At 66.0% G+C, this 113,427-nt stretch carries 106 protein-coding genes and 3 pseudogenes (1 of these 109 running past the window's edge); 57 read left to right on the top strand and 52 right to left on the bottom strand.

The features are described from left to right. Positions 1-63: 63 nt before the first annotated feature. Positions 64-1,014 carry a virginiamycin B lyase family protein gene (locus RS899_RS29530; protein WP_315808693.1) on the top strand — a complete coding sequence of 317 codons (951 nt, stop codon included), beginning with the start codon at positions 64-66 and terminating at the stop codon, positions 1,012-1,014. Positions 1,015-1,033: 19 nt separating this feature from the next. After that, positions 1,034-1,657, top strand: a complete 624-nt coding sequence (locus RS899_RS29525; protein ID WP_315808692.1) for a glutathione S-transferase family protein — start codon at positions 1,034-1,036, stop codon at positions 1,655-1,657. A 31-nt stretch (positions 1,658-1,688) separates the two neighbouring features. On the opposite strand, the gene RS899_RS29520 is transcribed toward RS899_RS29525, so the two are convergent. The 7 genes from RS899_RS29520 to RS899_RS29490 all read right to left on the bottom strand — a co-directional run bounded on the left by RS899_RS29520 (position 1,689) and on the right by RS899_RS29490 (position 7,882). Further along, entirely contained in the window at positions 1,689-1,961 is a 273-nt protein-coding gene (locus tag RS899_RS29520; protein WP_054907982.1) for a hypothetical protein, read from the bottom strand. Continuing rightward, the gene (locus tag RS899_RS29515; protein WP_315808691.1) at positions 1,958-2,266 is read right to left on the bottom strand and encodes a hypothetical protein; all 309 of its coding nucleotides are present in this window, start codon (positions 2,264-2,266) and stop codon (positions 1,958-1,960) included. The genes RS899_RS29520 and RS899_RS29515 overlap by 4 nt, the downstream gene beginning before the upstream one ends. An 11-nt stretch (positions 2,267-2,277) precedes the next feature. Next, complete coding sequence (gene creD, locus RS899_RS29510; RefSeq protein ID WP_315808690.1) at positions 2,278-3,720, bottom strand: cell envelope integrity protein CreD; 1,443 nt, start codon at positions 3,718-3,720, stop codon at positions 2,278-2,280. Between the two features lie 142 nt (positions 3,721-3,862). Beyond that, positions 3,863-5,278, bottom strand: a complete 1,416-nt coding sequence (gene creC, locus RS899_RS29505) for a two-component system sensor histidine kinase CreC (protein ID WP_315808689.1) — start codon at positions 5,276-5,278, stop codon at positions 3,863-3,865. Continuing rightward, on the bottom strand, positions 5,278-5,967 hold the full coding sequence (gene creB / locus RS899_RS29500) for a two-component system response regulator CreB (protein WP_315808688.1): 690 nt from the start codon (positions 5,965-5,967) through the stop codon (positions 5,278-5,280). The genes creC and creB overlap by 1 nt, the downstream gene beginning before the upstream one ends. A gap of 65 nt (positions 5,968-6,032) precedes the next feature. Continuing rightward, complete coding sequence (locus RS899_RS29495; protein WP_054907977.1) at positions 6,033-6,554, bottom strand: ATP-dependent zinc protease family protein; 522 nt, start codon at positions 6,552-6,554, stop codon at positions 6,033-6,035. Between the two features lie 74 nt (positions 6,555-6,628). Beyond that, positions 6,629-7,882, bottom strand: coding sequence for an HD-GYP domain-containing protein (locus RS899_RS29490; RefSeq protein ID WP_315808687.1), 1,254 nt, complete (start codon positions 7,880-7,882; stop codon positions 6,629-6,631). Between the two features lie 124 nt (positions 7,883-8,006). On the opposite strand from RS899_RS29490, the gene RS899_RS29485 reads away from it, so the two are divergent. Further along, a complete protein-coding gene (locus tag RS899_RS29485) occupies positions 8,007-8,891 on the top strand; it encodes an acyltransferase (protein WP_233297089.1) in 885 nt (294 codons plus the stop codon). A gap of 6 nt (positions 8,892-8,897) precedes the next feature. Here RS899_RS29485 and RS899_RS29480 read toward each other — a convergent pair whose 3' ends face one another. Continuing rightward, on the bottom strand, positions 8,898-9,452 hold the full coding sequence (locus RS899_RS29480; protein WP_065086270.1) for a DUF2780 domain-containing protein: 555 nt from the start codon (positions 9,450-9,452) through the stop codon (positions 8,898-8,900). Between the two features lie 97 nt (positions 9,453-9,549). Then, positions 9,550-10,092: a DUF2780 domain-containing protein gene (locus tag RS899_RS29475; RefSeq protein WP_024766519.1), complete on the bottom strand. Its 543-nt coding sequence runs from the start codon at positions 10,090-10,092 to the stop codon at positions 9,550-9,552. A 288-nt stretch (positions 10,093-10,380) separates the two neighbouring features. On the opposite strand from RS899_RS29475, the gene mdtD reads away from it, so the two are divergent. Further along, positions 10,381-11,817, top strand: coding sequence for a multidrug transporter subunit MdtD (gene mdtD / locus RS899_RS29470; RefSeq protein ID WP_054907973.1), 1,437 nt, complete (start codon positions 10,381-10,383; stop codon positions 11,815-11,817). Here the strand turns inward: mdtD and RS899_RS29465 are convergent, their stop codons facing one another. Together RS899_RS29465 and RS899_RS29460 are read right to left on the bottom strand one after the other, a co-directional pair. Next, positions 11,818-12,330, bottom strand: a complete 513-nt coding sequence (locus tag RS899_RS29465) for an ATP-dependent zinc protease family protein (protein ID WP_054907972.1) — start codon at positions 12,328-12,330, stop codon at positions 11,818-11,820. Positions 12,331-12,442: 112 nt separating this feature from the next. Continuing rightward, complete coding sequence (locus tag RS899_RS29460) at positions 12,443-12,652, bottom strand: cold-shock protein (RefSeq protein WP_017520182.1); 210 nt, start codon at positions 12,650-12,652, stop codon at positions 12,443-12,445. A 320-nt stretch (positions 12,653-12,972) separates the two neighbouring features. Between RS899_RS29460 and dbpA the strand changes: the two genes are divergently transcribed. Together dbpA and yccS are read left to right on the top strand one after the other, a co-directional pair. After that, on the top strand, positions 12,973-14,349 hold the full coding sequence (dbpA, locus tag RS899_RS29455) for an ATP-dependent RNA helicase DbpA (protein WP_315808686.1): 1,377 nt from the start codon (positions 12,973-12,975) through the stop codon (positions 14,347-14,349). A 175-nt stretch (positions 14,350-14,524) separates the two neighbouring features. Further along, positions 14,525-16,720 carry a YccS family putative transporter gene (gene yccS, locus RS899_RS29450; protein WP_315808685.1) on the top strand — a complete coding sequence of 732 codons (2,196 nt, stop codon included), beginning with the start codon at positions 14,525-14,527 and terminating at the stop codon, positions 16,718-16,720. A gap of 119 nt (positions 16,721-16,839) precedes the next feature. Here yccS and RS899_RS29445 read toward each other — a convergent pair whose 3' ends face one another. The 6 genes from RS899_RS29445 to rpmE form a co-directional block, all read right to left on the bottom strand. Next, a complete protein-coding gene (locus tag RS899_RS29445) occupies positions 16,840-17,574 on the bottom strand; it encodes a transporter substrate-binding domain-containing protein (RefSeq protein ID WP_315808684.1) in 735 nt (244 codons plus the stop codon). A 64-nt stretch (positions 17,575-17,638) separates the two neighbouring features. After that, positions 17,639-18,412 (bottom strand): phosphatase PAP2 family protein, encoded by a 774-nt coding sequence (locus tag RS899_RS29440; protein ID WP_315808683.1) that lies wholly within the window; start codon positions 18,410-18,412, stop codon positions 17,639-17,641. A gap of 180 nt (positions 18,413-18,592) precedes the next feature. Further along, positions 18,593-19,861, bottom strand: a complete 1,269-nt coding sequence (locus RS899_RS29435; protein WP_024766512.1) for a malic enzyme-like NAD(P)-binding protein — start codon at positions 19,859-19,861, stop codon at positions 18,593-18,595. A gap of 103 nt (positions 19,862-19,964) precedes the next feature. Next, positions 19,965-21,416 carry a M48 family metalloprotease gene (locus RS899_RS29430; RefSeq protein ID WP_037007575.1) on the bottom strand — a complete coding sequence of 484 codons (1,452 nt, stop codon included), beginning with the start codon at positions 21,414-21,416 and terminating at the stop codon, positions 19,965-19,967. Next, entirely contained in the window at positions 21,413-22,216 is an 804-nt protein-coding gene (locus RS899_RS29425; RefSeq protein WP_315808682.1) for a thermonuclease family protein, read from the bottom strand. Before RS899_RS29425 ends, RS899_RS29430 begins: the two co-directional genes overlap by 4 nt. Positions 22,217-22,240: 24 nt before the next feature. After that, positions 22,241-22,456, bottom strand: a complete 216-nt coding sequence (gene rpmE / locus RS899_RS29420) for a 50S ribosomal protein L31 (protein WP_024766509.1) — start codon at positions 22,454-22,456, stop codon at positions 22,241-22,243. Positions 22,457-22,631: 175 nt separating this feature from the next. Here rpmE and RS899_RS29415 point away from each other — a divergent pair, with 175 nt between their 5' ends. From RS899_RS29415 to RS899_RS29370, 10 genes are all read left to right on the top strand, one after another. After that, positions 22,632-24,893, top strand: coding sequence for a primosomal protein N' (locus tag RS899_RS29415; RefSeq protein WP_315808681.1), 2,262 nt, complete (start codon positions 22,632-22,634; stop codon positions 24,891-24,893). Between the two features lie 205 nt (positions 24,894-25,098). Beyond that, on the top strand, positions 25,099-26,838 hold the full coding sequence (gene argS, locus RS899_RS29410; RefSeq protein ID WP_037013402.1) for an arginine--tRNA ligase: 1,740 nt from the start codon (positions 25,099-25,101) through the stop codon (positions 26,836-26,838). 6 nt (positions 26,839-26,844) lie between these two features. Next, complete coding sequence (locus tag RS899_RS29405) at positions 26,845-27,657, top strand: SPOR domain-containing protein (RefSeq protein WP_054907860.1); 813 nt, start codon at positions 26,845-26,847, stop codon at positions 27,655-27,657. 134 nt (positions 27,658-27,791) lie between these two features. Then, on the top strand, positions 27,792-28,328 hold the full coding sequence (gene hslV, locus RS899_RS29400) for an ATP-dependent protease subunit HslV (protein WP_024766505.1): 537 nt from the start codon (positions 27,792-27,794) through the stop codon (positions 28,326-28,328). A gap of 28 nt (positions 28,329-28,356) precedes the next feature. After that, positions 28,357-29,697, top strand: a complete 1,341-nt coding sequence (hslU, locus tag RS899_RS29395) for an ATP-dependent protease ATPase subunit HslU (RefSeq protein WP_315808680.1) — start codon at positions 28,357-28,359, stop codon at positions 29,695-29,697. Positions 29,698-29,790: 93 nt separating this feature from the next. Continuing rightward, positions 29,791-30,162 (top strand): gamma-butyrobetaine hydroxylase-like domain-containing protein, encoded by a 372-nt coding sequence (locus RS899_RS29390; RefSeq protein WP_054907859.1) that lies wholly within the window; start codon positions 29,791-29,793, stop codon positions 30,160-30,162. Positions 30,163-30,682: 520 nt separating this feature from the next. Beyond that, the gene (phaC, locus tag RS899_RS29385) at positions 30,683-32,362 is read left to right on the top strand and encodes a class II poly(R)-hydroxyalkanoic acid synthase (protein ID WP_315808679.1); all 1,680 of its coding nucleotides are present in this window, start codon (positions 30,683-30,685) and stop codon (positions 32,360-32,362) included. Continuing rightward, positions 32,359-33,363, top strand: coding sequence for a poly(3-hydroxyalkanoate) depolymerase (phaZ, locus tag RS899_RS29380; protein WP_226045854.1), 1,005 nt, complete (start codon positions 32,359-32,361; stop codon positions 33,361-33,363). The genes phaC (RS899_RS29385) and phaZ overlap by 4 nt, the downstream gene beginning before the upstream one ends. Positions 33,364-33,694: 331 nt before the next feature. Next, positions 33,695-35,377 (top strand): class II poly(R)-hydroxyalkanoic acid synthase, encoded by a 1,683-nt coding sequence (gene phaC, locus RS899_RS29375; RefSeq protein ID WP_315808678.1) that lies wholly within the window; start codon positions 33,695-33,697, stop codon positions 35,375-35,377. Positions 35,378-35,610: 233 nt separating this feature from the next. Beyond that, complete coding sequence (locus tag RS899_RS29370) at positions 35,611-36,225, top strand: TetR/AcrR family transcriptional regulator (protein WP_024766499.1); 615 nt, start codon at positions 35,611-35,613, stop codon at positions 36,223-36,225. Positions 36,226-36,303: 78 nt separating this feature from the next. On the opposite strand, the gene RS899_RS29365 is transcribed toward RS899_RS29370, so the two are convergent. The 3 genes from RS899_RS29365 to RS899_RS29355 form a co-directional block, all read right to left on the bottom strand. After that, a complete protein-coding gene (locus RS899_RS29365) occupies positions 36,304-37,242 on the bottom strand; it encodes a phasin family protein (protein WP_054907856.1) in 939 nt (312 codons plus the stop codon). Positions 37,243-37,252: 10 nt separating this feature from the next. After that, complete coding sequence (locus tag RS899_RS29360; protein WP_054907855.1) at positions 37,253-37,663, bottom strand: phasin family protein; 411 nt, start codon at positions 37,661-37,663, stop codon at positions 37,253-37,255. Positions 37,664-37,832: 169 nt separating this feature from the next. Next, positions 37,833-38,108: a polyhydroxyalkanoic acid system family protein gene (locus tag RS899_RS29355; protein WP_024767449.1), complete on the bottom strand. Its 276-nt coding sequence runs from the start codon at positions 38,106-38,108 to the stop codon at positions 37,833-37,835. 150 nt (positions 38,109-38,258) lie between these two features. Here RS899_RS29355 and ubiE point away from each other — a divergent pair, with 150 nt between their 5' ends. The 14 genes and pseudogenes from ubiE to RS899_RS29295 all read left to right on the top strand — a co-directional run bounded on the left by ubiE (position 38,259) and on the right by RS899_RS29295 (position 49,423). Continuing rightward, positions 38,259-39,041, top strand: coding sequence for a bifunctional demethylmenaquinone methyltransferase/2-methoxy-6-polyprenyl-1,4-benzoquinol methylase UbiE (ubiE, locus tag RS899_RS29350; RefSeq protein ID WP_054907853.1), 783 nt, complete (start codon positions 38,259-38,261; stop codon positions 39,039-39,041). After that, positions 39,038-39,664: a ubiquinone biosynthesis accessory factor UbiJ gene (locus RS899_RS29345; protein ID WP_315810484.1), complete on the top strand. Its 627-nt coding sequence runs from the start codon at positions 39,038-39,040 to the stop codon at positions 39,662-39,664. Before ubiE ends, RS899_RS29345 begins: the two co-directional genes overlap by 4 nt. Beyond that, entirely contained in the window at positions 39,661-41,268 is a 1,608-nt protein-coding gene (gene ubiB / locus RS899_RS29340; RefSeq protein ID WP_315808677.1) for a ubiquinone biosynthesis regulatory protein kinase UbiB, read from the top strand. Before RS899_RS29345 ends, ubiB begins: the two co-directional genes overlap by 4 nt. 95 nt (positions 41,269-41,363) lie before the next feature. After that, positions 41,364-41,777: a phosphoribosyl-AMP cyclohydrolase gene (gene hisI, locus RS899_RS29335; RefSeq protein WP_184590387.1), complete on the top strand. Its 414-nt coding sequence runs from the start codon at positions 41,364-41,366 to the stop codon at positions 41,775-41,777. Further along, positions 41,767-42,105 (top strand): phosphoribosyl-ATP diphosphatase, encoded by a 339-nt coding sequence (locus tag RS899_RS29330; protein ID WP_045212901.1) that lies wholly within the window; start codon positions 41,767-41,769, stop codon positions 42,103-42,105. The genes hisI and RS899_RS29330 overlap by 11 nt, the downstream gene beginning before the upstream one ends. A gap of 24 nt (positions 42,106-42,129) precedes the next feature. After that, a complete protein-coding gene (locus RS899_RS29325; RefSeq protein ID WP_024766217.1) occupies positions 42,130-42,378 on the top strand; it encodes a twin-arginine translocase TatA/TatE family subunit in 249 nt (82 codons plus the stop codon). Between the two features lie 3 nt (positions 42,379-42,381). Continuing rightward, positions 42,382-42,894, top strand: coding sequence for a Sec-independent protein translocase protein TatB (gene tatB / locus RS899_RS29320; protein WP_054907850.1), 513 nt, complete (start codon positions 42,382-42,384; stop codon positions 42,892-42,894). After that, positions 42,891-43,685, top strand: a complete 795-nt coding sequence (gene tatC / locus RS899_RS29315; RefSeq protein ID WP_054907849.1) for a twin-arginine translocase subunit TatC — start codon at positions 42,891-42,893, stop codon at positions 43,683-43,685. Before tatB ends, tatC begins: the two co-directional genes overlap by 4 nt. Next, on the top strand, positions 43,682-44,389 hold the full coding sequence (locus RS899_RS29310; RefSeq protein ID WP_054907848.1) for a 16S rRNA (uracil(1498)-N(3))-methyltransferase: 708 nt from the start codon (positions 43,682-43,684) through the stop codon (positions 44,387-44,389). Before tatC ends, RS899_RS29310 begins: the two co-directional genes overlap by 4 nt. 186 nt (positions 44,390-44,575) lie before the next feature. After that, positions 44,576-45,568: pseudogene (locus RS899_RS30950) on the top strand (methyl-accepting chemotaxis protein); the annotation flags it as partial. A 48-nt stretch (positions 45,569-45,616) separates the two neighbouring features. Beyond that, the gene (locus RS899_RS30945) at positions 45,617-46,489 is read left to right on the top strand and encodes a methyl-accepting chemotaxis protein (protein WP_374701924.1); all 873 of its coding nucleotides are present in this window, start codon (positions 45,617-45,619) and stop codon (positions 46,487-46,489) included. 464 nt (positions 46,490-46,953) lie between these two features. After that, a pseudogene (locus tag RS899_RS30940) lies at positions 46,954-47,994 on the top strand (methyl-accepting chemotaxis protein); the annotation flags it as partial. A gap of 33 nt (positions 47,995-48,027) precedes the next feature. Continuing rightward, positions 48,028-48,900 (top strand): methyl-accepting chemotaxis protein, encoded by an 873-nt coding sequence (locus RS899_RS30935; RefSeq protein ID WP_374701923.1) that lies wholly within the window; start codon positions 48,028-48,030, stop codon positions 48,898-48,900. A 94-nt stretch (positions 48,901-48,994) separates the two neighbouring features. Beyond that, a complete protein-coding gene (locus RS899_RS29295; RefSeq protein WP_233297073.1) occupies positions 48,995-49,423 on the top strand; it encodes a UPF0158 family protein in 429 nt (142 codons plus the stop codon). Between the two features lie 428 nt (positions 49,424-49,851). Here RS899_RS29295 and RS899_RS29290 read toward each other — a convergent pair whose 3' ends face one another. The 3 genes from RS899_RS29290 to mexA are packed head-to-tail and all read right to left on the bottom strand — an operon-like array spanning position 49,852 to position 55,639. Further along, positions 49,852-51,321: an AdeC/AdeK/OprM family multidrug efflux complex outer membrane factor gene (locus tag RS899_RS29290; RefSeq protein ID WP_054907844.1), complete on the bottom strand. Its 1,470-nt coding sequence runs from the start codon at positions 51,319-51,321 to the stop codon at positions 49,852-49,854. Between the two features lies 1 nt (position 51,322). After that, a complete protein-coding gene (locus RS899_RS29285; RefSeq protein WP_315808676.1) occupies positions 51,323-54,466 on the bottom strand; it encodes an efflux RND transporter permease subunit in 3,144 nt (1,047 codons plus the stop codon). A 15-nt stretch (positions 54,467-54,481) separates the two neighbouring features. Beyond that, the gene (gene mexA / locus RS899_RS29280) at positions 54,482-55,639 is read right to left on the bottom strand and encodes a multidrug efflux RND transporter periplasmic adaptor subunit MexA (protein ID WP_233297070.1); all 1,158 of its coding nucleotides are present in this window, start codon (positions 55,637-55,639) and stop codon (positions 54,482-54,484) included. A 270-nt stretch (positions 55,640-55,909) separates the two neighbouring features. On the opposite strand from mexA, the gene RS899_RS29275 reads away from it, so the two are divergent. Continuing rightward, positions 55,910-56,344, top strand: coding sequence for a MarR family winged helix-turn-helix transcriptional regulator (locus RS899_RS29275; protein WP_233297069.1), 435 nt, complete (start codon positions 55,910-55,912; stop codon positions 56,342-56,344). Positions 56,345-56,395: 51 nt separating this feature from the next. Here the strand turns inward: RS899_RS29275 and RS899_RS29270 are convergent, their stop codons facing one another. From RS899_RS29270 to RS899_RS29260, 3 genes are all read right to left on the bottom strand, one after another. Continuing rightward, the gene (locus tag RS899_RS29270) at positions 56,396-56,971 is read right to left on the bottom strand and encodes a YceI family protein (RefSeq protein WP_017520144.1); all 576 of its coding nucleotides are present in this window, start codon (positions 56,969-56,971) and stop codon (positions 56,396-56,398) included. Positions 56,972-56,999: 28 nt separating this feature from the next. Continuing rightward, a complete protein-coding gene (locus RS899_RS29265) occupies positions 57,000-57,554 on the bottom strand; it encodes a cytochrome b (RefSeq protein WP_037013760.1) in 555 nt (184 codons plus the stop codon). Positions 57,555-57,730: 176 nt separating this feature from the next. Further along, positions 57,731-59,218, bottom strand: coding sequence for a flavin monoamine oxidase family protein (locus tag RS899_RS29260; protein WP_315808675.1), 1,488 nt, complete (start codon positions 59,216-59,218; stop codon positions 57,731-57,733). A 191-nt stretch (positions 59,219-59,409) separates the two neighbouring features. Here RS899_RS29260 and RS899_RS29255 point away from each other — a divergent pair, with 191 nt between their 5' ends. Continuing rightward, positions 59,410-60,813 carry an adenosylmethionine--8-amino-7-oxononanoate transaminase gene (locus RS899_RS29255; RefSeq protein ID WP_315808674.1) on the top strand — a complete coding sequence of 468 codons (1,404 nt, stop codon included), beginning with the start codon at positions 59,410-59,412 and terminating at the stop codon, positions 60,811-60,813. Positions 60,814-60,879: 66 nt separating this feature from the next. Beyond that, entirely contained in the window at positions 60,880-61,599 is a 720-nt protein-coding gene (locus RS899_RS29250; RefSeq protein ID WP_315808673.1) for a 16S rRNA (uracil(1498)-N(3))-methyltransferase, read from the top strand. Between the two features lie 162 nt (positions 61,600-61,761). Here RS899_RS29250 and RS899_RS29245 read toward each other — a convergent pair whose 3' ends face one another. From RS899_RS29245 to pilG, 10 genes are all read right to left on the bottom strand, one after another. Further along, positions 61,762-62,373 (bottom strand): LysE family translocator, encoded by a 612-nt coding sequence (locus RS899_RS29245; protein WP_315808672.1) that lies wholly within the window; start codon positions 62,371-62,373, stop codon positions 61,762-61,764. 74 nt (positions 62,374-62,447) lie between these two features. Beyond that, positions 62,448-63,248, bottom strand: a complete 801-nt coding sequence (locus RS899_RS29240; protein WP_315808671.1) for an AraC family transcriptional regulator — start codon at positions 63,246-63,248, stop codon at positions 62,448-62,450. Positions 63,249-63,255: 7 nt separating this feature from the next. After that, positions 63,256-63,741: a chemotaxis protein CheW gene (locus RS899_RS29235; RefSeq protein WP_315808670.1), complete on the bottom strand. Its 486-nt coding sequence runs from the start codon at positions 63,739-63,741 to the stop codon at positions 63,256-63,258. Positions 63,742-63,752: 11 nt separating this feature from the next. Continuing rightward, a complete protein-coding gene (locus RS899_RS29230) occupies positions 63,753-64,787 on the bottom strand; it encodes a chemotaxis protein CheB (protein ID WP_054907836.1) in 1,035 nt (344 codons plus the stop codon). Further along, the gene (locus RS899_RS29225; protein ID WP_315808669.1) at positions 64,780-73,203 is read right to left on the bottom strand and encodes an Hpt domain-containing protein; all 8,424 of its coding nucleotides are present in this window, start codon (positions 73,201-73,203) and stop codon (positions 64,780-64,782) included. The genes RS899_RS29230 and RS899_RS29225 overlap by 8 nt, the downstream gene beginning before the upstream one ends. 24 nt (positions 73,204-73,227) lie before the next feature. After that, positions 73,228-74,091 (bottom strand): CheR family methyltransferase, encoded by an 864-nt coding sequence (locus tag RS899_RS29220; protein ID WP_315810483.1) that lies wholly within the window; start codon positions 74,089-74,091, stop codon positions 73,228-73,230. Positions 74,092-74,153: 62 nt separating this feature from the next. Beyond that, positions 74,154-76,202 (bottom strand): methyl-accepting chemotaxis protein, encoded by a 2,049-nt coding sequence (locus RS899_RS29215; RefSeq protein WP_054907828.1) that lies wholly within the window; start codon positions 76,200-76,202, stop codon positions 74,154-74,156. 83 nt (positions 76,203-76,285) lie between these two features. After that, complete coding sequence (locus RS899_RS29210) at positions 76,286-76,822, bottom strand: chemotaxis protein CheW (protein WP_017520132.1); 537 nt, start codon at positions 76,820-76,822, stop codon at positions 76,286-76,288. A gap of 54 nt (positions 76,823-76,876) precedes the next feature. Beyond that, positions 76,877-77,242 carry a twitching motility response regulator PilH gene (gene pilH, locus RS899_RS29205; protein ID WP_024766237.1) on the bottom strand — a complete coding sequence of 122 codons (366 nt, stop codon included), beginning with the start codon at positions 77,240-77,242 and terminating at the stop codon, positions 76,877-76,879. Positions 77,243-77,288: 46 nt separating this feature from the next. Then, on the bottom strand, positions 77,289-77,696 hold the full coding sequence (pilG, locus tag RS899_RS29200) for a twitching motility response regulator PilG (protein WP_015475142.1): 408 nt from the start codon (positions 77,694-77,696) through the stop codon (positions 77,289-77,291). 282 nt (positions 77,697-77,978) lie between these two features. Between pilG and gshB the strand changes: the two genes are divergently transcribed. The 7 genes from gshB (at position 77,979) to RS899_RS29165 (ending at position 83,919) form a co-directional block, all read left to right on the top strand. Then, a complete protein-coding gene (gshB, locus tag RS899_RS29195) occupies positions 77,979-78,941 on the top strand; it encodes a glutathione synthase (protein ID WP_054907827.1) in 963 nt (320 codons plus the stop codon). A 56-nt stretch (positions 78,942-78,997) separates the two neighbouring features. Further along, positions 78,998-79,891, top strand: coding sequence for an energy transducer TonB (locus tag RS899_RS29190; RefSeq protein ID WP_024766239.1), 894 nt, complete (start codon positions 78,998-79,000; stop codon positions 79,889-79,891). A gap of 75 nt (positions 79,892-79,966) precedes the next feature. Further along, a complete protein-coding gene (locus tag RS899_RS29185; RefSeq protein ID WP_054907826.1) occupies positions 79,967-80,536 on the top strand; it encodes a YqgE/AlgH family protein in 570 nt (189 codons plus the stop codon). Next, positions 80,533-80,970 (top strand): Holliday junction resolvase RuvX, encoded by a 438-nt coding sequence (gene ruvX, locus RS899_RS29180; RefSeq protein WP_089285805.1) that lies wholly within the window; start codon positions 80,533-80,535, stop codon positions 80,968-80,970. The genes RS899_RS29185 and ruvX overlap by 4 nt, the downstream gene beginning before the upstream one ends. Positions 80,971-81,088: 118 nt before the next feature. Next, positions 81,089-81,601 (top strand): bifunctional pyr operon transcriptional regulator/uracil phosphoribosyltransferase PyrR, encoded by a 513-nt coding sequence (pyrR, locus tag RS899_RS29175; RefSeq protein WP_024766241.1) that lies wholly within the window; start codon positions 81,089-81,091, stop codon positions 81,599-81,601. 45 nt (positions 81,602-81,646) lie between these two features. Further along, the gene (locus tag RS899_RS29170) at positions 81,647-82,651 is read left to right on the top strand and encodes an aspartate carbamoyltransferase catalytic subunit (protein WP_037013504.1); all 1,005 of its coding nucleotides are present in this window, start codon (positions 81,647-81,649) and stop codon (positions 82,649-82,651) included. Beyond that, entirely contained in the window at positions 82,648-83,919 is a 1,272-nt protein-coding gene (locus RS899_RS29165) for a dihydroorotase (RefSeq protein WP_054907824.1), read from the top strand. Before RS899_RS29170 ends, RS899_RS29165 begins: the two co-directional genes overlap by 4 nt. Before the next feature lie 321 nt (positions 83,920-84,240). Here RS899_RS29165 and RS899_RS29160 read toward each other — a convergent pair whose 3' ends face one another. The 5 genes from RS899_RS29160 to pilT all read right to left on the bottom strand — a co-directional run bounded on the left by RS899_RS29160 (position 84,241) and on the right by pilT (position 89,762). Then, on the bottom strand, positions 84,241-85,410 hold the full coding sequence (locus RS899_RS29160) for a PLP-dependent aspartate aminotransferase family protein (protein WP_315808668.1): 1,170 nt from the start codon (positions 85,408-85,410) through the stop codon (positions 84,241-84,243). Further along, positions 85,407-86,780 carry a cystathionine beta-synthase gene (locus RS899_RS29155; protein ID WP_315808667.1) on the bottom strand — a complete coding sequence of 458 codons (1,374 nt, stop codon included), beginning with the start codon at positions 86,778-86,780 and terminating at the stop codon, positions 85,407-85,409. The genes RS899_RS29160 and RS899_RS29155 overlap by 4 nt, the downstream gene beginning before the upstream one ends. 223 nt (positions 86,781-87,003) lie before the next feature. After that, complete coding sequence (locus RS899_RS29150) at positions 87,004-87,408, bottom strand: NINE protein (RefSeq protein ID WP_054907821.1); 405 nt, start codon at positions 87,406-87,408, stop codon at positions 87,004-87,006. 69 nt (positions 87,409-87,477) lie between these two features. Continuing rightward, positions 87,478-88,623: a type IV pilus ATPase PilU gene (gene pilU, locus RS899_RS29145; protein WP_024766757.1), complete on the bottom strand. Its 1,146-nt coding sequence runs from the start codon at positions 88,621-88,623 to the stop codon at positions 87,478-87,480. Between the two features lie 104 nt (positions 88,624-88,727). Next, on the bottom strand, positions 88,728-89,762 hold the full coding sequence (gene pilT / locus RS899_RS29140) for a type IV pilus twitching motility protein PilT (protein WP_024766758.1): 1,035 nt from the start codon (positions 89,760-89,762) through the stop codon (positions 88,728-88,730). Between the two features lie 73 nt (positions 89,763-89,835). On the opposite strand from pilT, the gene RS899_RS29135 reads away from it, so the two are divergent. The 12 genes from RS899_RS29135 (at position 89,836) to RS899_RS29080 (ending at position 99,212) form a co-directional block, all read left to right on the top strand. Further along, on the top strand, positions 89,836-90,525 hold the full coding sequence (locus tag RS899_RS29135) for a YggS family pyridoxal phosphate-dependent enzyme (RefSeq protein WP_315808666.1): 690 nt from the start codon (positions 89,836-89,838) through the stop codon (positions 90,523-90,525). A 17-nt stretch (positions 90,526-90,542) separates the two neighbouring features. Then, on the top strand, positions 90,543-91,373 hold the full coding sequence (gene proC, locus RS899_RS29130; RefSeq protein ID WP_315808665.1) for a pyrroline-5-carboxylate reductase: 831 nt from the start codon (positions 90,543-90,545) through the stop codon (positions 91,371-91,373). Positions 91,374-91,386: 13 nt separating this feature from the next. After that, positions 91,387-91,980, top strand: a complete 594-nt coding sequence (locus tag RS899_RS29125) for a YggT family protein (RefSeq protein WP_169934999.1) — start codon at positions 91,387-91,389, stop codon at positions 91,978-91,980. Positions 91,981-92,030: 50 nt separating this feature from the next. Then, entirely contained in the window at positions 92,031-92,321 is a 291-nt protein-coding gene (locus RS899_RS29120) for a DUF167 domain-containing protein (protein ID WP_315808664.1), read from the top strand. A 118-nt stretch (positions 92,322-92,439) separates the two neighbouring features. Then, positions 92,440-94,407 (top strand): dynamin-like GTPase family protein, encoded by a 1,968-nt coding sequence (locus RS899_RS29115; RefSeq protein WP_315808663.1) that lies wholly within the window; start codon positions 92,440-92,442, stop codon positions 94,405-94,407. Between the two features lie 98 nt (positions 94,408-94,505). Then, entirely contained in the window at positions 94,506-95,645 is a 1,140-nt protein-coding gene (gene metX, locus RS899_RS29110) for a homoserine O-succinyltransferase MetX (RefSeq protein ID WP_054907817.1), read from the top strand. 10 nt (positions 95,646-95,655) lie between these two features. Beyond that, on the top strand, positions 95,656-96,276 hold the full coding sequence (gene metW / locus RS899_RS29105; RefSeq protein WP_024766763.1) for a methionine biosynthesis protein MetW: 621 nt from the start codon (positions 95,656-95,658) through the stop codon (positions 96,274-96,276). Positions 96,277-96,310: 34 nt separating this feature from the next. Next, entirely contained in the window at positions 96,311-96,733 is a 423-nt protein-coding gene (locus tag RS899_RS29100; RefSeq protein ID WP_054907816.1) for a DUF4426 domain-containing protein, read from the top strand. Continuing rightward, positions 96,730-97,323, top strand: coding sequence for an RdgB/HAM1 family non-canonical purine NTP pyrophosphatase (gene rdgB / locus RS899_RS29095; protein ID WP_315808662.1), 594 nt, complete (start codon positions 96,730-96,732; stop codon positions 97,321-97,323). Before RS899_RS29100 ends, rdgB begins: the two co-directional genes overlap by 4 nt. Further along, positions 97,320-98,507 carry a radical SAM family heme chaperone HemW gene (gene hemW / locus RS899_RS29090; RefSeq protein ID WP_315808661.1) on the top strand — a complete coding sequence of 396 codons (1,188 nt, stop codon included), beginning with the start codon at positions 97,320-97,322 and terminating at the stop codon, positions 98,505-98,507. Before rdgB ends, hemW begins: the two co-directional genes overlap by 4 nt. A gap of 84 nt (positions 98,508-98,591) precedes the next feature. Further along, a complete protein-coding gene (locus tag RS899_RS29085; RefSeq protein WP_017520106.1) occupies positions 98,592-98,915 on the top strand; it encodes a DUF3392 domain-containing protein in 324 nt (107 codons plus the stop codon). A 42-nt stretch (positions 98,916-98,957) separates the two neighbouring features. Continuing rightward, positions 98,958-99,212: a hypothetical protein gene (locus RS899_RS29080; RefSeq protein ID WP_017520105.1), complete on the top strand. Its 255-nt coding sequence runs from the start codon at positions 98,958-98,960 to the stop codon at positions 99,210-99,212. Between the two features lie 144 nt (positions 99,213-99,356). Here RS899_RS29080 and RS899_RS29075 read toward each other — a convergent pair whose 3' ends face one another. The 5 genes from RS899_RS29075 to RS899_RS29055 all read right to left on the bottom strand — a co-directional run bounded on the left by RS899_RS29075 (position 99,357) and on the right by RS899_RS29055 (position 103,214). Continuing rightward, positions 99,357-100,703 carry a DUF1329 domain-containing protein gene (locus RS899_RS29075; RefSeq protein WP_315808660.1) on the bottom strand — a complete coding sequence of 449 codons (1,347 nt, stop codon included), beginning with the start codon at positions 100,701-100,703 and terminating at the stop codon, positions 99,357-99,359. 168 nt (positions 100,704-100,871) lie between these two features. Beyond that, positions 100,872-101,543, bottom strand: coding sequence for a tRNA (guanosine(46)-N7)-methyltransferase TrmB (trmB, locus tag RS899_RS29070; RefSeq protein ID WP_315810482.1), 672 nt, complete (start codon positions 101,541-101,543; stop codon positions 100,872-100,874). A 134-nt stretch (positions 101,544-101,677) separates the two neighbouring features. Further along, positions 101,678-102,484 (bottom strand): thiazole synthase, encoded by an 807-nt coding sequence (locus RS899_RS29065; RefSeq protein ID WP_037013526.1) that lies wholly within the window; start codon positions 102,482-102,484, stop codon positions 101,678-101,680. 60 nt (positions 102,485-102,544) lie between these two features. Then, positions 102,545-102,745, bottom strand: coding sequence for a sulfur carrier protein ThiS (thiS, locus tag RS899_RS29060; protein ID WP_024766770.1), 201 nt, complete (start codon positions 102,743-102,745; stop codon positions 102,545-102,547). 100 nt (positions 102,746-102,845) lie between these two features. Beyond that, positions 102,846-103,214 carry a DUF423 domain-containing protein gene (locus tag RS899_RS29055; protein WP_024766771.1) on the bottom strand — a complete coding sequence of 123 codons (369 nt, stop codon included), beginning with the start codon at positions 103,212-103,214 and terminating at the stop codon, positions 102,846-102,848. A gap of 32 nt (positions 103,215-103,246) precedes the next feature. On the opposite strand from RS899_RS29055, the pseudogene mtgA reads away from it, so the two are divergent. Then, positions 103,247-103,967, top strand: a pseudogene (gene mtgA, locus RS899_RS29050) (monofunctional biosynthetic peptidoglycan transglycosylase). A 233-nt stretch (positions 103,968-104,200) separates the two neighbouring features. On the opposite strand, the gene RS899_RS29045 reads toward mtgA, so the two are convergent. From RS899_RS29045 to ftsY, 5 genes are all read right to left on the bottom strand, one after another. Then, positions 104,201-104,815, bottom strand: coding sequence for a hypothetical protein (locus RS899_RS29045; protein ID WP_054907809.1), 615 nt, complete (start codon positions 104,813-104,815; stop codon positions 104,201-104,203). Between the two features lie 94 nt (positions 104,816-104,909). Continuing rightward, a complete protein-coding gene (gene rpoH / locus RS899_RS29040; protein ID WP_024766773.1) occupies positions 104,910-105,764 on the bottom strand; it encodes an RNA polymerase sigma factor RpoH in 855 nt (284 codons plus the stop codon). 110 nt (positions 105,765-105,874) lie between these two features. Next, the gene (ftsX, locus tag RS899_RS29035) at positions 105,875-106,885 is read right to left on the bottom strand and encodes a permease-like cell division protein FtsX (RefSeq protein WP_054907808.1); all 1,011 of its coding nucleotides are present in this window, start codon (positions 106,883-106,885) and stop codon (positions 105,875-105,877) included. Further along, positions 106,885-107,556, bottom strand: a complete 672-nt coding sequence (gene ftsE / locus RS899_RS29030) for a cell division ATP-binding protein FtsE (protein ID WP_054907807.1) — start codon at positions 107,554-107,556, stop codon at positions 106,885-106,887. Before ftsE ends, ftsX begins: the two co-directional genes overlap by 1 nt. After that, positions 107,553-108,983, bottom strand: coding sequence for a signal recognition particle-docking protein FtsY (ftsY, locus tag RS899_RS29025; protein WP_315808659.1), 1,431 nt, complete (start codon positions 108,981-108,983; stop codon positions 107,553-107,555). The genes ftsE and ftsY overlap by 4 nt, the downstream gene beginning before the upstream one ends. Positions 108,984-109,174: 191 nt before the next feature. Here ftsY and RS899_RS29020 point away from each other — a divergent pair, with 191 nt between their 5' ends. From RS899_RS29020 to rsmD, 3 genes are read left to right on the top strand one after another with little or no spacing between them, the layout of a single operon-like run. Then, positions 109,175-110,545, top strand: coding sequence for a pitrilysin family protein (locus RS899_RS29020; protein WP_315808658.1), 1,371 nt, complete (start codon positions 109,175-109,177; stop codon positions 110,543-110,545). Further along, complete coding sequence (locus RS899_RS29015) at positions 110,538-112,055, top strand: M16 family metallopeptidase (protein ID WP_233297051.1); 1,518 nt, start codon at positions 110,538-110,540, stop codon at positions 112,053-112,055. Before RS899_RS29020 ends, RS899_RS29015 begins: the two co-directional genes overlap by 8 nt. Next, positions 112,055-112,663 (top strand): 16S rRNA (guanine(966)-N(2))-methyltransferase RsmD, encoded by a 609-nt coding sequence (gene rsmD, locus RS899_RS29010; RefSeq protein ID WP_315808657.1) that lies wholly within the window; start codon positions 112,055-112,057, stop codon positions 112,661-112,663. The genes RS899_RS29015 and rsmD overlap by 1 nt, the downstream gene beginning before the upstream one ends. Before the next feature lie 5 nt (positions 112,664-112,668). Here rsmD and RS899_RS29005 read toward each other — a convergent pair whose 3' ends face one another. Continuing rightward, positions 112,669-113,022, bottom strand: a complete 354-nt coding sequence (locus RS899_RS29005) for a hypothetical protein (RefSeq protein WP_024767428.1) — start codon at positions 113,020-113,022, stop codon at positions 112,669-112,671. Between the two features lie 107 nt (positions 113,023-113,129). Here RS899_RS29005 and RS899_RS29000 point away from each other — a divergent pair, with 107 nt between their 5' ends. After that, positions 113,130-113,427, top strand: partial view of a hydrolase gene (locus tag RS899_RS29000; protein WP_315810481.1) — the start only. The gene runs 698 nt beyond the window's last position; only the first 298 of its 996 coding nucleotides appear in the window; the start codon lies at positions 113,130-113,132; the stop codon falls past the right edge of the window.

Below are 113,427 nucleotides of genomic sequence, written 5' to 3'. Positions count from 1 at the left end.
TCGTCGGCCACACTGACCGGCGTACAGTCTCATCACCATCCGGACTCTGCCAAGGAGAGCCCCATGTTTCGCGTCCTGCCGTTGCTGCTCGCCGGCCTGTTGCTGGCCACCGGCGCCCACGCCACGCAAGTGAAGTACTTCGACCTGCCCAAGGGTTCCGGCCCGCACGACGTGGCGCCCACCGAAGACGGCAAGGTCTGGTACACCGCGCAGAAGCTCGGCGTGCTCGGCCGGCTCGATCCGCAGACCGGGCAGAGCGAGCAGATCAGCCTCGGCAAGGGCTCCAGCCCCCACGGCGTGATCGCCGACGCCAACGGCGACGCCTGGATCACCGACAGTGGCCTCAACGCCATCGTCCACGTGGACGCGCAGCGTCTGGGCGTGGAGGTCATCCCGTTGCCCAAGGAAGCGGCCAACGCCAATCTCAACACTGCGGTATTCGATGACGACGGCGTGCTGTGGTTCACCGGGCAGAATGGCTTCTATGGTCGGCTCGACCCGGACAGCCGCGACCTGAAGGTCTGGCCGGCGCCGCGCGGCAAGGGCCCGTACGGCATCGCCGTGACTCCGGATGGAGGCGTCTGGTACGCCTCCCTCGCGGGCAACTACATCGGCCAGGTCGACGATATCGCCGATAACGCCACCACCTTCGACGCCCCCGGCAACGACAGCGGCCCGCGTCGCCTGTGGGCCGACTCCGTGGGGCGGCTGTGGATCAGCCAGTGGAGCGCCGGAAGCCTGGCGCGCTTCGACCCCAGCGACAACCAGTGGAAAACCTGGAAGCTGCCGGGCGATCATCCGCAGCCCTATGCGGTCTACGTCGATGCCATGGACCAGGTCTGGCTGAGCGATTTCGCCGCCAATGCCCTGCTGCGCTTCGATCCGCAGAGCGAGAAATTCACGGCCTACCCGAGCGACCACGAACACGCCAACGTGCGCCAGCTGCTCGGCCGGCCCGGCGAGGTGTGGGGCGCCGAATCGGGCACCGATCGCCTGGTCGTCCTGCAAGATTGAACCCACCGAGGAGTCGTTGATGAGTACCCGTCCCGTCCTGTTCCACGCCGCCGCTTCGCCCTTCGTGCGCAAGGTCATGGTCCTGCTGCACGAGACCGGCCAGGTCGATTCCGTGGAGCTGTACGCTGCCGTCCACACACCCATCGCGCCGGACGCAGGCGTGCTGCAGGACAACCCCGCCGGAAAGATTCCCGCCCTGCGCCTGGCCGACGGCCAGACCCTGCATGACAGCCGGGTGATCCTCGAATACCTCGACCAGCAGCACGCCGGCGAGCCGCTGATTCCCCGCGACGGCGCGGCACGCTGGCGCCGCCTGACCCTCGCCTCATTGGCCGACGCAGTGCTGGATGCCGCCGTGCTGATTCGCTACGAAACCGCCATGCGCCCCCAGGAGAAGCACTGGGACAAATGGCTCGACAACCAACAGCTGAAGATCGTCCGCACCCTCGCCTATTTCGACGGCCCGGCCCACCCCGAGCTGGCCGAGCGCTTCGACATCGCCGCGATCGGCGTCGCCTGCGCGTTGGGCTACCTGGACTTCCGCCAGCCGCACTGGGACTGGCGCGCGGACTATCCGCAACTGGCGAAGTGGTTCGCAGAGGTCAGCCAGCGGCCGTCGATGCAGGCGACCGTGCCGGCCTGACTGACGATGGGTATCGCTGCACGCCCCCATCCTAGGGTACGCAGCTAAGAGAGCGGGCCGGCATGCTCCAGACCTGCCAGCCCGCACCGCCCAGCCCCCTCTCCCCTCGGGAGAGGGTTGGGGTGAGGGGAAGCCGGCTGCGCCAGGCCTTCATCGTCGGCTGGCTGTGCCGCACGACCCGCCGCTGAAAACGCTCATCACGCATTTCCCTCCGCCCCATCCCCTGCTCGAACAACCCGGCGATACGCCGCGCCAGCCGCCGCCCCACCTCGCGCTCCTCGCGCAGCCCGGCCCACGCACTCATGGCTGCTGCTCCTGGCGGCCGAAGCGATAGATCGGCAGCGCCAGCAGCAGGCCGAGCTGGGCGACTCCCACACACATCTCCAGGAAGGAGCGCACATGGGGATTGTTCGCCGCATCCTCGACGCCGGTGAGCAACTCCCACCAATCGCCCGGCAGCAGCAGGGCGATGTGGGCCAGCGGTTTGCCGCTGGCCACCAGCAGGGCGATCCAGTCGAAGCGGCCGATGAGCATCAGCGCTGGCAGGCACAAACCACTGATCAGCAGGCCGGCGAACAGGCACAGGGAAAAGCGCATCACGTTGGTCATCACGACTCTCCTCAGCGCTGTACGCGCACATCGTCCAGGGAAAATTCCAGGTCATCGCCACGGGGCTTGCCGATGCCATACCAGTCCAGCTGGCGAGTCAGCACCATCACGCCACCGAGCACACCGAACAGCAGCAGCGAGCCCATCAGCAAGGCATAGTCTTCGGCGCTGAGCAGCGCGTAGAGCATCCCGTAGAGCCCGGCGAGCCCCAGGCTGAAACCGGCGCCGCGCCACAGGCTGTGCAACACGTGGCAGAGGTAGAAACCGATCAGCCCGACACAGGCGCCAGCGGACAGCAGGTAGGCCAGCTCGAAGCCGAGATGCTCGGAGAGCGACAGCAGCAACAGGTAGAACAGCGCCAGCGCCATGCCCACCAGCGCGTACTGGATCGGGTGCACCGACAGGCGCTTGAGTACTTCGAAGAGGAAGAAGCCGGCGAAGGTGAGGACGATGAACAGCAGCGCGTACTTCACCGCGCGGTCGGTCTTCAGGTACTGGTCCACCGGGTCCACCAGCGCCACGCCGAAGCGATGCTCACCGAACTGGCTGCACTCGGCGGTGCTGGCGCGGGAGGTATCCGGATCGTCCGCACCGACCGCCCGAGCCACGTCGACCTGGGCCGGCGCGGTGCATGCACGCAGTTGGTCCTCCAGGTTGGTGGCGAAGAAACTGGTGCGCCAACGCGCGCTGAAACCCTGGTCGCTGACACTGCGCTCGGTGGGCAGGAACTCGCCACCGAAGCTGGGGTGCGGCCAGTCCGAGACCAGGTTGACCTGGCTGTCGCGGCCCACCGGGGTGATGTCCAGGCGGCTGCTGCCCAGCAGGGACAGCTCGAAGGCGTAGTCGAAGCGCTGCTCGCGGTCGCTGGCCTTGAACGGCAGCACGGCATGCACGCCGTTGCCGAGGAACTGGCTCTGGGTGCCGGGCTGGAAGTCGCGCAGCACGTCGCCGACCTTCAGCTTCGGCGCGTTCTCGATACCGCGCACATCGCTGATGCCTACTGCCAGCAGCGGCTCATCGAAACGGTAACTGCCCAGGTCGCTGCTGATGCCGTAGTTGGCCGGCAGGACGAAGCTGCCGCTGACCTGGCTGTCGGCATGGAACAGGCGCGCCTCGTAGATGCCGCGATGGCGCAGTTCGGTGCGCATCTGCCCATCGAGGCTGAAGACTTCCGGCAGGAAGTACAGCCGCCCGCGCACTTCGCGCTCCTGCAATACGCGCTGCTGGCTGGCCTTGTCCAGGCGCCAGGCGCGAATGGTGCGAGTGTAGGGCACGACCACCAGCGGGCCGGTGAGCTGCTGGCTGTAGCTGGCGCTGCGGGCGATGTCCTGCAGGACCTCGTCGCGGTAGTTCTGACGTTCGTCGACCAGGCCGTCGATCATCAGCAGGGGTATCAGCAGGAGGACGATCAACAGCGCGATGGCGCCGAGCTTGATGCCGAGTTGGCGGTTCATTGAAGGCTTTCTCCGTGGGTGGACGACGGAGAGAGCTTGGGGTTCGCGCGTGGTGGCGCTCGGGGCGGAATGTGGAGAGTCTGTGTGATTTGCGTGGGCCGGCTTTTGTAGGACCGAGGGGGACGCCCAGTCCTCCTCGGCCCTACATAGGCAACAACAGAGTCGCGCGGACGCCGCCGTCGACGTTTTCCACGCTCAGTTCGCCGCCATGCAACGTCGCCACTTCCGCGACGAAGTTGAGCCCCAGCCCGGTGCTCTTGCGGCCACTCGCCGGGCGCGGCAGGGAGTAGAAACGCTCGGTCAGGCGCGGCAGGGCGAACTCCGGAATGGCTTCGCCCTGGTTGAACAGTTCGACGCGCCAGCCCTCGCCTTCGGGCTGCGCATCGAAGCGAATGACGCCACCCGCCGGCGTGAAATCCAGTGCGTTGTCCAGCAGGTTGCCCAGCGCCTGGCGCAGCAGGAAGCGCTCGCCGTATACCGTCGCCTGCTGCGGGATGGCGTTCTCCAGCTGCACGCCCTGCACCCGCGCCATGCGCTCGTCGATCAGCTCGCTCGCCAGTTCATGCAAGGCCACCGGCACGCGCTCCTCCAGTCCCTGGCGCTGCTCCACCTGGGCCAGGTTCAGCAACCGTTCGATCATTTGCTGCAGGCGCTCGCTTTCTCCCGCGATGTTGCCGACGAAGCGCGCACGCTGCTCGGCGGGCATCTCGCCTTCGAGCAACTCTGCAGCACCACGGATCGCCGCCAGCGGGCTCTTCAGTTCGTGGGTCAGGGTGTGCACGTAGCGCTCGACGTAATCCTTGCCCTCCAGTTGCACACGCATGCGCTCCACGGCGCCGGCCAGCTGCGCCATCTCGCCACCGCGATAACGCGGCAGCTTCGCGCGGCGCCCTTCGCTCACCGCCTGGGCGTAGCGGGTCAGGCGATCCAGCGAGCGGCTCAGCCACCAGGACAGCCCCGCGCCGACCAGCAGGCCGAGCACGATCAGCCCCGCACCGAGCCACGCGAGGCGCCGTTGCGAACGGTCGATATAGGGCTGCAACGTGCGGTTGGGTTTGGAGACCGAAACCACGCCGATGATCTTCTCGCCATCGCGGATCGGCGCGGCGACATACATCACCGAGGATTCCGGGTCGTCCGCCGACTCGCGGCTGGAGCGCGCGCCGTACTGGCCGCGCAGGGTCAGGTAGACGTCGTTCCAGCGCGAGTAGTCCTGGCCCACGGCCTGGCCGAGGGAATCCAGCAGGACGATGCCGCGCGCGTCGGTCACGTAGATGCGGTGGTTCACCGCGGTCTTGTTCACGCCCCAGATATCCGCCTGCGGGCTGCGCGCGCCATAGGCGCGAAGCATCTCGGGCAGGCGGCTCTGGTCGAGGGTACCGCGCTTCACGTCGGCCTGGAGAATCTCGGCCAGCAGGTTGGCCGTGTCCACCAGCGTCTCTTCGCTGGACTGGCGCACGCCGGGGCGGATCTCGTCCATCACCGTGCGCAATACGAACCAGCCGGTCAGCCCAACGAAGAAGAAGTAGACCAGGAAGATCCGCAGCGACAGGCGCATCAGCTCTTGTCCGGCGCGTAGCTGTAGCCCAGGCCGCGGTGGGTCTGGATCGGTTCGGCGGCGGGGGCGACCTGGCGCAGCTTGGCGCGCAGGCTCTTGATGTGGCTGTCGACGTTGCGCTCGTAGCCGGCGTCGGCAGCGACGCCCAGGGCATCGAGCAACTGCTCGCGGCTGAACACCCGCTCGGGGCGCGCCAGCAGCGTCTGCAGCAGGCGGAATTCGTGGCGGGTCAGGCTCAGTGACTGGCCGCGGTAGCGGATCTGGAAACGCTCCTCGTCCACCTCGAACGGGGCATTGCCGATCACCGCGGGGGCAGGCGCTTCACGCGGTGCGGTGCGCTTGAGGATGGCCTTCACCCGCGCGGCGACTTCGCGCGGGCTGAAGGGTTTAACGACGTAGTCGTCGGCACCGATTTCCAGGCCGACCACGCGGTCGATCTCGGCGTTGCGCGCGGTGAGGAAGATCACCGGCACCTCGGAGAAACGACGCAGTTGCTTGCAGGCTTCGAAGCCGCTGATATCCGGCAGCCCGACGTCGAGGATGACCAGGTCGAAGGCGTCGCGCTGCAGGCGCTCGAGGGCGGGGCCGGCGAGGTTCAGCCAGGTCGTTTCGAAACCTTCGGCCTGCAGGGCATAGAGCAGCGTGTCGGCGATGGCGGCTTCATCTTCGACGATGAGGATGTGGGGCATGGGATTCCGATTCCCGGGAAAGTCCCGGAAGGGTCCACCAAGCCCCGCGCCGCGTCAATCGAGGATCAGGAGCAGTCCGGCTTGCCGGCGACGAAGCGCTCGCCCGCGTCCACCGCGACGTGGAACTTGCGCAGGCCCTTGGCGCCCATCAGGAAGGGGTAGTTGAAGTGGCTGCGGTCGGTGAGGTTGACCTCGATGGTGCGCTGGTCGCCGCCCAGGCACACCGGCAGCTCGATCACCGGGCGCTGGCTGAGGCCGGGGCTGGACTCTTCCTCTTCATCCTCGCCGGCGCCGTCCGAGCGGTTCTTGATCTTGGAGATGCGCGCCAGCTTGTGTTCGTACACCGAGTCGCCGCCATCCTTGGTGGCCAGCTTGAAGCGCACCCAGTCCTCGCCGTCGCGCTGGAAGATCTGGATGTCCTTGGCCGACAGCGAGGAGGTGTAGGCGCCGGTGTCCATCTTGGCCTGCAGGGTCTGGTCGAGCTCAGGCAGGCTGACCCACTCGTAGCGGCCGTAGAGTTTGGTCTCGGCGGCCAGGGCGAGGCCGGGCAATGCAAAAAGGGATAGCAGGGCGAGGGCGCGTTTCACGCGGGAACTCCGGGTTGGGCGGGTGTAGCGCATAGGACTATCACGCCCGCCATAGGTTCGCCAGCACACCCGCTTCACGCGTCGAACAGCGAGCCGCGCCGGCGGTCCAGCCCACTCCACAGCGCCTCCAGGTTGCGGAAGCCCCATTTGTCCGGCGACTCGCGGCTGACAATGCGCTCGCGGCCCTTGCTCCGCGACAGGTCGAGCACCTCGAAGGGAATCGCCGCACGGGTGCGCGTCGAATAGAAGACCTTGACCACCGGCAGCAGCAATTCCGCGCCCTGTTCCACGACCACTGCCAGGCGCTCGCTTTCCAGCCGCACCAATGCGCCGATGGGGTAGATGCCCAAGCACCGGACGAAGGCGCGGAATACCTGCTGGTCGAGGTGCCCGCCGCACCATTGCGACATGCGTTGCAGTGATTCCGCCGGGTCCCAGCCAGCCTTGTAGGGGCGGTCGGAGGTGATCGCATCGTAGATGTCGCAGACCGCGCCCATGCGCGCGAACAGGCTGATCTGCTCGCCGGCGAGGCGGTGCGGGTAGCCAGTGCCGTCGAGTTTCTCGTGGTGATGCAGGCACACATCCAGCACCAGCGCGCTGACGTGGCGGCCCTCGCGGAGAATCTCGCCACCGCGCCAGGGGTGCTCGCGCACGCTGGCGAACTCGCTCTCGTCGAGGCGACCAGGCTTGTTCAGCACCGCCATCGGCACCGTCATCTTGCCGATGTCGTGGAGCAGCCCGGCAAGGCCGGCTTCACGCACCAGGTTTTCATCCAGGCCGAGCTGCCGCGCCAGGGCGATCATCAAGGCGCAAACGGCGACCGAATGCAGGTAGGTGTACTCGTCGGCGGTCTTCAGCCGCGCAAGGCTGATGACCGCGTTGGGATGTCGTTGCATGGAGGCGGCGATTTCACCCACCAACTGGTGGGCGCCCTCGGCATCGACCACGCGCCCCATGCGGGCATCCTGGAACATGGCGAGGACCATTTCCTTGGAGCGGATGCACAGTTGGCGGGCGATCTGCAGCTCATCTTCCAGGCTGCGCCGGGCAATCGGCGGCTCGCTGGGCGCGGCCGGTTCCTGCGTCTGCTCGGTGGCTGCAGCGCCAGGCTGCGCAGGCGCCGGGGACGCCGGCAGACAACCGCGGCGCGGGTCGATCAGCACCTCGCGCACTGCACTGTGCTTCAGGCGTCGCAGGTCCTCGGGATCATCCAGCAGGAAGCGCGCACGCCAGAACGGATGGTTCACCCACGATCCGCACAGCTCGTGCACATACATCCCTAAAGTGACGGCTTCGACGGGAATGCGCAGGTATGGCGAGTCGGACATGGCAGGCCTCGGAGTATGCCCCCCAGAGCATAGTCTTCCGGCCACTGCAGCGGGAGGGGCGCTTGGGAACCCTACGTCGGCTGCGTATCATGCTCCAGCCACCGTCGCAAAAGGAAAGGACCCCATGCAGGCACTGACCGGCGTCTTCGCCAGCCTCCTGTTGCTGCTCAATACCCTGATCCTGATCGGCCCGATGCTGCTGATCGCCCTGCTCAAGCTCATCGTTCCCGGACAAGCAGCGAAGGATGCCTGCTCACGCGGGGTGATGTGGATCGCCGAGACCTGGGCGGAGATCGACAAGGCCATCTTCGCCCTGCTGACCCCGACCGTGTGGGACATCCGTGGCTCCGCCCAGTTGCGCGGCGACACTTCCTACCTGGTGATCAGCAACCACCAGTCCTGGGTCGACATCCCGGCGCTGGTGCAGGCCTTCAACCGCAAGACGCCCTACTTCAAGTTCTTCCTCAAGAAGGAACTGATCTGGGTGCCCTTCCTCGGCCTGGCCTTCTGGGCGCTCGACTATCCCTTCATGAAGCGCTACAGCAAGGCCTTCCTGGAAAAGCACCCTGAGCTCAAGGGCAAGGACCTGGAGATCACCAAGGCTGCCTGCGAGAAGTTCAAGCGCATGCCGGTGACCGTGGTGAACTACCTCGAAGGCACGCGCTTCACCCCGGCCAAACAGGCCCAGCAACAATCGCCCTACCAGAACCTGCTGAAGCCCAAAGCCGGCGGCGTGGCCTTCGTGCTGGCGGCCCTGGGCGAGCAGCTCGATACGCTGCTGGACGTCACCCTGGTCTACCCGAAGGGCCCGCGACCGGGCTTCTGGGATCTGCTATGCGGCCGCGTGCCGCGGGTGATCGTGGACATCCAGGCACGCGAGATCGACCCCGCGCTGTGGCAGGGCGATTACGAGAACGATCCGGAATTCCGCCAGTACGTGCAGAACTGGGTGTCGCAGTTGTGGGAACAGAAGGACCAGCGCATCGAGCAGTTGCGCCAGGAGTTCTGAGGCTCCCTACGCGCCCCGCCCGGCGACCGGCGCCGCCGGCGTCAGCGGGGTGCCCCAAAGTCCGCCGAGCGTACCGAGCAGTTGGCTGCTCAGGCCCTGTTCGGTGAAGTAGTCGAGGATCACCCCGGCGAAGCGGCCGATCATCGACTGGTCCATGCCCAGCACGCCGAATATCTGGTCGACGTCCTGCAGGTTGTTGATTCCACCCAGCAGCGCCGCGGCGTTGCCCAACCCGCCGAAACCACTCAGCGCCCCACCCAGGTCGCCCAGCGAACTGTTGCCGGCGAGCTGGTCGAGGTTCGGCAGGGATTTCTGCAATTGCGCCGTGTCGGTTTCCTTCAGGCTGTTCATCGCCAGCCCCAGCAGGGCACCCGTGCCACCAATGGCCTGCTGCTCGCTGACGCCCAGTTGCCGGGTGAGGTTGCCCAGTAGTGCATTGGCGGCCGGCGGCACGCCCTGGGTTTCAGCGGCGGGCTCGCTGGTGTCGGTGAAGGTAGCGGCGAACACGGGGGACGCGACCAGCCAGGCGGCGGCCAGGAAGACGGCGGAACGGGTGGGCATCGACGGCTCCGGAGAACGGCTGTCCGACCCCAGGTCGGGGCCGGATCGTCGATAGGACCGGTGCCCGGCACGGCGGTTCCGCGCCGGCCGGCGGATATCAGGCGCCGGTGCCCCAGAGACTGCCCAGGGTGCCGAGCAGGTTGCTGTTGGCGCCCTGCTTGCCGAGGTAATCCAGCAGCACGCTGGAGAATTTGCCGGTCATGTCCTGGTCCATGCCCAGTGCACCGAAGGCCTTGCTCACGTCGCCCATGCTGCTGACGTTGCCCAGCAGGCCGCTGGAAGCGCCGCCGCCAAGATTGCCGAGCTGCCCGCCCAAACCACCCAGAGCGTTGCTGCCGGTGAGTTTGTCGAGGCCGGGGACGGTCTTCGCCAGCTGCGAATAGTCGGCGGTGCTGAGTTTGTTCTTCGCCAGGCCCAGCAGGGCGCCGGTACCACCGAGGGCCTGTTCGTCGCTGACGCCGAGCTGGCCGGTCAGGGCGTTGAGCAGGCCGCTGGTCTGCGGGGTAGAGGCAACCCGCGAGGTATCGGCGCCGGTCGCGCCGGATACCGCCTTGGCGGCATCGCCCAGGTTGAAGGCAAATGCCGAGGAAGCCGCCAGCAAGGCGGCCAGTGCGAGGGTGACACGGGGTTTGACGGACATCGCTGTCTCCTGGGGGTGTACCGGACGCTATATCGACCGGGAGCCAGGGCCATTGTTCCGCCATGAACGGCGCCAAGGGACAAAGCACGGCTCGGTCACAGTGCTGCCAACGAACGCCCATCCGAAGGGCCGGCGGGGAACTCCGTCACGTCCGCGCGCCGAAAAGCCATTCGTACCATCACTGCGCAAGGGGCCATCGGAGAATCATCGCGCCCCGGCCGCGGCGATTTTCCCCGCGAGCGCCAAAGATTCCCTAAGCTAGAGCCATTCCCGCCCGACGGACCGACCATGAGCGAACCCTACATCCTCACGCCCCGCGTCGCCCGATTGCTGCCCTGGCTGGTGGCCATCGCCTTCTTCATGCAGGCCCTGGACGGCACCATTCTCAACACTGCCCTGCCGAGCATGGCCCGCTCGCTGGAAGAGGACCCGCTGCGCATGCAGGGCGTGGTGATCGCCTACCTGCTCACCGTGGCGCTGCTGATCCCCTCCTCCGGATGGATCTCCGACCGCTTCGGCACGCGCCGGGTATTCCTCTTCGCGATCTTCCTGTTCAGCTTCGGCTCGCTGCTCTGCGCGCTCTCGCCCAGCCTCGGCACCCTGGTCGGCGCCCGCGTGGTGCAAGGCATCGGCGGCGCACTGATGATGCCCGTAGGGCGTCTGGTGATCCTGCGCGTGTACCCGCGCACGGAGCTGGTGCGCATCCTCAGCTTCGTCACCATTCCCGGCCTGCTCGGGCCACTGGCCGGCCCCACACTGGGCGGCTGGCTAGTGGAGTACGCCAGCTGGCACTGGATCTTCCTGATCAACCTGCCGGTCGGGCTGGTTGGCTTCATCGTCGCCCTGCGCCTGATGCCCGACCTGCACGGCGTTCGCGCGACGCGTTTCGACTCGATCGGTTTCCTGCTGTTCGGTGGCGCCATGGTGCTGATCACCATCGCTCTCGAAGGCCTCGGTGAACTGCACATGCCCCACGTGCGCGTGGTCCTGTTGCTGGTGGGCGGGCTGGTACTGCTGGCGGCTTACTGGCTGCGTGCGCTGCGCATCGAAGCACCGCTGTTCCCACCGTCACTGTTCGCCACGCGCACCTTCGCCGTGGGCGTACTGGGCAACCTGTTCGCGCGCCTGGGCAGCGGCTCCCTGCCCTTCCTCACTCCGCTGCTGCTGCAGATCGGCCTGGGCTTCTCGCCATCGCGGGCGGGCATGACCATGATCCCGATGGCCCTGGCGGCCATGGTCATCAAGTCGCTGGCACGACCGCTGCTGGACCTGTTCGGCTACCGCAAATTGCTGGTCAGCAACACATTGCTGCTGGGCGCGATGATTGCCAGCCTCGGCCTGGTCGACCAGGACACCCCTTACGCGCTGCTGCTGGTGCAGTTGGCAGTGCTGGGCGGGATCAACTCGCTGCAGTTCACTGCGATGAACACCCTGACCCTGATCGATCTGCGCGACGACAACGCCAGCGCCGGCAACAGCCTGCTCTCGGTGGTCATGCAGCTATCCATCGGTATGGGCATCGCCTGTGCGGCGGCGCTGCTGGGCGGGTTCACGGGCGATCAGGAAAGCGTGCAGGGCGATGTGCTGTCGGCCTTCCACGCGACCTACTTCAGCGTCGGCATCCTCTCGATGCTGGCGGCCGCGATCTTCTTCCAGCTCAACGCCGAAGACGGCCGCACCACACCACGCCGGGTCGAACCCGAGCATGGTGTCGACGAGCATTGATCAGGGCTTGCAGGTCGGCGCGACGGTCTGCGTCTTCGAGGCGTCCACCGGCCCCAGGTGTTCCAGGGTGCGACGCCCCAGCAGCACCGGGTAGTCCAGGGTCTGGCGGTCGCGCAGGGTGAACTGCTCACGGTAGACCTTGCCGCCCAGGCAGACGTCCATCAACACCACGGGAGCGCGCTCGACGCCGCTGGCGGTCTTGAACTTGAGCACGCGCTCGACACGCCGCTCGAAAGGCAGGCGCTCTTCCTTGCCGGTCGCCGGGTCAGTCAGCATCACGTCGTACTGTACCCAGCGTTCGTCGTTCTTCTTGATGCGCGTGATGTTGCGCGCGTCCATCACCGAGGTCTGCGCGCCGGTATCCAGCTTCGCCTTGAGGGGTGCCTGTTCGGGCATCAGCATGAGCGTCTCCACCCACCCCCAGGCGGTGGGCTGGGCGGGCGCGTCGGCGGCAAGGGCGCTGCCCGAAACGAGCAGGCCGGCGAGCAGCAGGCGGAAGGCAGGCGATGGCATGGATGGCAGCTCCGGAAAATCGATGGCAGCACTATAGGCGACAAGGACATAGGCAATAAAAAACCCCGGATGTTTCCACCCGGGGTTCTTTTTCGGCTGACGCCAGGGGATCTTAGATCACCTGTACGCGCTCGGCCTGCATGCCTTTCTGGCCCTGCACGACTTCGAAGCTGACCTTCTGGCCTTCGGCCAGAGTCTTGAAGCCGTTACCTTCGATAGCGCGGAAGTGTACGAACACGTCCGGGCCGCTTTCCGGGGTAATGAAGCCGTAGCCTTTGGTCTCGTTGAACCACTTGACGGTGCCGTTCTGACGATTCGACATGGTGTTCTCCTTGGAACGTATTTTTGAAATTAGCCACGAATGGCCAGGAACTGAGTTGCAAGGAGTTACAAGGAGTCGAGCAGGACGGGGTGGAATAACCGACCGCATCAGGTCACGATCGACGGCGACCCATGCAAACACAGTCCGGAAACTCTACGATAAAAATCTGCGGAAAGCGAATCTCTTGAAAAAACCGTTCATCGCTACTTGGAGAAATTCTGACGAGTGGCCTCAAACCCTTGCCATACAGGCTTCTCAGCCCTTTTGAGGGGCTCTCCTGCTACACTGCGCGGCCATATGGATTCACCCGGGCTCCCTTCGTGACCACCTCTGCATTTTCCACCCTCGCGCTGTCGGCCGACCTGCTGGCCAACCTCGATTCTCTCGGTTATCGCGAGATGACGCCGATCCAGGCCGCCGCCCTGCCGGCGATCCTCAAGGGCCGCGACCTGATCGCCCAGGCCAAGACCGGTAGCGGCAAGACCGCCGCCTTCGGCATCGGTCTGCTCAGCCCGCTGAATCCGCGTTATTTCGGTTGCCAGGCACTGGTGCTGTGCCCGACTCGCGAGCTGGCCGACCAGGTCGCCAAGGAGATCCGCCGCCTCGCCCGTGCCGCCGACAACATCAAGGTGCTGACCCTCTGCGGCGGTACGCCCTTCGGCCCGCAGATCGGATCGCTGGAGCACGGCGCCCACGTGGTGGTCGGTACGCCGGGGCGCATTCAGGAACACCTGCGCCGCGGCACCCTCAAGCTCGACGGCCTGAACACCCTGGTACTGGACGAAGCTGACCGCATGCTCGACATGGGCTTCTACGACAGCATCGCCGACATCATCGGCCAGGCTCCGGCGCGCCGGCAGACCCTGCTGTTCTCCGCTACCTACCCCGACGGCATCGGCCAACTGGCGGCGAAGTTCCTGAAGAACCCCGAGCGCGTCGAAGTGGAAGCACTGCACGACGACAGCCAGATCGAACAGCACTTCTACGAGATCGATCCCAAGCAGCGCCTCGATGCCGTCGTGCGCCTGCTCCAGCATTTCCGCCCGCAGTCCTGTGTCGCTTTCTGCCATACCCGCCAGCAGTGCATGGAAGTGGTGGAGCAGCTCAACGCCCGCAAGATCTCCGCCCTGGCCCTGCACGGTGACCTCGAGCAGCGCGAGCGCGACCAGGTGCTGACCATGTTCGCCAATCGCAGTTGCAGCGTGCTGGTGGCCACCGACGTGGCCGCCCGCGGGCTGGACATCGCCGCGCTGGAAGCAGTGATCAACGTCGAGCTGTCGCGCGATGCGCAGGTCCATGTGCACCGCATCGGGCGCAGCGGTCGCGCCGGCGAGAAGGGCCTGGCGCTGTCGCTGGTAACCCCGGCCGAAGCCAGCCGCGCCCAGGCCATCGAAGACCTGCAGGGTGCGCCGCTGAACTGGGAGCGCATCGACTTCCTCAAGGCCAACGACGCCCCGCTGCTGCCGCCGATGACCACCCTGGCCATCGCCGGCGGGCGCAAGGACAAGCTGCGCCCCGGCGATATCCTCGGCGGGCTGACCGGCGACGCGGGACTCAAGGGCACGCAGGTCGGCAAGATCGCCATCTTCGACTTCCAGGCGTTCGTCGCCGTGGAGCGTGACGTCGCCAAGCAGGCGCTGAAGCACTTCAATGAAGGCAAGATCAAGGGCCGTTCGTTCAAGGCGCGGATTCTCTAGCTCTGCCTGCTTTCTGCAGGAGCAAGCTCGCTCCTGCAAAGAGCATCGCGCCACGGTTGGTAAGCAGGCGCAGCAGCGTGTCGCGCTCGCGATAGCAGCGTGTCGCGCTCGCGATAGCAGCGCGGCAGACGTTCCGCTAGTCTGAGCAGCAGACATTCGGAAGTCCCGCACGCGCATGTTCTCCTCTCCACTGCTCCAGTCTCTGCAGCGCCTCTGGGCGCTGGACAAGTTCGCCTACAGCCTGCGGGTATTCGTTGCCCTCAGCGGAGTCATGCTCGCGTGCTGGCTGCAGGGCCGACCGGAGCTGGTGATCCCACTGTTCCTCGGGGTCATCGCCAGCGCCCTGGCGGAAACCGACGATCACTGGCTCGGCCGCCTGCAGGCGCTGCTGGTGACGCTGGCCTGCTTCAGCATCGCCTCGCTGGCGGTGGAGCTGCTGTTCCCCTACCCCCCCCTTTTTGTCGCCGGGCTGGCGCTTTCGACCTTCGCGATGACGCTGCTCGGAGCCCTGGGCGAGCGCTACGCGGCCATCGCCTCGGCGACCCTGATCCTGTCGATCTACACCATGATCGGCGTCGACCAGCGCGGCGGCACGCCCGCCGACTTCTGGCGCGAACCCCTGCTGCTGGTGGCCGGCGCCGGCTGGTACGGGCTGCTCTCGGTACTGTGGAACGCGCTGTTCGCCAACCAGCCGGTGCAGCAGAGCCTGGCGAAGCTGTTCCTCGAACTGGGCGGGTACCTGAAGATCAAATCGACCCTGCTGGAGCCGCTGCGCCACCTCGATGTCGAGGCCCAGCGCCTGGCCCTGGCGCGGCAGAACGGCCGTGTGGTAGTGGCGTTGAACCAGGCCAAGGAAACTATCCTCGCGCGCCTCTCCCACGGCAGGCCAAGCCCGAAGATCAGCCGCTACCTGAAACTCTATTTCATCGCCCAGGACGTTCACGAGCGCGCCAGCTCCTCGCACTATCCGTACAACCAGTTGGCCGAAGCCTTCTTCCACAGCGACGTACTGTTCCGCTGCCAGCGCCTGCTCAACCAGCAGGGCAAGGCGTGCAAGGCGCTGGCGAAGGCGATCCAGCTGCGCCAGCCGTTCGACTACAACGACAGCGAACTGGCCCTCGCCGACCTCAACGCCTCGCTGGAACACCTGCGCCAGCAAGGCAACCCGGCCTGGCGCGGCCTGCTGCGCTCCCTCGGCGCCCTGGCGGCCAACCTCACCACGCTGGACCGCAAGCTCAGCGGCGCGAGCAATCCCGATGCGCTCGACGATGAACAGGACAGCACCCTGCTGGACCGCTCGCCGCGCTCGTTCAAGGACGCGCTGGAGCGCATCCGCCTGCAGATTTCGCCGACCTCGCTGCTGTTCCGCCACGCCCTGCGCCTGTCACTGGCGCTGGCTGCCGGCTACGGCGTGCTGCACCTGATCCACCCGACCCAAGGCTACTGGATCATGCTCACCACGGTGTTCGTCTGCCAGCCGAACTACGGCGCCACGCGCATCCGCCTGGTGCAGCGGATACTCGGCACGCTGGTCGGCCTGGTCGCCGGCTGGGCGCTGATCGACCTGTTCCCCAACCCGCTGATCCAGTCGCTGCTGGCGGTGGTGGCCGGGGTTGCCTTCTTCGCCACGCGAAGTACCCGCTACACCCTGGCAACGGCGGCGATCACCCTGCTGGTGCTGTTCTGCTTCAACCAGGTGGGCGACGGCTACGGGCTGATCCTGCCACGCCTGTTCGATACCCTGCTCGGCGCGCTGATCGCCGGCATCGCGGTGTTCCTGGTGCTGCCCGACTGGCACGGGCGCAGCCTGCACCGGCTGGTCGGCGGGACCCTGGCGTGCAACAGCCGCTACCTGCGGGAGATCATGCAGCAGTACGCCAACGGCAAGCGCGACGACCTCGCCTACCGTACTGCCCGGCGCAACGCGCACAACGCCGACGCGACGCTCTCCACCACACTGTCAAACATGCTGCTGGAGCCCGGCCACTTCCGGAAGGACGCGGAAATCGGCTTCCGCTTCCTGGTGCTGTCCCACACCCTGCTCAGCTACCTTTCCGCCCTCGGCGCGCACCGCAACCAGCTGCCGCCTGACGTCAACGACGACCTCATCGCCGAGGCCGCCGAGCGCCTCACCGCCAGCCTCGACGACATCGCCACGCGCCTCAACGAGCGGCGCCCGGTGGCCATCTACAGCGACGAGGAAGACACGCTGGCCAAACGCCTGGAAGAGCTGCCCGATGAACAGGATGACGCCCACCGCCTGGTGCAGACCCAACTGGCGCTCATCTGCCGACAGCTCACGCCATTGCGCACTCTGGCGGCGCACCTGCTGAAGAAAGACATCGGCGCGGAGCAGACCGAAGCCGCCTGACGCTTTTGTAGGAACGGGGGGGACGCCCAGTTCTTGCTCGCGAACGCATTGCACCGGATGGTCTGGCGTGAAACGGGGTTCGCGAGCAAGCTCGCTCCTACATAGAGCCCAAAGCCCCGTCAGAGACCGTACTCGCGCATCAGTTGGTCGTAGCTGCCATCCGCACGCATCTCGCGGATCGCCTTGTTGAAGGCCGCGATTATCTCGGCATGGTGCGGGTTATGCCGGCCGACAAGGATGTGCAGACCGTTCTCGGCCAGCGGTACCGGCAGGAATTCCAGCTGCCCCTTGAGTTCGGCGAGGTCGCCGTTGAAATGCACACGCGCAGTGATCTCGTCTTCCAGCGTCAGGTCCACCCGCCCGGCCTGCAGCATCAGCGCCGCATTGACGAAGCTGAACACCGGCACCCGCTGCAGTTTCGGGTCGTTGTCGAAGGCCTCGGAGTAGGCGTAGCCACGCACCATGGCGATGCGGTACGGATACAGATCGGCCAGCTTGCCATAGGCAATCGGCGAACCCTGGCGCTTGATCAGGCGCACGCGGTTGACCAGGTAGGGCTCGGAATACACGCCGAAGGACTCCCGCTCCGGCGTATACCAGGCGTCCGCCACCAGATCGTACTCGCCGTTCGCCACACCGTGCAGCACGCGCGGCCAGGGCACCTCGATGTATTCACTGGCATAGCCGGCGCGCTTGAGCGCCGCCTGTACCAGATGCACCGCCACGCCATTGCCGGGCAACTGGCGGTCCGCATAGGGCGGCCAGCGATCCGCTGCGATGCGCAGCACTTCGCCGGCTTGCGCCGCGCAGGAAACGCACAGGAACAGCAGGGTCAGCAACAGGCGCAGCGGCATCGGGGATGTCGTCCAGGGAGAAGCTCTGGCAAGACTAGACGCTGCCCAGCGCGGCGCGCCAACCTCAGAACAGCATCGCCGCGCGCAGGCTCATGCCACCGCCGGTTTCCGGCACCACCGCCACGTTGTAGCGCTGACTTTCCGGCCCTTCGAGGAACAGGTTGTAGGTGAAGTTGGCGAAGAAATTGCCCACCGCCATCCCGACCAGCACGTCGGTGGGGTAGTGCTTGTCTCCCTCCACACGCGACAGCGCAGTCAGCCCGTCGAGGGTGTAGAGCCCGGCCTTGGCGGTGTAGCGCCAGGTCGGGTTCATGTCGATATAGTCCAGGTTGCGGCGCGTGAAGCTGTTGTGCACGGCCGTCACGGCGGTGTGCTTGGACGGGAAGGAGTCATCGGGGATTCCGTCCGGCCGCTCGCGCCCGGACCATTCCTTGGCCTCCTCGACGAAGCCGGTCACCGCGTAGCGGTCCGCCGCCAGCAAGGTCAGGTTGCGCCCGCGCCAGCTCCATTTCTCCTCGGTGCTCACGTCCTTGGGCGACGCCACCAAAGCAGTGACGACGCTCAGGCCGGTGGCGAGGTTGAGCATGCGGTCGGCGGCCTGGTTGGCGTCGCCGCCGAAGAACCAGTCATGGTTGCTCGCCGACTTCTGCCACTTGTGGTCCCAATTGCCTGCGGCGATCACCGCCGCGCCAGCCACCGGCGCCCAGACATCGGCGCTGGTGACCGCGCGTTGCGCCGAATCCCCCACCCGGTCCCAGCTCATCTGCGGTGCCCCTGCGCAACCGATGAGCGCGGCGCTGGCCGCCAGGATGGCGACTGCCAGCAAAGTCCGATTCATGATGCTCCCCCATGCGCCCGGCCCGCTCCAGGGCAGCGGACGCGTCAATGCATGAGCAGGGAAGGATAGCCGGGACGATTCTGAAGGCCCCTGCCTTCAGTCATTAATGGGTAACTCTTCGTTTCACTCATCGGAAAAAGAAAAACCCCGCCGAGGCGGGGTTCTCCAGGTCAAACGGAATCAGCCTTTGAAGACGTCTTCCACCGACTGCAGCGGGTAGTGCTTCGGATACGGCAGGGTCGCCACGCCGGTCTCGATGGCGGCCTTGGCCACGGCATCGGAAACGATGGTGATCAGGCGCTTGTCCATCGGCTTCGGAATGATGTACTCGCGGCCGAATTCCAGGGCGGTCACACCGTAGGCGTCGCACACGTCCTTGGGTACCGGCAGCTTGGCCAGGTCACGCAGGGCCAGGGCAGCAGCGATCTTCATTTCTTCGTTGATGCGGGTGGCGCGCACGTCCAGGGCACCGCGGAAGATGAAGGGGAAGCCGAGCACGTTGTTGACCTGGTTCGGGTAGTCCGAACGGCCGGTGGCCATGATCACGTCGTTGCGGGTGGCGTGGGCCAGTTCCGGCTTGATTTCCGGGTCCGGGTTCGAGCAGGCGAAGACGATCGGGTTCGGCGCCATGCGCTGGAGGTCTTCGGCACTGAGCAGGTTGGCGCCGGACAGGCCAACGAACACGTCGGCGCCTTCCAGGGCGTCGGACAGGGTGCGTTTGTCGGTCTCGGTGGCGAACACCGCCTTGTACTGGTTCAGATCGTTACGGCCGGCGTGGATCACGCCCTGGCGGTCGATCATGTAGATGTTCTCAACCTTGGCGCCCATGCTCACCAGCAGCTTCATGCAGGAGATGGCGGCAGCGCCGGCGCCGAGGCAGACGATCTTCGCGGTTTCCAGCTTCTTGCCGGCGATTTCCAAGGCGTTGAGCATGCCGGCGGCGGTCACGATGGCGGTGCCGTGCTGGTCATCGTGGAACACCGGGATGTCGCACTGTTCGATCAGGGCGCGCTCGATCTCGAAGCACTCGGGTGCCTTGATGTCTTCCAGGTTGATGCCGCCGAAGGTGATGGAGATGCGCTTGACGGTATCGATGAAGGCCTGCGGGCTCTCGGCGTCGACTTCGATGTCGAATACGTCGACACCGGCGAAGCGCTTGAACAGGACGCCCTTGCCTTCCATGACCGGCTTGGAAGCCAGCGGGCCGAGGTTGCCCAGGCCGAGGATGGCGGTGCCGTCGGAAATGACCGCGACCAGGTTGCCCTTGCCGGTGTACTTGAAGGCGAGCTCGGGGTCACGCGCGATTTCGCGGACCGGCTCGGCGACACCCGGGCTGTACGCCAGCGACAGGTCGCGGGCGGTCACGGTCGGCTTGGTCAGCTCGACGCTCAGTTTTCCGGGGCGGGGTTGGGCGTGATATTCGAGGGCAGCGGTCTTGAGATCAGACATTTGGGCACTTCCGCTTTTGTTGCTTGTTGGACAGACGGGGGACCGAGCATACGCAGAAAGGCTGCACCTGCCAAGGTAGCCCAGGCCCCAGCTGTCAAGACCTCTAGCGTACGACTTTCAGCCAGTCGCCCGGTTTTGGCTGACCAGTTGGATACAAGTCATTCAATAAACGTATACGATTTATCGAGTCAGATTCCGGACCGGTTTCTGCCTTCGCGAACTGCTCGACAGTCTGCCCGGATTTGACCTGAACGACGGCGATCCGGCGCGGTTGCGCGAGTTTCTGCTCGTCGGCACGCATGGGTCGGAAGCTGCGGATAACCTGCATGAAGTGATCGTCCTCACTCTCCAGCGAGGCGCGACCTTTGACCACACCGATGAACAGGTAGGCATGGTCCTTCTGGTAGACCACGGCCGCACGACGCGCCGGATTGCCGGGAACCACGCCAGTGGCAACGTCGAGGCCGTTCTGCTGGAAGCTTTCTTCGTTCGATAACCGCCCGCCAGCCCCCTTGCGCAGGTATTCCGCCGGAGTCAGCTGGCCATCGCGCGGTACCAGCTTCATGCCGATGTAGGCCTGCTGGTCGGCGGTGTAGCCCACCAGCGCGGTCGGCTGGTTGAGGATGCCCCAGCCGGCCGGGTAGGTCAGGGTGAAGTCCAGTTCCGAGTGGTAGAAGCTCTGCCCGCGGCGCACGCCGCTGGCGGCGGAATCGCCGAAGGGCATGCCGTCGATGGCTTTCAGGTAGCGCTCGGCAGCGACTTCGCGCTGGCCACTGCCGGCCAGGGCCTGGGCCGGGCCGAGGACCTGCTTGAGGCGCTCATCGTTGTCCGGGTGGGTGTCGAACAGCCCGTGGTAGCCGACCGGCTGGGCCGCCTGGCCCTTGCGCGCCGCCTCGTCGCGGGCGAAGTCTTCCTGGTTCTTCAGCACCCGCACCACCTGGATCATGGCGGTCGGGTCGTAGCCGGCGCGGGCCAGGTACTTGGCGCCCAGGCCGTCGGCCTCCAGCTCCATGTCGCGGCCATAGCCACGCACGAAGGCGGTGCCGAGCACGTTGGTGAGGTCGGCGGCAGCGCCGACACCGGTGCCGAGGGCCACGGCCTGGCCGAGGATGCTCCAGGCGCTGGACTGGCTCTGCTGCTTGACGCTATGCCGCGCGGTCACGTGGCCGACCTCGTGGCCGAGCACGGCGGCCAGTTCCGCCTCCGAGCCCAGATACGCCATCAGCCCGCGGTGGATATAGATGTAGCCGCCGGGCAGGGCGAAGGCGTTGATGTCAGGGGTGTCGATGACCGTGAAGTGATACTGCAGCTGCGGCCGGTCGCCGGCGCGTGCAACCCGCTCGCCAACCTGCTGGACGTAGGCCTGCAGCTTGGCATCCTCATAGCGCGGGTACTGCTTGGCGATTTCCTGGCTGTACTTCTGGCCCATCTCCAGCTCGCTCTGCTCGCTCATCATCACGAAGTCAGACTTGCCGGTGGCCGGATTGGTGGCGCAACCGCCGAGGACGCTCAGCAGCGCCAGCAACACCAGGATTCCGAACGAGCGCACGCTCATGGCAATACCTCCATCATCGCCGGGTCGGTTACAGGCAGCATCCAGCGCGCCTGTCCGGTTTTCACTCCACCGCGCTCGGAACGGTCGATGACCCAGCCGCGCGCTTCTATTTGTCGACCCTTCAGCTCACGCAGGGTTGCATCGTCGAACTGCTTCACGAGGCGCGGCTGGATACGCAGCACCAGCGGGCCATCGAGATCGATCCACAGGCCGCCGCGGTTGCGTTGAACCTGCTCCACCCTACCGCGCACCACCGCAAAGCCGCTGTCCTGAAGTTGCTGCGCCGTCTGCACCGGGGACTTTTTCCACAGCCCCAGCTTGGCGCTGCGCGCCTCGCGCTCGGCGGCGCGCTGGCAGGCGGTGAGATCAGTGTTGGGGGCGATAGCTACAAGGTAGCCCAGGCCTTCGGCGAGCAGGCGTGATTCGAGGTTGTTGCCACGGGCGTCATAGGCGTGGGCCAGCGTGCGGCCGTACTTGTCCTTGCCCTGCCGACCGGTAACCAGGCCGACTTCACCGTCATTGGCCGCCACCAGGTCCTGCAGGCGGCGCTGGGCGGCGACGGCAAAGGGCTCTTCGGAGCGACCTTGGTGGGCCAGTTCCGGCGCATTCACGCCGATCAGTCGGACACTGCGGCCGTCGGCCAGCTTCAGCGTGTCACCGTCCACCACCCGTGCCACGCGTACCGTTTCCGCTGACGAAGGCTTCGGGCAGGCGGCGGCGCTGGCGTCCAGGGAAAAAAGGACAGCCATAAAAAAGGCGCCCACAAGGGACGCCTTTTTCGAGATGCCGTAAAAAACCATGAAGGTTCTTTCCGGAAATCGATCTTACTTCTTGCCGCCGAACATGGCGAAGCGCTGGTTGAAGCGATCGATACGGCCGCCGGTGTCCAGGACTTTCTGCTTGCCAGTGTAGAACGGGTGGCATTCGGAGCAGACGTCCAGGTGGATGCCTTTGCACAGGGTCGAACGAGTTTTGATCACGTTGCCGCAGCTGCAGGTGGCTTCGATGTCTTCGTACGCGGGATGGATTTCCGGTTTCATGGTCTCTTCCTCTCAGTGGTGTGCCGCCACCCAGTCTCTGGCAGAAGCCGAGCCACGGTCATCAAGGACCGCGGGCGGGATCTTTTACCGGGCACCGCACGGAAATTAAGGGCGTGGATCATACCAGAGAACGCTTTCAACGCAAGATCAGGCATGACCGACCGTCGCATTGCCCATGCTACCATCCAGCGCTCCCAGCCGCCCCGGAATCCGTCGCGTGCCCACACCCGCCATCCTGCGTCTCGCCCTGCCCTCGCCGCTGCGCCGCCTGTTCGACTACCTGCCTCCGCGCGGGGTCGACGTAACGCGCCTGCAGCCGGGCGTGCGTCTGCGCGTGCCGTTCGGCCGGCGGGAGATGGTCGGTGTGCTGGTGGAACAGGTGGAAACCTCCGACGTGCCGGCGGACAAGCTGCGCCCGGCCCTGGCCGTGCTCGACCGCGAGCCGCCGATGCCCGCGCACCTGCTGGAGTTGTGCCGCTGGACGGCGCAGTACTACCAGCACAGCCTGGGCGACACCTTCTCCTGGGCGCTGCCCAACCTGCTGCGCCAGGGCGATCCGGCCGAAGCACGCCAGCAGCGCTTCTGGCACGCCGAACCCGGCGCCCGCGAGGAAGACCCGCGCCTGGCCCGCGCGCCGCGCCAGCGCGAGACGCTGAAGATCCTCAAGCAGCATCCACACGGTGTTGCCCACGACCTGCTCAGCCAGTTGCAGATCAACAAGGACAGCCTCGACCTGCTGCAGGAAAAAGGCCTGGTCACCCTGGAAGTGCGCGAGCACAGCGTGCCACCGCACCATGGCCCGTGGCTGGCGCAGGCGGAACTGCCGCTCAACGCCGAGCAACGTGCCGCCTTCGAAGCCGTACGCGCCGGCTTCGGCAGCTTCCACAGCTTCCTCCTGGCAGGCGTCACCGGCAGCGGCAAGACCGAGGTCTACCTGCAACTGATCCGTGAAACCCTGGAGGCCGGCAAACAGGCACTGGTGCTGATCCCCGAGATCAACCTCGGCCCGCAGACCCTGAGCCGCTTCGAGCGCCGCTTCAACGCGCGAATCGCCCTGCTGCATTCGGCGCTGACCGACCGGGAGCGGCTGGACGCCTGGCTGGCGGCTCGCGACGGCGAGGCGGACATCATCATCGGCACCCGCTCGGCACTGTTCACCCCGCTGAAGAATCCGGGGCTGATCATCATCGACGAGGAACACGACGCTTCCTATAAACAGCAGGAAGGCCTGCGCTACCACGCCCGCGACCTCGCCATGGTGCGCGCGCGACTGGAGAACGTGCCGATCCTGCTGGGCTCCGCCACGCCGGCGCTGGAAAGCCTGCACAACGCCCAGAGCGGCCGCTACGGCCTGCTACGCCTGACCCAGCGGGCCGGCGGCGCGCACCAGCCGAAGTTCCACCGCCTGGACGTGAAGAGCCTGCCGCTGGATTCCGGTATCTCCATGCCGTTGCAGCGCTCGATCAAGGAAACCCTGGCCGCCGGTCAGCAGGTGCTGGTCTACCTGAACCGCCGTGGCTTCGCCCCAACCCTGCTGTGCCACGACTGCGGCTGGATCAGCCAGTGCCCGCGCTGCGATGCCCGGATGACCGTGCACCAGGGCAGCGGCGAACTGCGCTGCCACCACTGCGACCACCGCGAGCGGCCGCCGCGCAACTGCCCGAAATGCGGCACCGTGGACCTGCGCCCGGTCGGCGCCGGCACCGAGCGCGCCGAGGAGCGCCTGCGCATTCTCTTCCCGGACTACCCGGTGCTGCGTATCGACCGCGACAGCACCTCGCGCAAGCACGCCATGCGCGACCTGTTCGCCACCATCAACAAGGGCGAGCCGTGCATCCTGGTCGGCACGCAGATGCTCGCCAAGGGGCACCACTTCCCGCGGGTCACCCTGGTGGCGATCCTCGATGCCGATGGCGGGCTGTTCTCCGCCGACTTCCGCGCCAGCGAGCGCATGGCCCAGCAGATTGTCCAGGTCGCCGGCCGCGCCGGGCGCGCCGAGGAACCGGGCCGCGTACTGATCCAGACCCATCTGGCCGACCACCCGCTGCTGGTACAACTCACCGAGCAGGGTTACTTCGCCTTCGCCGAGCAGGCCCTCACCGAGCGCCGCTCCGCCGGCCTGCCGCCCTTCTCGCACCTGGCGCTGCTACGCGCCGAGGCGCACAAGCCAGGGCAGGCCGAAGGTTTCCTCGACGAGGCCTGCGCCGAGGCCGAGCGCCTGCAGGCCGCCCTGGGCCACGACGTCGAACTGCTCGGCCCGGTACCGGCGCCCATGGAGCGTCGCGCCGGCCGCTATCGCGCCCAGCTGCTGCTGATGAGCACGGCCCGCGCACCGCTGCACCGTCTTCTCACCCCCTGGCTGCAGACGCTAGAGGGCATGCCCAGCGGGCGCCAGGTACGCTGGTCGCTGGATGTCGACCCGATCGATCTGTTCTGACGACCCTCTTTTATTCCCAAGAACCCGTCCGCCGAGCCGGAACCGTCCTACATTGACTTCCATCAGCCGCGACGGATGGCACAGCGGCGAGACTGAACTCGGAGCGCTCTGCGGTTGGCAAGCCATGCCCAGCCACGGATAATGCGCGGTTCTGAGCCCGATAACCGGTCGCGCGCGCCGGATGCACGCGAGCACGGAGAAAACCATGAAAGACACGATTCGCCACCTGATCCAGCAAGCCCTTGTCAGCCTCACCGAAGACGGCACCCTGCCGGCCGGCCTGACGCCCGACATCCAGGTGGAGAACACCAAGGACCGAACCCACGGTGACTTCGCCAGCAACATCGCCATGATGCTGGCCAAGCCCGCCGGCATGAAGCCGCGCGACCTGGCCACCAAGCTGGTCGAGGCGCTGCCGCAGAGCCCGGAAGTGGCCAAGGTCGAGATCGCCGGCCCCGGCTTCCTGAACTTCTTCCAGGACCAGGCCTGGCTCGCCGCCAGCCTCGACAAGGCCCTGGCCGACGAACGCATCGGCGTGCGCAAGGCCGGCCCCGCGCAGCGCGTGGTGGTGGACCTGTCCTCGCCGAACCTGGCGAAGGAAATGCACGTCGGCCACCTGCGCTCGACCATCATCGGCGACGGCGTCAGCCGCGTGCTGGAGTTCCTCGGCGACACGGTAATCCGCCAGAACCACGTGGGCGACTGGGGCACCCAGTTCGGCATGCTGCTGGCCTACCTGGAAGAACAACCGGTGGACGCCCAGGCCGAACTGCACGACCTGGAGGTCTTCTACCGCGCGGCCAAGCAACGCTTCGACGAGTCCCCCGAGTTCGCCAACCGCGCCCGTGAGCTGGTGGTGAAACTGCAGGCCAACGATCCCAAGTGCATGGCCCTGTGGACCCGCTTCAACGACATTTCCCTGTCGCACTGCCAGAAGGTCTACGACCTGCTGGGCGTGAAGCTGACCATGGCCGACGTGAAGGGCGAGAGCGCCTACAACGACGACCTTGCGCAAGTGGTCGCCGACCTGACCGCCAAGGGCCTGCTGGTCGAGAGCGACGGCGCCCTGTGCGTGTTCCTCGACGAGTTCAAGAACGCCGAAGGCGAGCCGCTGCCGGTGATCGTGCAGAAGGCCGGCGGCGGCTACCTCTATGCCACCACCGACCTGGCTGCCATGCGCTACCGCCACAAGGTGCTGCACGCCGACCGCGTGCTGTACTTCGTCGACCAGCGCCAGGCCCTGCATTTCCAGCAGGTGTTCGAAGTCGCCCGCCGCGCCGGCTTTGTTCCGGCCAGCATGGACCTGGAGCACATGGGCTTCGGCACCATGAACGGCGCTGACGGCAAGCCGTTCAAGACCCGCGACGGCGGCACCGTGAAACTGATCGACCTGCTGATCGAAGCCGAGGAGCGCGCCTACACCCTGGTGAAGGCCAAGAACCCCGACTTCAGCGAGCAGGACCTGCGCCAGATCGCCCACGCCGTTGGCATCGGTGCGGTGAAATACGCCGACCTGTCCAAGCACCGCACCAGCGACTACAGCTTCAACTTCGACCTGATGCTGAGCTTCGAGGGCAACACCGCGCCGTACCTGCTGTATGCGTACACCCGCGTAGCGAGCATCTTCCGCAAGCTGGGCAAGGGTTATGACGAAGTGGGCGGCAAGATCGTCCTGCAGCAACCGCAGGAAATCGCCCTGGCCGCTCAGCTGGCGCAGTTCACCGACCTGCTCAACAACGTGGCGATCAAGGGTGTGCCGCACATCCTCTGCGCCTACCTGTACGAGCTGGCCGGCCTGTTCTCCAGCTTCTACGAGCACTGCCCGATCCTCACCGCCGAAGACCCGGCGCAACAGGAAAGCCGACTGCGCCTTGCCGCGCTGACCGGCCGTACCCTCAAGCAGGGCCTGGAGTTGCTGGGCCTGGAAACCCTGGAGCGCATGTAAGCACCCATGGCGAAGAAGAAACCCGCTCCCAAGCGCGGCGCCAGCCGCTACCAGGCCCCGGCCAAGAAGAGTTCGGTCCCCGGCTGGGTATGGCTGGTGGCCGGCCTGGCCATCGGCGGCTTCATCATGTTCCTGATGAAGCTGGAGCCGGGTCGCAACGACGTCAAACGCGAGAAGGCGGAGGCGCCCAAGGCCGTAGTCGGATCCAACAAGCCGTCCGGCACTGTGCAGCCGCAACAGCCGGCCGCGCCGACCGGGGTGAAGCCCAAGTACGACTTCTACACCCTGCTGCCGGGCTCGGAAGTCGCCGTGCCGCCAGAGGCCGTGCCGCCACCGGCCAAGCCGACTCCGCCGCCGACCGTGGTCGCCACCAAGGAAGAAGCCGAGAAGATCGACACCCAGCGTGCCCTGACCGCCCTGAGCGGCCAGACTCCGCCACCGCCCGCAGTGGTCAAGCCGGCAACCCCCGCGACGCCGCCAGCGACCCAGGTCGCGACCGCGCAGAAGCAGGCGCTGCCGCAGGCTCCGGCCAGCGATACGGCGCCAGCCAAGCCGACACCGCCGCCGGCCGTGGCCGCCACGCAGTACTACCTGCAGGCCGGCTCGTTCCGTAAGCAGACCGACGCCGACCACCTGCGCGCGCAGATCATCATGATGGGCCAGAACGCCCGCGTGGAGTCCGGTACGGTACGCGACGAAACCTGGTACCGCGTCATGGTCGGCCCCTACGGCGACCGCGCCAAGGCCTCCGCCGCGCAGAAGCAACTGGCCGGCAACGGCTTCAGCAACCTGCTGTTACAGCAGCGCCAGACCCGCTGATTCCAAGGCCCGCACCGACGAGTGGCGCGTGAAATGCGCACTGCTCGTCCGGTGCAGGACTTGAACCCCGCCTTCCTAGTCCCCATCTGACTCTGCATTCGGGCACATCGCCCCGCTAGTGTGGAGTAAGACCCTTGACCACCATCGTATCTGTCCGCCGTAACGGCAAAGTCGTCATGGGCGGCGACGGCCAGGTTTCCCTGGGCAACACCGTGATGAAAGGCAACGCGAAGAAAGTCCGCCGCCTGTACCACGGTGAAGTACTGGCCGGCTTCGCCGGCGCCACCGCCGATGCCTTCACCCTCTTCGAACGCTTCGAGCAGCAGCTGGAAAAACACCAGGGCCACCTGGTGCGCGCTGCCGTCGAGCTGGCCAAGGACTGGCGTACCGACCGCTCCCTGAGCCGCCTGGAAGCCATGCTGGCCGTGGCCAACAAGGACGCATCCCTGATCATCACCGGCAACGGTGACGTGGTCGAACCCGAGCATGGCCTGATTGCCATGGGCTCCGGTGGCGGCTTCGCCCAGGCGGCCGCCATGGCGCTGCTGCAGAAAGCCAACGACGAGATGAGCGCCCGCGAGATCGCCGAGACCGCCCTGAACATCGCCGGCTCGATCTGCGTGTTCACCAACCAGAATCTGACCCTTGAGGAGCTCGACAGCGCCATCTAAGCGCTGTCGTTCCGGAGTAGCCCGTCAAATGTCCATGACTCCCCGCGAGATCGTCCACGAACTCAACCGCCACATCATCGGCCAGGACGACGCCAAGCGCGCCGTCGCCATCGCCCTGCGCAACCGCTGGCGGCGCATGCAGCTGCCGACCGAACTGCGCGCCGAAGTGACGCCGAAGAACATCCTGATGATCGGCCCGACCGGCGTCGGCAAGACCGAGATCGCCCGTCGCCTGGCCAAGCTGGCCAACGCGCCGTTCATCAAGGTGGAAGCGACCAAGTTCACCGAGGTCGGCTACGTCGGCCGTGACGTCGAGTCGATCATCCGCGACCTCGCCGATGCCGCGATCAAGATGCTCCGCGAGCAGGAAGTGCAGAAGGTCAAGTACCGCGCCGAAGACGCCGCCGAAGAGCGCATCCTCGACGCCCTGCTGCCGCCGGCGCGTACCGCCGGTTTCGGTGACGAGCCGGCCCGCGAGGACTCCAACACCCGCCAGCTGTTCCGCAAGCGCCTGCGCGAAGGCCAGCTGGACGACAAGGAAATCGACATCGAGGTCGCCGACATTCCTTCGGGCGTGGAAATCATGGCTCCGCCCGGCATGGAGGAGATGACCAACCAGCTGCAGAGCCTGTTCTCCAACATGGGCAAGGGCAAGCGCAAGAGCCGCAAGATGAAGGTCGCCGAGGCCATGAAGCTGATCCGCGACGAGGAAGCGCAGCGCCTGGTCAATGAAGAAGACCTCAAGGCTCGCGCCCTGGAAGCGGTGGAGCAGAACGGCATCGTCTTCATCGACGAGATCGACAAGATCGCCAAGCGCGGCAACGTCGGCGGCGCCGATGTGTCCCGCGAGGGCGTACAGCGCGACCTGCTGCCGCTGATCGAAGGCTGCACCGTGAACACCAAGCTGGGCATGGTGAAGACCGACCACATCCTGTTCATCGCCTCGGGCGCGTTCCACCTCTCCAAGCCCAGCGACCTGGTGCCGGAACTGCAGGGCCGCCTGCCGATCCGCGTCGAACTGAAAGCCCTGAGCCCGAGCGACTTCGAGCGCATCCTCAGCGAGCCGCACGCGTCGCTGACCGAGCAGTACACCGCGCTGCTGAAGACCGAAGGCCTGGACATCGAGTTCGCCGCCGACGGCATCAAGCGCCTCGCGGAGATCGCCTTCCAGGTCAACGAGAAGACCGAGAACATCGGTGCGCGCCGCCTGCACACCCTGCTCGAACGTCTGCTCGAGGAAGTGTCGTTCGATGCCGCGGACCTGGCCAGCGAGCACAGCGGCAAGGCCATCGTGATCGACGCGGCCTACGTCAACGGCCACCTGGGCGAACTGGCCCAGGACGAGGACCTGTCGCGCTACATCCTGTAAGCGGATCGACGCCACAGCGACGGGGCGCCTCAGGGCGCCCCGTTGGTTTTCCGCCGGCGCTACAATGCCGATATCGCCGTCCAGGAGCCGTCCATGCGCATCCCAACCGCCATCAAGCTGCACAAGGCCTCGAAGAAGCTCTCGCTGACCTATGGCGACCAGTCCTACGACCTGCCTGCCGAGTTCCTGCGTGTGCACTCGCCGTCGGCGGAGGTACAGGGCCACGGCAATCCGGTGCTGCAGGTGGGCAAGCTGAATGTCGGCCTGAGCAACCTGGAGCCTGCCGGGCAGTACGCACTCAAGCTGACCTTCGATGACGGCCACGACAGCGGCCTGTTCACCTGGGATTACCTGTACGAGCTATGCGTGCGCCACGACGAGATGTGGGCCGACTACCTGGCGCAACTGGAGAAGGCCGGCAAGTCGCGCGACCCGTCGGAGTCCGTGGTCAAGCTGATGCTGTAAGGCTTCCGCCATCGCACATCGTTGCCTGCAGGAGCGAGGGGGACGCCTGGTCCTTGCTCGCGAATAGCCCCGCTGCGGAATCGGTTCGCGAGCAAGCTCGCTCCGATAGGTCGTTCGCCCCGCTCCCGCTCCATTCTTCGCACCAACCTTCGTCGGGCAATCGCCCAGGGCACGCCATTTGCAACATTTCTCCGGCAGACTGCTGTTCGCGTGGCCGCCGTCAGGGAGTTGGCGAGATGCCCCCGCTCTAGGGCGCGTTTTCTAACTTTTCCCGACATACTCCGAGGAGAAGGCCCACGCTGCACCAGCTTGCGCGGCGAAGGAAACTCGGGTAACCAAGGCAGTGCAATGTACGGAGTTACAGTGCACAGAGCGTGGTCTCCTGAACTTCCAGTGATGCCGCCAAGTAGATGAATCGCGTGGAGCTGTCTCCACGTTCCGCAACCCCGAGCAGTACTTGGCCTCATGTCACGAAGGTGAGCCCCGCCAGTATGCGTCTCAGGACAATGGAGCGTCGCCGATGACCCAGAAGAACAACAGCGATCTACCCCAGCAAGCCGCGGAAAACACCCTTGCCCTGAACCCGGTGATCGGGATTCGCGGCAAGGATCTGCTCACCTCTGCCCGCATGGTGCTGCTGCAAGCGATCAAGCAGCCCTTCCACAGCGCCAAGCACGTGACCCACTTCGGCCTCGAGCTGAAGAACGTGCTGCTCGGCAAGTCCGAACTGAAGCCGTCGGACGACGACCGCCGTTTCAACGACCCGGCCTGGAGCCAGAACCCGCTCTATCGCCGCTACCTGCAGACCTACCTGGCCTGGCGCAAGGAGCTGCACACCTGGATGGGCGAGAGCGACCTGTCGCCCCAGGACATCAGCCGCGGCCAGTTCGTCATCAACCTGATGACCGAGGCCATGGCACCGACCAACACGCTGTCCAACCCGGCAGCGGTCAAGCGCTTCTTCGAGACTGGCGGCAAGAGCCTGCTCGACGGTCTCACCCACCTGGCCAAGGACCTGGTGAACAATGGCGGCATGCCCAGCCAAGTGAACATGGACGCCTTCGAGGTCGGCAAGAACCTGGCCGTGACCGAAGGCGCCGTGGTGTTCCGCAACGACGTGCTGGAGCTGATCCAGTACAAGCCGATCACCGAGAGCGTGCACGAGCGCCCCCTGCTGGTGGTGCCGCCGCAGATCAACAAGTTCTACGTCTTCGACCTGTCGCCGGAGAAGAGCCTGGCGCGCTTCAGCCTGCGCAACCAGATCCAGACCTTCATCGTCAGCTGGCGCAACCCGACCAAGGCGCAGCGCGAGTGGGGCCTGACCACCTACATCGAGGCGCTCAAGGAAGCCATCGACGTGGTGCTGAAGATCACTGGCAGCAAGGACCTGAACATGCTCGGGGCCTGCTCCGGCGGCATCACCACCGTCACTCTGCTGGGCCACTACGCGGCGCTGGGCGAGAACAAGGTGCACGCCTTTACCCAGATGGTCAGCGTGCTCGACTTCGAGCTGGACACCCAGGTTGCCCTGTTCGCTGACGAGAAGACCCTGGAAACCGCCAAGCGCCGCTCGTACCAGTCCGGTGTGCTGGAAGGCAAGGACATGGCCAAGGTGTTCGCCTGGATGCGCCCCAACGACCTGATCTGGAACTACTGGGTCAACAACTACCTGCTGGGCAACGAGCCGCCGGCCTTCGACATCCTGTTCTGGAACAACGACACCACGCGCCTGCCGGCCGCGCTGCACGGCGAGCTGGTGGAGATGTTCAAGACCAACCCGCTGACCCGACCCGGCGCGCTGGAAGTCTCCGGCACGCCGATCGACCTCAAGCAGGTCACCTGCGATTTCTACTGCGTGGCCGGCCTGTCCGACCACATCACGCCGTGGGAGGCCTGCTACCGCTCCGCCCGCCTGCTGGGCGGCAAGTGCGAATTCATCCTGTCCAACAGCGGGCACATCCAGAGCATCCTCAACCCGCCGGGCAACCCCAAGGCACGCTTCATGACCGGCCCTGACCTCTCCGTCGACTCCAAGACCTGGCAGGAAAACTCCAGCAAGCACGCCGACTCCTGGTGGCTGCACTGGCAACAATGGCTGGCCGAGCGCGCAGGCAAGCTGAAAAAGGCACCGTCCGTCCTGGGCAACAAGGCCCACCCGGCTGGCGAAGCCTCCCCCGGAACCTACGTACACGAACGATGAAAACAGAACTCCTCCCGCAAGCCGGCGCCGTGGACGACGCCAACTCCCCAGAATCGTCGACGGCCGTGGAAGTGGCCGCGCCGACGAGCCGGCGCGCACGCAGCAAACGCAGCGGCGAGGAGATCCTGCCGAGCAAGGCGCCGGCGGCGCAGCCCTTCGAGTTCCGCACCATCGAACTCGACGGGCAGACCATCCGCACCGCCGTGCGCCCGGGCAAGAAACACATGACGCCGCTGCTGATCTTCAACGGCATCGGCGCCAACCTCGAACTGGTGTTCCCCTTCGTCGCCGCGCTGGACCCGGACCTGGAGGTGATCGCCTTCGACGTCCCCGGCGTCGGCGGCTCGTCCACGCCCAGCACGCCGTACCGTTTCCCCGGCCTGGCCAAGCTGGCCGCGCGGATGCTCGATTACCTGGATTACGGCCAGGTGACCGCCATCGGCGTGTCCTGGGGCGGCGCCCTGGCGCAGCAGTTCGCCCATGACTATCCCGAGCGCTGCAAGAAGCTGATCCTCGCCGCCACTGCCGCTGGCGCGGTGATGGTGCCGGGCAAGCCCAAGGTGCTCTGGCGCATGGCCAGCCCGCGGCGCTACATCCAGCCGTCCTACGGTGTGCACATCGCGCCGGACATCTACGGCGGCGCCTTCCGCCGCGATCCCAAGCTGGCCATGGCCTTCGCCAGCAAGGTCCGCTCGTCCGGCAAGATGGGCTACTACTGGCAGCTGTTCGCCGGCCTCGGCTGGACCAGCATCCACTGGCTGCACAAGATCCGCCAGCCGACGCTGATCCTCGCCGGCGACGACGACCCGATCATCCCGCTGATCAACATGCGCATGCTGGCCTGGCGCATCCCCAACGCCGAGCTCCACGTGATCGACGACGGCCACCTGTTCCTGGTGACCCGCGCGGAAACCGTGGCGCCGATCATCATGAAGTTCCTCCAGGAGGAACGGCAGCGCGCCGTCATCCACCCCCGGCCATTCACTCCCAAGGCCAGCTGACGCATCACAGCTTCGTCATAGTTCGAGGTCATCCTGCCTTGACCGATCGCTGCGCAGGCACTTTTTTTAAAGAGCCGAACAACAAACAGGCGTGTTCACGGGTATCGACACGTAGCGCCTGAATCGGGACCGCGCTGCGGCCACTCTCACCGGTGTCCGCAGGGCAACCCGACTGCTGATCCGCTGCCCTGTTTTCGGGCAGTTTCCTCTCGCGTCGATACCCGTGCACATCCCTCGAACCGGCGACAAGCGTCTGGAACGGGCTCCTCGCGAGTCCGGTACAGCCCTTGCTTCGCCTTTGGCAGGTCGGACCCTTTACGGAGTGCTGTTCATGCGAGAGAAAGCTGAGCCTGGTAGCGTCCCCGTTCCCACCCAATACATGAATGCGCAGAGCGCGATGGTCGGCCTGCGCGGCAAGGACATGCTGTCCACCCTGCGCATGCTGGCGCTGCAGGGCGTGCGCCAGCCGATGCATTCGGCGAAGCACCTGGCAGCGTTCGGCAGGCAGGTGGGCAAGGTGCTGATCGGCGACTCGCCGCTGCAACCCAACCCGCAGGACGCGCGCTTCCAGGACCCGTCCTGGCGGCTGAACCCGCTTTACCGGCGTACCGTGCAGGCCTACCTGGCCTGGCAGAAGCAGTTGCTCGCATGGGTCGACGAGAGCGACCTGAAGCCCGACGACCGCGCCCGCGCCCGGTTCCTGCTGTCGATCCTGTCCGACGCCGCCTCGCCGTCCAACACGCTGCTCAACCCCCTGGCGGTGAAGGAGCTGTTCAATACCGGCGGCCAGAGCGTCCTCAAGGGCGTGCAGCATCTGCTGGACGACCTGATGCACAACGGCGGCATGCCCAGCCAGGTCAACCGCAACGCCTTCGAGATCGGCCAGAACCTGGCCACCACTCACGGTGCCGTGGTGTTCCGCAACGAAGTGCTGGAGCTGATCCAGTACAAGCCGATGGGCGAGCACCTGCATGCCAAGCCGCTGCTGATCGTGCCGCCGCAGATCAACAAGTTCTACATCTTCGACTTGTCGCCGGAGAAGAGCTTCGTCCAGTACGCCCTGAAGAATAACCTGCAGGTATTCATGGTCAGCTGGCGCAACCCCGATGCGCGTCACCGCGAATGGGGGCTGTCGACCTACGTCACGGCGCTGGATGAAGCCATCGAGGCGTGCCGCTCCATCAGCGGCAGCCGCAGCGTGAACCTGATGGGCGCCTGCTCCGGCGGCCTGACCATCGCGGCCCTGCAGGGCCACCTGCAGGCGCGCCGGCAACTGCGCAAGATTGCCAGCGCGACCTACCTGGTCAGCCTGCTGGACAGCCAGGTGGAAACGCCCGCCGCGCTGTTCGCCGACGAACAGACCCTGGAGAGCAGCAAGCGCCGCTCCTACCAGCACGGCGTTCTGGACGGCCGTGACATGGCCAAGGTGTTCGCCTGGATGCGGCCCAACGACCTGATCTGGAACTACTGGGTCAACAACTACCTGCTGGGCAAGCAGCCGCCGGCCTTCGACATCCTCTACTGGAACAACGACAACACCCGCCTGCCCGCCGCACTGCACGGGGACTTCCTCGACTTCTTCAAGCACAACCCGCTGGCTCGCCCCGGCGCCATGGAGGTCAACGGCAGCGCCATCGACCTGAAGAAAGTGGCGGTGGACAACTTCCACGTCGCCGGCATCACCGACCACATTACCCCGTGGGACGCGGTATATCGCTCGGCTCAACTGCTGGGCGGCGACAGCCGTTTCGTGCTCTCCAACAGCGGGCATATCCAGAGCATCCTCAACCCGCCTGGCAACCCCAAGGCCTGCTATTTCGAGAACGGCAAGATCAGTTCCGACCCGCGCGCCTGGTACTACGACACCAAACGCCAGGAAGGCAGCTGGTGGCCGCTGTGGCTGGAGTGGATCCAGCAGCGCTCGGGCGAGCGCCGCCCGGTGAGCTTCGAGCTGGGCAACGCCGAATACCCGCCCAAGGAGGCCGCGCCGGGGACGTACGTACACGTGCGCTGAGCGCGGCAACCCGATACGGGTTGCCCGCCCCGTCCGCACCACTGGCACTGTACTGCTTCCGTAGGAGCGAGCTTGCTCGCGAATTACCTGATGCCGTGTGCGCCCGACGATGTTCGCGAGCCAGCTCGCTCCTACAGGTCAGTCAACACCCCGAAAGTTGGTGTGCCGGCAATTGCGGGCCGCCGCTAATCGAAGCTATCGTCGGCCCCACTGCAGTTGGAACAAGTACACGGATGAAAACGCGCGACCGGATTCTCGAATGCGCCCTGCAGCTGTTCAACGAGCAGGGCGAGCCCAACGTTTCAACCCTGGAGATCGCCACCGAACTGGGCATCAGCCCCGGCAATCTCTATTACCACTTCCACGGCAAGGAGCCGCTGGTGCTCGCGCTGTTCGAGCGCTTCCAGGACGAACTGGCGCCGCTGCTCGACCCGCCCGAGGACGTGCGGCTGGGTGCCGAAGACTACTGGCTGTTCCTGCACCTGATCGTCGAGCGCCTGGCGCACTACCGCTTCCTCTTCCAGGACCTCTCCAACCTCTCCGGAAAGCTGCCCAAACTGGCCCGCGGCATGCGCGCCTGGCTCAACCAGCTCAAGCGCACACTGGCCACCTTGCTGGCGCAACTCAAGGCGCAGGACGAACTGCTCAGCGATACCGAGGCCCTCGGCCAACTGGTCGAGCAGATCACCCTGACACTGCTGTTCTCGCTGGATTACCAGCGCATCCTCGGCCACGAGGGCGATGTCCGCCACGTGGTGTTCCAGGTGATGATGCTGGTGGCGCCGCACCTGCGCCCCGACTCGCAGCTGATCGCCGAGCGCCTCGCCAAGCGCTACCTCGCCCCCTGAATTTTCCCCGCAAGCTTTTCCCTTGGGAGAATGAAAACGCCCGGTACGAGGCCGGGCGTGGGTGTTGCAGCAGACCGATCAGGCCTGGGACGACGGCGTCGCCGGAGCGGCAGCGGACGGCGTCACGGCCGGCGCGGCGGCAGGGGCCGACGGTGCCGGGGTGGCGGCCGGAGCGGTTGCCGGCTTCGGAGCAGCCGGCTTGGCGGCGGCCTTGGGTGCAGCAGGTTTCTTCACGGCGGGCTTCTTCGCCGCGGCCGGCTTGGCTGCAGGTTTCGCAGCGGCAGGCTTGGCGGCAGCAGCCGGTTTCGCAGCGGGCTTGGCTGCCGGCTTCGCAGCGGCTTTCGCAGCAGCGGGCTTGGCAGCAGGCTTGGCCGCGGCCTTGGCAGCCGGTTTCGCGGCAGGCTTGGCAGCGGGTTTGGCGGCAGCCTTGGCAGCCGGCTTCGCAGCGGTTTTCGCGGCGGGCTTGGCGGCCGGTTTGGCAGCAGGCTTCGCGGCAGCCTTGGCCGCCGGCTTGGACGCGGCGGTCTTCACAGCGGGTTTCGCGGCCGGTTTGGCGGCTGCTTTCGCTGCGGGTTTGGCGGCGGCCTTGGCGGCCGGTTTGGCGGTCTTTACGCTGACGCCGGTGAGTTTCTCGATCTGCTTGGTGAGGCTGTCGACCTTGCTGTGCAGGTCCTTCACTTCACGGCTGCTCGGTACGCCCAGGCGCGAAATCGCGCTGTTCAGGCGCTTGTCGAAGGCCTCTTCCAGCTCGCCCCACTTGCCGATCGCGGCGCCCTTGACGGCATCGACGCGCGCCTTCGCGGAACGGGTGGAAGTCTTCACCGCACCCTCGACTTCGGTCTTGGCCAGTTTCTCAGCCTTCTCGCCGTCCTTGACCAGGGTCTCGAACACCTTGCTGCCGTCCTTGCTGACCTTCGAGTAGGCCCCCAAGCCAGCCAGCCAGATCTGCCGCGAGTATTTCTCGATCTCGCCGATCCAACTGGACTCTTTTTTATCGGTAGTTTTTTTGCCAGCCATCCTGCTCTCCTTATTGGGTTCTCGCGACACGCTCGAGCACTGCGCTCAGCTCATCCAGCTTAGCAGAGAGCGCCTCCACATCACGCCTGGAGGGAATTCCGATTCGATTGAGGGCGGAGGCGACACGCGCATCGAACGCTTCTTCGATCCTGTCGAAGTTGAGCTTGGCTTTGACGCTGTGCAGGCGACCCTTGACGCTGTCGTTGGCGGCGTCGATCTGGGTGCTCACCAGGTCACGGCCTTTCTTCTCCACGGACTCGCCGGACTTCACCAGTTCCTTGAAGTATTCGCTGCCTTCCTGGCCCACCTTGGCGTAGGTGCCCAGGCCCGCGAGCCAGATCTGCCGCGCGTAGTGCTTGGCATCGGAGTAGAGGGAGGATTCGAGTTCTACGACTTTCTTCTTGCTGACAGCCTTGGCCATGGTGGCACCTCACAGGGTTCTGATTCGATGATGTCGAACAGCTGCCCGCGAAAGGCGGGACTGTGGGCCAAGGTATCGGGGAAAATTAGAAAACACATACCAGGCTTTGCAGGAAAGCCGCCGCCGCCCGAAAGCGGCTTGGCCCCGCCGGGAGCGGGGCCGAAAGGTATCAGGCCAGCGCCTTGTCCAGCGCGCGCTCGATCTCGCCCTTGAGCAGGCCGCCCATGGCCGAGAGCATCAGGCCCAGCTTCACGTCGACCGCGACCTTGTCCGCGCCCACTTCGATGCGCCCGTCCACGCCGCTGCGCTTGAACAGCAGGGTGTCGCCCTGCCACTCGCTGCTCACGCCGTGCTCGCGGCCGAGCTTGTCGGCGAGCTTCTCCGCCTTGGCGCGAGCGGCTTCGAGGCCGAGGGAGTGGGAACGTTCGACGTGGATACGGGACATGCTGGAACTCCGCGAGTGACTGACTTTCCAGATGATACGCGCCGCGCCGTATCGCCGCACCCCGGCGCCCCTCTTGCGGCGGCGAGCGGGGCGGCGTTTTCTCCGCATCCTGTTAGAATGCCCGCCACTGACTTCCAGGGTAGAAACGCCATGAGCGAACCGCGCAAGCCCCAAGCCGGCCAGGACAGCGCCGATCCCACCACGCACTTCGGCTACAAGACCGTGCGCGAGAGCGAGAAGGCCGAGAAGGTCGCCGAGGTGTTCCACTCGGTCGCCGCCAAGTACGACCTGATGAACGACCTGATGTCCGGCGGCGTCCACCGTCTGTGGAAGCGCTTCACCATCGAGCTGTCCGGCGTGCGCGCCGGCAACCGGGTGCTGGACATCGCCGGCGGCACCGGCGACCTGACCCGCCAGTTCTCCCGCCTGGTCGGCCCGACCGGCGAAGTGGTGCTGGCCGACATCAACGCCTCGATGCTCAAGGTCGGCCGCGACAAGCTGCTCGACAGCGGCGTCGCCGGCAACGTCAACTTCGTTCAGGCCGACGCCGAGAAGCTGCCGTTCCCCGACAATTATTTCGACGCGGTAACCATCGCCTTCGGCCTGCGCAACGTCACCCACAAGGACGAAGCCATCCGCTCCATGCTGCGGGTGCTCAAGCCCGGCGGCCGCCTGCTCGTGCTGGAGTTCTCCAAGCCCACCAGCAGCCTGCTGTCCAAGGCGTACGACGCGTACTCCTTCACCCTGCTGCCGCTGATGGGCAAGCTGGTGACCAACGATGCCGAGAGCTACCGCTACCTGGCCGAATCGATCCGCATGCACCCCGACCAGGAAACGCTGAAGTCGATGATGGTGGAGGCCGGCTTCGACCGCGTCACCTACCACAACATGACCGGCGGCGTGGTCGCCCTGCACCGCGGCATCAAGCCCTGATGACCCTGCTCCTGCAGGCCGCCCTGGCCAGCGCCGAAGCCACCGTCAACCGCGTGCTGCGGCTCGATGACGTGGCGCTGAAGCGCCTTGGCCGGCTCGCCGGCAAGGTGCTGGAAGTGGACTGCCAGGCGCCCGCGCTCAGGCTGTTCATCCTGCCCGACGCCGACGGCCTGCACCTCGCCGCGCACCACGAGGCGCAGGCCGACTGCACCCTCGTCGCGCCGGCCGGCAGCCTGCTGCAACTGGCGCTGGCCAAGGACAAGACCCGCGTCCTGCACAGCCCTGAAGTGACCATGGGCGGCGACAGCGCGATGCTGCTGGAGCTGGCCGATATCCTCCAGAGCCTGGAGCTGGACTGGGAATATGAAGTCTCCCGCTGGCTCGGCCCGGTGCCCGCGCACCTACTCGGCGCGCGCCTGCGCGGCGGCATGGCCTGGGCCGGCGACAGCCTGGAAAGCCTGCGCCTGAGCCTCGCCGACTACCTCGCCGAGGAGAGCCGCAGCCTGGTCGGCCAGCACGAAGCCGAAGCACGCTTCGCCGAGCTGGACCAGTTGAAGATGTCCCTCGACCGCCTCGACGCGCGGATCACCCGCCTGACCCAGAAGATCAAACCCGACGCATGAAGCTGCTCGCCTTCCGCCGCCTGCTGCGCATCCAGCGCGTAGCCATCCGCTACCGCCTGGACGACATGGTCCTCGAACTGCCCTTCCTGCCGTGGTGGCTGCGCCTGCTGGGCGGTTTGCTGCCCTGGCGCTGGCTGCCGCGCAAACCGCTGGAGCTCAGCCGGGGCGCGCGCATCCGGCTGGCGCTGGAAGACCTCGGGCCGATCTTCATCAAGTTCGGCCAGATACTCTCCACCCGCCGCGATCTGTTGCCCGACGACATCGCCCTGGAGCTGGCCTTCCTCCAGGACAAGGTGCCGCCCTTCCCGCCGGAACAGGCCGTGGCACTCATCGAGCAGCAGCTCAGCGCGAAGATCGAGCAGGTGTTCTCCCGCTTCGAGCGCGAACCGCTGGCCTCCGCCTCGGTGGCGCAGGTGCACACCGCGCAGCTGAAATCCGGCGAGGACGTGGTGGTGAAGGTCATCCGCCCGAACCTCGAACCGGTAATCCGCTCCGACATCGCCTGGCTGCACATCCTCGCCCGCACCGCCGAGCGCATCTCCGCCGACGCCCGCCGCCTGCACCCGGCCGAAGTGGTCAGCGACTACGAGAAGACCATCTACGACGAGTTGGACCTGCTGCGCGAAGCGGCCAACTCCTCGCAGCTGCGGCGCAACTTCGAAGGCTCGCCGCTGCTTTACGTACCCCAGGTCTACTGGGACTGGTGCCGCCCCAAGGTGCTGGTGATGGAGCGCATCTACGGCATTCCGGTAACCGACCTCGAGACCCTGCGCGACCAGCGCACCGACTTCAAGGCGCTGGCCGAACGTGGCGTGGAGATCTTCTTCACCCAGGTGTTCCGCGACAGCTTCTTCCACGCCGACATGCACCCCGGCAACATCTTCGTCAGCACCCGCACGCCGTGGAGTCCGCAATACATCGCGGTGGACTGCGGCATCGTCGGCAGCCTCACCGACGAAGACCAGGACTACCTGGCGCGCAACCTGATCGCCTTCTTCAAGCGCGACTACCGCAAGGTCGCCCAGTTGCACATCGACTCGGGCTGGGTGCCGGCGGAAACCAAGGTCAATGATTTCGAGGCGGCGATCCGCACCGTGTGCGAGCCGATCTTCGAGAAGCCGCTCAAGGACATCTCCTTCGGCCAGGTGCTGCTGCGCCTGTTCCAGACCGCGCGGCGCTTCAACATGGAAGTGCAGCCGCAGCTGGTACTGCTGCAGAAGACCCTGCTGAACATCGAAGGCCTGGGCCGCCAGCTCTACCCGGAGCTGGACCTGTGGACCACCGCGCAGCCCTTCCTGGAGCGCTGGATGCGTGATCGCGTCAGCCCCGGCACCCTGCTGCGCAACGCCCAGCAGCACATCGAACAACTGCCGCACCTGGCGCAGATGACCCGCGATACGCTGGAGCGCCTGTCCCGCGAGCCGCAGCCCGAAGCACGCCTGACCGGCACCCAGGCCGGCATGGCCAGCGCCTGGCCGGCGCGACTGATTGGCGCGGTGCTGGTCGCCGGCGCCGCAGAAACCGGCCTCGCCACCCACAGCCTCGCGGCCTGGCCAGCCTGGGCGATGCTGGCCGGTGGTCTGTATCTGATTCTGCGCCGATAGCCAGTCGCCGCGGTGGCTGGCACACTTAACCGCTATACGAAGTGGCTTACAACGTGGCTCTGGGCACCATGCGTGCCCGCTGTACGGAACCCGAGATGAAAGACTGGCTGGACGAAATCAACTGGAATGCCGATGGACTGGTGCCGGCGATCGCCCAGGACCATCGCACCGGCCGCGTGCTGATGATGGCCTGGATGAACCGTGAGGCCCTGGCCCTCACCGCCGCCGAGAACCGCGCCATCTACTGGTCGCGCTCGCGCGGCAAGCTCTGGCGCAAGGGCGAGGACTCCGGGCACGTGCAGAAACTGCACGAGCTGCGCCTGGACTGCGACGCCGACGTGGTGATCCTGATGGTCGAGCAACTGGGCGGCATCGCTTGCCACACCGGCCGCGAGAGCTGCTTCTACCGGGTGTTCGAGAACGGCGCCTGGCAGACCGTCGACCCGGTCCTCAAGGACCCGGATGCCATCTACTCCCACGTAGGTACAGGAAAACCCCATGAGCACTGATACCCTCGCCCGTCTGGCGGAAGTCCTCGAAGCGCGCAAGAATGCCGCACCGGACAGCTCCTACGTGGCCAGCCTGTATCACAAGGGCCTGAACAAGATCCTGGAGAAGGTTGGCGAAGAGTCGGTGGAAACCATTCTTGCCGCCAAGGACGCCGCCGCCAGCGGTGACTGCACGGACCTGATCTACGAAACGGCCGACCTCTGGTTCCACTCCCTGGTGATGCTCGCCGCCCTTGGCCAGCACCCGCAGGCAGTACTGGACGAGCTGGACCGCCGCTTCGGTCTTTCCGGGCATGACGAAAAAGCCGCGCGCCAACCGTCGGCCTGATACGAACAATTCGAGGAGAACAAGATGGGCATCTTTGACTGGAAACACTGGGTCGTCATCCTGATCGTCGTGGTCCTGGTCTTCGGCACCAAGCGCCTGAAGAACCTCGGCTCGGACGTCGGCGAAGCCATCAAGGGCTTCAAGAAGGCGATGAACACCGAGGAAGACGAGAAGAAGGACCCGAACGCCGCTGCCGGCACTCCGCCGCTGAACCAGCCGCACACCATCGACGCCCAGGCGCACAAGGTCGAAGAGCCGGCGCGCAAGGACTGATTCATGTTCGGTATCAGCTTCAGCGAACTGCTGCTGGTAGGGCTCGTCGCCCTGCTGGTGCTCGGCCCCGACCGCCTGCCGGGCGCCGCGCGCACGGCCGGCCTGTGGATCGGCCGGCTCAAGCGCAGCTTCAACGCCATCAAGACGGAAGTGGAGCGCGAGTTGGGCGCGGATGAAATCCGTCGCCAGCTGCACAACGAGCACATCCTGCAGATGGAGCAGGAAGCCAAGAAGCTGATGGCGCCGCTGACCGACCTGCAAGACCAGGCCCGGGAAGCCTTCAATCCGCAGCAGCCGGCCCAGCCCGAAAGCCAGGACGCGCCCGCTGAACCGCCCGCGGCGCCGACCATTGCGCCCAATAGCCGGCTGAACAGCCTGCCGGGCGCGGGGATTGCTCCGCCTGCCGTTACGCAAGCGACACCTGCTGCGCCGCAGGCGACAGAAGCCGACCAGCCGAGCCAACCGACTGCCGCAAGCCAGCCGCCCGCTTCTTCCGAGACGCCGCGTACCCCATGAGCGCCGAAAAACCCGACCAGCCCGAACAAGACCAGGAAATGCCCCTGGTCTCGCACCTGACCGAACTGCGTACGCGCCTGTTGCGCTGCGTAGTGGCGATCTTCGTGATCTTCATCGGCCTGCTGTACTTCTCGCAGAAGATCTACGCCCTGGCCTCCGAGCCGCTGCGGCGCTTCCTGCCCGAAGGCGCGACCATGATCGCCATCGACCCGGCGTCGGCCTTCCTCGCACCGCTGAAGCTGACCATGATCGTCGCCGTGCTGATCGCCATGCCGGTGATCCTCGGCCAGGTCTGGGGCTTCATTGCGCCGGGCCTGTACAAGCACGAGAAGCGCGTCGCCCTGCCGCTGCTGGCCTCCAGCATCGTGCTGTTCTACGCCGGTATGGCCTTCGCCTACTTCCTGGTATTCCCGTTGATGTTCCACTTCTTCCTCGGCCAGGCCCCGGAAGGCGTGACGCCGATGACCGACATCAACAGCTACCTGGACTTCCTGACCCTGCTGTTCGCCTTCGGCGTGGCCTTCGAGATTCCCGTCGCCACCGTGCTGCTGGTGTGGATCGGCGTGGTCGACGTGGCCTACCTGAAGAAGATCCGCCCCTACGTGATCATCGGCTGCTTCGTCGTCGGCATGGTCCTCACCCCGCCGGACCCGCTGTCGCAAACCTTGCTGGCAGTGCCGATGTGGATGCTGTTCGAGGCCGGCGTGCTGTTCAGCCACCTGATCCGCAAGCGCGGTCCGGAAGAGGAAGAAGAGTCCAAGGGCGACCAGCCACCGGCCACCCGCCCGTGAACCTGCTGCTGCTCGACGACGCCGACTTCGTTGCGGCGGATCGCGTGATCCTGCGCGACCGCCGCCTGACCCACATGCAGGAAGTCCATCGCGCCGAAAGCGGCGACCGCATGCGCGTTGGCCGCCTCGGCGGCTTGATGGGCGAAGGCCGCCTGCTGCGCCTGGAACCGAACGAGGCCGAACTGCAGGTCAGCTTCGACCAGCCCCCGCCGGCCAAGCTGCCGCTGACCCTGCTGCTCGCCCTGCCCCGCCCGAAGATGCTCCGCCGCGTGCTGCAGACCGTCGCCGCCATGGGCGTCCCGCGCCTGGTGCTGCTCAACAGCTACCGGGTGGAAAAGAGCTTCTGGCAGACGCCCTTCCTCGAACCCGAGGCGGTGCGCGAGCAACTGATCCTCGGCCTCGAACAGGCACGCGACACCGTGCTGCCCGAAGTGATCATCGAGAAGCGCTTCAAGCCCTTCGTCGAGGATCGCCTGCCCGCCCTCGCTGCCGGCAGTCTCGGCCTGATTGGCCACCCGGGCCCCTGGCCGGAATGCCCGCGGGCACTGAGCGAACCGGTGACCCTGGCCATCGGCCCGGAAGGCGGCTGGATTCCCTACGAGGTCGACAAGCTGCGCGAGGCCGGCCTGAACCCCGTGCAACTGGGCGAACGCATCCTGCGCGTCGAGACCGCCGTGACCGCTCTTCTGGCACGACTGTTCTAAGTCGAACTGGCGCAAAGCCAGTAACGACGCGGCCTCCAGCGTGAACCACCAGTCAGAAAAATAACTCGAAACACTTCAGTTCCAGGCAGCGAAGCCGATATCTGGGCTACCGGTCGTCCCCCACTCTGCGCATTTCCCGCTCAGCCATGCGTACCGGCCTCGTACAACCCCTGGAGCGCCGCCTTCATGTTTCGCTGGTTCAACAACCTCAGTGTCAAACTCAAACTGGCATCGGGCTTCGGCCTGGTGCTGCTGCTCACCCTGCTGATCGCCCTTACCGGCTGGATCAACCTGGGCAACGTGATCAGCCGTGGCGACAAGCTCGGCGAGATTTCCGAGCTGATCGCGATCGCCAAGGACCTGCGCATCGCCCGCCTGAAATTCCAGTCCACCCGCGCGCCGGAAGACGCCAAGCTGGTACTCGATACGCTGGACAAGCTGGATCAGCGCCATCGTTCGCTGAACGAGAAGTTCACCGAGGCCGAGGACCGTCGCGTCATTGACCAGCAGCATGAGCTGAGCGTGGAGTACCGCAAGCTCTACGCCCAGTTGCTGAAGTCCTTCGAGGAACGCGACGCCGCCAAGCAGGTGCTGATCAAGTCCGCCGGCGCCGTCAGCGAAGGCCTGCAGAAGGCCGAGCAGAAGCTGGTCGGCACCGGCAGCGCCGAAGGTCTTCAGCACCTGCAGGACCTCTCCGGCCTGGGCCGTGCCGTGATGCAGGCGCGCCTGCAGGTGATGGCCTACACCAGCACCGACGCACAGAACCTCGAACAACCCGCCTTCGCCGCGCTGCAGCAGCTGATCGACGCCGTGAAGAGCGACATGAGCACCTCACCGGCCGAGCTGAACGGCGATTTCCGCGCCACCCTCGATGCGCTGGAAACCTACCGCAACGCGCTGACCAACTACCGCAACGAAGTGAACGACAGCCAGGCTGCCCGCGATCGCATGCGCGATTCCGGCCAGCAGATCGAGAAGCTGAGCAACGAGCTGACCGCCACCCAGACCGCCAAGCGCGACGCAGGCGTCACCCAGGCCAAGACCCTGCTCGGCCTGGCTGCGCTGATCGCCCTGGTGCTGGGCAGCATCGCCGCCTGGATCATCACCGGGCAGATCGTCAATCCGCTGCGCGACGTGCTGGGCCACGCTGAGCGCATCGCCGACGGCGACCTCAGCCGTGACATCCCCACCACCCGCCACGACGAACTGGGTCAGTTGCAGAAGAGCATGCAGCGCATGAACCTGTCCCTGCGCGAGCTGATCAGCCACATCCACGACGGCGTGACGCAGATCGCCAGCGCCGCCGAGGAACTGTCCGCGGTGACCGAGCAGACCAGCGCCGGGGTGAACAACCAGAAGACCGAGACCGACCAGGTCGCCACCGCCATGAACGAAATGGCCGCCACCGTGCAGGAAGTCGCGCGCAACGCCGAGGAAGCTTCCGAGGCCGCCTCCGCCGCCGACCGCCAGGCCCGCGACGGCGAAGGCGCGGTGAACGAAGCGGTGAACCAGATGGACCGCCTGGCCGGCGAAGTCGGCCGGACCAACGAGTCGGTGCTCAAGCTCAAGCGCGAGAGCGAAAAGATCGGCAGCGTGCTGGACGTGATCAAGGCGGTGGCCGAACAGACCAACCTGCTGGCGCTCAACGCCGCCATCGAGGCCGCCCGCGCCGGCGACGCCGGGCGTGGTTTCGCCGTGGTGGCCGACGAGGTGCGTGGCCTCGCGCAGCGTACCCAGTCCTCCACCGAGGAGATCGAGGAGCTGATCGCCGGCCTGCAGAGCGGCACCCAGCAGGCCGTGCAGATGATGGAAACCAGCCGCGACCTGACCGTCAGCACCGTCGACCTGACCCGCCGCGCCGGCGAGCGCCTGGGCGCAATCACCCGCACCGTGTCGACCATCCAGTCGATGAACCAGCAGATTGCCGCCGCCTCCGAGCAACAGAGTGCGGTGGCCGAGGAGATCAACCGCAGCGTGATGAACGTGCGCGACATCTCCGAGCAGACCGCCGCCGCCAGCGAGGAAACCGCCGCCTCCAGCGTCGAGCTGGCGCGGCTGGGCAACGAGCTGCAAGTGCTGGTCAGCCGCTTCCGCGTCTGATCGTTCCGTGATGAAAAGGCCCGCGCAATGCGGACCTTTTTGTTTCTCCAGACCGGACATCGGCACTGGTACTTCCCCCTCACCCCAGCCCTCTCCCAGAGGGAGAGGGAGCCATCCGTGCCGGCTGATGCAACGGTTTCACCCTTCACCGTACGGTCCCCTCTCCCTTTGGGAGAGGGTTAGGGTGAGGGCATTCCCATGCACGGATTCCACCTATAGGAGCGAGCTTGCTCGCGAACAAACCCCGCTCCGGGATCGGTTCGCGAGCAAGCTCGCCCCTACAAGAGCTCTCGCGCCACGCGAGAAACCCCGCGACGAATTCGCACCTTCAGTTTCTGTAGCTGCCGCCGATAGCCTCTGACGCACGAAGATGCGTCCCGACAATTCCACCTCGCCTCCGATCTTTTGTTGTTGCCTGCCACGGGCCGTCGATCCCGTGGCGACGCCTGCCTGGAGTATTCGACATGTACGATTGGCTAGTAGTACAGCTGGGACGTCTCAACGTCAGCCTCAAGCTGGTGGTGGGCTTCGGTATCCTCCTCTTCCTCACCCTGCTGGTGCTGCTCAGCGGCCTGCACAGCCTGAGCAACCAGGCCGAGCGCGGCCAGCAGATGGCGACCATCACCGAGCTCAACGACCTCAGCCAGCAGGCCAACCTCGCCCGCCTGCAGTTCGAACTGGGCGGCGACCGCAGCCAGGCCGAGCGCGTCGAGCAGCACAGCACGAAGATGCTGGAGCTGATCGAGCAGCGCCTGAAAGGCAGCGATATCGATGCCAGACAATTGAGCGCCGCACGCCAGGCGGTGAGCGAATACCGCGAAGCTTTCAGCGCCCTGACCCGCGCCGTGGACCAGCGCACCCAGGCCCGCAGCACGCTGGTAGGCAGTGCGCAGAGCGCCCTGCAGGCCTTCGAGGCACTGGACAAGCAGCTCTTCGACCTGCTCGCCGAGCAACCCGGCGATAGCCAGTTGCTGCACAGCGCCCAGGCCGTCGGCCAACTGCACCAGCAACTGCTGGTGGTGCGCTACCAGGTTCGTGGCTACGTCTTCGAGCAGTCCGCCAATGCCGAACAGGCCGCCTTCGCCGCCTTCGACAAGCTGCGCGACACCGGCTCCGCGCTGCAGAACCAGTTACCAGCCATCGCCGCCGACGGTCTGAGTACGGCCCTGAAAGACCTGCAGAACTACCGCAGCGGCATCGAACACTTCCGCGACGGCGTCAACGCCACGCTGCAAGCACGCAAGGGCCTGAACGGCGCCAGCGAAGCGCTGCTCGCAGCCGCCACCCACCTTTACGACGACACCCTCGCGCGCAACGACGCCGAGACCGCCGCCGCCAGGACCCGGCAGATTCTCATCGCCATCCTGGCGCTCGCCTTCGGCATGCTGTCGGGCTGGGCCATCAACCGCCAGATCGTCCGCCCGCTGCATGAGGCGCTGGAGCTGGCCGAGCGCATTGCCCAGGGCGACCTGTCCCAGGGCCTTTCCCGTGACCTCAACCTGCAGCGCAGCGACGAGCTGGGCCAATTGCAGCGCGTGATGATGCGCATGCGCGAAAGCCTGTCGCAGCTGCTCGGCCACATCGGCGGCAGCGTCAGCCAACTGGCCACCGCCGCTGACGAACTCTCCGCCGTCACCGAGCAGACCCGCGCCGGGGTGAACAGCCAGCGCGTGGAAACCGAGCAGGTCGCCAGCGCCATCCACGAAATGGCCGCTACCGTGCAGGAAGTCGCGCGCAACGCCGAGCAGGCCTCCGCCGCCGCACAACAGGCCGACCAGCAAGCGCGCCAGGGCGACCAGGTGGTACAGGATGCGGTGAACCAGATCGACCGCCTGGCCATCGAAGTGGATCGCTCCGCCGAGGCCATGGAGCTGTTGCGCAAGGAAAGCGAAAAGATCGGCAGCGTGCTGGATGTGATCAAGTCGGTCGCCGAGCAGACCAACCTGCTGGCGCTCAACGCCGCCATCGAGGCCGCCCGTGCCGGCGAGGCCGGGCGTGGATTCGCCGTGGTCGCCGACGAGGTGCGCGGCCTGGCCCAACGCACCCAGTCCTCCACCGCCGAGATCGAAGGCCTGATCGCCGGCCTGCAACGCGGCGCCCAGGAAGCAGTGACGCGCATGGACGACAGCCGCCGCCTGACCGGCAGTTCGGTGGAACTGACCCGCCGCGCCGGCGAGGCGTTGGGCGTGATCGCCCGCACCGTGGCCGACATCCAGGGCATGAACCTGCAGATTGCCTCCGCCGCCGAGGAACAGAGCAGCGTCGCCGAGGAGATCAACCGCAGCGTGGTGCAGGTGCGCGAGATCGCCGACCAGTCGGCCGCCGCCAGCGAACAGACTGCCAGTTCCAGCACCGAATTGGCGCGCCTGGGCAACGAACTGCAGCTGCAGGTAGGGCGCTTCCGCCTGTGAGGACTCGGCTGGCCGGTGCCCCCGCACCGGCCGGCGGGACAATTGTCATGCGCATGGCGTAGGATCGGTCACTCGCCATATAGGGAGAGTGACCATGCGCCCGCTGACCATCGACCTCGACGAACTCGCCTTCGCGCTCGACACCCAGGGTATCGATCACTACCTCGATCTGTTCAGCGGCCAGGTGCTGCTGATTCCCGAAGAAGACCCCGATCCTGAACTGGCCGAACTGCTGCACCGCGAGCCGGAACGCCTGCTGCCCATCGAGCCGCTGAGCAGCGGCCAGTCGCTGGAGCTGATGCGCGAATTCCTCCGCGAAGTGCCCGAGCCGCACGCCTATTCCGCCCTGGCCAACGCCATCGAGGGGCGCAAGCCGTTCAAGGCCTTCCGTCATGTGCTGATGGGTTACCCCGAGCTGCTGCAGGCCTGGTATGTCTACCAGGGCGAACGACTGCGCGAGTGCGCGCTGGATTGGCTGGCGGACAACCAGATTCAGCCGGCGACGCGCAGCGCAATGCTCTGATCCGCAGGTTCGCGAGCACGCTCGCTCCTACGAAGAGCACGCCGGCCCCAGTAGAATCACGAAGCGCCGCAAACTTTCGCGCAACAATGGAGGGCGGATAACGCCTATGGCGTTATCCGCCACTGGACTGGCTGGCGGACAACCAGATCCAGCCGGCGACGCGCAGCGCTCACCTGTAAGGGCGCGCCATACGTGCTCGCTAGCAGGGACCTCCTGCGTAAAGCCCTACCTACCCTCTCCCCCGCCCTCTCCCTGAAGGGAGAGGGAGCTATCCGTGCCGGCTGACACATGGGGCTTCGGCCGGCAGCAAACCAATCCCCTTTCCCTTCAGCGGCGGATAACCCGTTCCGGGTTATCCGCCCTACGTGTAGCCCTCGCCTACCCCCAAACAAAAACGCCGCCCCGAAGGGCGGCGTTGTTGTTTCCGATCAGAACAACCGGCCTTCGGGAGCCTCGCTGGAGATCGGCTTGGCCTGAGCTGCCGTGGCCTGCCAGCCGCCGCCGAGGGCCTTGTACAGGTTGACCTCGCTGGTCAGCTGGTTGAGGCGGTCGGAGATCAGCTGTTGCTGGGCACTGAACAGCGAGCGTTGCGCATCGAGCAGGGTGAGGTAGTTGTCCACACCGGTGCGGTAGCGCTTGTCGGCCAGGCGGTAGTACTCGCTGCTGGCGTCCACCAGCGCGCGCTGCGCCTGCAGTTGCTCGTTGAAGGTGCCACGGGCGGCAAGACCATCAGCCACCTCGGAGAACGCCGTCTGAATGGCTTTCTCGTACTGCGCGATGTTGATGTCCTTCTGCACCTTGGCCAGGTCCAGGCTCGCGCGCAGGCTGCCGGCGTTGAAGATCGGCAAGCTGATCGACGGCTTGAACAGCCAGGTGCCGGAGCCGCCGTCGAACAGGCCGCCGAGGTCCGGGCTGATGGTGCCGGCGTTCGCGGTCAGGCTGACGTTCGGGAAGAACGCCGCCCGCGCCGCGCCGATGTTGGCGTTGGCCGCCTTGAGCTGGTGTTCCGCCTGGAGGATGTCCGGGCGGCGTTGCAGCAGATCGGAGGGCAGGCCCGCCGGCACGGTGGCCAGCAGTTCGTCGCCCAGGCCACGGCCTTGCGGCAGGTCCGCCGGCAGGCCGGAACCGAGCAGCAGCACCAAGGCATTCTGGTCCTGCGCCACCAGGCGGGTGTACTGCGCCAGGGTCGCCCGCGCGCTTTCCACCGAGGTCTGCGCCTGGCGCAGGTCCAGCGCCGAAGCGACACCGACGTCGTAGCTGCGCTTGGTCAGGTCGTAGCTCTTCTGGTAGGTGCCGAGGGTGTCGCGGGTCAGTTGCAACTGGGCCTGGTCGGCGCGCAGCGTCAGGTAGGCGTTGGCGACGTTGGCCACCAGGCTGGTCTGGGTGCTGCGACGCGCCTCTTCGGTGGCGAAGTACTGCTCCAGCGCCTGGTCACGCAGGGCACGCAGGCGGCCGAACAGGTCGATTTCCCAGGACGTGATGCCCAGGGTCGCACCGTACTGGCTGCTGATCATCGAACTGCCGGTCTGCGACAGGTCCGCCGGCAGGCGCTGGCGCGAGCCGTCGAAGCTGGCATCCACCGCCGGGAACAGGTCGGCCCGCTGGATGCGGTACTGCGCCCGGTAGGCTTCGATGTTCAGCGCGGCGACGCGCAGGTCGCGGTTGTTTTCCAGCGACACTTCGACCAGTCGCTGCAGTTGCGGGTCCTTGAAGAACTCGCGCCAGCCGATGTCGGCGCCGGCGTTGGCCGGTTGCGCCGCATCGTAGGCATCGCCCTGCGGGTAAGCCGCGGCCACGGGCGCCTCGGGGCGCTCGTAGTCGGGGATCAGCGAGCAGCCGGACAACACACCGGCCGCTATCGCCAAATGCAAAGAGGGCAACAGTAAGGACTTTCTCATATCAATGCCCCTTCTCAATGGCTTCCTGTTCCTTGGACTGCTTGTCCTTGAACAGGGTACTGACCACCACATAGAACAGCGGTACCCAGAAGATCGCGAGGATGGTCGCGGTGATCATGCCGCCGATCACGCCGGTACCGATCGCGTGCTGGCTGCCGGAGCCTGCACCGGTGGAGATCGCCAGCGGCAACACGCCGAGGACGAACGCCAGGGAGGTCATGACGATCGGGCGCAGACGCATCCGGCACGCCTCGATAGCGGCCGCGACGATGGGCTTGCCCTCCCGCTCGTGCAGCTCCTTGGCGAATTCCACGATGAGGATCGCGTTCTTCGCCGACAGGCCGATGGTCGTCAACAGGCCCACCTGGAAGAACACGTCGTTGGACAGGCCGCGCATGGACGTCGCCAGCAGCGCACCGATGACGCCCAGCGGCACCACCAGCATCACCGAGAACGGGATCGACCAGCTTTCATACAGCGCCGCCAGGCAGAGGAACACCACGATCAGCGACAGGGCATAGAGCGCCGGAGCCTGCGAACCGGACAGGCGTTCCTCGTAGGACAGACCGGTCCAGGAGTAGCCGACGCCCTTGGGCAGCTGCTTGACCATCTCCTCGACCGCGGCCATCGCCTCACCGGTGGAGCGGCCCGGGGCCGGCTCACCGAGGACTTCCATGGCCGGGACGCCGTTGTAGCGCGCCAGTTTCGGCGAGCCATAGCTCCATTCGCCGGTGGCGAAGGCGCTGAACGGCACCATCTCCCCGGAGCTGTTGCGCACGTACCACTTGTCCAGGTCTTCCGGGCTCATCCGCGAATTCGGGCGGCCTTGCAGGTAGACCTTCTTCACCCGACCGCGGTCGATGAAGTCGTTGACGTAGTTCGAGCCCCAGGCAATCGACACGGTGGTGTTGATGTCCGCCAGCGAGACGCCCAGCGCACTGGCCTTCTCGTCGTCGATCAACAGCTTGTACTGCGGCTCGTCGTTCAGGCCGTTGGGGCGCACGCGTTGCAGCGCGGGGTTCTGCGAGGCCATGCCGAGGAACTGGTTGCGCGCCTGCATCAGCACTTCATGGCCGACGCCAGCCTGGTCCTGGAGGAAGATGTCGAAGCCCACGGCGTTACCCAGTTCGAGTACCGCCGGCGGGGCGAAGGCGAACACCATCGCGTCCTTGAAGCTGAAGAAGTGCATCTGCGCACGCTGGGCCAGCGCGAACACGCTGTTCTCCGCGCCCGGACGCTCTTCCCAGGGCTTGAGCATGATGAACGCCATGCCCGAGCTCTGGCCACGGCCGGCGAAGTTGAAGCCGGTCACGGTGAACACCGAGGCCACCGAGCTGCTTTCCTTCTCGAGCAGGTACTCGCGCATCGAGTCCACCACCACCTGGGTGCGCTCGGCGGAGGAACCGGCCGGGGTCTGCACCTGGGCGAACAGCACGCCCTGGTCCTCGTCGGGGAGGAACGCCGTGGGAATGCGGGTGAACAGGTAGACCATGCCGCCGAGGATCAGCACGTACATCAGCAGGTACGGCATGCGGTGATTGAGGATCGAGGTGACGCCGCGCTCGTAGCCATGGGTGGTGGCGAGGAACTTGCGGTTGAACCAGCCGAAGAAGCCGCGCTTGTGCTCGCCATGGTCGCCCTTCTCGATGGGCTTGAGCATGGTGGCGCAGAGCGCCGGGGTGAGGATCAGCGCAACGATCACCGACAGGGCCATGGCCGAGACGATGGTGATGGAGAACTGCCGGTAGATCACCCCGGTGGAGCCGCCGAAGAAGGCCATCGGCAGGAATACCGCCGACAGCACCATGGCGATGCCCACCAACGCGCCCTGGATCTGGCCCATGGACTTGCGCGCCGCCTCGCGGGGCGACAGGCCTTCCTCGGCCATCACCCGCTCGACGTTTTCCACCACCACGATGGCGTCGTCCACCAGCAGGCCGATCGCCAGCACCATGCCGAACATGGTCAGGGTGTTGATCGAGAAGCCGAAGGCGGCGAGTACGCCAAAGGTGCCCAGCAGTACCACCGGCACGGCGATCGTCGGGATCAGCGTGGCGCGGAAGTTCTGCAGGAACAGGTACATCACCAGGAACACCAGCAGGATCGCTTCGCCCAGGGTCTTCACCACCTCATGGATGGAGGCGGAGACCACCGGGGTGGTGTCGTACGGGTAGACGATCTTCATGCCCTGCGGGAAGAACGGCTCCAGCGTGGCTAGGGTGGCGCGGATCGACTTGGCGGTGTCCAGCGCGTTGGCGCCGGTAGCCAGCTTGATGGCGATACCGGAGGCCGGCTTGCCGTTGAACTGGGCGTTGATGCTGTAGTCCTGGCCGCCCAGGGCCACATCGGCAACGTCCTTCAGGCGAACCTGGGAACCGTCGGCGTTGACCTTGAGGAGGATTTCCTTGAACTGTTCGGCGCTCTGCAGGCGGGTCTTGCCGATGATCGTGGCGTTGAGCTGCTGGCCCTTGACCGCAGGCAGGCCGCCCAGCTGGCCGGAGGAGATCTGCACGTTCTGCGCCTGGATCGCCGTCTTCACGTCGCCCGGGGTCATCTGGAAGCTGTTGAGCTTCGCCGGGTCCAGCCAGATACGCATGGCGTACTGCGAACCGAACACCTGGAAGTCGCCCACACCGGCGGTCCGCGACAGCGGGTCCTGGATGTTCGAGACGATGTAGTTCGACAGGTCTTCCTTGGTCATGCTGCCGTCTTCGGAGACGACGCCGACCACCATCAGGAAGTTCTTCACCGCCTTGGTCACGCGGATGCCCTGCTGCTGTACTTCCTGCGGCAGGAGCGGGGTGGCCAGCTGCAGCTTGTTCTGCACCTGGACCTGGGCGATGTCAGGGCTGGTGCCCTGGTCGAAGGTCACGGTGATGGTCATGCTGCCGTCGGAGTTGGACTCCGAGGAGATGTAGCGCAGATGGTCGAGACCGTTCATCTGCTGTTCGATCACCTGCACCACGGTGTCCTGCACCGTCTCGGCGGAGGCGCCCGGGTAGCTCACCTGGATGGCGATGGCCGGCGGCGCGATAGCCGGGTACTGGTTCACCGGCAATTTGAGGATCGACAGACCGCCCGCCAGCATGATCACCAGGGCGATTACCCAGGCGAAAATGGGCCGGTCAATGAAAAACTTCGACATTACGAATCCCCTTGATTAACCCTGCTTGGCCGGTTCAGCGGCGGCGGGCTTGTCGGCGGCACCAGCGGTGGGCGCCACGTTCTTCGCGGGTACGGCCTTGGCCTGGGCGCCCGGCTGGACGTACTGCAGGCCTTCGGTGATCAGGCGGTCGCCGGGCTTGAGGCCATCGCTGACCAGCCAGTAGGCGCCAACGGTGCGCTCAGCCTTGATGGTGCGCAGCTCGACCTTGTCTTCGCCATTGAGCACCAGGGCGGTTGCCATGCCACGGAAGTCACGGGTGACGCCCTGCTGCGGCGCGAGGATGGCCTGCTTCTTGATGCCCTCCTCCAGCTGCGCATGGACGAACATGCCCGGCAGCAGTTCCTTCTTCGGGTTGGGGAAGATGGCGCGCACGGTCACCGAGCCGGTGCCCTGGTCGACCGAGACCTCGGAGAACTCCAGCTTGCCCTCGATGGGGTATTCGGAGCCGTCTTCCAGGTACAGCTTGACCTTGGCGGCATTGTCGCCGGCCTTCTCCAGTTGCCCGGCGGCCATCTCGCGGCGCAGACGGATCAGCGCGGTGGAAGACTGCGTGACGTCGACGTAGATCGGGTCCAGCTGCTGCACGGTAGCCAGTGCGGTGGCCTGGCCGTTCTGCACCAGGGCGCCCTCGGTCACGCTGGAGCGGCCGATACGGCCGGAAATCGGCGAGTAGACCTTGGTGTAGCGCACGTTGATCTTCGCGCTGTCCACCGTAGCCTTGGCCTGCAGGTAGGCGGCCTGGGCGTCGGCGTATTGCTGCTTGCTCACCGCCTCGTCCTTGACCAGTTCCTTGTAGCGCTCGGCCTGCTGCTGGGTGGACACCAGGTTGGCCTGGGCACTCTGCAGGGTCGCATCATAGGTGGCCGGGTCGATCTGGTACAGCTGCTGACCTTCCTTGACGTCGCTGCCTTCCTTGAACAGGCGCTTGAGGATGATGCCGTTCACCTGCGGGCGAACTTCGGCGATGCGATACGCGGTGGTGCGACCCGGCAGTTCGGTGCTCAGGGTCACTTCCTGCGGCTGCAGGGTCACCACACCGACTTCGGGGATCTGCTTCTCCTGCGGGGCCTGGGCTTTGTCGCAGCCGGCAAGAGTGGCCATGGCGACGAGCAGGGCCGGGACCAGGGCGCGCATGGCTGGCTTTCGTTGCATATCGTTGTCCTCGTGAGCAAAGCATCCGGTTTGGCTGTGGGCTTGCCGGTCCGGAAAAGCTGGCAAAAATACTTACATTCAGCTGTGTTTGTAAACGTCCGAAAGCCCTGAGGGAAAACTACTGAAACGTTTTAGCCAAAGGCCGATATCGCAGTAGGTTTCCCGCAAGGCAGTCGCGGCGACGAACAAAGTTGATAACATCAACTAAAATACGAAAAAATGGTTGAGCTGATCAACCTGATTTACACAAGGTTTACCGTGACCGAGCCGATGACCCATACCCTGAATCCCGACCTGCCACAGACCCTGATGAAGGTGCTCGATCATTTGCGCGAGAGCCTCCAGGACGAACTGTGCGCCGAGGGCATCGACCTCACCCCGCCAGACATCCGCCTGCTCGAGCTGATCGGCGCCGATGCGGGCCAGAGCCTGCAGAGCCTGGGGCGCAAGATGTGCCGCGACAAGGCGCTGGTGACCCGCAAGATCCGTGAAATGGAGACGCTCGGCCTGGTTCGCCGCGAGCGCAACCCGGACGATCAGCGCAGCTTCCAGCTGTTCCTCACCGAGGCCGGGAGCCGCATCGACGAGCGCACCCAGGCCATCCTCGCACGAACCCATGACAGTCTGTTCGCGCCGCTGGACGACGATGAACAGCGCACCCTCACCCAGCTTCTGCGGCAATGCCTGCAAGGCCGGGGAGACTAAGGCTACAAACGAAAACGCCGGCATTCGCCGGCGTTTTCGCAGTCCTGCGTCTTACTGACGCACCCCTTCGACCGACAGGGTCAGCTCGACTTCCTGGGAAGCCGGGCCGAGGTCGCGCTGGATGTTGAAGTCCTTCAGCTTGAGGGTGGTGGTGCCGAGGAAGCCGGCGCGGTAGCCGCCCCACGGATCATCGCCCTGGCCGATCAGTTCAGCCTTGATGGTGACCGGCTTGGTCACGCCATTGAGGGTCAGGTTGCCAGTGATCTCGGCATTCTTGCCATCAGCCTTCACGGCGGTGGATTCGAAGGTTGCAGTCGGGTTCTTCGAGACGTTGAGGAAGTCCGGGCTGCGCAGGTGCTTGTCACGCTCGGCGTGGTTGGAGTTCACGCTGTTGGTGTTGATGGTCACCTTGACCTTGTCGGCGGACGGGTTCTTCTCGTCGAAGGTGAAGGCACCGTCGAAATCATCGAAGCGGCCGTACAGCCAGCTGTAACCCAGGTGCTTGATGCGGAATTCGATGAAGGCGTGCTGGCCTTCCTTGTCGATCTTGTAGTCCGCGGCCATGGCCTGGCCAGCGGAGAACAGTGCGGTACCCAGCGCCAGAGCGGCGAACGTCTTCTTCAGCATTGAAGCAATCTCCCTTTGGGGTGAGGTGTTATTTCGCAGCACGACCGAGCATGCGCACCAGCGTGGCATCGCGGTCGAGGAAATGGTGTTTGAACGCCGCCAGGGCGTGCAGCACGGCCAGGACGACCAGGGCCCAGGCCAGGTACAGGTGGATCGCACCGGCGATGTCGGCCTGGTCGGTGATGCCGCTCAGGGTGGCGGGCACGTCGAACCAGCCGAACACGCTGATGGGTTTGCCTTCGGCGGTGGAGATCAGGTAGCCGGCGATGATCACGGCGAACAACAGCGCGTAGAGCGCCAGGTGGCCGAGCTTGGTGGCCAGGCGGGTGAGATTGCCGTGGTTGGCCGGGGTCGGCGGCGACGGGCTGATGAAGCGCCAGAGCACACGCACGATCAGTGCGATGGCCAGCAGGATGCCGATGCTTTTGTGGATTTCCGGGGCGCGGTGGTACCAGGTGTCGTAGTAGTCCAGCTCACGCATCCACAGGCCCAGGCCGAACAGGCCGAAGACCACCAGCGCGCTGCCCCAGTGCAGGAACAGGCTGACCAGTCCGTAGCGTGCGGGGGAATTACGCCATTGCATCGATACACATCCTTGAAAACGGGAATTCAAGACTAGCGGCTAATCCATCGAAGAAAAGCAGAAAAATCTGCTTTGAAACATCGACTGACAAGATAGGTCATCTCCTGAAACGGCCGTGCCAGAGCCAGAAACGACAATGCCGGCTTTCGCCGGCATTGTGGATGGAGCGCGCTGGATCAGAACGGCAGCCAGGACATGATGCCCTTCTTCTCGCCCTTCTCGGCCGGTTTGTCGCTGGCCGCCGGCTTGTTGTCGGCAACCAGTGCCGCACCTTCGAGCACCGGAGTCTTGCCGGCGTACAGGTCGCGGACCTGGCTGGCGGCGCGCTTGCCGCTGCGCAGGGCGCCTTCGATGGTGCCCGGATAGAACGCATCGGTGTGTTCGCCGGCGAAGGCGACGCGGGAAACCGGGGTTTCCCAGACGCGCCAGAAGCGGCTGATCTGGCCCGGACCATAGGCCAGGTAGGAGCCGCCGGTACCGACGTCGGTGCTGTAGCGGCGCATTTCATAGCCGTCGTACGCGCCGCGCATCTTCGGGTAGTACTTGTTCATGCGGATCAGCACCTGCTCCGACAGCTGGCGATCACCGAAGGCCTGCATCACACGGGCATTGTCGCCGGACAGGTTGATCAGCACGTTGGCGCCGCCCTTGGTCGCGGGCTCGACCCAGATCATGCCCAGGCCCTGGTCGCTGTAGATCTCGCCGGACAGGCGCGACTTGTCGTCCCACACCGGGCGCTTGAACTTCATCAGGATCTGGTCGCGCCAACCGTAGTTGGTGCCCTTGAGCGCCGCCAGCTGCTTCTCGTTCAGGCCCGGGGTCAGGGTGATATTGCCCAGGGCGCGCAGCGGTACGGCCAGTACCAGGTAGTCGGCGCTGTAGCCGGTGGGGCCGACCTTGACGGTCACGCCGTCCTTGTCCTGGCTGATCGCGGTGACCTTGGCGTTGGTCTTGATGGTCTTGATCTGCTTGACGAAGGCCTGGGCCAGCACCTGGCTGCCGCCGGGCAGGCGTGCCGCGCGCAGATCACGGTCGTCGACGCCGCGGTACACACGGCCCTGCTGGGCGAGGTAGAGCAGCGAAAGGCGCGACGGTTCGTCGTAATGCGAACGGATGCGCTGGTTGACCAGTAGGCGCGCGGTCGGCGACAGGTTCAGCTTGTCCAGCCAGCGTGCGGCGGTGAGCTGGTCGAGGGCGAACAGGGTCTTGTTCGCCAGCGGGTTGAGCGGGTCGTCGATCGAGGCGGACAGATCGTTCAGCGACTTCTCGAAGCGCTCGAGGTCCGCGGCGACGGCCGGCATCTTGGTCTTCAGGTCGGCGCTGCTGTAGTAGAGGCCGTCGATCAGGTAGCTCGGGGTACGGACGAATTCCGGCGCCGGCACCGAGTTCACTTTCAGGGTGTCCAAGTAGCCGTTGAGGGTCGGCTGGGCCTTCTTGTTGCCGATCCACTCACTGGTGGCCAGGCCCGAGCGGCCACCCACCTGCGGCTTGGCTTCCAGCAGGGTCACCTGCCAGCCCGCCTGCTGCAGCTCGTAGGCCGCGGAGAGGCCGGCGAGTCCGCCGCCCACCACGATGGCGGTCGGTTGTTTGTCCTTGCCCAGCGCCACTACGCTGAACACGCCCAGAGCGAGCAGCGCGGCAGCGCGCAGCCATCCCATTTTCATCGCCAGACTTCCCCGAATTGGTGCAAAGGCGCGAAGCATACGTGAGCGCCCGAAAGCCGAATAGCCGTCTTGGTCGGCTGCCTACAACATGTGTCGTAGGACGTGTCCTTGTTCATCTCAGGAGCATTGAATAGGCTTGCCGACCAGAGCGAGCCGACCGTCAGAAGAGCCATCAATTTAAGGAGCCGGCCATGGGCCTGAATGCCGAGTGGATGCAGCGCGATCTCGAGGTGCTGTGGCACCCCTGCACCCAGATGAAAGACCACGAGCGCCTGCCGGTGATCCCGATCCGCCGCGGCGAGGGCATCTGGCTGGAGGACTTCGAAGGCAAGCGCTACCTCGATGCGGTCAGCTCCTGGTGGGTCAACGTCTTCGGCCACGCCAACCCGCGCATCAACCAGCGCATCAAGGACCAGGTCGACCAGCTGGAGCACGTGATCCTCGCCGGCTTCAGCCACCAGCCCGTCATCGAACTCTCCGAGCGCCTGCTGCGCCTGGCGCCGGCCGGCTTCTCCCGGGTGTTCTATGCCGACAGCGGCTCGGCCGGCATCGAAGTGGCGCTGAAAATGAGCTACCACTATTGGCAGAACCTCGGCCAGCCGGAGAAAAAGCGCTTCATCACCCTGACCAACAGCTACCACGGCGAAACGGTGGCGGCGATGTCGGTAGGCGACGTGGCGCTGTTCACCGAGACCTACAAGTCGCTGCTGATGGACACCATCAAGGTGCCGACCCCCGACTGCTACCTGCGTCCCGAGGGCGTGAGCTGGGAAGAGCACTCGCGGACGATGTTTGCCTCGATGGAGCAGGCGCTGGAGCAACACCACAAGGAAGTCGCGGCGGTGATCGTCGAGCCGCTGGTGCAGGGCGCCGGCGGCATGCGCATGTACCACCCGGTCTACCTCAAGCTGCTGCGCGAGGCCTGCGACCGCTACGGCGTGCACCTGATCCACGACGAGATCGCCGTCGGCTTCGGCCGCACCGGCACCATGTTCGCCTGCGAACAGGCTGGCATCACCCCGGACTTCCTCGTCCTCTCCAAGGCGCTGACCGGCGGCTACCTGGCAATGAGCGCGGTGCTGACCACCGACAAGGTCTACCAGGCGTTCTACGACGACTACAGCACCCTGCGCGCCTTCCTCCATTCGCACACCTATACCGGCAACCCGCTGGCCTGCGCCGCCGCCCTGGCGACCCTGGACATCTTCGAGCAGGACAACGTCATCGAGGCCAACAAGGCCCTGGCGGCGAAGATGGCCAGCGCCACCGCGCACCTGGCCGACCACCCGCACGTCTCGGAAATCCGCCAGACCGGCATGATCCTCGCCATCGAGATGGTCCAGGACAAGGCGACGAAAACCGCCTATCCCTGGCAGGAGCGCCGCGGCCTGCAGGTCTTCCAGCACGGCCTGGAACGCGGCGCGCTGCTGCGCCCGCTGGGCAGCGTGGTGTACTTCCTGCCGCCGTACATCATCACCCCCGAGCAGATCGACTTCCTTGCCGAGGTCGCCAGCGAAGGCATCGACATCGCCACCCGCGACAGTGTCAGCGTGGCGGTCAGCGAACGCTTCCCCGATCACCGCGATCCGGGCTGATCGGCTACAAGCGGCAGGCCGAAAGCTTTAAGCTTGCCGCTTCCCCTTTATCTGCCCGATATCGCCATGCGCCTCTCCCGCTTCTTCATCGACGCCCCGCTCTCCCTCGGCCAGCACGAGCTGCCCGAAGCCCAGGCCCATTACATCGGTCGCGTGCTGCGCCACAGCGCCGGCGATGCCGTGCAGCTGTTCGACGGCTCCGGCCAGGAATACCTGGGCGAGTTGATCGAAGTGGGCAAGAAGAACGTCCGCGTAGAGCTGCGCGAAGCCTTCGCCGGCCAGGCCGAGTCGCCGCTACGCGTGCACCTCGGCCAGGGCCTGTCCCGTGGCGAGCGCATGGACTGGGCGATCCAGAAGGCCACCGAACTGGGCGCCAGCGAGATCACCCCGATCGTCAGCGAGCGCTGCGAAGTGCGCCTGAAGGACGAACGCGCCGACAAACGCATGGCCCACTGGCGCCAGGTGGCGATCAGCGCCTGCGAACAATGTGGCCGCTCGGTGCTGCCGGTGCTCAATGCACCGGTCACCCTCGCCGAATGGCTGGAGAGCTGCGAAGCGCAGCTCAAGCTGGTGCTGCACCCGGTGGCCGAGCCGCTGACCAGCCATGACCGGCCGTCGAGCCTGGCCTTCCTGATCGGCCCCGAAGGTGGGTTGAGCGATGCGGAGGTGGAGCAGGCGAAGTCGGCTGGATTCCATGCCGCGCGACTGGGACCCCGCGTGCTGCGGACCGAGACGGCGCCAGTGGCGGCGCTGAGCGTGGCGCAGCAGTTGTGGGGCGACTTCTAGGTCGAGGCTTCGCGTCGGTCCGCTCTCGAAGAAAGAGGGTAAGCCGGCAACTCCGATGCCATGCGGGTTCGCGAGCAAGCTCGCTCCTACAAAGAGCACTGCGAGCCAGCCGGCTGCCTGTAGGAGCGAGCTTGCTCGCGAACAGCCCAGACTCCCGGCGACTCAGATTCCCCGCAACGCCAACCCCGCCAGCACCAGCAACACCACTCCGCACAACGCATGACTGACCCGATGCCAGCGTGGCGAGGCGTTGCGCCGCAACCAGTCGACCAGGCCGGCGCAGAGGAAGCAGCAGAGCACCGAGGCAGTCATGAAGCCGGCGAAGAACACCAGCGAATCCGCCAGAGACGGCACGCCATCGACCAATCCGGCCATGGCGCCGCCGAGAGCGCCCCAGTAGACGATGTTCTTCGGGTTGGACAGCGACAGCATGGCCCCGGACGCGAAAGCCCCGGCGTTGTGCTCGCCGGTATCGCTCTCTTCCACCACGCCGACCTCGCGTGCATCGCGCAGGCTCTGCACACCCAGCCAGGCCAGGTACACGGCGCTGGCCAGGGTCAGCGGCAGGCGCAAGGTTTCATGGCCGAACAACAGCGCCAGCCCGGTCAGGCCGATCAGCGCCCACACCGCATCGCCGATCAACGAGCCGAACTGCACCAGCAGCGCTGGGCGAAAGCCGCCCTTCAAGCCACGGCGCAGGGTTTCGGCGAGCACGGCGCCGGGAGACAGGCAGAAGACGATGCCGAACAGCAGCGCGGCGAAGAACAGGGTCATGGATCAGCTCTCGAACAGGGTGACGTTGAGGCAAGTTTGCCTGGGCACCGGCCCTCGCACTTGAACCGGATTGCTCAGCGCAGGGCGCGCTGGAAGCTGCCCGGCGACACACCGTAGGCCGCGCGAAAATGCCGGTTCAGGTGGCTCTGGTCGGCAAAGCCCAGCTCGTGGGCCACTTCGGTGGCCGGCAGGCCGGCGCGCAACAATGCCTGGGCCCGACGAGTGCGCAGTTGCATTGCCCACTGCCGGGGGCTCAGGCCGACCTGCTTCTGGAAGCTGCGCAGCAGGTGGAAACGCGACAGGCCGAGGTAGGTCGCCATCTCGTCGAGGCTGGGTTGCCGCGCCAGGTCAGCCGCCAGCCAGCCCTGCAGGTCCGCGATCCGCCCACCGTTCTCGACAGCAGGTTGCGGCAGGCGCACACCCATGGCACGGGCGATCTCGGCGAGCAGCAGCGTCAGGCGTTCCTCACCGCGCTGGCGAACGAAGGTGTCGTCGCCCAGCGCACGCGCCACCGCATCGGCCATGATGCCGGCAAGGGCCGGCAGGCGCCCGGTGGGGCGTTCGAACTCCAGGCGCTGCAGGCCGAGCATCGCCGCCAGCTGGTCGGGGGCCACATAGAGGCTGACGAATTGCCAGGGCTGGCCTTCGGCAACGCCGCCGCCCTGGATCTGGCTAGGGTTGTAGCAGGTGATGCAACCGGGGCCGGCGTCGAAGGTGCAGCCATCCAGCCAGACGCTTTCCTCGCCGCGCAGGTTGGCGCTGATGACGAATTCGTCGTGGCTGTGGCGCTCGAAACGGTGGCCGCCAAGGGTGGCGCCGGCGACTTCGAAACCGGGTTGATCCCCCAGCTGGGCAAGGCGCAGGCCACCGCTCATGGCCGGCTCAGACCAGGCCGGAGTCGGCCAGCTTCTGCTCCAGCGCGGCCAGGTCGGGGATGCGCGCCTGGGCATCGCCCAGGTCCACGGCGTCCAGCTCCAGCGGGGCCAGCGGCACGTCGAGGCGCTTGAGGTCGCTGCCGACCTTCAGCGAGCGCGGGATGCCCTGCACCAGCAGCGCGAAGAACTTCACATTCGGTCGGCCGCCCAGGGCGTTGACCACGATCACCCGCGCGCCGGAACCGACTTCGGCCTGGCCGTCGGAGGCCGCCTCGAAGGACAGCAGCGGCAGGCGCAGGTCGCGCCAGGCCACCTGGCCCAGGTACCAGGACGGCAAGCCGTCCACCGGGTGCGGGGCGCGGTAGGTGATCAGCTCGGCCACGGCCACGTTGGGCAGCAGCAGGTTGCGGTCGGCCAGCGGCACCAGCAGGCCGGTCAGGCTGCTGGGGGCGGCATTGGCAACGCCGGCATTGGCGACGGGGAGATCACTCATCGGGCCTTATCTCACTGCGTGACTGCGCCGACGCATTGCTCGGCGAGGTGATTGACCAGCGCCGCCGCGAGTTCGCGCGGGTCGCCGGAGAGGGTGCTGTAGCCGCCTTCGCGCAGGCTGTCGGGCATGCTGGAGCAGGCGCAGCTGTCGGCGCGCTGGGTCCAGATCGGCGCGCCCTGGCGGCGCACGTAGGCCGCGGCGGCGCTGCCGTCGCTGCACATGCCGCTGAACACGATCACGCCGCATCGCTCACCGTATTGCTGCGCGAGATTGAGCATCATCTGGTCGATGGACGGGCTGTAGGGTTCCGGCCAGCTGCGGTCCTGCACGTGCATGCGCGCCGAATCGTCGAAGCCCAGCTCGCGGGAAATCGGTACCACCACTACTTCGCCACAACGCACCGGGTCGCCATCGCGCACGCTGTTGACGTGCCACTGGCTGTGGCGGCCGACGGCTTGGGGCAAGTTCGCCTCGAACGAGGCATCGATGTGCTGGGCATACAGGAAGCCCACCGGCAGGCCGCCGGGCAGCGCATCGAGGAAGGTCTTCACCGCGGCCGGGCCGCCGAGCGAGGCGGCGAGCAGCCAGACCTGCGCGGCGGGCTCACCAGCCTTGAGCGGCGAAGCGGCGAGGTCATCGGGCAACGTCACGCGGGTGGGCCGCTGCGCTTCGTCGAGCAGCGCCGCGAGGCTGCGGCCCACGCCGGCACTGGGGTCACCCACCAGCTTGCGCAACTTGGACACCAGCCGGCGTTCCCAGCGCGGGTAATGTTCGGAATGCCGCTCCGGCGCGTGGCCTTCGCCGAACAGCACGGGTACGCGCGACTGCTCCAGCAGGTTGTCCACCAGCGGCGAGTCTTCCTGCTGCGCCAGGTCCACCAGCCACAGGTCGGTCTCGCAGGCGTCCAACTGGTCGCTCTCAAGGCGCGCCGGATCGGCGTTGAGCACCACCTGGTAACCGTGGCCGGCCAACGCCTGCGCCAGCACGTGGCGCTGCAGGGATGTATCGGCGATCACCGCAATGCGCGGCGTGCTCTGCTCAGACATGGGCCTTCACCAGCTTGTGGATAGTCTCCAGCAGCTCGGATTCCTGGTAGGGCTTGCCCAGGTACTGGTTGACGCCGATGGCCAGGGCACGGTCGCGGTGCTTCTCGCCGGTACGGGAGGTAATCATGATGATCGGCAGGTCCTTCAGCTGTTCATCGTGGCGCACCAGGGTGGCCACCTCGAAGCCGTCCATGCGCGGCATCTCGATGTCCAGCAGCATGATGTCGGGCTTGTGGTCCTGCAGCTGGGCGATGGCGTCCACCCCGTCCTTGGCGGTGAGCACGTTCATGCCGTTGCGTTCCAGCAGGCGGCTGGTGACCTTGCGCACGGTGACCGAGTCGTCCACCACCATGACCAGGGTCGGGCGCTGGTGCTCGATTTCCGCCACGCTCGGGCCGGCCAGCTGGCGGCGCGGCGCGTGCTGGATGAGCTGGGCGTGGAGCACACGGATGGTCGCCAGCAGGTCGAGAATCACCACCACGCGACCGTCACCGAGGATGGTCGCGCCCGAGATGCCGCTGACGCCGGCGAACTGCGCACCGAGGCTCTTCACCACGATCTCGCGCGAGCCGGCCAGGGCGTCCACCTGCACTGCCACGGCGTGGTCCGCCGAGCGCACCAGGATCACCGGCAGCGGCAGCGACTGGCCGACCAGCTTGGGATGCTGGCCGTTGTTGAGCAGGTCGCCGAGGTACTTCAGTTCATAGCTCTGGCCGGCGTATTCGAAGCTCGGCGCGGCGCCGGACTCGTCGGCGGCGGCCTGTTCGTAGAGTGCCTCCAGCTCGTACGGGGAGACCCGCACGATGCCTTCGATGGTGTTCAGCGGCAGGGCGTAGAGGTCCTCGCCGGAAAGCACCATCAGCGCGCGGTTCACCGACACGGTGAACGGCAGGCGGATGTCGAACTTCGTCCCCTCGCCGACGCTGGACTGGATGCTCATGGAGCCGCCGAGCTGTTTCACCTCGGAGTTCACCACGTCCATGCCGACGCCCCGGCCGGAAATCTGCGTGACCTTCTCGGCGGTGCTGAAGCCGGCCTCCAGGATGAACTGCAGCACCTCGTGGTCGTTCAGCTCGCTGTCGTCGGTCATCAGGCCGCGCTCGATGGCCTTGCGGCGCACCGCTTCCAGGCGGATACCGGCGCCATCGTCGGCGAGGGTCAGGAGGATGTCGCCACCCTCGCGGCCCAGGGTCAGGCGGATGGTGCCCTGCTCCGGCTTGCCGGCAATGCGACGCGCCTCGCCGGACTCGATGCCGTGGTCGACCGCGTTGCGCAGCATATGCTCCAGCGGCGCGACGATGCGTTCGAGCACGGTACGGTCCATCTCGCCTTCGGCGTTGCTGACCACGAACTCGACCTGCTTGCCCAGCTCGCTCGCTACCTGGCGGACGATCCGCCGCAGGCGCGGCACAAGGCGGTCGAACGGCACCATGCGGGTGCGCATCAGGCCTTCCTGCAACTCCGTGTTGACCCGCGCCTGTTGCAGCAGCAGGGTCTCGGCGTCGCGGTTCTTCGCGGCCAGGGTTTCCTTGAGGTCGAACAGGTCGGAAGCGGACTCGAACAGCGCGCGGGAGAGCTGCTGCAGCTGCGAGTAGCGGTCCATTTCCAGCGGGTCGAAATCTTCGTAGCCGGCGCGCTCGGCGTCGGCCTGGTGGCGCGAGAGGATCTGCGCCTGGGTTTCGGTATCCAGACGCCGCAACTGGTCACGAACCCGCTCGATGGTCGCGTCCATCTCGCCCAGGGTCGAACCGACGTCGCTCACCTGCTGCTCGACGCGGCCGCGGAAGATGGAGGTCTCACCGGCGAGGTTGACCAGCCCTTCGAGCAGTTGCGCGGGCACCTTCACCAGTTCCTGCGGCGCACGGCGCGCAGCAGCTTCCTGGGCGGCTTCCTGGGCACGGCGAACGAAGGGCAGCACCACCGGCGCATCGAGGCGCTGCGGTACGGCTGCGGCCATGATGGCTTCCGGCAGCACCGGCAGGTTCACCGGGGCCGGCTGTTCGGCAACCGGTTCTTCGTCGATGGATTCCTCGAACTGGCTTTCGGCGCTCTCGACTTCACCCAGGTGCAGGCGCAACTGGTCGACCTCGGCCTGCAAGCCTTCGAAGCCGGACTGGACGTCCAGCAACAGGCTTTCCGGCCAGGGCGCGCCCTGCTGCTGGGCTTCACCCAGGTGCTGTTCGAGGTCGTGGGCCAGGTCGCCGAGGCTGGTCTGGCCGGCCAGGCGCGCACCACCCTTGAGGGTATGCAGAATGCGCAGCAGCTCATCCAGCGCACCGTTCTCGCGCTCGGCGTCCCAGCGTCCCAGCGCCTGCTCCATGCCTTCGAGCAGGTCATCGGCCTCTTCCAGGAAGATATCCAGGATGTCGGCTTCCGGGCCTTCGGGCGCGGCGTGCTGGGAGCTGATTGCGTGCAGGCTGACGCTGCTGGGGATGCTCAGCTGTTCTTCGGGGTTGGCACGAAATCGGTGGATCGCGTCAATCAGCGATTCACCTCCCGGCACCCGGCGGTGCTGTTGGACGGCCTCGAGCATCTCGGCGAGGCGGTCGTGGCAACGCTGCAGCAATTCGAAGAGCGTCGGGCTGGCGCGCAGGCGCCCGCCGCAGAGGCCCTCGTAGAGGAATTCCAGTTCGTGGGCGAGGTCGCCGATGGGGCGAATCTCGGCCATCCGCGCACCGCCCTTGAGGGTGTGCAGGTCGCGTTGCAGCGCTTCCAGCTCGACGCTGTTGTCGGGGTTGGCCATCCAGCGCGTCAGTGCGCCGGAGGAGCTTTCGAGGATGTCAAAGCCTTCCTCGAGGAAGATTTCCACCAGTTCCTGGTCGCGGTCCGGGTCAAGCTCGTACTCGCTGTCCTGCACGCCTGTCGCCTCGGGGGCAGGCGCCGCGGCAGCGGTGACAGGCTCGATGGCAGCCGGCTCCTCGGCGGTCTCGGCTTCGGCCTCTTCGAGGAAGCCCTGCAGGTCGATCTCTTCGGGCGCAGCGGCCGATTCCGGCTCGGCTTCGGATTGCAGCTCAGTGCCTTCGAGACCGATGCTCTCAAGTTCGGTGCTTTCGAGATCGGTCGCTTGGAGCTCCTCGGCACTAGCGGCCAACGGCTCAGCCTCGGCGGGCAGTTCCAGCTCGATATCGGCATCGTTCAGGGCTGTAGTTTCCAGTAGCCCCTCGGCCTCGCTCTCATCCGCCGCAGCGTCCAGCTGCGGCTGCGCAGCCAGCGCCTGCGGTGCGTCCAGCCCAGCGGCCGGATTCTGGCGGAAGGTGCGGATGGTCTGCACCAGGTCGGCCGGGTCGGTCAGCGCCTGGCCGGCCTGCAACTGATCTAGCTGGGTCGCCAGGCGGTCGTGGCAGGTGCGCAGCAGGTCGCCCAACGGCTGGCTGTGCTGGAAGCGATGGTCCAGCAGGCCTTCGTAGAGTGATTCGAGTTCGTGGGACAGATCGCCGATCTCGCGGATTTCCGCCATGCGCGCGCCGCCCTTGAGGGTGTGCAGGTCGCGTTGCAGGGTCGAAAGCGCAGCGAGGCCCTCGGGCGAGGCCAGCCATTGGTCCAGCGCCTGGCCGGCGTTGTCGAGGATATCGACCGCCTCTTCGAGGAAGATGGCCACCATTTCCTCGTCCAGCGCACGCGGCGGTTGCGGCGGGGCGGGATGGGCGTGCGGGGTTTCGGCGGTGATGACGTCATCGTCATCGTCGTCGGCGGCACCACGCGGGGCACCGTCGTTATCGCTGCGCGGCGACCAGCTCAGGCCGTCGGGCAGGTTGTCGTCGTCCACCGGGCGGCTGTCGAGGAGGAATTCCTCGTCTTCGGCGGGGAAGTCATCGGCAGTCAGGCTTTCCAGGTCGACGAACTCGACATCCGGGGCCTCTTCTGACGGCTCGTCCTGGACGGCGGGCACCGGTGCATCCAGCAGGCGATGCAGCGCTTCGACCTGTTCCGGGCGGGCACTGACCTGCAGCGCCGCAGCCACCTGGTCCATCATGCCGATCAGCGCCTCGTGGGCGGTTTCGGCGGCGGAGAAGAAGGCGTCGCCGGTTTCCAGGCGACCCTGGCGCACGGCGCCATAGACTGCCAGCAGCGCATCGGCGAGTTCCGCCATCTGTGGCAGCTCGGCCATCTGCGCACCACGGCTGAGGGTTTCCAGCTCGTCATAGAGGGCGCCCAGTTCATGGCGCTCCTGCGGGTGCTCGCGCCAGCGGCGCAGCAGGTCCTCGGCGTCGAGCAGGATGTCCATGCCCTCGGCGAGGAACATGCCGATCAATTGCGGATCGTTGCCGCTGCCCTCGCCGCTTTCACCGCGACGCTTGGCCTCGGCAGCCTCCAGGCGTTCCTGGTGAACCTGCGCGATGCGCGCCAGCAGTTCCGGGCTGCCTTCGATGGGCGCCAGCGGGCGACCTTCGACGAGCTGGTCGAGGCCGACGCGGAACAGGCCTTCGGCGACGTGCAGCAGTTCCGCCTCGCGCAGGTCGACCTGCAGCAGGTTGGTCTTGAATTCCTTCACCAGCCGCTCCAGCGGCGTGGCGATTTCGGCGATCGGCAGGATGCCGGCCATGTGCGCGCTGCCCTTGAGGGTGTGCAGGGCGCGTTGCAGGTCGTCGGTCACCGGTTGCGGCAGCTGCTGCGCGCAATCGGCGAGGAAGCCGACCAGGGTCTCCAGGTGGGCTTCGGCTTCGTTGCGGAAGATCTCCAGCAACTGCGGATCGAGGCTCTCGTCGAGCCCTTCGTTGGCAGCCTGGGCAGCGATCTCCTCGACCGCTGCCAGCTCGGGGGTGATGTCCTCGACCTGCGGCGCCGACTCCGGCAGCCCGCCACCGGGCGGCGGCACTGGCTGCCCCTTGGCCAGAGCGTGGGCGGTAGCGGCCAGGCGGTCGACGTCGTCGCGCTGGCGCTGGGCGCTGGCGGCGTATTCCTCGACCAGTTCGGGCATCAGCGCGACCACATCCTGGACCACCTGCAGCACGGCTGGCGAGGCGGCAATGCTGCGGTCGAGCACGCGGTTGAGCAAGTTCTCGATGGACCAGGCCAGCTCGCCGATCACCAGCGCGCGGACCATCCGGCCACTGCCCTTGAGGGTATGGAAGGCGCGGCGAATCTCGGTCAGCGAGTCGCGGTCGTCGGTGTTGGCCAGCCAGGTCGGCAGGTGCTCGCCGATGGTTTCCAGCACTTCGCCGGCTTCTTCGATGAAGACTTCGCGCAGCTCTTCGTCGATGGGTTCTTCATCGGCGGGCGGCGGCAGCAGGCTGGGCGGTACGTCCTGGGCCGGCGGGTTGATCGCCGATACCGGGGCGGCCATGACTTCGGCCAGGGACAGCGGCTTGGCCGGTGCCTCGGCGACGACTTCGGGCTCGGCCGGCGGGCTGGGCAGCTCGACTTCCGGCAGGTCCAGTTCGGCAATGTTCTCGTCGCTCCAGGCTTCTGCCTGGACGGCGGGCGCCTGGGGCTCAACCAGCGGTTCCAGCGCTTCCAACTCAAGTGGCGCGTCGAGGCTGAAGTCGACGCCAGCGTCCAGCGCGGTCGGTTCGCTCAGCTCGCCCAGGGTCCAGTTGTCATCGCTGACCAGCGAGGTTTCGGCGCTGGACGGTTCATCGGTGGCAGGCTGGCCGTCGAAGCTCAGGTCGTCCAGAGCTGCCAGCGGTGCGGGTTCGACCGTTTCCAGGCTGGCGAAGCTTTCGTCCAGCTCCAGCGACGGTGCGGGCGACTCGGCAGCCGGCTGGCTCAGGTCGATGCTGAACCAGTCTTCCTCGGCGGGCTTGTCGCCGGCCGGGGTCAGCGCCTCCATGTCCCAGGTCAGCTCGTCCACCGGAGCCGGAGTGGCCTCCAGCGTCGGCAGGCTGGCGAAGTCGTCGAGCAGTTCCGGAGTGGCCGGGGCTTCGCTCGGGGTGCCGGACAGGTCCAGCGATTCCCAGGATTGTTCGGTCGTTGCCGGCTCCGCCTGCACGGGCTCGTCGAATCGCGGCGTCTCGGCCAGCGGGAGGGCATCGTCCAGGCTCCAGCTCAGCTCATCAGCCAGCGGTTGCGCGGGCGCCTCTTCCAGCGTTTCGAGAGTGAACTCGATGCTGTCGGCCTTGTGGCTGTCGTCCAGCGACCAGCCTTCATCGGCCAGGGTGGTGTCGGTGATCGGTGCGGCCGGCTCCAGTTCGATATCCCAGCTGAGGCTTTCCGGCTCCAGGGTCGCGCCAGGCAGTTCAGCCGAGGCAGCCAGCGGCGTGGCCTCGTCGAGAGTCCAGGCGCCCGGTTCGGCGCTGGGCTCGGCAGCGGGCAGGCCGGAGTCCAGCTCCAGGGGTTCGAAGGTGAAGCTCGCTTCGGCTTCGCCAACAGGCTGGGCTTCTAGCTCGGCCGGGAGGTCGGCCGGCAGTGCGGGTTGCTCCCCGGCAGCAGGCTCGACAACGGGCTCCAGCGATTCGAAGGTGAAGCTCTCTTCAGTGTCCGCAACAGGTTGGGGCGTATCGAGGTCGGCAAGGTCCAGGACCGGTTCGTCCACCGGAGCCAGCTCTTCTGTCGGGGCAAGCTCGGCAGGCTGTTCGAGCGCGGATTCCTCGGTCGGGGTGACATCGAAGCTCGCGGGCTCGAAGCTGTCGGCGATTTCCACCGGCGCGGCCAACTCAGGGACGTCTTCCACCGGGACCGCTTCGCTCGGCTCGGCCAGCGGCTGCGCGGCCAGTACGTCGATCTCGTCGAGCGGGTTGTCCAGGGGCGCAGGGACGTGGGCGCTCGGCTCGGCGTCGAGGATCGACGGGCGCGGCTTGAGCGAATAGCCCAGGCTGTCCAGGCTCTCCTCGGCGACGTCGAGGATCATGTCGCCCTGGGTGTTGTGGTCTTCCGACAGGCGCTCTAGGTAGTACTCGACGCTGGTGATGGCGTCGGCCAGGGTGTCGAGGCTGTGCCAGTCCGGCACGGCCTGACGCACCAGCAGTTGTTCCTGGATGTAGCGATTGCAGTTTTCCAGCAGTTTCGCCGCACGTTCCTGGGAGATCATCGCCAGTCCGCCGCGAACCTGGGTCAGCAGCTCCGGCACGCGGGCCAGGTGCTCGTGGTTCCATTGCGAGGCGATGAACTCGATGATCGCGTCCTTGGCCAGTTCCAGGCCATTGCGCGCTTCCTTGATCACCACCTGGTGGATCTGCTTGACGTCGGTGGTCGGCAGGACGTTTTCTTCGCTGCCCGGCTCTTCGCTCGGGCCGACCATGCCGGCCAGGGTCGCTTCGACATACAGCAGCGCACCAGCGACATCCATCAGGGTGGCGTCGTTGGGCTGGCGCTGGCCGTGGGCGAGCGCGCTGACCACCTCGATCTGGTCGAGGATGACCTTGCGCGGCTGGCCGAAGCCCAGCACGGCAAGCGTATCGGCGATCTGTTTGAGCGGCGCCAGCAGGCTGCCCAGTTCGTTCACGCCACTGCGGTCGCTGCGCACGAACAGGTCGAGGCTGTCCTTGACCCGCACCAGTTCCTCGCACAGCGCGCCAACGACCGAGCGCATGGCGTCGCGGTCAGGGCCGGCGAGACGAGCACGTTCCTCGTCCACCAGGGCGGCACCCGGCAGGGCGTCGTCGAGGCGGTACTCGTCCTTCACCGCACGCACGCGCGGCGACTGGTCGGAGGCCTTGGCGACGTAGAACAGCAGGTTCTTGATCAGTTCTTCCGGCGCCGCCTGGTTCATGGCGTCGGCGCCCTGGTCGACCAGGCGCTTGAATTCGCGGTCGACCTGGCGCAGCAGGTTACGCACCGAGGTGCCGTTGGCGATGCTGCCGTTGGCCAGGCCTTCGATCATCGCCGAGGCGATCACCCACAGGCGGCCCAGCGGGGCGTCCTTGCACAGCGATTCCAGGCGGGCGAACACGCGCGCCAGGTAGCCCAGGTTGGTCGGCAGGTCCTGGTTGCGGATGACGCCGACCAGGGCGACCTGCAGCATCTGCCGCAGCTTGCGCAGCAGCGCCGGCAGTTCGGCGGTACGCAGGCGCGCCAGGGCGTCCACCGGCAACACCGGCGAAGACTGGGAAAGGTCGGGGGAGAACAGGCTGGTTTCCGACAGCAGCTTCTCGCCGCGGGCGGTGCGCAGGTCGTTGAGCAGCGGCAGCACGACCAGCGGCAGGTCGCGGCGGGCGCTCTGGATGCGTTCCAGGTACGCCGGCAGCTGCAGGATGGCCTGCATCAGCACCTCCAGCGCTTCGCTCTGGCTGGAGACCTTGCCGTCGATCAGCGCCTGGGTCAGGTACTCCATTTCTTCGGCGAGCAGGGCCGCGCCGTAGAACTCCACCATCTGCAGGGTGCCACGCACCTGGTGGATATAGGCCAGGCAAAAGCCCATCCGCGTCGGGTCCTGGGGATTCTCGACGTAGGATTCGAGGGCTTGCCGCGCCTGCTTGAGCGTTTCGGCAATCTCGCCTTTTACCCATTCCAGGGCGACATAATCGTGCCGATCACCCATAGCCACTCCACTCATGTGTCTGTGTCATCCCTTCCGGGTAAAGGCCAGAACGCGCTCATCGGCGACCGGTTCGAGCAGCGGGTGGTGCCAATCGGCCACCTCGCCCACTCCGATCACCAGCAGTCCCCCAGGCACCAGCCGCTCGGCCAGGCGATTGAGGATGTCCCGCCGCCGCCAGCGGCGGAAATAGATCAGCAGGTTCTGGCAAAAAATCACGTCCATGCCGGACATTGGCGCCTTGGCCAGTTCCAGCACATTCAGCCGGGCGCAACAGACGCGCTCGGCGAGATCGGGTATCACTGCGTATCGACCGTCATCCTGCGCGCTGAAGTAGCGCGTGGCCAGTTCCGGGTCGATGTCCTCCAGCTTGCGTGCCGCGTAGCGCGCCTCGCGCGCCCGGTTCAGGGCATTGAGGCTGATGTCGGTGCCGGTCACGCCGAACAGCGGCGCCAGACCTGCGTCTTCGAGTACCTTGGCGGCCACCATGGCGAGGGAATACGGCTCCTCGCCACTGGAACAGCCGACGCTCCACAAGGCCAGCGGCCGGCTCGGGCCGACCTGTTCGAGGCGCTGGCGGAGGAAGCCTTCCAGCACTTCGAATGAAGCCTTGTGACGAAAGAAACGGGTTTCCTGAACGGTGAGGCGGTCCAGCAGGTTCGACCACTCGACGGCGCCGCGCGGGCCATCGGTGACCTGTCGGTAGTAGGTGCCGTAGTCGGCGATGCCCAGTTCGCGCATTCGCGCGCCCAGGCTGGTCTGCAGGAAGGCGCGGCGTTGTTCGTTGACGACGACACCGGTCCGGTCTTCCAACAGTGCCTGCCAGTCGCGGAAGTCCGCGGCCGACATGTCGGCCAACGGCTGCAACGACCAGACGCCACTTGCCTGCATGTCGCGCCCCTCGCTCAAGACTGTCATGCGCTACCCGGTGAAGAGCAGCGCACCTCCTCTGCTCAGGCCTGTTCGGCGGTGTCCGGCAGTTTGAAGCCGGATACGGAGTGACGCATCTCGCCGGCCATCTTGGCCAGGTTGCCAATGCTGCGCGCGGTGGCGGTGGTACCGGCGGAGGTCTGCGAGGTGATCTCCTGGATCACGTTCATGGTGTTGGAAATGTGGCCGGCGGAGGAGGCCTGCTGACGGGCGGCGTTGGAAATGTTCTGGATCAACGCTGCCAGGGTCTTGGATACCTTCTCGATCTCTTCCAGGGACACACCGGCGTCCTGCGCCAGGCGGGCACCGCGTACCACCTCGGAGGTGGTCTGTTCCATCGAGATCACCGCTTCGTTGGTGTCGGTCTGAATGGTCTTCACCAGCGCTTCGATCTGCTTGGTCGCCGCGGAGGAACGTTCCGCCAGTCGCTGTACTTCGTCCGCTACCACGGCGAAGCCGCGGCCCGCGTCGCCCGCCATGGACGCCTGGATCGCGGCGTTCAGGGCGAGGATGTTGGTCTGGTCGGCAATGTCGTTGATCAGGCTAACGATGTCACCGATCTCCTGGGACGATTCACCGAGGCGCTTGATCCGCTTCGAGGTGTCCTGGATCTGCTCACGGATGTTGTCCATGCCGGTGATGGTGTTGTGCACCACTTCGTTGCCCTTGTTGGCGATGGCTACGGAACGTTCCGCTACCGCCGAGGACTCGGAGGCGTTCGCCGATACCTGGTCAATGGACACGGCCATTTCGTTGATCGCGGCAGAGGCGCCGGCGATTTCCTGGGCCTGGTGCTCGGAAGCCTCGGCCAGGTGCATGGCGGTGGCCTGGGTTTCCTGGGCGGCGGCGGCCACCTGCACGGCTGTCAGGTTGATGGTTTCCACCAACTCGCGGAGCTGGTCGATGGAGTAGTTGATGGAGTCCGCGATCGCACCGGTGAAGTCCTCGGTCACGGTCGCGGCTACCGTCAGGTCACCGTCGGCGAGGTCGGCGATTTCGTCGAGCAGTCGCAGAATCGCCGCCTGGTTACGTTCGTTCTTCTCGGCGGTCTCGGCCAGCCGACGGTTGGTTTCACGCACCATCACCAGGCCGATGAGGATGATCGCGCCCAGGGCGAGGATGCCCAGCGCAACGCTGGCAACCTGGTTGAACACACGGCCTTCGGCCAGGTTCTCGAAACCGTTGGCGAGGTTGGAGGCCTTGTCGAGCAGGGTCTGCGAACCGCCGAAGATGGTGTTGGCGGCCTCACGGACCTGGAACAGTTCCGGGGAGGTCTCGAGGATCTCGTCCACCGAGCCGGAAACGAATTCGAACAGCTCGGCAATCTCGTTGAGGCGGTCAACGGCCTCGGCGTTGGTCACCTTGGAGATGCTCATCGCCGCGTTGCCTTCCTTCATGCCCTTCAGTACGCGACCGAAGAGGCTGGCGTCACGACCGAAGCTGTCGGCGGCCTGCACGGAGTTCTCGTCACCGGCCAGCACCTTGTTCACCGAGCCGAGGATACGTTCAGCCAGCAGCGACTGGCGCTGGGCTACCGCGACCTGGTCGGCCGGGGCGCCGTTCTCCAGCAGGATGTCGACGACCTCTTCGTACTCCACCTGCAGCTGCGGGATGGTTTCGGCGAGGGTCGCGGCCACCTGGTGCAGGGACAGTACGGTCTGTTCGCTGGCGAGGATGGAGTCGGCGTTCTTGCGCAGGGTGTCCCAGTCCTTCTGCACATCCGCCATCTGCGGTTGTACCGAATCCGGGCTCGGCGGCAGGCCGGTGCTTTCGTCACCCTTGGAAAGGATGTTCCAGCGCTTCTCGAAGTCGTTGCGTGCTTCCTTGAGCAGCTTGAACGCCTCGCCCTTGCCCGCCGCGGCTTCCGTGGCGTTCTTGGCGATACGCTGGGACAGCACGCGCAGCTCGCCGGCGTGGCCGATGTACTGCTTGTCGTGGTCCGCCTGCTTGTTCAGGTAAGCGAAGTTGGCGAACAGCAAGACGATCGCCACGATCAGGACCACGAAGAGTCCGAGGATCAGCGAGCTGCTACGCGCCCCCGAGAAAAGACTGCCTGCCTTTATATTTTTCATATTCGGCCCCCGCCTGGACCCACCACGATTACGGTTTCCATGTCACAACAAGGGCCGGCAATGCCGGCCCAACCGGTCAAACTCTAGCTGGCGACATCCAGGAACCCCGGGTGCTGAGCCAGCGCATGCGGGCTGAACACGAGCCAGGGTTGCTCCCGATGGAAGACGCCATGAATAAAGGGCTGCAGGACCGCTTCGAGGGGCGGCAACTGCTCGGAGAAGGTATCCACCGGGAAGTGCTGCATGCCGAACACCTCATCGACGATGAGGCCGGCGAAGACTTCCTGGTGTTCCACGACGAGCACGCGCCGCTGCTTGCGCAGAGGCGACAGCTCCGCGCCGAGGAAGCCGCACAGGTCCATGATCGGCAGCAGGCGGCCGCGCACGTTGGCGACCCCCTTCACCCAGTCACGGACGCCGGGCAGCAGTGTGTAGCGCGGCTCGTGAAGAACCTCGCCGACCTCCCCCATGGGCGCCACGAACAAGCGCCCAGCCATGCGAAAGCCGATGCCGTTCCAGCTCTGCACCACCTCGCGCTGGGCGGGCAGGCCCGCAGCCAGCTGCCGACAGCGCTGATCGATCTGGACGAGAACCTCGAAAGGACTCTGGACTTCCGCCATGCCGGCCCTGGCCTTCTCTAATAATTATGTTCGGTACGTGCAGGTACGGCTGTATCAGCCGGCCAGCACCGAATTGATGGTCTTGAGCAGTGTTTCTTCGTCCACCGGCTTGGTCAGGTAGTCGCGAGCGCCTTGGCGCTTGCCCCAGACCTTGTCGGTCTCCTGGTCCTTGGTGGTGACGATGATCACCGGAATGGCGCTGGTTTCCGGGTCCTTGGACAGCTGACGGGTCGCCTGGAAGCCGTTCAGGCCGGGCATGACGATGTCCATCAGGACGACGTCCGGCTTTTCCTGGCGAGCCAGGGCCACGCCGTCGGCGCCGTTTTCGGCCTTGAGTACCTGGTGCGAGTGCTTTTCCAGCATCGCGGTCAGCTTGTACATCTCGGTCGGCGAGTCATCAACAATCAGAATTCGAGCCATTGTGGTCCCCATACGGAATAGGCGTCACCGGCGCTCGCGCCGGACTTCAGGAAGCGTGCTCCACCGGGGTGAAGTCGGGCACATGGGTCTTGATCGCGCCGAGCAGTTCTTCCTTGCTGAAGGGCTTGGTGAGGTACTGATCGGAACCGACGATGCGACCCTTGGCCTTGTCGAACAGGCCGTCCTTGGAGGACAGCATGATCACCGGCGTGGATTTGAAGGCACTATTGTTCTTGATCAGGGCGCAGGTCTGATAGCCATCCAGGCGCGGCATCATGATGTCGACAAAGATGATGCTGGGATGGGTATCGGCGATCTTGGCCAGCGCGTCGAAGCCGTCGATGGCTGTAATGACATCGCAGCCGACCTTCTTCAGCAGGGTTTCAGCCGTGCGACGAATCGTCTTGGAATCGTCGATCACCATTACTTTCAAACCGTCGGAATGCTGTTCCATGTTCGCCCTTACCATCTCGGTGAGTCGTTTTTTCCGCTTTTTATTTCAGTGCGCTAGCGCCCTGCCACCGTCGGGCTGCGACCCAATCGTGGGAACCTTTTACCACAATCGTCAGAATCTTTACCACGCCCAGCAAATTCAGGCCATAAGACCCGGAACAAGCAGGCTTTTTCCTTGACCGAGCGCACATCCAGCGCCACCCTGAGCGTCCATTTTCAGCCTTTTCGGCGCAGCTCTGCGTCGCAGCCCCAAGCCCAACAGACTCCCCCAGGAGGACATCCCATGAGCGTACGCCTCGGGATCGTGATGGACCCCATCGCGCAGATCAGTTTCAAGAAGGACAGCTCGCTGGCCATGCTGCTGGCTGCCCAAGCCCGTGGTTGGCAACTGTTCTATATGGAACAGCAGGATCTTTACCAGAAAGAGAACGTCGCCCGCGGTCGCATGCGCCCGCTCAAGGTGTTCTACGATCCGGCCCACTGGTTCGAACTGGAAGAGGAGGTCGACCAGCCGCTGTCGGAACTGGACGTGATCCTGATGCGCAAGGACCCGCCCTTCGACAACGAGTTCGTCTACTCCACCTACCTGCTGGAACAGGCCGAAGCCGCCGGCACACTCGTGGTCAACAAGCCGCAGAGCCTGCGCGACTGCAACGAGAAATACTTCGCCACCCTCTTCCCGCAGTGCGCGCCGCCGACGGTGGTGAGCCGCCGGTCCGACATTCTGCGCGAGTTTGCATCACAGCATCGTGACATCATTCTCAAACCCCTGGACGGCATGGGCGGATCGATGATCTTCCGCCATCGCGAGGGCGACCCGAACCTCTCGGTGATCCTCGAGACCCTGACCCGCCACGGCCAGGAACAGGTCATGGCGCAGCGCTACCTGCCGGCCATCAAGGACGGCGACAAGCGCATCCTGATGATCGACGGCGAGCCGGTGGAATATTGCCTGGCGCGCATCCCTGCCCAGGGCGAGACCCGCGGCAACCTGGCCGCCGGCGGCCGCGGCGTGGCCCAGCCGCTGACCGAGCGCGACCGCTGGATCGCCGGGGAGGTCGGCCCGGAGCTGCGCAAGCGCGGCCTGCTGTTCGTCGGCCTCGACGTCATCGGCGAGAACCTCACCGAGATCAACGTCACCAGCCCGACCTGCATCCGCGAGATCGATGCGGCCTACGACACACGCATCGGTGAGAGACTGATGGCAGTCATCGACGAAAAGCTCAAGGCGCGCAGTGCGTCATAGACTTTTATAAGCCTCGTCGGCAGACTTCCGCCCCACCCTGGCCTACGCGACCCGCAATGAACGCTGCAACCCACCAAGACTTCCCCGTGTCCTCCGGCGTCCGTCCGGCGGACCGTCTGGGTTTCACCCTGTTCGTTGCGGCCATCCTGCACGTGGCCGTGCTGCTGGGCGTGGGCTTCACCATGCCCATGCCCAGCCAGCTGAGCAAGACGCTGGAAATCACCCTGGCCAGCTTCAAGAGCGACAAGGCGCCGGAGAAAGCCGACTACCTTGCCCAGATGAACCAGCAGGGCAGCGGCACCCTGGAACACAAGGCGGTCCCCAAGACCACCGAGCAGGCACCGTTCCAGGACACCGAAGTCAAGAAGGTCGCCCCGCCGGCCACTCCGCGCCAGGCCAAGAGCCCGGAAGCGCCCAAGGCCGCCGTCGCCACCCGCACCCCGCGCCCGGACAAGGTGCAGACCAAGCAGCAGACGCCCAAGGCCGAGACCGTCGCCAAGCCGGCGCCGCAGTTCGACTCCAGCCAGCTCTCGGCGGAAATCTCCAGCCTCGAAGCCGACCTCGCCCGCGAGCAGCAGGCCTACGCCAAGCGCCCGCGCATCCACCGCCTGAGCGCCGCCTCGACCATGCGCGACAAGGGCGCCTGGTATAAAGAGGAATGGCGCAAGAAGATCGAGCGCATCGGCAACCTCAACTACCCGGACGAAGCCCGCCGCCAGCGCATCTACGGCAGCCTGCGCCTGCTGGTGTCGATCAACCGCGACGGCTCCCTGTATGAAGTACAGGTGCTGGAATCCTCCGGCCAGCCCACCCTGGACCAGGCCGCCCAGCGCATCGTGCGCCTGGCCGCCCCCTTCGCGCCCTTCTCCGGCGATCTGAACGACATCGATCGCCTGGAAATCATCCGCACCTGGCGCTTCGAGCGCGGCGATCGCCTGTCCAGCAACTGATCCGGCGCACCCGGTAATTTTTGCTGGCGCTTTCAAGTCTTGTCCCTTTGGCCCCCAGGCCTGAAACTAGCCGGCATGAAAAGCACAGCCGCCAGCTACCTCAAGCACCATTTCCTCATCGCCATGCCGCACATGGCGGACTCCAACTTCGCCCAGACGGTCACCTACCTCGTGGAACACAACGAGCAGGGCGCCATGGGCCTGGTCATCAATCGCCCCAGCGGCCTGAGCCTCGCCGACGTGCTCGAACAGCTGCGCCCGGACGAACTGCCGCCGGTGCGCTGCCAGGGCATGACCATCTACAGCGGCGGGCCGGTACAGACTGACCGCGGCTTCGTCCTGCACCCCGCCGGACGCAGTTACCAGGCCACCCTGGAACTGGGCGAACTGTCGCTGTCCACTTCCCAGGACGTGCTGTTCGCCATCGCCGACGGCAGCGGCCCCGCCCAGCACCTGATCACCCTCGGTTACGCGGGCTGGGAAGCCGGCCAGCTGGAAGCCGAACTGGCCGACAACGCCTGGCTGACCTGCCCGGCAGACCCTGCGGTGCTGTTCGAGGTGCCGGCCGAACAGCGCCTGTCGGCGGCCGCCGAGCGCCTGGGGATCAACCTCAGCCTGCTCACCGCCCAGGCCGGGCACGCCTGATGAGCAGCAAACCCCTGCGCCTGCTCCTGGGCTTCGACTACGGCACCAAGCAGATCGGCGTCGCCGTCGGCCAGGCCATCACCGGCCAGGCCCGCGAACTCTGCGTGCTCAAGGCACAGAACGGCGTGCCGGACTGGAACCGCGTGGAAGCCCTGATCAAGGAATGGCAACCCGACGCCATCGTCGTCGGCCTGCCGCTGAACATGGATGGCACCCCCAGCGAGATGAGCGAACGCGCCGAGAAGTTCGCCCGCCGCCTGAACGGCCGCTACAACCTGCCGGTGCACACCCATGACGAACGCCTGACCACCTACGCCGCCAAGGGCGAACGCCTGGCCCAGGGCCAGACGGGCGGCTACCGCGAGCGCCCGGTCGACGCCCTGGCCGCCGCCCTGCTGCTGGAGGGCTGGCTGGCGGAGAACACCCCTGCTTGACCTGCGGCAGAGCCCCTTGGGCCAAAGCCGCTAAGCTTGCCGGACCACTCCTTCCCGGAACGGTCCGCCCCGATGGCCGCCCGTGCCGGGTGGCCTCGCCAACCGAACCGGAGACGTCATGACCCTGCCAAGCCCCGCCGAACTCATTCCCCGCATGGCCACCGACCTGCGCAACTACCTCGCGCAGCGCGGCATCGACTCGCCACGCTTCGTCGGCATCCACACCGGCGGCATCTGGGTCGCCCAGGAACTGCTCAAGGCACTGGGCAGCGACGAGATCCTCGGCATCCTCGACGTCTCCTTCTACCGCGACGACTTCACCCGCAGCGGCCTGCACCCGCAGGTCCGTCCGTCGGAACTGCCCTTCGAGATAGACGGCCAGCACCTGATCCTGGTGGACGACGTGCTGATGAGCGGCCGGACCATCCGCGCCGCGCTGAACGAGCTGTTCGACTACGGCCGCCCGGCCAGCGTGACCCTGGTCAGCCTGGTGGACCTGAACAAGCGCGAACTGCCGATTCGCCCGGATGTCGTCGGCGAAACCCTGTCATTGGCACCCAACGAGCGGGTAAAATTGCGCGGTCCCGCACCACTCGTCCTCGAGCGCACGCTTCTCAGCCCCGCGCTGTAACCCCGCGCGCCCGGACATCCACCCCCAACTTTCAGGGCCTGCCACATGCCGACCGACGCCAAGCGCCCGCTGCAGCTCAACGACCTGGGCCAGCTGCGCCACTTCCTCTCGCTCGACGGGTTGTCCCGCGAACTGCTGACTGAAATCCTCGATACTGCCGACTCCTTCCTCGAAGTCGGCGCCCGCGCGGTGAAGAAGGTCCCGCTGCTGCGCGGCAAGACCGTGTGCAACGTGTTCTTCGAGAACTCCACGCGCACCCGCACCACCTTCGAACTGGCCGCGCAGCGCCTGTCCGCCGACGTCATCTCGCTGAACGTGTCGACCTCATCGACCAGCAAGGGCGAGACGCTCACCGACACCCTGCGCAACCTCGAGGCCATGGCTGCCGACATGTTCGTCGTGCGCCACAGCGACTCGGGCGCCGCACATTTCATCGCCGAGCACGTCAGCCCCAACGTCGCCGTGATCAACGGTGGCGACGGCCGCCACGGCCACCCGACCCAGGGCATGCTCGACATGCTCACCATCCGCCGCCACAAGGGAGACTTCGAAAACCTCTCGGTGGCTATCGTCGGCGACATCCTGCACTCGCGGGTGGCGCGCTCCGACATGCTGGCGCTGAAGACCCTCGGCTGCCCGGACATCCGTGTGATCGCCCCGCGCACCCTGCTGCCGGTGGGCCTGGAAGAGCAGTACGGGGTGAAGGTCTTCACCAACGCCGACGAAGGCCTGAAGGACGTCGACGTGGTGATCATGCTGCGCCTGCAGCGCGAGCGCATGGCCGGCGGCCTGCTGCCCAGCGAAGGCGAGTTCTTCAAGCTCTACGGCCTGACCCAGAAGCGCCTGAAGCTGGCCAAGCCCGATGCCATCGTCATGCACCCCGGCCCGATCAACCGCGGCGTGGAGATCGACTCCGCCGTGGCCGACGGTGAACAGTCGGTGATCCTCAACCAGGTCACCTACGGCATCGCCATCCGCATGGCCGTGCTGTCCATGGCCATGAGCGGCCAGAACGCCCAACGCCAGCTGGAACAGGAGGACGCGCAATGACCGTCAGTATTCGTGGCGCCCACCTGATCGACCCGGCCAGCGGCCTGAACAAGGTCTGCGACCTGCACATCGAGGCCGGCCGCATCATCGCCATCGGCGACGCGCCCGAAGGCTTCCACGCCGCCCAGGAAATCGACGCCGCCGGCCTGATCGCCGCGCCCGGCCTGGTCGACCTGAGCGTCGCCCTGCGCGAGCCGGGCTACAGCCGCAAGGGCAACATCGAAAGCGAAACCCGCGCCGCCGCCGCCGGTGGCGTCACCAGCCTGTGCTTCCCGCCACAGACCAAGCCGGTGCTGGACACCTCCGCGGTCGCCGAGCTGATCCTCGATCGCGCCCGTGAAGCCGGCAATGCCAAGGTCTTCCCCATCGGCGCGCTGACCAAAGGCCTCGCCGGCGAGCAGCTGTCCGAGCTGGTCGCACTGCGCGATGCCGGCTGCGTGGCCTTCACCAACGGCCTGGCGCCGATGGCGAGCAACCGCGTGCTGCTGCGCTCGCTGGAGTACGCGGCGACCTTCGACCTCACCGTGATCTTCACCTCCCAGGACCACGACCTGGCCGAAGGCGGCATCGCCCACGAAGGCCCGACCGCCAGCTTCCGCGGCCTGGCCGGCATCCCGGAAACCGCCGAGACCGTGGCCCTGGCGCGCAACCTGCTACTGGTCGAACAGTCCGGCGTGCGCGCGCACTTCAGCCAGCTGACCAGCGCCCGCGGCGTTGAGCTGATCGCCCAGGCCCAGGCCCGCGGCCTGCCGGTGACCGCCGACGTCGCGCTGTACCAGTTGATCCTGACCGACGAAGCACTGGCGGACTTCTCCAGCCTCTACCACGTGCAGCCGCCGCTGCGCTCGCACAAGGACCGCGAAGCCCTGCGCGAAGCGGTGAAGAGCGGCGTGATCCAGGCCATCGCCAGCCACCACCAGCCCCATGAGCAGGACGCGAAGAACGCCCCGTTCGCCGCGACCGATCCGGGCATCAGCAGCGTCGAACTGCTGCTGCCGCTGGCCATGACCCTGGTACAGGACGGCCTGCTCGACCTGCCGACCCTGCTGGCGCGCCTGTCCAGCGGCCCGGCCGCCGCCCTGCGCCTGCCGGCCGGCAAGCTGGCGATCGGCGCCGCCGCCGACGTGGTGTTGTTCGAAGCCGACGGCCAGACCCTGGCGGGCGAAACCTGGCACTCCCGCGGCCAGAACTGCCCATTCCTCGGCCACTGCCTGCCGGGCGTGGTGCGCTGCACCCTGGTGGACGGGCATATCGTCCACGCGGTGTAACGCTCCACTGCTCCATGAAAAAGCCCGCCGATTGGCGGGCTTTTCCTTTGGTATGTCAGCAGAACGTAGGATGGGTGGAGCGAAGCGATACCTATCATTCGCGGCACCGGCAGCATGGGTATCGCTGCGCTCCACCCATCCTACGAAGGAGCGGGCGTGCGCGGCTTCGCGCCCTTGTAGGAGCGAGCTTGCTCGCGAACATTCCGGGCACTGAAGCTGGGCGGTTCGCGAGCAAGCTCGCTCCTACGAAAAGCACTCCGGAGCGGAGAATCAGACGTAGGGCGTATAACGCTTCGCGTTATACGCCGATTGCCCGCCGCGTCAGATCATCGCCAGCGCCCTGGCCAGGTCGGCGCGCAGGTCTTCCACGTCTTCCACACCGACCGACAGGCGGATCAGCGAATCACCAATCCCCAGCGCCGCACGGTTCTCCGCCGGGATGCTGGCATGGGTCATGATCGCCGGGTGCTCGATCAGGCTTTCCACACCGCCCAGGCTCTCTGCCAGGGCGAACAACTGGACGTTCTCCAAGAAGCGCCGCGAGCCGGCCAGGTCGGTATCCAGGTCCAGCGAAATCATCCCGCCGAAGCCCTTCATCTGCCGGCGCGCCAGCTCATGCTGCAGGTGCGAGGCCAGTCCGGGGTAATACACACGCTTCACCTGCGGCTGCTGTTCCAGCCACTTCGCCAGGTCGAGGGCATTGGCGCAGTGCCGCTCCATGCGCAGCGCCAGGGTCTTCACGCCGCGCAGGGTGAGAAACGCGTCGAACGGCCCGGCAATCGCGCCGACGGAGTTCTGCAGGAAGCCCACGCGCTCGGCGAGATCGGGGTTGTCGCCGACGATGGCGATGCCACCGATGACGTCGGAGTGGCCATTGAGGTACTTGGTGGTCGAGTGCACGACGATGTCGAAGCCCAGGTCGAGCGGCCGCTGGATCCACGGACTGGCGAAGGTGTTGTCGGCCACGCAGAGGATGCCGCGCTCGCGGCAGGTGCGGGCAATGGCGGCCAGGTCGGTCAGGCGCAGCAGCGGGTTGCTCGGGGTTTCCACCCAGACCATGCGCGTCTTGTCGGTGAGTGCCGCCTCCAGCGCGCCGGGCTGGGACAGGTCGGCGAAGTGGAAATCGTGCCCGGCGCTGCGCCGCCGTACCCGCTCGAACAGGCGGAAGGTACCGCCATACAGGTCATTGCCGGAGACGATGTGCGAGCCGGCGTCGAGCAGCTCCAGCACCGCCGAGATGGCCGCCAGCCCCGAGGCGAAGGCGAACGCCTTGCTGCCGCCTTCCAGGTCCGCCACGCAGCGCTCCAGCGCCCAGCGCGTGGGGTTGTGCGAGCGCCCGTAGTCCAGGCCCTTGTGCACGCCGGGGCTGTCCTGGCGGTAGGTGGAGTTGGCGTAGATCGGCGGCATGATCGCCCCGGTGGAAGGGTCCGGCTCCTGCCCGGCGTGGATCACGCGGGTGGCGAAGCCGAGGCGGTCGTCGTGCTGGCTCATGCGAGGGTCCTCCGTAGATGGTTGAGCAGGTCGAATCGGGTGATCAGGCCGTGGAAGCCCGAGGCGTCGGCGATGATCGCCACCAGCCCGCGCGCCAGCACGGCTTCGAGTTCCTTGAGGCTGGCGCCGGGCGCCAGGGTTTCCGGGGCAGTGCTCATGGCGCTGGCGACGTCGCTGCGGAAATGCGCCGGGTCGTCATGTACGCCCAGCAGGATGTCGGACTCGTCGATGACGCCGACCAGGCGCTGGCCGTCGAGCACGGGGAGCTGTGAAATGTCCGCCAGGCGCATGCGCTGGAAGGCGGTAAGCAGGGTATCGCCGGGGCCGACGGCGACCACCCTGCCCTCCTCGAAGCGCCGCGCGACGATGTCGCGCAGGTCGCCGTAGCGCTTGCGCTGCAGCAGCCCCTGGTCGGTCATCCAATGGTCGTTATAGATCTTCGAGAGGTAGCGCGTGCCGGTGTCACAGACCAGGCTGACCACGCGCTTGGGCTCCTTCTGCTCGCGACAGAAACGCAGTGCAGCGGCCAGCAGCGTGCCGGTGGACGAACCGGCGGCAATACCTTCGTTGCGCAGCAGCTCGCGGGCAGTGCTGAAGCTTTCCTCGTCGCTGATGGAGTAGGCGTGGCGCACGCTGGAGAGGTCGGCGATCGAGGGCACGAAATCCTCGCCTATGCCTTCCACCGCCCAGGAACCGGGCGTGCCGATGGCGCCGGAGCGCGAGTACTCGGCCATGATCGAGCCCACCGGGTCGGCCAGGACCATTTCCAGGTCCGGCTGGACCTTCTGGAAGAACCGGGTCAGGCCGGTCAGGGTGCCGGCGGAGCCGACGCCGACCACCACGGCGTCGAGGTCGTGACCAGTCTGCGCCCAGATTTCCGGGGCGGTGCCGGTTTCGTGCGCCAGCGGGTTGGCGGGGTTGTTGAACTGGTCGGCGAAGAACGCGCTCGGCAGGTCCTTGGCCAGCCGCGCGGCAACGTCCTGGTAGTACTCGGGGTGGCCCTTGCCGACGTCGGAGCGGGTGATGTGCACCTCGGCGCCCATGGCGCGCAGGTGCAGGACCTTCTCGGTGGACATCTTGTCCGGCACCACCAGCACTACCCGATAACCCTTGGCGCGGCCCACCAGCGCCAGGCCCAGGCCGGTGTTGCCGGCGGTGGCTTCGACGATCACACCGCCGGGCTTGAGCCGGCCATCGCGCTCGGCAGCCTCGATCATGGCGACGCCGATGCGGTCCTTGATGGAGCCGCCGGGGTTCTGCGATTCGAGTTTGAGGAACAGGGTGCAGGGTCCGGTATCGAAGCGCGTGACGCGGACCATGGGGGTATTGCCGATCAGGTCGAGTACGGCGGGGCGGGATTCGTTGCTCATGGCAGCCACTCCTTCTGGGCGCCACGGGGATCGCCCGGCGGCGCCTGCTACTGTCCTCCTGACCTTAGGCGGGAGGCACAGCTCGCGCCAGGCGGCGCGACGAAAGAGAGCGGCATTGGCTTTTCGCAGGAGCGAGGGGAACGCCCAGTCCTTGCTCGCGAACATCCCGAGCACCGAGGCTGGGGCGGTTCGCGAGCAAGCTCGCTCCTACATAAAAGAAGGATCAGATGCGCTGCGGCCCGTTGCGCTCGGAAATCTGGCTGTTCAGCGTCCAGAAGTCGTACAGCACGCCGACCAGGAACAGGCCGCCGGTGAACAGGTAGATGATCCCGGTGATCCACTTGCCCATGTACATGCGGTGCACGCCGAACACGCCGAGGAAGGTCAGCAGGATCCAGGCGACGTTGTAGTCGATACCGCCGGCGCGGTAGCGCTGGTCCGCCGCATCATCCATGGAGGGGATGAGGAACAGGTCGATGATCCAGCCGATGAAGAACAGGCCAAGGGTGAAGAACCAGATGGTGCCGGTGATCGGCTTGCCGTAATAGAAGCGGTGCGAGCCGGTGAAGCCGAAGATCCACAGCAGATAGCCGATGACCTTGCTGTGAGTATCAGGGTTGGCGGACATGCCTTTCTCCCGTTGCGTTGCGTGGCAGCCAGAATAAACGAAAAGCCCGCACTAGGCGGGCTCTTCAGGTCAGCGGAAGCGGCGATTGGGATCGTCGTCGCTCATCTCCAGGGTCAGGCCCTGGGTCATGGTGGTCAGGTGGTCGGCGTCGGTTTCCGAACCCAGCTTGATCATCAGGCGCAGGTCGTTCGCCGAGTCGGCGTAGGCCAGCGCATCTTCGTAAGTGATCTCGCCCTGGGTGTAGAGCTGGTACAGCGCCTGGTCGAAGGTCTGCATGCCCTGCTCGGTGGAGCGCTTCATCAGCGGCTTGAGTTCGTGGACCTCGCCCTTGCGGATCAGGTCGGCGGCCAGCGGGGTGTTCAGCAGCACCTCGATCACCGCGCGGCGGCCCTTGCCGTCCGGGGTCGGCACCAGTTGCTGGGCGACGATGGCCTTGAGGTTGAGCGACAGGTCCATCCACACCTGGCCATGACGGTCGGCGGGGAAGAAGTGGATGATCCGCTCCAGCGCCTGGTTGGCGTTGTTGGCGTGCAGGGTCGCCAGGCACAGGTGGCCGGTTTCGGCGAAGGCCACGGCGTGGTCCATGGTCTCGCGCGAGCGCACCTCGCCGATCATGATCACGTCCGGCGCCTGGCGCAGGGTGTTCTTCAGGGCGACTTCGAAGGTATCGGTATCCAGGCCCACTTCGCGCTGGGTGACGATGCAGCCCTGGTGCTGGTGGATGTACTCGATGGGATCTTCGATGGAGATGATGTGGCCGGTGGAGTTCTTGTTGCGATAGCCGATCATCGCCGCCAGCGAGGTGGACTTACCGGTGCCGGTGGCGCCGACGAAGATCACCAGGCCGCGCTTGGTCATCGCCAGCTTCTTGAGGATTTCCGGCAGCTTCAGGTCATCGATGGTCGGGATGTTGGTCTCGATGCGGCGCAGCACCATGCCCACCAGGTTGCGCTGGTAGAAAGCGCTGACGCGGAAACGACCGACGCCGCGGGCGCTGATGGCGAAGTTGCACTCGTGGTTCTCGGCGAAGTCACGACGCTGCTGCTCGTTCATCACCGACAGCACGGTTTCGCGGGTCTGCTCCGGCGACAGCGCGGTCTTGGTCACCGGCAACACCTTGCCGTTGACCTTCATCGACGGTGGTACGCCCGCTGTGATGAACAGGTCGGAGGCACCCTTTTCCACCATCAGGCGCAACAGCTTCTCGAATTCCATGATCTTTCTCGCCAGGTTCACGCTGACTACGACGGGGCTGTCGGATCACGAAGCGGGTGCGTGTGGCGCGCTCCGTGCGCCGGGCCGGGAGCGGCCCGGTGGGATTAGAAGTTTTCCGGGATCTTGGCTTTTTCTTTCGCCGAATCGCGGGTGACCAGGCCCTTGGCGACCAGGCCTTTCAGGCACATGTCGAGGGTCTGCATGCCGAGCGCGCCGCCGGTCTGGATGGCAGAGTACATCTGCGCGACCTTGTCCTCGCGGATCAGGTTACGGATCGCCGGGGTGCCGATCATGATCTCGTGGGCCGCGACACGGCCGCCGCCGATCTTCTTCAGCAGGGTCTGGGAGATCACCGCCTGCAAGGATTCGGAGAGCATGGAGCGGACCATGGACTTCTCTTCGGCAGGGAACACGTCGACGATACGGTCGATGGTCTTGGCCGCGGAGGTGGTGTGCAGGGTGCCGAAGACCAGGTGGCCGGTTTCCGCGGCGGTCAGCGCCAGGCGGATGGTCTCCAGGTCACGCATCTCACCCACCAGGATGATGTCCGGGTCCTCACGCAGGGCCGAGCGCAGTGCCTCGTTGAAGCCCAGGGTGTCGCGGTGCACCTCACGCTGGTTGACCAGGCACTTCTTCGACTCATGGACGAATTCGATCGGGTCTTCGACGGTGAGGATGTGGCTGTACTTGGTGTTGTTCAGGTAGTCGAGCATCGCCGCCAGCGAGGTGGACTTGCCCGAACCGGTCGGGCCGGTGACCAACACCAGGCCGCGCGGCACGTCTGAAACACGTTTGAACACTTCTCCCATTCCCAGGTCCTCCATCGTGAGTACCTTGGAGGGAATGGTCCGGAACACGGCGCCGGCGCCGCGGTTCTGGTTGAAGGCGTTGACCCGGAAGCGCGCCACGCCCGGCACTTCGAAGGAAAAGTCGGTTTCCAGGAACTCTTCGTAATCCTTGCGCTGCTTGTCGTTCATGATGTCGTAGATCAGCGCGTGAACCTGCTTGTGCTCGAGCGGCGGCAGGTTGATGCGGCGAACATCGCCGTCGACGCGGATCATCGGCGGCAGGCCGGCCGAGAGGTGCAGGTCCGAAGCGCCCTGCTTGGCGCTGAAGGCGAGCAGCTCGGTAATATCCATGGGACTCCCCAATCAAGAGCAAGCAGGTAGAATGCCGCAGAACTCGCAGCAGCCGGGCGGAAAAGCGACGGTAATGTCCACGATAGCAGAGAATATTGCAAAGGTTCGCGTACGAATCCGTGAGGCGGAACAAGCGAAAAATCGCACGCCTGGCTCGGTGCAGTTGCTCGCCGTGAGCAAGACCAAACCCGCCGCCGCCATCCGCGAAGCGTATGCCGAAGGCCTGGCCGATTTCGGCGAAAACTACCTGCAGGAAGCGCTGCTCAAGCAGGTCGAGCTGGCCGACCTGCCGCTGACCTGGCACTTCATCGGCCCTATCCAGTCGAACAAGACCCGGCCCATCGCCGAGCACTTCCACTGGGTGCATTCGGTGGACCGCCTGAAGGTCGCCCAGCGCCTTTCCGAACAGCGCCCGGCAAACCTGCCGCCGCTGAACGTGCTGCTGCAGGTGAATGTCAGCGGCGAAGACAGCAAATCCGGCTGTTCCCCCGAAGAACTGCCTGCCCTTGCCCAGGCAATTTCGCAACTGCCCCACTTGAAACTGCGCGGTCTGATGGCCATACCTGAGCCAACCGAAGACGTTGCCGCGCAGCACGCTGCATTTGCCCGCCTGCGCGAACTGATGCAGGCCCTGAACCTCGGCCTGGACACCCTGTCCATGGGCATGAGCCACGACCTCGAAGCCGCCATCGGCGAAGGCGCCACCTGGGTACGGATCGGTACCGCCCTGTTCGGCGCCCGCGACTACGGCGCCTCGCACTGAATAAAGGAAGAGACGTAATGAGCACCCGCATTGCCTTCATCGGCGCCGGCAACATGGCCGCCAGTCTCATCGGCGGCCTGCGCGCCAAGGGCGTCGAAGCCAGCCGCATCCGCGCCAGCGACCCGGGTGCCGAGCAGCGCGCGAAGATCGCTGCCGAACACGGCATCGACGTGGTCGGCGACAACGCCAGCGCCGTGGCCGGCGCCGATGTGGTGGTCCTGGCGGTCAAGCCGCAGGTCATGAAGGACGTCTGCCTGGCGCTGGCGCCGTCGCTGTCCGATAGCGCACTGATCGTCTCCATCGCCGCCGGCATCCCCTGCGCCAGCCTCGAACGCTGGCTGGGCGCCGTGAACGGCCAGCCGCGCGCCATCGTCCGCTGCATGCCCAACACCCCGGCCCTGGTCGGCCTGGGCGCCAGCGGCCTGTACCCCAATTCGAGCGTGAGTGCCGCCCAGCGCGAGCAGGCGCAGCAACTGCTGAGCGCCGTGGGCATCGCCCTGTGGCTGGACGAGGAGCGCCAGATTGACGCGGTCACCGCCGTCTCCGGCAGCGGCCCGGCCTACTTCTTCCTGCTGATGGAAGCCATGACCGCCGCCGGCGAGAAGCTCGGCCTGTCCCGCGAAGTCGCCGCCCAGCTGGCCCGCCAGACCGCCCTGGGCGCCGCGCAGATGGCCACCACCAGCGATGTCGATCCCGCCGAACTGCGCCGCCGCGTGACCTCGCCCAAGGGCACCACCGAAGCGGCCATCACCACTTTCCAGGCCAACGGTTTCGAGGCGCTGGTGGAGAAGGCGGTAGGCGCCGCCGACCACCGCTCCGCCGAGCTGGCCGAACAACTGGGTCAATGACGAGGAGCCCTCAATGACCGGAATTTCCACCGCTGCCATTTACGTCATCCAGACGCTGGGCAGCCTGTACCTGCTGATCGTCCTGCTGCGCTTCATCCTGCAACTGGTCCGCGCCGACTTCTACAACCCGCTCAGCCAGTTCATCGTGCGCGCCACCAAGCCATTGCTGAACCCGCTGCGCCGCGTCATCCCCGGCTTCGGCGGTATCGACTTCGCCTCACTGGTGCTGGCCATCCTGGTCCAGCTGCTGCTGATGGTCATCACCCTGACCCTGATGGGTTATGGCGTCGGCGGCTACGTCCTGCAGCTGCTGGTGTGGTCGATCATCGCGGTGACCTCGCTGTTCCTGAAGATCTTCTTCTTTGCCCTGATCATCAGCGTGATCCTCTCCTGGGTCGCCCCGGGCAGCTACAACCCCGGCGCCCAACTGGTAAACCAGATCTGCGAGCCATTCCTGGCGCCCTTCCGCAAGCTCCTGCCGAACCTCGGCGGCCTGGATATCTCGCCGATCTTCGCCTTCATCGCGCTGAAGCTGATCGACATGCTGGTGATCGGCAACCTGGCCGCGATGACCGGGATGCCGCAGATCCTCAGCCCCTTCATGTAAATGACCAGGGAGCTCGCCCGCGCGGCGAGCTCCGGCAGTCCGCAAGACGAATGAGCTTCTATTTCTGGGACGGCGAGGACCTGATCCTCGACTGCCACCTGCAACCCAAGGCGAGCCGCGACGAGTTCGCCGGGCTGCACGGCGAACGCCTGAAGATCCGCCTGACCGCGCCGCCGGTGGACGGCAAGGCCAATGCTCATCTGCTGGCATTCCTCGGCAAGGCCTTCGGCGTGCCGAAAAGCACGGTGAAGCTGGAAAGCGGCGAACTGAATCGCCAGAAGCGCGTGCGTATTCCCCACCCGACGAAATTTCCGGCAGAACTCGGGATAGCCGCTCGGTAACCTTGGCCGACCTTACGTGTAGGAATGTGCTGTAGGCCAATTGCTATTCCTACACTCCGTCGCATAATCCACGCCATCCATTCCCCGCGCAGGACGCGCCAGCCCAAGGAACGCCCGGATGAGCATGGAACGTCTCAGTCAGCAGATCGATGCCTATGTCACCTGGAAGCGCGAGCTGGTCCGTGAGATCACCCGCTATCGCAGCTGGCTGGAGCGCGCCCGGCTGAATACCCCGGAAATCGAGAACCGTCTCGAACGCACCCTGCGCCTGCTGCGCGTCGACCACATCACCCTGGCCTTCGTCGGCGAGTACTCGCGCGGCAAGACCGAGCTGATCAACAGCCTGTTCTTCGCCGGATTCGGCCGCCGCATGCTGCCATCCCAGGCCGGCCGCACCACCATGTGCCCGACCGAGCTGTTCTTCGACCCGCGCTCGGAACGCCCCTACATCCGCCTGCTGCCCATCGAGACCCGCGTCGCCGATGCCAGCGTGGCGCAGTTCAAGCGCATTCCGCGGCACTGGGTGAACATCCCGCTGGATACCTCGGACCCGGCGAACATGGCCGAGGCCTTCGCCCAGGTCGCCGAGACCAAGCCGCTGCCGGTGGAGCAGGCGATCCAGCTGGGCTTCCACCCGGACATGCTCGAAGCCACGGACAAGCCCGGCATCGTACTGGTGCCGGCGTGGCGCCACGCGCTGGTCAACTTCGACCACCCACTGCTGCGCCAGGGCCTGCGCATCCTCGACACGCCCGGCCTGAATGCCCTGGGCAGCGAGCCGGAACTGACTCTGTCGATGCTGCCCAGCGCGCAATCGATCCTCTTCCTGCTGGCGGCCGATACCGGCGTGACCGCCTCCGACATGGCCATCTGGCGGGACCACGTGCGCCAGCTCGGCGAGGACGGCCACACCAGCCTCTACGCGGTGCTGAACAAGATCGACGTGCTCTGGGACGACCTGGCCGGCGAAGTCTTCGTGCAGAACGCCATCCACCATATCCAGGACACCACCGCGCGCCAGCTGGGCATCGCCCGCGAAGACGTGCTGCCGCTGTCGGCCAAGCAGGCGCTGCTGGCCAAGGTGCGCGGCGACCGCGACCTGCTCGTGCGCAGCCAGATGGAGTCCTTGGAGGAGCTGCTCTGCGAGCGCATCGTCGCGCAGAAGGAGCGCCTGCTGGAGGACGCCGTGGTCGGCCAGGTGCTGGCGCTGGTCAACAACAGCCAGCACAGCCTGCGCGTGCGCCTGGACAAGGTGAAGGAGCAGCAGGCGCTGCTCAACGACCAACAACAGGACAGCGGCCAGTTGCTGTTCGAGCTGACCGCGCGGACCAAGGACGACCACAACCTGCACCACAAGCGCCTGCTCAGCCTGAAGACCAACCAGCGGCTGTTGCGCCACCAGGGCGAACAACTGCGCGACGCGGTGCGCCCGGAACGGCTCGAGCAGCACCTGAAGAAGGTCCACGAGAAGCTGCGCGGCAGTTGGACCACGGTCGGCATCCACCAGGCCATCCTGCAGTTCTTCCGCACCGTGGAAACCGACCTGGTCGGCCTGATGCACGAGTCGGAGACAGCCAACCGCATGGTCGCGGCCATCTACCAGCGGCACAACGAGGAAAACCCGCTCAACGCCCTGGATGCCCCGCAGTTCCGCGTCCAGCGCTACCTGCGTGATCTCGCCAAGCTGCAGGAGAAAGCCGACCGCTTCCGCCTGCACCTCAAGACCCTGCTCACCGAGCAGCGCCTGCTGACCCGACGCTTCTTCGCCACCGTCGCCCAGGAAGTCATCGGCCTGCACCAGCGCCTGCGCGAAGAGGCCGAGCAATGGGCCGCCGACGCCCTGATGCCGCTGATGCAGTACAGCCTCGAGCACAAGCAGATGCTGGAAACCCACATGCTGCGCCTCAAGGCCCTGGCCCAGGAAACCCAGCAGGCACGGCAGCGCTCGCTGCTGCTGGGGCGCTATACCGAGGAGCTGGAGCAGCAACTGGTCGAGGCCACCGACATTCTTCGCCAGCTGCGCCGCCCGGCACCGCTGCAACGCCAGGCCAAGGTCGTCACCCTGCCCACTTCTCAGCGCGCCTGAAGCCCGCGCCACGCCCGCGCCGCGCCTTCCGAGTGCGCTTGCCGCGGGGGGCGGCGCTCTTTAGACTGGCCGTCCTTTTTTATTCATGAGCTGGGTCGATGCCAACAGTCTTCCCCGAAGATTCCGTCGGTCTGGTTTCCCCCCAGACGCTGCAGTTCAACGAACCGCTGCCCCTGGCCTGCGGCAAGACCCTGCCCGAATACCAGCTGGTGATCGAGACCTACGGCGAGCTGAACGCCACGGCGAGCAACGCCGTGCTGATCTGCCACGCGCTCTCCGGCCACCACCACGCCGCCGGCTACCACAGCGAGGATGAGCGCAAGCCGGGCTGGTGGGACAGCTGCATCGGTCCGGGCAAGCCCATCGATACCCGCAAGTTCTTCGTCGTCGCGCTGAACAACCTCGGCGGCTGCAACGGCTCCACCGGCCCGACCAGCCCGAACCCCGCCACCGGCAAGGCCTACGGCGCGGACTTCCCGGTCGTCACCGTGGAAGACTGGGTCAACAGCCAGGCACGCCTGGCCGATCGCCTCGGCATCCAGAGCTGGGCCGCCATTGTCGGCGGCAGCCTGGGCGGCATGCAGGCGCTGCAGTGGACCATCAGCTACCCCGAGCGCGTGCGCCACTGCCTGTGCATCGCCAGTGCGCCGAAGCTGTCGGCGCAGAACATCGCCTTCAACGAAGTCGCGCGCCAGGCGATCCTCTCCGACCCTGAGTTCTTCGGCGGCCACTTCCAGGAACACGACGTGATTCCCAAGCGCGGCCTGCGCCTGGCGCGGATGGTCGGCCATATCACCTACCTCTCCGATGACGCCATGGGCGCCAAGTTCGGCCGCGACATGAAGTCGGAGAAGCTCAACTACGACCTGCACAGCGTCGAGTTCCAGGTGGAAAGCTACCTGCGCTACCAGGGCGAGGAGTTCTCCACCCGTTTCGACGCCAATACCTACCTGCTGATGACCAAGGCGCTGGACTACTTCGACCCGGCCGCCGCCCACGGCGACGACCTGGCGCGCACCCTCGCCGGGGTGAAAGCGGACTTCTGCCTGATGTCCTTCACCACCGACTGGCGCTTCTCCCCCGCCCGTTCGCGGGAGATCGTCGACGCCCTGCTGGCGGCGAAGAAGAACGTCAGCTACCTGGAAATCGACGCCCCGCAAGGCCATGACGCCTTCCTGATGCCGATTCCGCGCTACCTGCAAGCCTTCAGCGGTTACATGCACCGCATCAGCGTATAAAAGGACACCCATGCGCGCCGACCTGGAAATCATCCAAGACTGGATCCCCGCCGGCAGCCGCGTGCTCGACCTGGGCTGCGGCGACGGCGAGCTGCTCGCCTGGCTGCGCGACCACAAGCAGGTGGGCGGCTACGGCCTGGAGATCGACCCCGACAAGATCGCCAAGTGCATCGAACGTGGGGTCAACGTCATCGAACAGGACCTCGACAAGGGCCTGGGCAACTTCGCCAGCAACAGCTTCGACGTGGTCGTGATGACCCAGTCGCTGCAGGCCCTGCGCTACCCGGACAAGGTGCTGGCGGAAATGCTGCGCGTGGGCAGGACCTGCATCATCACCTTCCCCAACTTCGGCCACTGGCGTTGCCGCTGGTACCTCGCGCGCAATGGCCGCATGCCGGTGTCGGACTTCCTTCCGTACACTTGGTACAACACGCCGAACATCCACTTCTGCACCTTCCGCGACTTCGAGGCGCTCTGCCACGAGCAACACGCAAGGGTGCTGGACCGTCTGGCGGTGGACCACGAGCACCAGCATGGCTGGGCCTCGCGAATCTGGCCTAATCTGTTGGGTGAGATCGGCATCTACCGGATCAGCGGCGCTGGCGTGCAAGACCACCGCATCGCCGTCTGATCGCGGCTATCTGATAGAGCCCGGGAGAAACATCATGCGCCGCCTGCTTACCTTCTTCGCCTGCCTGGTCCTCGCCGTCCCCGCCTTCGCCGAACAGGTGAAGCGCCTGGGTGACCTGCAGGTGCACTACAGCGTGTTCAACTCCAGCTTCCTCCAGCCCAACGTCGCGCAAGCCGTGGGCGTGGTGCGCAGCAAGGCCCAGGGCGTGATCAACATCGTGCCGCTGGACGCCAGCGGCAAACCGGCCAACGCCACCGTCGCCGGCTCCGCCAAGAACCTGATGGGCCAGACCATTCCCCTGACCTTCAAGCGCGTGGTCGAGGAAGGCGCTGTATACAACCTGGCGCAGTTCCCCATCGAAGGCCGCGAAACCCTGACCTTCTCCATCCAGGTCCAGTCCGGAAGCGAAGCCCCGCAAAGCTTCGACTTCATGCAGGAAATCTTCCCCGACGAATGATCAAGCTCGAACAACTGGTGCTGGCCAGTCACAACGCCGGCAAGCTCAAGGAACTCCAGGCCATGCTCGGAGCCCACGTGAAGGTGCGCTCCATCGGCGAGTTCAGCGACGTGGAGCCGGAAGAGACCGGCCTGTCCTTCGTCGAGAACGCCATCCTCAAGGCCCGCAATGCCGCACGCATCTCCGGCCTGCCGGCGCTGGCCGACGACTCCGGCCTGGCGGTGGACTTCCTCGGCGGTGCGCCGGGCATCTATTCCGCCCGCTACGCCGACGGCAAGGGTGACGCGGCGAACAACGCCAAGCTGCTCGATGCCATGAAGGACGTGCCGGACGAGGCCCGCGGCGCCCAGTTCGTCAGCGTGCTGGCCCTGGTCCGCCACGCCGACGACCCGCTGCCGATCCTCTGCGAAGGCCTCTGGCACGGCAGCATCCTGCGCGCAGCCCGCGGCGAGCACGGCTTCGGCTACGACCCGCTGTTCTGGGTGCCGGAAGCCAACTGCTCCAGCGCCGAATTGCCGCCCGAGCAGAAGAACCAGCTCAGCCACCGCGCCCGCGCCATGGCCCTGCTGAAGCAACGGCTGGGTCTATGAGCCAGGCAGGACGCCACGGGCTCGACGCCGGGCCGGTGGTTTCCGGCTTCCGCCTGCCACCGCTGTCCGCGTACGTGCACATCCCCTGGTGCGTGCGCAAATGCCCCTATTGCGACTTCAATTCCCACGCTGCCGGGCCGGAGCTGCCGGAAGACGCCTACGTCGAGGCGCTGCTGGCTGACCTGGCCGCCGACCGCGGATACGTCCATGGCCGCAAGCTGACCTCGATCTTCTTCGGCGGCGGCACGCCCAGCCTGTTTTCCGCCAAGGCGCTGGGCCGCATCCTTGAAGGGCTGGAAAGGCAGGTCGGTTTCGAAAGCGATATCGAAATCACCCTGGAAGCCAACCCCGGCACCTTCGAGCAGGCCAAGTTCGCCGATTACCGCCAGCTGGGGATCAATCGGCTGTCCATCGGCATCCAGAGCTTCCAGGCCGAAAAGCTCAAGGCGCTGGGTCGTATCCATGATGGCGACGAAGCCATACGGGCGGCCGAGATGGCCCGCCGCGCCGGCTTCGACAACTTCAACCTGGACCTGATGCACGGCCTGCCCGACCAGAGCGTCGCCGACGCACTGAGCGACCTGCAGCAGGCCATTGCCCTGGCGCCGACGCACCTGTCCTGGTACCAGCTGACCATGGAACCGAACACGGTGTTCTGGAGCCAGCCGCCGGAGCTGCCCGAAGACGACCAGTTGTGGGAAATCCAGGAAGCCGGCCAGGCGCTGCTCGCCCAGGCGGGCTACCTGCAGTACGAAACCTCCGCCTATGCCCGCGACGGCAAGCGCGCGCGGCACAACCTGAACTACTGGACCTTCGGCGATTTCCTCGGCATCGGCGCCGGCGCCCACGCCAAGCTGAGCACCCCGGCAGGGCGCATCCTGCGCACCTGGAAGACCCGCCTGCCGAAGGACTATCTGAATCCGGAGAAGCCCTTCCAGGCCGGCGAACGCGACCTGGAAGCTGGCGACCTGCCCTTCGAGTTCATGATGAACGCCCTGCGCCTGACCGAAGGTGTACCGGCGGCAACCTTCGCCGAGCGCACCGGCCTGCCGCTGGCCGCCATCGAGGAAGCCTGCCGGCAGGCGCGCAAGGACGGCCTATTGCTGGACGATCCGCAACGGCTGGCCCCCACCGAACGCGGCCAACTGTTCCTCAACGACCTGCTGCAGCGCTTCCTGCCCTGAGTCTCTGACGCGGTCAGCGCCGGGCGACGCCATCGTCGCCCGGCGTGTACACTTCCCGGCGACTTTGCACCCCAAGGAGCCCCAATGGACTTCGCGCTCGACCTGATTGCCAACGTCTCCCGCTGGTGCCGCGGCCACCTGTCCGACATCGCCCTGGCGATCATGGCTACCGTGCTGGTGCTGTTCGGCCCGGCGATCAATGCCTGGGTACAGCAGCGCATCGGCAGCCTGAACTTCGTCTTCCGCACCCTGCTGTTCGTACTGATCTGCGCTGTGGGCTACGGCTTGGCGATGGTCTTCGTCACTCCGTGGCTGGCCAAGGGCCTGGGTTATTTCAACAACTACACCCTGGCGCCCGTGCTGCTGCTAGTGTTCTTCGTGATTGGCATGATCGCCGACCGCAGCTGACCTGCGGGCCTCCGGCGGTTGGCCACCACTGCCGGAGGACACATGAAGCCGATCAAGCATCTCTACCTGCACTTCTCCGATGGCCAGCGCCTGGCGCTGCGCTTCCCGCAACAGAGCGACGACCCCGCCGAAGTGGCCCGCGGCATCCGCAAGCAGATGGAATCGCCGGTCATCAGCATCGAAGTGGACGGCGACCTGCTGATCATCCCGCGCACCAGCATCAAGTACCTGCAGATCAGCCCGGCGCCCATGCGCATGCCGGAGACCACGGTGCTGGGCGCCGAGTTGATCGAGTAACGCAGCAGCTTTTTGTAGGAGCGAGCTTGCTCGCGAACCACCCCAACGTCGTGTTGTGGGAGAGCACCTTCGCGAGCAAGCTCGCTCCTACAGGTCCATTTGCGCAGATAGACAAAGGCCGCCTCGCGGCGGCCTCAGCTGGACTCAGTTACCCTCGCGGCGCAAGGCCTGCGGGGTGAAGTCGCGCGGCCCCAGCGGGACCTTGAAGTCGTACATCGGCTCGTTGTTGTCCAGGCCGTCGACGAAATAGCGCTTGCCTTCGAAGTCGTACAGCGCCTCCAGGGTGCTGAGCACCATGGGCACGTCGTAGTAGTTGATCGGGTGCACTTCCTGGGCGCGGATCAGCTTGCCGTCGGCGTTGTAGATGTCCGAGGCGAGGATCTGCCAGCTGTCCTCATCCAGGTAGAACCGGCGCTTGGCGAACGGATGGCCCATCCCCTTGCGCAGGGTCGCCTCGACCACCCAGACGCGGTGCGGCTCGTAGCGCAGCAGCTCGGGGTTGAGGGTCTTGGTCTTGAGAATATCGGCGTAGGGAATACCCTTCTGGTGCACGGCATAGCTGTTGTATGGCACCAGCATCTCGCGCTTGCCCAGCAGTTGCCACTCGTAGTGATCCGGCGCGCCGTTGTAGACGTCCACGGTATCGGCGGTGGCCAGGCCGTTGGTGTCCGGCTGCAGGGTGTCGTAGGCCAGGCTCGGCAGGCGGCGCACGCGGCGCTCGCCGCTGTTGAAGCGCCAGGCCTTGCGGATCGACAGCACCTGGTCGATGGTCTCCTGCACCACCAGCGCGGAACCCGCCAGCTTGGCCGGGGCGACGATGTTGTACTTGTAGTAGAACAGCGTGTTGTTCAGGTCCTGCGGGGTCATGCCCTCGCGGCCGTAGTTGAAGTACACGTAGCGGTCGAGCTTGAGCAGGTTGTAGCTGCCGCTGGCGAGCACGGCGGCCTGGTTGGTCACCATGTGAATCTGCTCGCCGCGGTAGCGCATGATGTGGTTCCAGATCGCTTCCAGGCCGGACTTCGGCATCGGGAACGGCACGCCGGCGGCAGCGCCCTGGACGCCGTTGCCGTCGGCGATCAGCTCGGCGTTCTCAGCGTTGAAGCGGGTGGCGTCATAGATGCGCTGGGGCAAGGAAGCGCTGCGGCGGCTGGGGAAGACCCGCAGGTAGTAGTCCGGGTTCTCCTGCAGCAGCGCCTGGGTGCCGGGCGTGAGCAGCGCCTGGTACTGCGCCAGGTTCTTGCTGTCGATCTTGTACTGCACGGCGTCGCCAGCGTACGGATCGAGGTGATGGCTGCCGGGCTGGTAGCCCGCCGGCGCGGTGGTGATGCCGCCGGTCCAGGCGGGGATGGTGCCACTGGCATTGCCGGCCATTTCCGCCCCCATCGGCGTCAGATCGCGGCCCAGTCGAGCGGCCTCGGTGGCATCGACTTTCGCCTGCGCCGGCAGGGCCCACGCCCCTGCCATCAGCAGTACAGCAAGTTTCTTCAACACAGCAGACTCCTTTGCGACGGACTCCTGTCCGTCACTCTTATTTTCGTCCGCGGCGGATGCCGCTTTTTATTCAGGAGGTGAGGATGGCCCTGGGGCCTGCCGGGTGGTCCCGGTCTGTAGGGTGTTCTTTGCGTGAAAAAGGCCCGCTGGGCAGGCCTTTTCGGTAGATCAGTCGACGCGCTCGAACTTCAGGTCCCAGACGCCATGGCCGAGTCGCTCCCCGCGACGTTCGAACTTGGTGACCGGGCGCTCTTCCGGGCGCGGCACGTAGGTATTATCGGCCGAAAGGTTGCGATAGCCGGGTGCGGCATTCATCACTTCCAGCATGTGCTCGGCGTATGGTTCCCAGTCGGTGGCCATGTGCAGCACGCCGCCAACCTTCAGCTTCTGCCGCACCAGCTCAGCCCAGGCCGGCTGCACGATGCGGCGCTTGTGGTGGCGCGACTTGTGCCACGGGTCCGGGAAGAACAGCAGCAGGCGATCGAGGCTGGCATCGGCGACGCAGTCGCGCAGCACTTCGATGGCGTCGCAGCTGTAGACGCGGATGTTGGTCAGGTCCTGGGTCAGCATGCCGTTGAGCAGCGCGCCAACACCCGGCCGATGCACTTCCACGCCGATGAAATCCTGCTCCGGCGCGGCCGCAGCCATCTCGAGGGTGGCGTGGCCCATGCCGAAGCCGATCTCGAAGGTACGCGGCGCCTGGCGCCCGAACACTTCATCGAAGTCCCGCGCACCATCGGCCAGCTCCAGGCCGAACTTCGGCCAGCCCTGATCGAGGCCACGCTGCTGGCCCTCGGTCATGCGGCCGGCACGCATCACGAAGCTCTTGATGGCGCGCATCGGACGGTTGTCGGCGTCGGGCTGGTTCTCGGGCTGATTTTCGGGAATGTCACTCATGACTCGGACCTTGCGGGTAAATGCACACGCGGGCCGGTTGCTTCTGGCAAACCGGCCCGCGCGTCGAAGTGGAAACGTTAGTTGATCAGGCCCGTCATCGGCGACGACGCGCTCGCGTAGAGCTTGCGCGGCATGCGGCCGGCCAGGTAGGCCAGGCGGCCGGCGACGATGGCGTGCTTCATGGCCTCGGCCATCATTACCGGGTTCTGCGCGTGGGCGATGGCGGTGTTCATCAGCACGGCCTCGCAGCCCAGCTCCATGGCGATGGTTGCATCCGACGCAGTGCCCACGCCGGCGTCGACCAGCACCGGAACGGTGGCTTCTTCGAGGATGATGCGCAGGTTGTACGGGTTGCAGATGCCCAGGCCCGAGCCGATCAGGCCAGCCAGCGGCATCACCGCGATGCAGCCGATCTCGGCCAGCTGACGGGCAATGATCGGGTCGTCGCTGGTGTACACCATGACGTCGAAGCCGTCCTTGACCAGCACTTCTGCGGCCTTGAGGGTTTCAACGACGTTGGGGAAAAGGGTCTTCTGGTCAGCCAGGACTTCCAGCTTGACCAGGTTGTGGCCGTCCAGCAGCTCACGGGCCAGGCGGCAGGTGCGCACGGCCTCGACGGCGTCATAGCAGCCGGCGGTGTTCGGCAGGATGGTGTAGCGATCCGGCGGGATCACGTCCAGCAGGTTGGGCTCGCCCGGGTTCTGGCCGATGTTGGTACGGCGCACCGCTACGGTGACGATCTCGGCGCCCGAGGCCTCGATGGCCACGCGGGTCTCTTCGAGGTCCTTGTACTTGCCGGTGCCAACCAGCAGGCGCGAATTGTAGGTGCGGCCAGCCAGGGTGAAGGGCTTGTCGACCGGCAGGTTGGAGGAAGCTTGGCTCATCGGATCACTCCTCAGGAAATGTGAAAGCTTTGCGGGGCCTGAAAGATGTAGCGACGGGCTCTAGCCGCCGCCGATGGCATGCACCACTTCCACCTGGTCGCCTTCGCTCAGGGCGGTGGCGGCGTGCTGGCTGCGCGGCACGATGTCCTGGTTGAGCTCGACCGCGACACGCTTGCCGGTGAGGTCGAGACGCTCGAGCAGGTTGGCGACGGTCTGGCCGGCGGGCAGCTCGAAGGGTTCGCCATTCAACTGAATACGCATGGGCGGGACGGTCGTTGCTGGAGGGGGTCGCATTCTAGCCCGATCGCGGCGGATGACCAAGGTATCCGGGCGTCGCACTCGGGCTTTTCTGACATCCGGGTCAACCCAGCTGGAAAGCCGCCACCAGCAGCAGCGCCCAGCCGATGAGGAAGAACAGCCCGCCGATCGGCGTAATGATGCCCACGCTCAGGCCCGCCAGGGTCAACAGGTAGAGGCTCCCGGAGAACAGCAGGATACCGACGGTGAACGCCCAGCCGGCGAGGCTGATGAGGGTGCCGCCGATGTGCGCGGTGAGCAGCGCCACACCGAACAGCGCCAGGGCGTGCAGCATCTGGTAGTGCACGCCGGTCTGGAACACCGCCAGGTACTCGGGCGTGAGCTTGTTCTTCAGGCCATGGGCGGCGAAGGCGCCAAGGGCGACCCCGGTGAAACCGAAGAACGCGGCGAGCATCAGGAAAGTGCGCAGCATGGGACAGCTCCAGACAGGTGAGTATCGCTATAATGGCCCGCTCATCCGCCCAGGCAAAGCCTCCGCATGCGCAACGCCCTCCGCCGCCTGTCAAAGATCGCGCTCTGGTTCGTCGCCATCAGCGTGGCGCTGGTCATCGTCCTGCGCTGGGTGCCGCCGCCAGGGACCATGGTGATGGTCGAGCGCAAGGTCGAGTCCTGGTTCAACGGCAAGCCCATCGACCTGCAGCGCAGCTGGCGCTCCTGGGACGAACTGCCCGACAGTCTCAAGCTCGCGGTGATCGCCGGCGAGGACCAGAAGTTCGCCGAGCACCACGGCTTCGACCTGTCGGCGATCCAGAAGGCGCTGGCGCATAACGAGCAGGGCGGCAAGGTCCGCGGCGGCAGCACCATCAGCCAGCAGGTGGCGAAGAACGTCTTCCTCTGGACCGGCCGCAGCTGGGTGCGCAAGGGCTTCGAGGCCTGGTTCACCCTGCTGATCGAGACCTTCTGGTCCAAGCAGCGGATTCTCGAGGTCTACCTCAACAGCGTGGAATGGGATGCCGGCGTGTTCGGCGCCCAGGCCGCCGCCCAGCACCACTTCGGCGTGGACGCCAAGCGCCTGTCGCAACAGCAGGCCAGCCTGCTGGCCGCCGTGCTGCCCAACCCGCGCAAGTGGAGCGCCGGCAAGCCCGGCCCCTACGTGCGCCAGCGCGCGTCGTGGATTCGCCAGCAGATGTGGCAGTTGGGCAGCGAGTATTTGCAGCGGCTGTAGAGGCCTCATTCCGGTGTTGGAGACATCACCGCCCCGCACCCTCTCCCCAGCCCTCTCCCTGAAGGGAGAGGGAGCTACCCTCTGCAATTTCCTGCCCCCGTACTTCTCCCGCAGCATCAGGAAGGCTCAATACTCGAAACCAACGCCGAACGGTCCCCTCTCCCTTCGGAGCGGGGCGCGCAGCCAGGGTTAGGGAGAGGGCTTCTCAGCAGTACAAACCTCGCCTCAACGGCTCAAGGCGCCTCCGACACCTTGAGGGTGTTGCGCGGGACCACGCGGATCCACTGCAGCGTGCCATCGCGATGCAGCAGCGTCATGCCCTTCTCCGGATAGACCCAGGCCTCGCCACCATCCACCTGCAGGCGCAGGCGCGGGTCGCCCAGGCTCACCGCCAGGCGCCCGACTGCCAGGTCCTCCTGGGGCGCCAGCGCCAGTTCGGAGACCGGCTTATTGCCCAGCTGGCTCATCAGCTCGGCGCTCAGCGGCTGGTCCTTGCTGGTCGGCTGCATGCCGGTGGCCTTGGCCAGGCTGGCATGCTCGGCCTCGCTCAACGCCAGCTCCGCCTCGACATGCCAGGGCCCTTCGTCCGTCACCAGGCGGCCACGGTAATGCAGTTGCGGGCCGTCCTGACTGGCAGTCAGCCACAGCTCGCCGGGCTGCTGACCCTGCAGATCGCTCAGGCTCAGGCGATCGTCTGCCAGCGGCTCGAAGACCTTTTCCTTCCAGTCATTGAACCACTGCGGCGGCTTGGGCGGCGCCGACGTGCGGGCGACCCAGGTGCCCAGGCCGAAAGCCAGCAGGGCGATGACCAGGAAAAACATCCCGTGGACGGGACGCAGGCGCGGCATGGGACTCTCCAGACTCTGGACAGAGAATGACCGGACAGAAAAAAACCGCACCAGGGTGCGGTTCTCGATCTCAACGGGAGCGCATCGAAGCCGGTCAGGCTTCGATGCGGCCCTTGAGTTTGTTCATTGCGTTCTTTTCCAACTGACGAATACGCTCGGCGGACACGTTGTACTTGGCCGCCAGGTCGTGCAACGTCGCCTTCTCCTCGGCCAGCCAGCGCTGGTAGAGAATGTCGCGGCTGCGCTCGTCCAGGCCTTCCAGCGCCTCGTGCAGGCTGGCGGTGGAGCTGTCGCTCCAGTCCGCTTCTTCCAGCTGGCGCGCCGGATCGTAGCGATGGTCTTCCAGATAATGCGCCGGGGACTGGTAGGCACTCTCGTCGTCGGCGTCCGCCGCCGGGTCGAAGGCCATGTCCTGTCCGGTGAGACGGCTTTCCATCTCGCGGACTTCGCGGGCCTCGACACCGAGGGTTTCCGCGACGCGGTGCACTTCGTCATTGCTCAGCCAGGCCAGTTTCTTCTTCTGGCTGCGCAGGTTGAAGAACAGCTTGCGCTGCGCCTTGGTGGTCGCGACTTTCACGATCCGCCAGTTGCGCAGGATGAACTCGTGGATTTCCGCCTTGATCCAGTGCACGGCGAACGACACCAGGCGCACACCCATTTCCGGGTTGAAGCGCTTCACGGCCTTCATCAGGCCGACGTTGCCTTCCTGGATCAGATCGGCCTGGGCCAGGCCGTACCCGGAATAACTCCGGGCGATATGCACAACAAAGCGCAGGTGCGCCAGAACCATTTGCCGTGCCGCTTCCAGATCTTGCTGGTAGAAGAGGCGTTCGGCCAGTTCGCGCTCCTGCTCCGGCGTCAGCAGCGGAATGCTGTTCACCGAGTGCACGTAGGCTTCCAGGTTCGCACCGGGAGCCAGGGCATAAACAGGTTGCAGAGAAGTGGTCATGCGAATCCTCCGATTCACGAAACTCGCGCAGTGTAGCACTGCGAAATCTGACTGCAAGCGGGTGTAAAAGTTCCTTTACATCCGCTTAACCCCAGCAAAATCAGGGGGTTTCAGCGCGGCGCCAGCTCGCGCAGGTGGCGCGCCACGGCCAGCCAGGCGCCGATCCAGCCCAGCAGCACCGCGCCCACGGTCAGCGACAGGCCATCGTCGACCGGCACGCCGGCCAGGCCGAAATCACTGCCGTACAGCCCGGCCAGGTTGACCACCGAGCTGTTCAGCCAGTCCAGCCCGAAGGCCAGCAGGGCCCAGGACAGGATGCCCGCGCCCAGGCCATACAGCGCACCCATATAAAGGAAGGGGCGGCGCACATAGCCGTCCGTCCCGCCGACCAGCTTGATGACTTCGATTTCGTTACGGCGATTTTCGATGTGCAGGCGGATGGTGTTGCCGATCACCAGCAACAGCGTCAGCACCAGCAGGATGGTCAGGCCGAAGACGAAGCGGTCACCCAGCTTGAGGATTGCCGACAGCCGCTCGACCCAGACCAGGTCCAGCTGCGCCTGTTGTACACCGGGCAGCTCCGACAACCGTTGACGCAAGGCATCCAGCTGGGCCTTGTCGATCTGCTTGGGCGTCACCGAGATGACCGCCGGCAGCGGGTTGTCCGGCAGCTCCTTGAGCGCCTCGCCGAGCCCGGACTGTTCCTGCAGCTCCTTCAGCGCATCGTCACGGCTGATCAGTTGCGCCTCGATCACGTCGGGCATCTTCTCGATCTGCTCGCGCAGGTCCTGACCCTGGGCCTCGCTGGCCTTCAGGTCGAGGAACAGGGAAATCTGTGCGGCGCGCTGCCAGGAGCCGCCGAGGCGCTCGACGTTGTTCAGCAGCAGCGACAAGCCCATGGGCAGGCTCAGGGTGATGCCCATCACCAGGCAGGTGAAGAAGCTGCCGAAGGGGTGGCTGACCAGGCGATGCAGGCTGTCCATCAGGCTGGCGCGGTGGTTTTCCGCGTAGGCCGAAAGCGAGGCGCTGTTGTCCTGGTGCTCGTTGTCGTCTGGGCGCTCGCGCGTATTGCGCGTCGGGGTGCCTTCTTCGTCGCCGCGGGGCAGGTCATTGGCGCTCATCAGGCGTTCTCCTCACGGTCGGCGATGATGCGGCCGCGCTGCAGGGTGATCATCCGGTGGCGCATGCGCGCGATCAGCGCCAGGTCGTGGCTGGCGATCAGCACAGTGGTGCCCAGGCGGTTGATATCTTCGAACACGGACATGATTTCCGAGGCCAGGCGCGGGTCGAGGTTACCGGTCGGCTCATCCGCGAGCAGCAGCGCCGGGCGGTGCACCACCGCGCGGGCGATGCCGACGCGCTGCTGCTGGCCGGTGGAGAGGTCGGACGGACGGTCCTCGGCCTTCTCCTTCAGATTCACCCGGTCCAGCGCCGATTCGACGCGGTAGGCGATCTCCGCCTTGGGCAGGCCGAGGATCTGCATCGGCAGGGCAACGTTCTCGAACACGCTGCGGTCGTCCAGCAACTGATGGTTCTGGAACACCACGCCGATCTGCCGGCGCAGGAAGGGAATCTGCGCGGTGGAGATGCGCGAGACGTCCTGCCCGCCGAGCAGCAGCTTGCCCGAGGTGGGTCGCTCCATCGCCAGGATCAGGCGCAGCAGGGTGCTCTTGCCGGCGCCGGAGTGGCCGGTGACGAACATGATCTCGCCGCGCGGCACGCGGAACGAAATCTCGTGCAGGCCGACATGGCCGTTGGGGTAGCGCTTGCCAACCTGCTCGAAACGGATCATGCGATTTCCCGGGTCTCGAAGAGTGCACGGACGAAAGCATCAGCTTCGAAGGTTCGAAGATCGTCGATCCCTTCGCCGACGCCAATATAGCGGATCGGCAGCTCGAACTGCTTGGCCAGGGCGAAGATCACCCCGCCTTTGGCGGTGCCGTCCAGTTTGGTCAGGGCCAGGCCGGTCAGCTCAACGGCGTTGTTGAACTGCTTGGCCTGGTTGATGGCGTTCTGCCCGGTGCCGGCATCGAGCACCAGCAGGACTTCGTGGGGAGCCGTCTGGTCCAGCTTGCCAATCACACGGCGCACCTTCTTCAGCTCTTCCATCAGGTTGTCCTTGGTGTGCAGGCGGCCGGCGGTGTCGGCGATCAGCACGTCCACGCCACGGGCCTTGGCGGCCTGCACGGCGTCGAAGATCACCGAGGCGGAATCCGCGCCGGTGTGCTGGGCGATCACCGCGATGTTGTTGCGTTCGCCCCAGACCTGTAGCTGCTCGACGGCGGCGGCGCGGAAGGTGTCGCCGGCGGCCAGCATGACTTTCTTGCCATCCAGTTGCAGCTTCTTCGCCAGCTTGCCGATGGTGGTGGTCTTGCCGACGCCGTTCACGCCGACGACCAGGATCACGTAGGGCTGCTTGTCCGCCGTGATGGTCAGCGGCTTCTCGACCGGGCGCAGCAGGGTGGCCAGTTCTTCCTGCAGGGCCTTGTACAGCGCCTCGCTATCGGCCAGCTCCTTGCGCGCGACGCGCTTGGTCAGGTTCTGCACGATGGCAGTGGTGGCCTCGACGCCGACGTCGGCGGTCAGCAGGCGGGTTTCGATTTCGTCCAGCAGGTCGTCGTCGATGGCCTTCTTGCCCAGGAACAGGCTGGCCATGCCTTCGCCCAGGCTGGCGCTGGTCTTCGACAGGCCCTGTTTGAGGCGGGCAAAGAAGCCAAGCCTGGAAGTTTCGGCAGCGGCAGGCCTGGCTTGCGGCTCGGGTTCGGGCTGCGGGGCCGGTTCGGGCTCCGGCTGGGCAACCACGAGGGGCGCTTCGGCGACCGGCTGCGGTTCGGCGGGAGCGGCGGCGGGCGCAGGCTCGACCAGCTGCGGAGCCGGTTCTGGTTCGACCGGCTGCACGGCCGGTTGCGGCGCCTCGGCAACCACCGGCGACTCGGCTGGCGGCACAGGCTGGACCAGTGGCTCCACCGGAACGCTGGCCGGCACCACGTCGAGCACCGGCTCGGGGGTCGGCTCGACGCTCGGCGCAAGCGGCTCGGCCTGGGCGGCGGGCGCTTGTTCGGCGGCAGGAGCAGGCTCGGCGACAACCGGTTGTTCTACCGGCTGCTCGGTTTCGGCGGCAGGTTGTTCCGCGGCCTGCGGCTTCTTGCGCAGCCAGCCGAACAGACCCTTCTTCTCCCCGGCTGGCGGGGCCTTCTTGTCGTCGTTGGAACCAAACATGTAGGGATCGAATCTCTAGGGGACGCCACGAAAGACAGGCAGCAAAAAGCCTCGAAACAGCTTTGCGAAGCCCTGAACGTGGCCGCCCGGAAAACGGATGGGTATCCTAGCATCTCCTCGCCCGCCGGGGTTAAGAGGCTGGCCGCCAGCCTGCATAGACCCCGCGGACAGCCCGAAAGGTTCAGTCCACGATGAAAACCCTTGCACGCCGCCACACCGGCCTGCTGCTCGGTTCCCTGTTGCTGCCGCTGATGGCCGTTGCTGCCGAACCACAGCCCACCCACGAATACACCCTGGACAACGGCCTGAAGGTCGTCGTCCGCGAAGACCACCGCGCGCCCGTGGTGGTCTCCCAACTCTGGTACAAGGTCGGTTCCAGCTACGAGACGCCCGGCCTCACCGGCCTATCCCACGCCCTGGAGCACATGATGTTCAAGGGCAGCCGCAAGCTCGGCCCCGGCCAGGCATCGCTGGTGCTACGCGACCTCGGCGCGGAAGAGAACGCCTTCACCACCGACGACTACACCGCCTATTACCAGGTGCTCGCCCGCGACCGCCTGCCGGTAGCGCTGGAGCTGGAAGCCGACCGCATGGCGCACCTCGCCCTGCCGGCCGACCAGTTCAAGAGCGAGATCGAGGTGATCAAGGAAGAACGCCGCCTGCGCACCGAGGACAAGCCCAGCGCGCTGGCCTTCGAGCGCTTCAAGGCCGCCGCCTACCCCGCCAGCGGCTACCGCACGCCGACCATCGGCTGGATGGCCGACCTGCAGCGCATGACCATCGACGACCTGCGCCACTGGTACCAGGCCTGGTACGCGCCGAACAACGCCACCCTGGTGGTGGTCGGCGACGTGACCGGCGATGAAGTCAAAGCGCTCGCGCAGAAGTACTTCGGCGAGATTCCGAAACGCGACCTGCCCGCCGCGCGCAAGCCGCTGGAGCTGGCCGAGCCGGGCGAGCGCCGCCTGAAGCTGCACGTGCGCACCCAACTGCCCAGCCTGATCATGGGCTTCAACGTGCCGACCCTGGGCAGCAGTGACGACTCCCGGCAGATCAACGCCCTGCGCCTGATCTCGGCGATCCTCGACGGCGGCTACAGCGCCCGCCTGGCTTCGCGCCTGGAGCGCGGCGAGGAAATCGTCGCCGGCGCCTCGGCCTCCTACGACGCTTTCTCCCGCGGCGACGGTCTGTTCTTCCTTTCCGCAACGCCCAACGTGCAGACCGGCAAGACCCTCGAACAGGTCGAAGCCGCGCTGTGGAAGCAGCTGGAAGACCTCAAGCAGAACCCACCGAGCAAGGAAGAACTGGAGCGCGTCCGCGCCCAGGTCATCGCCGGGCTGGTCTACGAGCGCGACTCCATCGCCGGGCAGGCCAGCACCATCGGCGAGCTGGAAAGCGTCGGCCTCGGCTGGCAACTGGCGGACAAGGACCTGGAAGCCATCCAGGCCGTCACCGCCGACGACATCCAGAAAGCCGCCCGCACCTACTTCACCCGCTCCCGCCTGACCCTCGCCCAGGTCCTGCCGGAAGTCGCCACCGACAAGGAGCCGAGCCATGAGTGAACGCAATGGCCTGCGCTACGGCCTGGTCGGGCTGATCGTCATCGCGCTGATCGCCGGACTGGTGCTGTTCGTTTCCCGTCCCGCCGCCGAGCCCGAAGCGGCCGCGCCGGCGCCCGCCCCTGCACAACCAGCTGCCGCCGAAAACGCCGCGCCCACCGGCCTGCAATCGCTCGCAGAAGCCGCCGGCAAGGCGCCCAGCCACCGCAAGCTGAACATCCAGCAATGGCAGACCGCCGAAGGCGCCCGCGTGCTCTTCGTCGAAGCCCATGAACTGCCGATGTTCGACCTGCGCCTGACTTTCGCCGCCGGCAGCAGCCAGGACGGCGACACCTACGGCCTGGCCATGCTGACCAACGCCATGCTCAACGAAGGCGTGCCCGGCAAGGACACCAGCGCGATCGCCGCCGGGTTCGACGACCTGGGTGCCAACTTCGGCAACGGCTCCTACCGCGACATGGCGGTGGCCAGCCTGCGCAGCCTGAGCGAGCCGGCCAAGCGCGACGCGGCGCTGGCACTGTTCGACCAGGTGATCGGCCAGCCGACCTTCCCCGAGGACGCCCTGGCGCGCATCAAGAACCAGGTCATGGCCGGCTTCGAATACCAGAAGCAGAACCCCGGCAAGCTGGCGGGCCTGGAACTGTTCAAGCGGCTCTACGGCGACCATCCGTACGCCCACTCCAGCGACGGCAACGAAAAGTCGGTGCCCAGGATCAGCGTCGCCCAGCTGCGCGCCTTCCACCAGAAGGCCTACGCCGCCGGCAACGTGGTCATTGCGCTGGTCGGCGACCTGACCCGCGAGCAGGCCGAAGCTATCGCCGGCAGCGTCTCCAAGTCGCTGCCCAAGGGACCCGCCCTGCCCGCGCCGGGCGAGCCGCAGACGCCCAAGGCCGGCGTCACCCACATCGAGTTCCCGTCCAAGCAAACCCAGCTGATGCTGGCGCAGCTGGGCATCACCCGTAACGATCCGGACTACGCCGCGCTCTACCTGGGCAACCAGATCCTCGGTGGCGGCGGCTTCGGCACGCGACTGATGGACCAGGTGCGCGAGAAGCGCGGCCTGACCTACGGCGTGTACTCCGGCTTCACCGGCATGCAGTCGCGCGGGCCATTCACCATCGGCCTGCAGACCCGCGCCGAAATGAGCGAAGGCACCCTCAAGCTGGTGCAGGACATCGTCCGCGACTACCTCGACAAGGGCCCGACGCAGAAGGAACTGGACGACGCCAAGCGCGAGCTGGCCGGCAGCTTCCCGCTGTCCACCGCGAGCAACGCCGACATCGTCGGCCAACTGGGCGCCATCGGCTTCTACAATCTGCCGCTGGATTACCTGGAGACCTTCCTCAGCCAGGTCCAGGGCCTGAGCGTGGAACAGGTGAAGGAAGCGATGCGCCGCCACCTCGACCCGGACGCCTTCGTCATCGTCACCGCCGGCCCCACCGTGCCGCAGCAACCGCTGCCGCCGCCCACCGACAAACCCGCCGCGCAACCCGCCGGCGTACCGGAGCACTGATGAGCAAACGACCCGGCGGCGCCCCGCGCGCCGCACAGAAGCCCCACGGTGGCCAGGGCCAGCTGCGCATCATCGGCGGCGAATGGCGCAGCCGGCGCTTCGCCTTCCCCGACGGCCCGGGCCTGCGCCCGACGCCGGACCGGGTGCGCGAGACGCTGTTCAACTGGCTCGCCGCCTACGTCCCCGGCGCCCGTGTGCTCGACCCCTTTGCCGGCAGCGGTGCGCTGTTCCTCGAAGCGCTATCGCGCGGCGCCAGCGCAGGCCTTGCGCTGGATACCAACGGCGAAGCCGTGGCCGCGCTGCGCAGCACGCTCGACACGCTCAAGTGCGGCAACGGCCAACTGTTGATGACCGACTCGCTGCGCTACCTCGATGCCCCGGCTTCGCAAGCCTTCGACCTGGTCTTCCTCGACCCGCCCTTCCACCAGGACCTGCTGCAGAACGCTTGCCGCCTGCTGGAAGAGCGCGGCTGGCTGGCCAAGGACGCGTGGATCTACACCGAAAGCGAAGCCGTGCCCTCCAGCCTCGGCCTGCCGGGCAACTGGCGGCTGCATCGGGAAAAGACTGCCGGCTCGGTGCATTACGCACTGTGGCAGCGCGAAGGCTGAACCAGTCAGATGGATTTGCCGATATCGACGGAGCTGACGCGGGTCAGCTCCACGCCATCCACCACCATTTTCCACTGGCTGCCATCCCGATAAGGCGGCTTCGACACCTTGAAATGGGTATCGAGGAACCCGACACCCACGGTGAACCCATCGGCGTCATAGCTCTTGATCGGCGCCTCGATGGAGCGCGAGCCGCCACCCGAAAGGCGCTTGTAGGCAACACGCCCATCCGCCGTGATGAGCAGGCTCATTTGGGCCGAGCGCCAATCCCCGACGTACGACTTGTGATCCTGAGGCACCGGCTCGCCACAAGCCACCAGCCAGAACGCCAGGCTCAGCGCCGCGATTTTCTTCCACATGCCTCCCCTCCTTTTCATGGGTTCGCCGCGCCGAGGGAGTGCAAGACATCCATCGCGGGGCTGACTTGGCGTTACTATCGCAGCTTGTCCGCCCCCATTGTTCAATGATGACCATACCCTCCCCGTTCAAACCCGCCTGGTGGCTACCCGGCCCGCACCTGCAGACCCTGTATGGCTCGCTCCTGCGCAAGGCGCCCAGTCTCCAGCGCACTCGCGAACGCCTGTGGCTGGACGACGGCGACTTCATCGACCTCGACTGGCACGGCCCGCACGAGGCGAATGCGCCGCTGGTGCTGGCGCTGCATGGGCTGACCGGCTCGTCGTCCTCGCATTACATCCTCGGCCTGCAGCAGCAACTCGCCGCGCAGGGCTGGGCCAGCGTGGCGCTGAACTGGCGCGGCTGCT

Origin of the sequence: Pseudomonas sp. C9-3, from assembly GCF_032392015.1 — a bacterium.
Lineage (GTDB): Bacteria > Pseudomonadota > Gammaproteobacteria > Pseudomonadales > Pseudomonadaceae > Pseudomonas > Pseudomonas nitroreducens.
The sequence above is the reverse complement of the archived record's forward strand: the minus strand, read 5'-3'. Positions and strand labels throughout refer to the sequence as shown.

Coding starts and splice junctions, on each gene's coding strand:
- metX (WP_054907817.1), top strand. CDS start 94,506: ATGCCAACAGTCTTCCCCGAAGATTCCGTCGGTCTGGTTTCCCCCCAG.
- ftsX (WP_054907808.1), bottom strand. CDS start 106,885: ATGAGCGCCAATGACCTGCCCCGCGGCGACGAAGAAGGCACCCCGACG.
- RS899_RS29270 (WP_017520144.1), bottom strand. CDS start 56,971: ATGCTGAAGAAGACGTTCGCCGCTCTGGCGCTGGGTACCGCACTGTTC.
- hemW (WP_315808661.1), top strand. CDS start 97,320: ATGAGCCAGGCAGGACGCCACGGGCTCGACGCCGGGCCGGTGGTTTCC.
- RS899_RS30945 (WP_374701924.1), top strand. CDS start 45,617: ATGCAGCGCATGAACCTGTCCCTGCGCGAGCTGATCAGCCACATCCAC.
- phaC (WP_315808678.1), top strand. CDS start 33,695: ATGCGAGAGAAAGCTGAGCCTGGTAGCGTCCCCGTTCCCACCCAATAC.
- rsmD (WP_315808657.1), top strand. CDS start 112,055: ATGAGCAAACGACCCGGCGGCGCCCCGCGCGCCGCACAGAAGCCCCAC.
- RS899_RS29255 (WP_315808674.1), top strand. CDS start 59,410: ATGGGCCTGAATGCCGAGTGGATGCAGCGCGATCTCGAGGTGCTGTGG.
- RS899_RS29355 (WP_024767449.1), bottom strand. CDS start 38,108: ATGTCCCGTATCCACGTCGAACGTTCCCACTCCCTCGGCCTCGAAGCC.
- creB (WP_315808688.1), bottom strand. CDS start 5,967: ATGCCCCACATCCTCATCGTCGAAGATGAAGCCGCCATCGCCGACACG.
- RS899_RS29520 (WP_054907982.1), bottom strand. CDS start 1,961: ATGAGTGCGTGGGCCGGGCTGCGCGAGGAGCGCGAGGTGGGGCGGCGG.
- RS899_RS29370 (WP_024766499.1), top strand. CDS start 35,611: ATGAAAACGCGCGACCGGATTCTCGAATGCGCCCTGCAGCTGTTCAAC.
- ubiE (WP_054907853.1), top strand. CDS start 38,259: ATGAGCGAACCGCGCAAGCCCCAAGCCGGCCAGGACAGCGCCGATCCC.
- metW (WP_024766763.1), top strand. CDS start 95,656: ATGCGCGCCGACCTGGAAATCATCCAAGACTGGATCCCCGCCGGCAGC.
- RS899_RS29460 (WP_017520182.1), bottom strand. CDS start 12,652: ATGTCGAATCGTCAGAACGGCACCGTCAAGTGGTTCAACGAGACCAAA.
- pilG (WP_015475142.1), bottom strand. CDS start 77,696: ATGGAACAGCATTCCGACGGTTTGAAAGTAATGGTGATCGACGATTCC.
- pilH (WP_024766237.1), bottom strand. CDS start 77,242: ATGGCTCGAATTCTGATTGTTGATGACTCGCCGACCGAGATGTACAAG.
- RS899_RS29210 (WP_017520132.1), bottom strand. CDS start 76,822: ATGGCGGAAGTCCAGAGTCCTTTCGAGGTTCTCGTCCAGATCGATCAG.
- RS899_RS29425 (WP_315808682.1), bottom strand. CDS start 22,216: ATGGTTTTTTACGGCATCTCGAAAAAGGCGTCCCTTGTGGGCGCCTTT.
- hslU (WP_315808680.1), top strand. CDS start 28,357: ATGTCCATGACTCCCCGCGAGATCGTCCACGAACTCAACCGCCACATC.
- RS899_RS29440 (WP_315808683.1), bottom strand. CDS start 18,412: ATGAATCGGACTTTGCTGGCAGTCGCCATCCTGGCGGCCAGCGCCGCG.
- RS899_RS29230 (WP_054907836.1), bottom strand. CDS start 64,787: ATGTCTGAGCAGAGCACGCCGCGCATTGCGGTGATCGCCGATACATCC.
- RS899_RS29465 (WP_054907972.1), bottom strand. CDS start 12,330: ATGCCATCGCCTGCCTTCCGCCTGCTGCTCGCCGGCCTGCTCGTTTCG.
- tatC (WP_054907849.1), top strand. CDS start 42,891: ATGAGCGCCGAAAAACCCGACCAGCCCGAACAAGACCAGGAAATGCCC.
- pilT (WP_024766758.1), bottom strand. CDS start 89,762: ATGGATATTACCGAGCTGCTCGCCTTCAGCGCCAAGCAGGGCGCTTCG.
- RS899_RS29430 (WP_037007575.1), bottom strand. CDS start 21,416: ATGAGCGTGCGCTCGTTCGGAATCCTGGTGTTGCTGGCGCTGCTGAGC.
- mdtD (WP_054907973.1), top strand. CDS start 10,381: ATGAGCGAACCCTACATCCTCACGCCCCGCGTCGCCCGATTGCTGCCC.
- RS899_RS29435 (WP_024766512.1), bottom strand. CDS start 19,861: ATGTCTGATCTCAAGACCGCTGCCCTCGAATATCACGCCCAACCCCGC.
- RS899_RS29150 (WP_054907821.1), bottom strand. CDS start 87,408: ATGTCCGCCAACCCTGATACTCACAGCAAGGTCATCGGCTATCTGCTG.
- RS899_RS29525 (WP_315808692.1), top strand. CDS start 1,034: ATGAGTACCCGTCCCGTCCTGTTCCACGCCGCCGCTTCGCCCTTCGTG.
- RS899_RS29530 (WP_315808693.1), top strand. CDS start 64: ATGTTTCGCGTCCTGCCGTTGCTGCTCGCCGGCCTGTTGCTGGCCACC.
- RS899_RS29485 (WP_233297089.1), top strand. CDS start 8,007: ATGCAGGCACTGACCGGCGTCTTCGCCAGCCTCCTGTTGCTGCTCAAT.
- phaZ (WP_226045854.1), top strand. CDS start 32,359: ATGAAAACAGAACTCCTCCCGCAAGCCGGCGCCGTGGACGACGCCAAC.
- creC (WP_315808689.1), bottom strand. CDS start 5,278: ATGCGCCTGTCGCTGCGGATCTTCCTGGTCTACTTCTTCTTCGTTGGG.
- RS899_RS29045 (WP_054907809.1), bottom strand. CDS start 104,815: ATGCCGCGCCTGCGTCCCGTCCACGGGATGTTTTTCCTGGTCATCGCC.
- rpmE (WP_024766509.1), bottom strand. CDS start 22,456: ATGAAACCGGAAATCCATCCCGCGTACGAAGACATCGAAGCCACCTGC.
- RS899_RS29160 (WP_315808668.1), bottom strand. CDS start 85,410: ATGAGCCAGCACGACGACCGCCTCGGCTTCGCCACCCGCGTGATCCAC.
- RS899_RS29245 (WP_315808672.1), bottom strand. CDS start 62,373: ATGACCCTGTTCTTCGCCGCGCTGCTGTTCGGCATCGTCTTCTGCCTG.
- rdgB (WP_315808662.1), top strand. CDS start 96,730: ATGATCAAGCTCGAACAACTGGTGCTGGCCAGTCACAACGCCGGCAAG.
- ftsY (WP_315808659.1), bottom strand. CDS start 108,983: ATGTTTGGTTCCAACGACGACAAGAAGGCCCCGCCAGCCGGGGAGAAG.
- RS899_RS29405 (WP_054907860.1), top strand. CDS start 26,845: ATGGCGAAGAAGAAACCCGCTCCCAAGCGCGGCGCCAGCCGCTACCAG.
- RS899_RS29265 (WP_037013760.1), bottom strand. CDS start 57,554: ATGCAATGGCGTAATTCCCCCGCACGCTACGGACTGGTCAGCCTGTTC.
- RS899_RS29020 (WP_315808658.1), top strand. CDS start 109,175: ATGAAAACCCTTGCACGCCGCCACACCGGCCTGCTGCTCGGTTCCCTG.
- RS899_RS29005 (WP_024767428.1), bottom strand. CDS start 113,022: ATGTGGAAGAAAATCGCGGCGCTGAGCCTGGCGTTCTGGCTGGTGGCT.
- ftsE (WP_054907807.1), bottom strand. CDS start 107,556: ATGATCCGTTTCGAGCAGGTTGGCAAGCGCTACCCCAACGGCCATGTC.
- RS899_RS29055 (WP_024766771.1), bottom strand. CDS start 103,214: ATGCTGCGCACTTTCCTGATGCTCGCCGCGTTCTTCGGTTTCACCGGG.
- RS899_RS29125 (WP_169934999.1), top strand. CDS start 91,387: ATGACCGGAATTTCCACCGCTGCCATTTACGTCATCCAGACGCTGGGC.
- RS899_RS29275 (WP_233297069.1), top strand. CDS start 55,910: ATGACCCATACCCTGAATCCCGACCTGCCACAGACCCTGATGAAGGTG.
- pyrR (WP_024766241.1), top strand. CDS start 81,089: ATGACCCTGCCAAGCCCCGCCGAACTCATTCCCCGCATGGCCACCGAC.
- RS899_RS29325 (WP_024766217.1), top strand. CDS start 42,130: ATGGGCATCTTTGACTGGAAACACTGGGTCGTCATCCTGATCGTCGTG.
- RS899_RS29225 (WP_315808669.1), bottom strand. CDS start 73,203: ATGGGTGATCGGCACGATTATGTCGCCCTGGAATGGGTAAAAGGCGAG.
- trmB (WP_315810482.1), bottom strand. CDS start 101,543: ATGCGCGCCATCAAGAGCTTCGTGATGCGTGCCGGCCGCATGACCGAG.
- ubiB (WP_315808677.1), top strand. CDS start 39,661: ATGAAGCTGCTCGCCTTCCGCCGCCTGCTGCGCATCCAGCGCGTAGCC.
- RS899_RS29085 (WP_017520106.1), top strand. CDS start 98,592: ATGGACTTCGCGCTCGACCTGATTGCCAACGTCTCCCGCTGGTGCCGC.
- RS899_RS29480 (WP_065086270.1), bottom strand. CDS start 9,452: ATGCCCACCCGTTCCGCCGTCTTCCTGGCCGCCGCCTGGCTGGTCGCG.
- RS899_RS29080 (WP_017520105.1), top strand. CDS start 98,958: ATGAAGCCGATCAAGCATCTCTACCTGCACTTCTCCGATGGCCAGCGC.
- RS899_RS29330 (WP_045212901.1), top strand. CDS start 41,767: ATGAGCACTGATACCCTCGCCCGTCTGGCGGAAGTCCTCGAAGCGCGC.
- RS899_RS29250 (WP_315808673.1), top strand. CDS start 60,880: ATGCGCCTCTCCCGCTTCTTCATCGACGCCCCGCTCTCCCTCGGCCAG.
- RS899_RS29240 (WP_315808671.1), bottom strand. CDS start 63,248: ATGAGCGGTGGCCTGCGCCTTGCCCAGCTGGGGGATCAACCCGGTTTC.
- tatB (WP_054907850.1), top strand. CDS start 42,382: ATGTTCGGTATCAGCTTCAGCGAACTGCTGCTGGTAGGGCTCGTCGCC.
- yccS (WP_315808685.1), top strand. CDS start 14,525: ATGTTCTCCTCTCCACTGCTCCAGTCTCTGCAGCGCCTCTGGGCGCTG.
- RS899_RS29170 (WP_037013504.1), top strand. CDS start 81,647: ATGCCGACCGACGCCAAGCGCCCGCTGCAGCTCAACGACCTGGGCCAG.
- RS899_RS29415 (WP_315808681.1), top strand. CDS start 22,632: ATGCTACCATCCAGCGCTCCCAGCCGCCCCGGAATCCGTCGCGTGCCC.
- RS899_RS29065 (WP_037013526.1), bottom strand. CDS start 102,484: ATGAGCCAAGCTTCCTCCAACCTGCCGGTCGACAAGCCCTTCACCCTG.
- RS899_RS29235 (WP_315808670.1), bottom strand. CDS start 63,741: ATGAGTGATCTCCCCGTCGCCAATGCCGGCGTTGCCAATGCCGCCCCC.
- RS899_RS29365 (WP_054907856.1), bottom strand. CDS start 37,242: ATGGCTGGCAAAAAAACTACCGATAAAAAAGAGTCCAGTTGGATCGGC.
- RS899_RS29290 (WP_054907844.1), bottom strand. CDS start 51,321: ATGAGAAAGTCCTTACTGTTGCCCTCTTTGCATTTGGCGATAGCGGCC.
- RS899_RS29155 (WP_315808667.1), bottom strand. CDS start 86,780: ATGAGCAACGAATCCCGCCCCGCCGTACTCGACCTGATCGGCAATACC.
- RS899_RS29490 (WP_315808687.1), bottom strand. CDS start 7,882: ATGTCCGACTCGCCATACCTGCGCATTCCCGTCGAAGCCGTCACTTTA.
- RS899_RS29185 (WP_054907826.1), top strand. CDS start 79,967: ATGAAAAGCACAGCCGCCAGCTACCTCAAGCACCATTTCCTCATCGCC.
- RS899_RS29115 (WP_315808663.1), top strand. CDS start 92,440: ATGAGCATGGAACGTCTCAGTCAGCAGATCGATGCCTATGTCACCTGG.
- RS899_RS29015 (WP_233297051.1), top strand. CDS start 110,538: ATGAGTGAACGCAATGGCCTGCGCTACGGCCTGGTCGGGCTGATCGTC.
- RS899_RS29100 (WP_054907816.1), top strand. CDS start 96,311: ATGCGCCGCCTGCTTACCTTCTTCGCCTGCCTGGTCCTCGCCGTCCCC.
- gshB (WP_054907827.1), top strand. CDS start 77,979: ATGAGCGTACGCCTCGGGATCGTGATGGACCCCATCGCGCAGATCAGT.
- RS899_RS29215 (WP_054907828.1), bottom strand. CDS start 76,202: ATGAAAAATATAAAGGCAGGCAGTCTTTTCTCGGGGGCGCGTAGCAGC.
- RS899_RS29515 (WP_315808691.1), bottom strand. CDS start 2,266: ATGACCAACGTGATGCGCTTTTCCCTGTGCCTGTTCGCCGGCCTGCTG.
- RS899_RS29165 (WP_054907824.1), top strand. CDS start 82,648: ATGACCGTCAGTATTCGTGGCGCCCACCTGATCGACCCGGCCAGCGGC.
- RS899_RS29390 (WP_054907859.1), top strand. CDS start 29,791: ATGCGCATCCCAACCGCCATCAAGCTGCACAAGGCCTCGAAGAAGCTC.
- thiS (WP_024766770.1), bottom strand. CDS start 102,745: ATGCGTATTCAGTTGAATGGCGAACCCTTCGAGCTGCCCGCCGGCCAG.
- proC (WP_315808665.1), top strand. CDS start 90,543: ATGAGCACCCGCATTGCCTTCATCGGCGCCGGCAACATGGCCGCCAGT.
- mexA (WP_233297070.1), bottom strand. CDS start 55,639: ATGCAACGAAAGCCAGCCATGCGCGCCCTGGTCCCGGCCCTGCTCGTC.
- RS899_RS29220 (WP_315810483.1), bottom strand. CDS start 74,091: ATGCAGGCAAGTGGCGTCTGGTCGTTGCAGCCGTTGGCCGACATGTCG.
- RS899_RS29360 (WP_054907855.1), bottom strand. CDS start 37,663: ATGGCCAAGGCTGTCAGCAAGAAGAAAGTCGTAGAACTCGAATCCTCC.
- RS899_RS29190 (WP_024766239.1), top strand. CDS start 78,998: ATGAACGCTGCAACCCACCAAGACTTCCCCGTGTCCTCCGGCGTCCGT.
- argS (WP_037013402.1), top strand. CDS start 25,099: ATGAAAGACACGATTCGCCACCTGATCCAGCAAGCCCTTGTCAGCCTC.
- RS899_RS29135 (WP_315808666.1), top strand. CDS start 89,836: ATGTCCACGATAGCAGAGAATATTGCAAAGGTTCGCGTACGAATCCGT.
- hisI (WP_184590387.1), top strand. CDS start 41,364: ATGAAAGACTGGCTGGACGAAATCAACTGGAATGCCGATGGACTGGTG.
- RS899_RS30935 (WP_374701923.1), top strand. CDS start 48,028: ATGATGCGCATGCGCGAAAGCCTGTCGCAGCTGCTCGGCCACATCGGC.
- rpoH (WP_024766773.1), bottom strand. CDS start 105,764: ATGACCACTTCTCTGCAACCTGTTTATGCCCTGGCTCCCGGTGCGAAC.
- RS899_RS29120 (WP_315808664.1), top strand. CDS start 92,031: ATGAGCTTCTATTTCTGGGACGGCGAGGACCTGATCCTCGACTGCCAC.
- RS899_RS29475 (WP_024766519.1), bottom strand. CDS start 10,092: ATGTCCGTCAAACCCCGTGTCACCCTCGCACTGGCCGCCTTGCTGGCG.
- RS899_RS29260 (WP_315808675.1), bottom strand. CDS start 59,218: ATGAAAATGGGATGGCTGCGCGCTGCCGCGCTGCTCGCTCTGGGCGTG.
- creD (WP_315808690.1), bottom strand. CDS start 3,720: ATGAACCGCCAACTCGGCATCAAGCTCGGCGCCATCGCGCTGTTGATC.
- RS899_RS29295 (WP_233297073.1), top strand. CDS start 48,995: ATGCGCCCGCTGACCATCGACCTCGACGAACTCGCCTTCGCGCTCGAC.
- phaC (WP_315808679.1), top strand. CDS start 30,683: ATGACCCAGAAGAACAACAGCGATCTACCCCAGCAAGCCGCGGAAAAC.
- RS899_RS29285 (WP_315808676.1), bottom strand. CDS start 54,466: ATGTCGAAGTTTTTCATTGACCGGCCCATTTTCGCCTGGGTAATCGCC.
- RS899_RS29445 (WP_315808684.1), bottom strand. CDS start 17,574: ATGCCGCTGCGCCTGTTGCTGACCCTGCTGTTCCTGTGCGTTTCCTGC.
- pilU (WP_024766757.1), bottom strand. CDS start 88,623: ATGGAATTCGAGAAGCTGTTGCGCCTGATGGTGGAAAAGGGTGCCTCC.